This window comes from Kineosporia rhizophila, from assembly GCF_021277265.1.
Lineage (GTDB): Bacteria > Actinomycetota > Actinomycetes > Actinomycetales > Kineosporiaceae > Kineosporia > Kineosporia rhizophila.
On record NZ_JAJSOH010000013.1, the window covers coordinates 1 to 111758 of the forward strand.

Here is a 111758-nt window from a genome sequence, read left to right on the forward strand (position 1 = left end):
GAGACCCGCTCGGTACGCACCGCCGGGGTGTGGGTGGCGCCCGACGCCGCCCACCTGGCCGACCTGGTGGCCCGCGTCGACGACGGACGGCTGCAGCTGAACATCGCCGACCGCCGTTCCCTCGACGAACTGCCGACCGTGCACCAGGACGCCGCCGACGGCAAGCTGCTCGGCAAGACCGTCATCGTCGTGGCCTGAGCCGGCCGGTGCTCGCCGTCCGCCCCGCGCACCGACCGGCGAGGGGCGACGGCGTCACGGACCTGACTCGACGAGGGCGGCGAGCAGAAGAAGCGGTGTACCAGGTGAACCACCTGTACACATACAGCAAGCTGCCCGCCCGTGGCCGGCGCCGGGCCGGAGCGCGTCAGGACCCGGCACCGGCTCGCTCGTACTCGGCGATCACGGTGCCCGACTCGAAGGCGCGCCAGCCGACCCGGGTGAACGTGCGGGGCGAGTACTCGATGCCGCCGAACAGCGGGATGCCCGCGCCGAGCACGATCGGGTTGATCTTCAGCACCAGCCGGTCGATCTCGTCCAGCACCGAGCCGGCCAGCCGGCCGCCACCGGCGACCCAGATGCCCTGACCGGGCTCGGCCTTCAGCTCCCGCAGGCGCCGCACCGGATCGGCGGTCACCTCCAGCCCGTCAGGGACCTCGCGTTCCTGACGCGAGGCGATCACCTGGCGCAGGTGCTGGTAAGGGCTGTCGATGCCCTCCTTCAGAGCGGGCGTGTAGGTCTCCCAGCCCATCAGCACGGTGTCGAACCGCGAGCGGGTGGCGGTCAGGCCGAACCGCTGCAGCAGGTGGGTGGGGATGGTGTCGGTGTACTCGTGCATGAGCACCTGCATGTGGTCGCCCTCCATCGGGAAGGCGTCGAAGCCCCCCTCCGGGTCGGCGATGCGGCCGTCGAGGCTGGTGGCCACGTAGTACGTCACTTCACGCAAGACGGTACTCCGATCACTACAGATGTCGTGGACGAAGAGAAACTACAACGGCCGTAGTGGTTCGTCTAGGGTGTTTCCATGGCACGGAACGAGGCACGACGTCAGGCGCTGGGCGATGCGGGCCTGCACGTCCTGGCCACGCAGGGGGCCCGGGGGCTGACGCATCGGGCGGTGGACGCGGCGGCCGGGGTGCCTGCGGGCACCACGTCGAACTACTTCCGCTCTCGGGAAGCCCTCATCCAGGGCCTGTTCGACCGGATCGGCGAAAGGCTGGCCCCCGCGCCGGAGGTCTGGGCCCAGGTGGGTACCCGGGAACCGACCAAGGCCCTGTTCGCCGAGTACACGCGCGACATCGTCCGTAGGCTTCTGGCCGCTCCCGAGGCCACCATCGCCCTGTTCGAACTACGTCTGGAGTCGCGCCGCCGCCCGGAACTGGCCGGGCCGCTCACCGCCTGGCAGCAGGCCGGGTTCGCCGCGGACGTGGACTTCAACCGGGCGGCCGGCCTGCCCGGGACCGCTCAGGACATCGCCCTCTTCCACTACGCCGTGGAGGGCCTGGTGCTGGATCGGCTGACCACCCCGATCGATCCGGGCACCTCCGTCGACGAGGTGGTGCAGACGCTGGTCGATCGGCTGCTGCCGGGTCCCTCCTGAGGGCGGGCGCGGGGTACAGCAGACTGGCCCCATGCTCCGCCGCTCGCCGACCCGTCGTGACCTGTTCCGCCTGGCGGTCGCCGCCCCGATCGTCCTGGCCGGCTGTGGCGGGCGAGCGGTGGAGAACAGTGCGAACACGAGTGCGCAGGGCAGCGCGGGAAGGCTCCTGCCCAGTCAGGCCCCACTCCCGCAACCGTTCCTGCGCGCACTGCCGCTGCCACCCGTCCTCAAACCGGTTCGTAGCGACGCCGGCACCGACTACTACGAGATCACCCAGAAGCGCGGTACGGCCCGGATCCTCGACGACCTGGACACCGAGGTGTGGGGTTACGACGGCGTCTTCCCCGGCCCGACGATCGTGTCCCGCTCGGGCCGGCGGACCGTGGTCCAGCACACCAACGAGCTGCCGGTGCCGGTGGTGGTGCACCTGCACGGCGGACGGGTGGCGGCCGACCAGGACGGATACCCCACCGACTACCTGCACCCGGTGAGCGGGCGGGTGGCCGACAGCCACGGCCAGGGACTCAACGGCGCCCAGGGCTCGCGGGACTACGTGTACGAGATCGACCAGCCCGCGGCCACGCTCTGGTACCACGACCACCGGATGGACTTCACCGGTCCTCAGGTCTACCGCGGGCTGGCCGGTTTCCACCTGGTCACCGACGAGGAGGAAGAGGCCCTGGGGCTGCCCTCGGGTGAGCGCGACGTGCCGTTGATGATCGTGGACCGCTCGTTCGCCGCCGACGGCTCGTTCCGTTACCCCTCGGTGGATCCTTCACTACTGGGGACGCCCGGGGTCACCGCCGAGTACATGAGCGGGGTTCTGGGTGATTGCGTACTGGTCAACGGTGCCCCGTGGCCGGTGCTGGAGGTCGCGCCGGCGCGCTACCGCTTCCGGATCCTCAACGCTTCCAACGCCCGTCGCTTCCGGCTGCGCCTGGACAGCGGGCTCGACGACCTCGACGGCGGGGCGCAGTTCGTCCAGATCGGCAGCGACCAGGGACTTCTGGCGGCGCCGGTGCCGCTGGATCGCCTGGACGTGGCTCAGGGCGAGCGTTTCGACGTGGTGGTCGACTTCTCGGCCCACGCCGACGGCGATCTGGTCACGATGGTGAACGAACGCGGTGAGGGCACGACGGCGCAGGTCATGCGGTTCGTGGTCACCGGTACGACTGAGGACGTCCGCGACGGCAGCCGGCTGCCCGACCGTCTGGCCGATCCCGAGGTGCTGAGCGAGGCCGACGTGGTGGCCACGCGGGAGTTCACCTTCCGGCGGGGCGGGGCCGAGGCGCACGGGATGTCGCTGTGGACGGTGAACGGGGAGGCGTTCGATCCCGAACGGGTACTCGCCCAGGTCCGGATGGGCACGGTGGAACGCTGGACGGTGGTCTCGCAGAACAACGAGCACCCCTTCCACGTGCACCTGGGCGCCTTCCAGGTGCTGGGGACCACCGGAGCCGCCGCCGGCCGGGCCGACGGCGGCTGGAAGGACACGGTGAACCTGGACAACGGTGGCCGGGCCGAGCTGCTGGTGCGTTTCGACGGTCATCGTGGGGCTGCGGTGCTGCACTGCCACAACCTGGAGCACGAGGACATGATGATGATGGCGAACTTCGAGGTGGTCTGAGCGCCGGCCCGCCCCCGCTGACGAGGGCGGGCCGGCCGGGCTCAGGGGGCGACCGTCTCCTTCTGCGGCTGCGCCTCGTCGCCGGCGGGCTTGCGGGAGAGGTGACCCGGCCACCAGAACCAGCGGCCCAGCAGGGTGACCATGGCCGGCACCAGCACGGTGCGCACCACCAGGGTGTCGAGCAGGACGCCGATGCCGACGATCACGCCGATCTGGGTGAGCACGATCAGCGGCAGCACCCCGAGCACCGCGAACACCGCCGCCAGCAGGACGCCGGCGCTGGTGATCACGCCGCCGGTGACGGCCAGGGCCAGCGAGATCGGGCCGCGGGAGACGTCTCCGGGCGACTGCTCGGCCTCTTCCTTGGCCCGGGTGGCCAGGAAGATGTTGTAGTCGACGCCCAGGGCCACCAGGAAGAGGAAGGCCAGCAGCGGCACGGTGAGGTCGAGCGCCGGGAAGTCGAACACGTTGGTGAAGACCAGCCAGGCGGCCCCCATCGCGGCGGCGTAGGTGGCGACCACGGTGAGCACCAGCAGGACGGCCGCCACCAGGGAGCGCAGCAGGGCCAGCAGCACGGCCAGCACCACGAGCAGGACCAGCGGGATGATCAGCCAGCGGTCGCGGTCGGCACTGCGGTCGGCGTCCAGGGCCTCGGCGTCGGTGCCGCCGACCAGGGCGCCGCTGTCCACCTCGGAGGTGGCCGAGCGCAGGTCCTCGATCACGGCGAAGGCCTCGTCGGTGGCCGGGGCGGCGCTGATCACCACCTCGATCACGGTGCGGCCGTCGGCCTCGGTGCCGGGCCGGGCCGACTGGACCCCCTCCACGTCCTCGGCCGCGGCGAGCACCGCCGGGGCCTTGTCGGTGCTGGTCACCACGATGGTGGGCTGGGAGGAACCGGCGGCGAAGTGCTCGCCCAGGGTCTCCTGACCGGTGACCGACTCGGGGGTGGCGCGGAACTGCTCGGTCTGGGAGAGACCGCTCTTCAGTCCGGTCAGCGGGATCATCAGGACGGCGAGCGCGGCCAGGGCGACGGCGCCGACCAGGACGGGCCGCTTGGTGACCCCCTCGGCCACGCGCCACCAGAAGCCGGCCCGCTCGGGCACGTCCTGCCCGGCCCGGGGCACGAACGGCCAGAACAGGGCGCGGCCGGGCACGGTCATCGCGGCGGGCAGCACCAGCAGGGCGTAGACGACGGCGGTGATGATGCCCAGGGCGCCGCCCAGGCCGATGTTGCGGCTGGAGGGGCTCTCGGCGAAGCCGAGGCACAGCAGGGCCAGGACGACGGTGCCGGAGCTGGCCAGGATGGCCGGGGCCGCCCGGTCGACGGCGACCTTCATCGCGTCGTACCGGTTCTCGTGCCGGCGCAGCTCCTCGCGGTAGCGGGCGATGAGCAGCAGGGCGTAGTTGGTGCCCGCGCCGAAGACCAGTACCGAGGTGATGCCGACGGAGGCGCCGTCGGTGGTGAAGGGCAGGAACTTCGTGCCCACGGCGACGACGGTGATCGCGACCTGGTCGGCGACCCCGACCACGGCCAGCGGCACCAGCCACAGCCAGGGGCTGCGGTAGGTGAGCAGGAGCAGGAAGGCGACCACGCCGGCGGTGGCGAACAGCAGGCGGGTGTCGGCGCCGTCGAAGACCCCGGCCAGGTCGACCGTGAAGGCCGGGCCGCCGGTGACCTGGGCGCGCATGCCCTCGGGCACCTCGTCGGCGAGCTGGGCGCGCATCTTCTCGACGATCGTGACCAGTTCGTCGTTGGAGGCGCTGGAGGACAGCGGCACCCCGATCAGGGCGGCCTGGCCGTCCTCGGCGAGCTGCTGGAAGACCGGCGCACCGCCGACCGAGTACTCCTGGAGGGTCTTGGCGAGGGCCTCGACGGCCGTGCGGTCGGACTCGGTGAGGGCCTGGCCCTCCCGGTCGAGGACGACGATCGCCGGGACGACCTCGCTGCCGCCCATCTCGTCGCGCAGGTCAGCGGCCTGGCGCGACTCGGCGTCGGCGGGGACGTTGGCGACCCCGTTCTGGGACTCGTCGGCGGTGATCGGTGCGGACAGGGCCACCCCGGAGAAGATCACCGCGAGCAGGACGACGATCCAGCTGAGTTTCGGGCCGACGAGATGGGGCAGTCGGCGTTTAGTTCCACCGTCGAATAGTTCCACGAGCGAAAGAGTATGATGAGCGGGTGCACGACGCCAATCCGCAACGCCCAGTGACCGAAGAAGAGCCCTCGACGGCTGCCCGTCCCCGGCACTCGCACCGCGATCCCCGGCCCGAGGCCGTCCGGGCGGTGCGGGCGATGGCCGCCTTCGCCAACGAGTCGGAGATGTACCTGGCCGCCACCGGGCGCGACGAGGCGATCCACCGCACCGACCTGAACGGGCTGCGGGTGGTCATGGCGGGCGCCGCCCCCGGGGCCGAGCCGGTCACGCCGCGCCGGATCAGCGAGGCCCTGCAGCTCAGTGCGCCGGCCACCTCGGCCATGCTCGACCGGCTGGAGCGCCTGGGGCACATCGAACGGCACCCGCACCCGCGCGACCGCCGCTCGGTGGTGGTGGTCGCCACCGATCACGCCCACACGGTCGGAGCAGCGATGTTCGGGCGGGTGGGGGCCCGGATGTCCCCCGTCCTGGCCGGGCGCAGCGCCGAGGAGCTGGCGCTGATCGCGCAGTTCCTGGAAGAGGCCACGGCCGCCACCCACGCGGCCCGGGCCGACATCGACGAGCGCTGACCGGCTCCGCCCGCGTGGGTGCCGTGCACTGAACCCGGGCGGCATCGCCACTGCAACCCCGCTAGCACCAACCGGCGGCGAAGGCGCCCATAGGTAGCGTCGAAGCCACTCGCCTGGGGGGAGGCAGTCGCATGTTCACCCGGTCCGCGCTGGCTGTGCCGGCCGCGTTGCTGACGCTCGTGCTCGCGGTCGGCGGCTGCACCCGCGACAACCCCTACGACAGCCCGGCCCCCACCGTTCCGAGCCCGTCGGCCGTCACACCCACCGGTGACCCACTGGTGGCGGAGACCACCAGCGGGCGGCTGGAGGGCAAGGCCGACGGGCTCGTGAACCGGTTCCTGGGGGTGCGGTACGCCGAGCCGCCCACCGGCGAACGCCGCTGGACCCTGCCGGAACTGGCCGAGCAGGCCGTCGAACCGGTCAGTGCCCGGAAGTCCGGGCCCCGCTGCGCGCAGACGGCGACCGAGGAGAACCCGCTCAGCCGCTCCGAGGACTGCCTGTTCCTCGACGTGACCGCCCCGGCCACCGCCCGAGGTGGCCAGAACCTGCCGGTGATGGTCTGGTGGCACGGCGGCGACTACACCCACGGCTCGGGTTCCGACTACGACGCCGCCCGCCTGGCCGCCGAGGGCAACGTGATCGTCGTGACGGTGAACTACCGCCTGGGCGTCTTCGGCTACCTCTCCCTGCCCGGCCTCGAGGGCAGCGGCACCTTCGGCCTGGCCGACCAGGTCATGGCCACCCGCTGGGCCCGGCGCAACGCCACCGCCTTCGGCGGGGACCCGGACAACGTCACGGTCTTCGGTGAGTCGGCCGGGGCGATGAGCGCCTGTGCCTTCCTGACCTCACCCGAGTTCGAGGGCCTGGCCTCGAAGGTGGCCATGTCCTCGGGCGGCAGTTGCCGGCTGCGCTGGCCGGAGAACGGGCTGACGTTGTCCGCGCCGGCCCGCAGCCCGTACGTCAGCCTCGCCGAGGGCGCGGCGCTGGGCGTCGACCAGGCCCGCGAGGCCGGCTGCCGCGGCCTGGAGGTGCTCGACTGCCTGCGCGCCACCCCGGTGGAGGACCTGCTGGAGATCTCCCCGCAGTTCCACGACGTGCTCGCCTACGGCACCCCGCTGCTCCCGGTGGACCCGGCGCAGGCGGTCCTGGAGGGGCGGGTCTCCCCCGTCCCGGTGATCTCCAGCGTCAACCGCCACGAGGCGCGGGCCTTCGTCACCGCGGACGAGAAGTCGTTCACCCGCAAGTCCTACCCGGCCTACGTCGCCGCCGCCTACCCCGGCCACGAGACCGAGGTGCTGGCCCAGTACCCGCTGTCGGACTACGACAGCCCGGCCCTGGCCTGGTCGGCGCTGATCACCGACAGTTCCTGGGTGTGCCCCACGCTCGAGGGCGACACCGCGCTGGCCGCCAACGGCTCCCCGGTCTACGCCGCCCAGTTCGCCGAGCCGGCCGCCGCCCTGGGCAGCGACCTGCCCTACCTGTTCGACCTGCGCGGGCAGGACCCGCTGGAGGGCGAGCAGCTCGACCTGGCCGCGACGATGGTCGCCTACTGGACCTCGTTCGCGCACAACGGAATGCCCAAGGCGCAGAACCAGCCGCCGTGGCCGGAGTACAGCGGGCCGGGTGGGCAGAGCCTGCGACTGCGGGCCGACCTGATCGAGACGGCAGACCTCGGCGTCGAGCACCGCTGCGACTTCTGGGCCGACCTCTAGCCACGCCCGGTCAGCGGGTCGGCGCCTCCCCTCGCCGACCATTACACTCCGGCGTGTCATAGCTTGCGTCCTTACTGAGTAATGCCTGATTACTGTCCGGAGGGGCGTGTTGGTCCAGAGTGTCGCCGGGGTGTCGACCGAGGCCCCCGGTCTTTCGCCGCGGCTGGTCCCGGCCGGGCAACCGGGGGTCCAGGCCGCCGCGGTGCTCGCGCTGGCCCGGGCGGTGCTGCTGTCCCGTCTGGCCGCCTCGGCGCTCTACGCCGCGACGGCCCTGCTGCTCAACGGCGTGGACGGCGACTCGGCCCAGCGCTACCTGCTGCCGTGCCTGATCATCGCCGTAGTCACCCTGGCCGAGTGCCACCTGTTGCGCCGGATGGCCTCCGGCCCGCCGCGCGTCGGTCTGGTGCTCGCCGACTCGGCCGTGGCCCTGGTGCTGTTCCTGGTCTGGACCGGTGACCCGGTCTACGTCCTGTTCCAGGTCGGGGCCGCCGCCCTGGCCGGGGCCCTGCTCGGCCTGCACGGCATCCCGTTGTGGGGTGGGCAGGCGGTGCAGGCCGCGGCCACCTGCTGGCTGGTCCTTTCCGACAAGGTCGCTCCCCCGCTGACCACCGTGGTTCTGGTGGCCGCGCCGGGCCTGATCGTCGCGGCCGGGGCCTCCACCATCACCCTGACCCGGGTGCTGCAGGACCGCCTCAACCGCGACCTCGACCCGGCCCGGCCGATGCCCGAGCTCTACGCCCGGGTGCTGTCCACGCTACGCACCACCTCGCTCTCGTTCGCCCGCCGGCCCCGGGCCGGGCGCCTGGCCGACGAACTGGCGCGCACCCTGGCCCAGGACACCTACGTGGCCCTGGAGCGGGCCGCCACCCCGATCGGCGGCATCCGCTTCGACTACGCGCACGAGGACTTCGCCGACCCGCTCGAGCAGCTCTGCCAGGAATGGGCCGCCCAGGCCCGGGTCAGCCTGAACACCGACCTGCCGCCGGTCTGGCTGCGGGTACCGGTGCGCCACCAGCTGGCCCTGATCGTCGACGACGCGCTGAGCAACGTCGCCCACCACGCGCGGGCCACCCGGGCCCGGGTGGAACTGGCCGAACGGAGACACGTCGTGACGCTGACCATCAAGGACAACGGCCAGGGCTTCGACCTGCCGGACGACCCGGCGGTGCTGCGCGGCGGCGGCTACGACGGGATCTGCCGGATGATCACCCGCTCGTCCTACCTGGGCGCCGACCTGACCATCATCACGGAGCCGCACTCGGGCACCGAGATCCGGGTGCGGATGAACGGGATGCCGTCATGAGCAAGAAGACCTTCAAGGCGGGGGCCCCGCTGGGCAAGTCGCTGACCTTCCTGCCCGGCGCCTGGCTCTGGCCCGCCGGACCGCCCATCTGGCAGATCACCACGCTCGGCGCCGCGGTCGCCCTGACCTCCGTAGCCGTGCCCACCCTGCCCACCGTGCTGCCGGACAAGCCCCCGCCGGTGGAGTCCCCCGTGGCGCAGGCCCCCACCCAGGACGACGAATCCGGCGCCCCGGAAGACGGCGGCGCTCCGGACGCAGTTCCTGGCAGCGACCCGACCTCCGTACCCACCGTCACCGGTGTGACGCCCTCAACCGAACCGAGCGAGACCCCCTCCGAGGCACCCAAGGAGACCAAGAACGTCTCCAAGCCCTCGAACTCGGGCTCCCCCGAGGCGAGCGACGAGCCCAACCCCACCGCGACCGACCCGGCGGCGACCCAGCCGCCCACCGAGCCACAGCCGTCCTCCGAGCCCGAGGTTCCCGCGGCGCAGCCGATCACCGTGGCCGCGGCCGACAGCGCGAACCAGCGTTGGCTGGTCAGTGCCGTGGACTGCGCCACCTGTGTCTCCGGCAGCCGCATCATCGGCCTGGGGTTGCTCGCCACCCTGACCGTGCCGGTCGAGTCGGACACCGCCGGCACCCGGCAGCTGAGCATCGCCTACGAGTCCAAGCGCCAGCGCGACCTGTACGTAAGCGTGAACGGCGGCGCCGCGCAGAAGCTCACCGTGGAGGGCACCGGCGGCTGGGAAACGCCCGGCTGGACCAGCGTCAGTGTCGACCTGCAACAGGGCAAGAACTCGATCAAGTTCCACAACCCGATCGGGCTGGCCCCCGACCTCGACCAGATCAGCGTGAACTGATGCCGCTTCATATGCCGTTCTACACGCCCGGGTCCCAGCCGATCAGCCGCTCGTAGACCTGCCGGTCGCCCTCCACCTTCAGGTCATCCAGCGGAACGCGGCCGTAGAAGAGCAGGACCAGGTCGCTGGCCGTGCCCCGGACGCTGACGTCCGGCTCCTCGTCGGTGGCGGGCGTGAAGCGGGCGATCCGCGCGCCGTCGGCGGAGAGCCACAGACGCCAGGAGCGGCCTTCCGTGGCGTGATGATCGACGACTGCGCTCTCGTGCGGCCAGGCGGCTGTGGTTGCGCAGCAGGTGAACAGGAACTCCTCGACGCCGTCAAGGGCCACCTCCGGCGGCAACGGCTGCACGGAACCCACAGTGAGCTGGGCGTCGTAGGTGTGCACGGCGATCTCCTGCAGCTGGTGGCGGGCCACGGCTGCGCAGGTGCGCGGCGACTGCGACCGCCTCCGCCACGTCCAGCACCCGCGATCCGGGCCGGCTTCCCGCAGCGCGTTCAGGAGTTCCTGGGTCGATGCGGCCAGCCAGGCCGTCAGAGCCTCGCGCTCACCCGGCGGGGCATCTTCCACCGTGATCTTGGCCGGGGCATCAGGCCCGGCTGCGACGGTGGCGGCCCAGGAACGCCGCCCCACGCCGATGTGCCGGCCAGATCGAGAAGAGTCCACTCGGGGCAGGTGGGCACCTGAACGTCGAGGCTGGGCGCGGCGGCGACCGTGGTGCGCAGGACGGTCGACCGCTCGTCGATCCGCCGCAGTAGCTCGGGTAACTCCATCGGGGCTGTCTATCACCGGGCTTCGAGGACCGGCGAACCATTTTCGTCCTTCACCGCCGGGGCGGGTCGCTGGGTCAGCACCCCGGCCGCCAGCACCACCACGAGCCCGGCCACCGGCACCACCAGCAGGCCCACCCGCAGGCTGGTGGCGTCGGCGATCGACCCGACCACCGGCGGCGACAGCAGGAACCCCATCCGCATCAGCCAGGAGACCAGGGTGAGCCCGGTACCGGGCTTCAGGCCCGGCAGTTCGTCGGCCTCGTGCATCGCGGCGGGCACCAGCGTGGCCACGCCCAGACCGGCCGCGGCGAAACCCAGGATGGTCATCGGCACGTTGGGTACGGCCAGGGCCAGGCCCATCCCGGCGGCCACCAGCAGTCCCCCGGCCCGGGCGATCGTGCGCTGGCCGAACCGGTCGACCAGGCGATCGCCGATGGTTCGGCCGAAGAACTGGGCCCCCACCATGGCGATGTAGCCCGAGGCCGCCAGCGCCTCCGGTGTGCCCAGATCGGCCGTGAGATACACCGCGGCCCAGGAGTTCCCCGCGTCTTCCACCAGCGTGCCGGCCGTGGCGACCAGGACCAGCGCGGCCACGATCAAAAGGGTGCGGGTCCTCAGGGCGCTCCCGGCCCGGCCCGCAGGTGCTGCCTCGGCGACGGCCGGCTCCACGTCCGGGCCGGGCAGGCAGTAGCGCAGGGCCACCAGCGAGACCACGGCGAAAAGGACCCCCGACAGCGCCAGATGGAGGCCGATGGGCAACCCCACGGCCAGGGCCCCGGCCGCCATCGCGCCACCCGTGACCGCGCCGATCGACCAGGTGGCGTGGAAGGAGTTGATGATCGAGCGCCCGTAGCGGCGCTGCACCCGCAGCCCGTGGGCGTTCTGGGCCACGTCGGTGATGGCGTCGAAGCCGCCGGCCGCGAACAGGGCCAGGGCGAAGAGGACGGCCGTCGGGGACAGACCGGCGACCAGCACCCCGACAGCGGTCAGGAGTGTGGTGAGCACCGCGGCCCGGGCCGAGCCCAGCCGGCGGACCGCCACCCCGGCCGCGGTGCCGGCCACCAGGGCACCCATCGGGAAGGCGGCGACCGAGAGGCCGTAGACCGCGTTGCTCATCCCCAGATCGGCCTTGATCTGCGGGTAGCGGGGAATCAGGTTGGCGAAAAGGGCGCCGTTGGTGAAGAACAGCGCCGCCACGGCGACCCGGGCCCGACGCTCGGGCGCCCCGGGCGCCTGCGGTGTCTCCGCCCGGACGTGCGAACCGGAGGTCATGCGTACGACTGTACACAACCGTCCAGTAGTTGGGTACAGTCGTACGCATGACCGACTACTTCGCCGGTGACCCGCGGACCAACCGCGAGCGCATGCTGGCCGGGGACCTGTACATCGCCGACGACCCGGAGAGCGAGCGCATCTACCGTCGCGCCCAGCTGCTGCTGGAGGAGTACCGGCTGCAGTCGGTGCGGGGCGAGGACGAGGCCGCCCGGCAGACCCTGGCCGACGTGCTGGGCACGGTCGGCGAGGGCGCGGCGATCCGCCCACCGCTGTTCGTCGACTACGGCGAGAACCTGCACGTGGGTGCGCGCACGTTCGTCAACATGAACCTGACCGCGCTGGACGTGGCCGAGATCCGGATCGGTGAGGACTGCCAGATCGGCCCCAACGTCCAGTTGCTCACGCCCACCCACCCGGTGGAGCCCCGGCCGCGCCGGGACAAGCTGGAGGCGGCCCGGCCGATCACGATCGGCGACAACGTCTGGCTGGGCGGCGGGGTGATCGTCTGCCCCGGGGTGACGATCGGCGACAACTCGGTGATCGGCGCCGGAGCGGTGGTGACGCGCGACATCCCGGCGAACGTGGTGGCGGTCGGGAATCCGGCCCGGGTGGTGCGTTCCGTCTGATGGCCCGGCGCTTCGACCCTGAGCGGAGGGACCGGATCATCGACGCCTGCCTGGACGTGATTGCGGAGTCGGGGGTGGCGGGCACGTCGCACCGCCGGGTGGCGGCCGCCGCCGACGTGCCCCTGGGCTCGATGACGTACCACTTCGCGGGCATGGACGAACTGCTGCGCGAGGCCTTCACCCGGTTCGCCCAGGAGATCAGCAACCGATTCGAGGCCCGGATGGCGACGGTGCCGGACCTGGAGGGAGCCCGGCGGGCTGCGGTGGAGCTGATCACCCAGGACACGCTGCAGAACCAGAGGGAGCTGGTGCTGACCCAGGAGCTGTACACGCTGGCGGCCCGGGAACCGGCCTTCCGCACCATCACCAACGCCTGGATGGCGCGCAGCCGGGCTGCTCTGGAACGCCACTTCGACCCGCTGACCGCCCGCCTGCTGGACGCGCTGAACGAGGGACTCACCCTGCACCGCGCCCTGGACACCGAGCCGCACGACACGGCCGCGGTGGTCGAGGCGGTCGCCCGGATCACCCGCCCCGCCCCACCACCTCAGGACGCCTGAACCTGCCCCGGCTCCCACCAGCGCAGGACCCGGGTGCCCGAGAGCGTGAGCCACTTGGACGGCTCGCCCTCGGGAACGTCGACGTCGAACCAGACCTGCCCCTGGAAAGGTTCGGCCTGCAGCCAGGTGCCGTCGGGTTGGCGGGCCTGCCGGATCAGCTCGACCGCCTCGGCGATGCGCGGGTCGGGCGGGACGCCGTCGTGCAGGGCGGCCTCCCGAAAGTAATCCGCAGCGTTCAGTGCGCTGTAGAACCAGCGGAACGGGTAAGTGAAATGCCCGACCCAGGGACCTGGCGACTCACCGGTCGAGAGCCGGTACAGCAGGCGCCGTTTCAGCAGGTACTCTTCGCCGGCCCGGCGAGCGGCCCGCAGCTCGGCTGAGCCTGCACCGGTGGCCTGCTCGTAGGACAGGATGCCCTTGAGCACGTTGAGCGTGGAGTGGAACGAAGCGCGGGTGGAGCCTTCCACCCACATGCAGTTCCAGCCGCCCTCGGCCATCTGGTGCTCGACGAGCCAGCGCGCGATGCCGCCCACCTCCGCGCCCAGCCAGGCCCCGTTGGCCAGCGTGAACGCGTTGATGCAGCAGTCGACCTCGCCGTCCCAGTACGGTAGGTCGTCGTATTCCCAGCGGCAGCCCGCGGCCAGCTTCTCGGCGGTGCCGGCCAGTGCCGCGGCGTCGGCACCCCACTCGCGCAGGGTGTTCAGCGACCAGGTGGTGGCCGTCCAGGGCTGCCCCTCTTCCGGCGGCCCCAGCTCTTCGGTCGGCTCCAGCTCCCCGGTCGGCTCCAGCTCCGCCGGCCGGACCAGATCTCCCGCCGCCACTGCTTCTCCCGCCGCCGTCGGATCTCCCACCGACGCTGGCTCTGCTTCTCCCGCCGACGCCCGCTCTTTCACCGACGCTGACTCTGCTTCTCCCACCGACGCTGGCTCCCCCACCCCCGTCGGCTCTTTCGGGAAGTAGGCCCCGCCCGCCCACTGGCCGTCCGGATCCTGCAGCGAGATCAGCCTGGCCCCGAATCCCTCCCGGGCCACCCGCGCCCGGGTGGCCTGCCAGACCTCGGGCGGCTCGTCGGCCAGGTCCCGCTCGACCTGCCAGCGCAGCGCCGGGTCGGAGTCGATCAGCCACTTCAGCACTCCGGCCGAAAGCTCAGCCGGCAGCCCCGCACCTGGAACGTCCCCCTCGTTCACCATGCCGCCGAGAGTACTGACCACCACCGACAACCATAGGCGATCGGCGAGCAGGAACCGGCGATTCACTGCTGCTGTATCGGGCGTTTCACCGGGCGCCGCGCGGCCCGGATTCCTCTAGCCTGACCAGATGCTGATCCAGCAGGTTCAGGTGGCGGTCGTGCCCGGGCGCCAGACCGCCTTCGAGACCGCGTTGCTCGACGTGCGCCGACGGGCCTTCGCCGCCCCCGGCTTCCGCCGCTTCGACGTGGCCCAGGGCGCCGACCAGCCCTCGCAGTACCAGATCCAGGTGTTCTGGGAGACCGCCGAGGAGCTGGGCGACTTCGTCGCCTCGGACGGTTTCGACCAGGCCTGGGCGCCGGTGCGCCCCTACCTGACCCGGCCGCTGCTGATCGACGTGTTCGTCGAGCGCCCGAGCCTCGACCTGCAGGGCCCCGGCGTGCTCAGCGACATCCTCATGCGCTGAGGCCGCGCTCGGCGTCGCTGCGCAGCACGCAGAACTCGTTGCCCTCCGGGTCGCCCATCACCACCCAGCCCGCACCGTCCTCGGTGCGCTGGTCGGACACCACCGTCGCGCCCACCGTGAGCAGGTGCGCCACCTCCTCGTCGCGGGTGCGCTCCAGCGGTGTCATGCACATGTGCAGCCGGTTCTTCACGGTCTTGCCCTCGGGCACCGAGGCGAACAGCAGGCCCGGCCCGCCGCCCGGCGGGACCAGGAGGAGCTCGGTGTCGCCCGGCACGTTCGGGTCGGCCGGGTCGTCGCCGTAACCCGTGAGCTCCCGCCAGAACGTGGCCACCGCCCAGACGTCGGCACAGTCGAACGTGGTGTGCTGCACTCGAGAAGTCATGGGCCCCTGCCTACCAGGTCGTGGCCGGGTTCGTCGTCTGCTTTACCGAGGCCCTACGCTGTGAAGCGGAACAACCCTCCAGTAACGATCGTGGCAGGAGTACCGCATGCGCGCCGACGCCCAGCGCAACGTCGGGCAGTTGCTCGAGGCCGCCAAGGCGGTGTTCGCCGAGTCCGGTGTGGACGCCCCGGTGCGCGAGATCGCGGCCCGGGCCGGGGTCGGGGTCGGCACCCTGTACCGGCACTTCCCGCAGCGCTCGGACCTGATCACCGCCGTGTTCAAGAGCGAGGTCGACGCGGCCGCGGCCGAGGCCCCGCGGCTGAGCGCCGAGCACGAGCCGATCGAGGCGCTGCTGCAGTGGCTCATGCGTTTCACCGGCTTCATCGCGACCAAGGGCGGCCTGGCCGCGGCCCTGCACTCCGGCGACCCGGCCTACGAGCCCCTGCCGCGCTACTTCGAGGCCAACTTCGGCCCGGTGGTGCACTCGCTGCTGGAGGCCGCCGAGGCCACCGGCCAGATCCGGGCCGGCGCCGTGGAGCCGGTCGACCTGCTGCGGGCGGTGGCCAACCTGTCGCTGGCCGGCGACGAGGAGCACACCCGGCGGATGGTGCGGTTGCTGATCGACGGGCTGCGGTTCAGTTCCGCTCGCTGAGCAGCCGGAAGCCGGCCTGGTCGACCGAGGCAGCGGTGGCCGAGAGCACCACCACCCCGCAGCCGGCCTCGCGGTCCATCCCCAGCCAGGTCCGGAATCCGCCGGTGCCCCCGTTGTGCCAGGTGATCGCCCGGTCCTTGTGCTCGAGGGTGATCCAGGCGGCGCCGATCCGCACGCCGCCCACGAACCGGGCCACCGGGTCGAGCGCCGACAGCCCGGCCACCCGTTCCTCCAGCAGCGCCCGGGTCAGCTCGGCCAGGTCGCCGATGCTGGAACGCACCCCGCCCGCCGGGGCCAGGGCCTGCCCCGGCCAGGCCGGCCGAGGGCGGCCGCCGCGGGTGCGACCGGTGAGCGAGCCCGGGCGCAGGTCGGCCTCGGTGGCGGGCAGATACCACGACTTCAGCCCCAGCGGGCCGGCGATCCGCTCCTGCACCAGCTCGGGATAGGTGGAGTCCTGAGCCGCAGCCACCGCGTGGCCGAGCAGCTCGAAGGCGAAGTTGGAGTAGCGGGGCCGGGGGTTGCGCAGTTCGACCGCGCCCGCCTGCTCGATCATCTCGGCCACGGTGTCGCCGTAGGGGTTGGTGCCGTTCCACCAGAACCGCAGCGAGCGGCGGTAGGGCGAGCGGGCCGACGGAATGCTGGGGATGCCGGAGCGGTGTTTGGAGACGGCCTCCAGCTCGACCCCGGCCACCGGGCAGCCCGCCCGCACCGGCAGCAGTTCACCGATGCGGGTGTCGCCGCGCAGCACCCCTCGCTCCACCGCGTCGCGGTAGAGCAGCCCGGTGACGCCCTTGCTGATCGAGCCGATCTCGAAGTCGGCCTCGGCCGGCGCGCCCCACCCGGCAGTCACCACGCCGTCGTGGTTCACCGACGCCACCGCGGCCACCGGATGTTTCTTACCCAGCATGCGCTGCGCCTGCCCAGCCAGCGCAGCGTCCCCCCAAACGTCGCTCACGAGCGCAATCCTGGCTGGCCCGGCGGCCCGCTGTCCACGACGTCGGGACCAGCCCGCGACACTCAGAAGAAGGTGTGCACCAGGTCCACCACGAACTCCTCCTCGTCGAGCACCGGGATCACCCGCCACTTGTCCAGGGTGGTGCAGGGGTGGGAAATGCCCACGTGTACCAGGTCTCCGGGCGCCAGCTCGGTGTCGGGCGGCAGGTCGAGGAAGGCGTGCTGGTCATTGAGGGCGGTGACGGTAAGGCCGGAGGCCGGGGTGCGGCGCCCGTCCCGGTGGCGGATCTCACGCGGGATGGGCAGGCCCTCGTCGAATCCCGCGTCCCGGCGGCCCAGCAGCAACAGCGCGAGCCCGGGTTCGGGGCGCGAGAGCACCGGGGCCCAGATCGAGAGGGCCGGACGCAGCGGCGGGCCGTCGGCGGCGCGCTGCTGCGGCGTGACGGAGGCGTAGTAGCCGTCGTCGTGGATGGCGTAGGCACCGCTGCGCAGGACGATCACCGGGTCGCCCTCGACCGCGGCCGTCATCAGGGTCAGCGCCACCACGTCGGGGAAGGCGCTGCCCCCGGCCGAGACCACGTACGAGGGGGCGAGCAGCCCGGCGGAGAAGAGGTCGGCGCCCAGCTCGGCCAGCTCCCGGCACCAGGTGGCCACCCGCTCGTTCTCCTCGGCGGTGCCGTGGTGGCCCAGAGTGCCCTCGTAGCCGCTGACTCCGGCCAGGTGCAGTTCCGGGCGGGCCGCCACCGCCACGGCCACGGCCCGGGCCTCGTCGGGTGAGCGGGCTCCGGTGCGCCCGCCCGGGTGGCCCAGCTCGACCAGCACGTCGAGGGCGCGGCGGGCCCCGGCGTGCACCAGCTCGTCGGCGAGGAACGCGACGCCCTCGGCGGAGTCGACGTTCACGTAGACCCGCAGTTCGGGCTCGGCCATCAGACGGCGCGAGAGCCAGGTGATCCCGGCCCGGTCGGCCAGCTGGTTGGCCACCACGAACCGGTGCACCCCGTAGGCGTGGTAGGCCTGCAGCTGCGACACCCCGGCCACGGTGATCGCCCACGCGCCGTTGTCCAGCTGGTGGTGGGCGATCTCGGGGGACATGTAGGTCTTGCCGTGCGGGGCGATCTGCATGCCGTGCTCGGAGCACCAGCTCGCCATCGCCCCGATGTTGTGCAGCAGGGCCGCGCGGTCGATCACCGCCAGCGGGAAGGTGAAGTCGCCCTCGTGCAGCGGCACCGGGCTCTCCCGCAGCCGCTGGGCGGTGACCGTGCCGCGCGAGACCAGCGCGCCCCAGCCCTTCTCGGTGACGCCGACGCGCAGGCCGGCCAGTTCGTGCCGGGCCTTGGCCCGCATGCCGTTCACATCCGCCCCACCGTTCATCGCACCCTCTCCCCTCGCCGCAGGGCCCGGCCGCACCGGCCGCCCGTCAGCTGCCCCTTCTCGAGCACGATCTGTCCGTTCACCAGCACCAGCTCGACGCCCTCGGCCAGCCGCAGCGGTTCGGCGTAGGTGGCCCGGTCGGCCAGCGCCGGCACCTCCAGCACGGCGACGTCGGCCGCGTAGCCCTCTTCCAGCCGCCCGCGCCCGGCCAGACCGAAGCGTTCGCAGGCCCGGCTCGACAGGTGCACGGCCGCCTGGCCCCAGGTCCAGTCGCCCAGGTCGCGGGTGTGCCGGGCGAGCATCCGGGCGAACGCCCCCCGACCGCGCGGGTGCGGGTGGCCGCCGACCAGGATCCCGTCCGAACTACCCATGTGCTCGGGCTGTTTCAGCAGATCGCGGATGTCCTGCGGAGTGTTGGCGGCGGGCTGCTGCACCACGCAGGCGACGGCCAGGTCGCTGGCCAGGATCAGGTCGCAGACCAGGTCGCCCGGCGTCTGCCCGGCCCGGGCGGCGGCCTCGGGCACGGTCAGCCCCTCGGCCCACGGGGCGGCGGGCACCGAGGAGAGCGTGACCCGGGTGAAGAGCTCGGCCAGAGCCGGGAACCACTCCTGCCGCAGCGACTCTCGTACGCTCGCGTCGGCCAGCCGGGCCAGGGTCTGCGAAGGGGCCGCGTCCTGCAGGGATCTGGGCAGCGCGAGCATGGCCAGCAGAGTGTTGCCGCGCCGGTAGGGGTAGGTGTCGTAGGTCAGGTCGACCCCCATCCGGTGCGCCCGCGAGACCTCGGGCAGCAGCAGGTCGGCCGGACCGTGGAAGTGCGAGACGTGAGCTCGCACACCGGATTCGGCGGCCAGCACCAGGAACTCGGCCATCCCCCGCGGCGCATCCTGCTCGTAGCCGCGGATGTGCGAGACGTGCACACCCCCGGCCCGGCTGACCACCTTCAGCAGGGCCGAGAGCTCGTCCGGCCCGGCATACCCGCCGGGCACGTACTCCAGGCCGGTCGACAGGCCCACCGCACCCTCGTCGAGGGCGTGCTCGAGCAGGGCGGTCTGCGGGGCCGGATCGGCCGGGCCGGCCCCGAACCCGGCCACCGAGGCCCGCACCGTGCCGGCCGGGGCCAGGTAGGCCACGTTGAGGGCGCCGCGCCGGTCGTAGTACTCCAGCAACTGCGCCACCGTGGCGCCACCGGCCAGCGGCTCCGGGAAGGGCCCGTTGACCGCGGCGAAGTAACGCGACAGCTCCGGCGCCGCGGCGGCCGAGCTGGGGGCGACCGACACGCCGTCCTGCCCGAGCACCACCGTGGTCACTCCCTGCCTCAGGCAGGCGAGCTCCAGTTCCGGTGAGCCGATCAGCCCTTCCGCGTGGCTGTGCGCATCGACCAGTCCGGGCAGGAGCAGCCGACCGCGCACGTCCACCGTGCGAACGGCCTCGACCCCGTCACCCGTCCCGATCAGCGCGATCGTGCCGTCCTTGATGCCCACATCGGCACGGCGCGGCTCGGCACCCGACCCGTCGGCGATCTCACCACCGGCCAGCAGCACATCCAGCACCACGGCGCACCTCCCTGCCGAACAACGCCGAACGCCCGCCGGCACACCTGACGCACCGCCACGAACTGCCGGCTCACCCGCCGCGCGACACCGGGCGAACACGGGCGATTTCCAGCAATGGACGATCTACGCCCGTTTGCGAGTCAACACCACCACGTCGCTGCACGCCAGAGGGACCTTTCCGGATGCGGTGGTCGGGAGAGGCCCCCGGTGCCAGAAGGTGCTACAGGTCACCCTGGGGGCACGATCGCCGTGCCCCCAGCGCATCCAGGGCCTACGAGGTGACGGCCGCTCCCGCGGCCGCGGCGGCCGCCCCCGAGGCGATGGCGGCGGTGATGGTCCGTACGGCGTCGTTGACCGCCTTCGCGCCCCAGTCGCCCTCCTGGATCTCCTTGCCCCGCTTCTTCACCTCTGACGACCACGGCAGCGGCGGGTCCATGTCCTTCAGCGCCGGCTTGAGCGTGTCGCTGCCCGACAGCAGCGCGATCAGTGCAGCGGTGCGCACGTCGGGCTCGGCACCGTCGGCCAGCACCGCGCGCACGTCCCTTCGCACCGCCGTCTCGTGCGTGCCGTCGGCGGCCGGATGCACGGTGCGCGGGATCAGCCCGAGCATCTTCTTCTTCTCCTCCCGCACCATGCCACGCTCGACCAGGCGCGCCACCACCTTCTTCTGGGTGCCCCGGCCCAGCCGCTCCAGCACCGTCATCGAGGCCCGGGGCTTCTCGGCGACCACGTCGAACGCCTCCTGCAGCAGCGGGTCGGGCAGCGGCCCGTCGCCCCCCGCGAGGATCTTGCGCCCGCTGAACACGCTCTTCTTGTCGTCCTGACCGGCCCGGTCCAGCAGCGTCAGCTCGACCAGCAGGGCGCCGCCCAGGATGTAGTTCAGGACGTGCTCGGAGGGCACGCTGCCCTTCTCGTCGCTGAGCAGGAGCAGCATCAGGTCCTCGACCAGGAGCGTCTCCTGCGGCGTGTACTCGGTCATCCGTCCTCCAGCGATGTCGGTCAGCAGTTCGGTCAGTGCAGACGTCAGTGCAGACCATGCCCCTGCGGCACAGTCAAACACCGATGCCCGCAGGCCACCGTAGGGGGCGCACCGCCCCGTCGTACGGTGAAGGCATGGAGCACCAGGACGACGCTGACTGGCCGGCCCGCCGCCGTGAGGCCTTCGAGGCACACGAACGGGCCCGGCAGCGCGCCGAGGCGGCGGAGGAACTGCAGGCCCAGGCCCTGGTGGCGGACTTCCTGGTGCGGGCGCGGGAACTGGGCCTGCCGGCCGGGCCCCTGCGGGCCCGGGCCTACAACGGTTCGGCCACCTTCCGCACCGGCCTGAGCGGCTGGTACCTGCAGCCCAGCGGTTCGCTCGGGATCAGCGAGGACGGGCAGTTCTACGTGCTGGTCACCCCCGGCGGACTGGCCGAGCGGCTGCGCGGGGCCCGGATCGCCCCCTCGGCGCCGCCGCTGGCGGTGGGCCGGGGCGCGCGCGACGGCGAGTCGATGTCGCTGCGCGAACTGCTGGAGCGGCGCCTGGCCGCGGGGAGCCAGTTCCGGCGGCTGTGAGATCAGCTACGAGATCAGCCGCACCGCGCGGGCTTCCAGGTCACGGGCCGTCTCCTCCTCGCCCAGGCTGCGCATCACTGCGGCCAGATTGCGCAGGTAGGTGTCGATCACCCCGTGCCCGCTGCTCTCACCCAGCGTGAGGGCCTGCCGGGCCAGAGGCCGCGCCGCCACCGGCAGACCGAGGTGGGCGGCCAGCATGACCGCGAGGTTGTTGGTGTAGGCGGCCGACTCGGGCCGGCGCACGCGGTCGACCCGCTCGGCCAGTTGCGTCGCCTTCGACAACGACTGCCGGGCGCCCTCGTGGTCACCGCCGAGCAGCCGGGCCTTGGCCAGATTGCTGAACACCGCCGCCAGTTCGGGACCGGCCGAGCCTTCCTGCTCGGCCACCGAACGGGCCCGCTCCAGCATCGCCAGCCCGGCCTCGGTCTCGCCCAGGCGCAGCCGCACCAGGCCCAGGTTGTTCAGGTGCCGGGCCACCCGCAGGTCGTCGCGGCCGACCGCGGCCACCGTCACCCCGAGCGCCCGCTCGAGCAGGTCGGCGGCCTGCTGCCACTCGTTCACCCGGGCCAGGGCCACGGCCAGGTGGCCGAGCTGGGTGGCGGCGTAGGGGTGCTCGGGCCCGACCGCCTGCTCGGTGAGCGCGACCGCCCGCGCCGCCAGGGAACGCACCCGGGCGCCGTCCTGCCGCAGGAACATGGCGAAGGCCACCCCGTTGCCGCGCAGCACGACCCGCGGATGGGCGGGCAGGCCGGGCTCGTGCACCTCGACCAGCACCCGCGCGCTGAGCGCCCGTTCGTCGCCCGCGTCCCACACGTCCAGCAACAGCACGCCGACCGCGCGTGGGAGGGTCGAGGCCGCAGTGGTGTGCAGGCGAAGGATCTCCGCGGTGTCTCCCATCCACACAGTCAACCATCAGGTAGTGCCTGCTGTACCCGGTGAGTGGTGTTTGCGGGATCGAGTCAGCGGCCGCTGCCCGGGATGCTGGAGCCGGCCGCCGAACAGTGCGACAAACCACCGTGAACAGCAGGAGGCCTCCGGGATGCCTACCCGACGGGCAGGTCTCGTGGCCCTGATCGTCACCCTGACCATCGCCGGCGTGGGCCTGACCACCACGCTCACCGCACTCGTCCGGTCGTGCTGAGTCCCTACCGCCGCTCGCCGTCCTCGAGGTACTTGAGGACGGCGACCACGCGCCGGTCGGTGTGGTCGGTCGGGGCCAGGTCGAGCTTGGCGAAGATGCTGCGGATGTGCTTGTGCACGGCGCCCTCGGTGACCACCAGTTTCTCCGAGATGGCGGTGTTTCCCAGCCCTTCGGCCATCAGGGCGAGCACGTCGCGCTCACGCGGGCTCAGGCGTTCCATGCCCGGGTCGGGCCGCGAGCGGGTCATCAGCTGGGCCACCACCTCCGGGTCGATCGCGGTGCCGCCCTCGGCCACCCGGTTCAGCGCCTGGAGGAACTCCTCCACCCGGCCCACCCGCTCCTTCAGCAGGTAGCCCAGCCGGTGCGCACCACCGGCCAGGAGGTCGGTGGCGAAGGACTGCTCGACGTAGGCCGAGAGCACCAGCACCGCCAGTTCCGGGTGCCGGCGCCGGGCCTCGACCGCCGCCACGATGCCCTCGTCGGTGTGGGTGGGCGGCATCCGCACGTCGACGATCGCCACGTCCGGTCGCTGCTCGTCCACCACCTCCAGGAACGCCTCGGGCCCGGGCGCCGTGGCCACCACGTCCAGCCCCTCGGCGCGCAGCAGCGAGGCCAGTCCCTCGCGCAGCAGCGCGTCGTCCTCGGCGATCACGATCCGCACGGCAACTCCACTTTCAGCATCGTCGGTCCACCGGCCGGGCTGCTCAGCGTCACGGTGCCGTCGTGCGCCCCGACCCGGCGCCGTAGGCCCACCAGCCCGGAACCGGCGCTCTCGTCGGCGCCCCCGTGACCGTCGTCCTCGATCTCGATGATCAGCCGCTCCTGCCGGCGGCGCAGCCTAACAGCGGCCGAGGCGGCCCCCGAGTGCCGGGCCACGTTGGTCAGTGCCTCGGCGACCACGAAATACGCTGTGGCCTCGACCGATGCGGCGCAGCGGCCGGGCACCGCGACGTCCAGGGTGGTCGGCACCGCGCAGTTCGCGGCCAGACCCGACAGGGCGCCCGCCAGGCCCCGGTCCTCGATCACCGGGGGCAGGATGCTGCGCACCACCCCGCGCAGCTCCTTCAGCGCGTCCTCGGCGGCGTCCTGGGCCTGGGCGAGGACCTGGTCCACCACGGCCGGGTCGGCGTTCTCGCGGGCCAGCGCCCGCCGGGCCGCGCCCAGCAGCATCGTCACCGCGACCATCCGGTTCTGGGTGCCGTCGTGCAGCGACCGCTCGATCCGGCGCAGCTCGGTGGCGTGCGCGTCCAGCGCGGCCGCGCGGGACGAGGTGAGCTCGGCGATGCGGCCCGACAGATCAGTGCCCGGCGGCGGGGCCAGCAACCTGCGCCCGGGCCAACCCTGCAGGCGGGCGATCCCGGGGCTGAGGCCGAGCAGGATCGCCGTCCAGCCCACGCCCATCATGAACACGACGAAGACCTGCAGCCCGCCATGCACCGTCCACACCCCGATCGAGGCGGTGGCGTATTCCGGCGGGATGAACGGGTACCAGAGCGGGAAGGTGGCGTCCCGGAAGGCCAGCACCGGCAGCAGCACCCCGAAGAAGCCCAGGGCCAGCCCGAACACCCCGTGCACGGGCAGCCACAGCAGTTCCCTTCGGGTGGTCGGATCCCGCAGCACAGCCGCCAGTTTCACCACCGGCTCGGCCGGCCCCAGCACCGGCTCGCCCCAGCGGGTCAGCCGGGCCCGCTCACGGCCGGCGACACTGTGCACGATCCCCAGGACGGTCGGCACCATCAGGAAGCCGATGCCGACCACGCAGAGCATCAGCGTGATCAGCACCAGGAAGGCGGCCGAGAGGGCCAGCGCGGCCGTGCTCATCCCCCCGGCCAACTGCTCGAGCGCGGCCACGGCCCGGCCGGAGGCCTCGACCAGCCCGGTCCGGATGTCCTGCCATCGGTCTCGCCTCTGCGCCACGGCGCGACCGTATACGGACCACCGGAAAGTGCCACATCCCGGCTCACCCTGACCTGACCTGCCCCCCCGAAATGGTGACCAGTCTTTGTTCGCCGTTTCCGCACGATCTTGAAGCTTCACGGGCCACACTCAGGAACAGAACGGGGGGATCACAGATCATGAACAAGAATGCGCCGGGGCCCAGCCAGGGCCCACTTCCGGCACACCTGGCCGCCATGGCCTCCAGCCGCGAAAGCTGGCACCTGCTCCGGGCTTACATAGAGCAGGAATACCCAAAGGCAATTCCCGAACGGCGGCCGGAAGTGGCCGCCGTGAATTACTCGGCCCGGCATCTGGAAGGCCTTTTCCGCAGGCTCGCCCAGAAGCGCTCACCCCGGCCGGTGGTCCTGCCGATCATTCGCCCGGCCGAATAGTCCGGTTTATCCTACACCTGTAGGCTATCTGGTGACCCGAGCGCGCGAGCCGCTCACCGGCGTCCTAAAGTTGAATTCGTGACTACCACGTATGCCAAGGTCAACGGCGTTTCCAGCCTCACCGTCGAGCAGGAGGCAGTGCCCTCGGCCCTGCCTGCGGGCATGGTCCGGGTGAACATCACCTACTGCGGTATCTGCGCGACCGACACGCACAACTACACCAGCGGGGGCCAGATCCCGGCCGCCGTTTTCGGGCACGAATGGACGGGTGTGGTCGCGGCCACCGCCGACGACGTCGAGGGCCTGCCGGAAGGCACCCGCGTGATCGCCAGTGTCGGTGCGGCGTGCGGGGTTTGCGCACAGTGCCAGGCCGGTCACCCGGGCCACTGCGACCTGGCCTTCGCCGAGGCCAACGGCGTGGCCCCCGGAGCCCCGCAGCACGGGGCCTTCGCCCAGTCGCTGGTGGTCTCCGCCCGCCGGGTCATGCCGGTGCTGGAGGGCCTCAGCGACGTGGAGGCCGCGCTGGTCGAACCCACCGCCGTCACCTTCCACGCCGTACGCCGCACCCGCCAGCCCCTGGGCGCCGTCGTGGTGGTGCAGGGCGCCGGGCCGATCGGCCTGCTCGCGGCCCAGCACGCCCGTCACGCCGGCGCCGGTCACCTGGTGGTGATCGAGCCCAACGAACAGCGCCGCGAAGCCGCCACCCGGCTCGGCTTCACCGACGTCCTGGCCCCGGGCGAGGCGGCCAAGGCCCACATCCTCGAGATCACCAGCGGCCTGGGCGCCGACGTCCTGTACGAATGCACCGGTGTAGCCGCCCTTCTGCAGCCCTCCGCCGAACTCGTCCGGCGTGGCGGCACCCTCTCCCTGCTCGGCTTCCCGATGACCGACTCCACCGTCAGCTACGGCGACTGGCAGATCCGCGAGCTCACCGTGATCGGCTCACTCGCCTACACCCGCGACGACTTCCTCGGCGCCCAACGGGCCATCGCCGACGGCTCGGTGCGGGTGGCCGACCTGCACACCGGCACCATCGGTCTGAGCGAGCTGGCGGCCATGCTCGACGAACTGGACTCCGGCCGCACCACGCACGCCAAGGTCCTCGTCGACCCGCAGCGCTGAGCAGCTCACTCGGGCCAGGCGCTGCAGGCCGGGCACTCGGTGACCGTCACCGCCCAGCAGGTGGGCATCGGCAGCCCGGAGACGTTACGGCACCCTTCGTGGCCCGGTTCGGCGTTCCGCCCAGCGTCTACCTGCAGCGCTTCACAGGCCCAGGTCGCGGCCGATGATCTCCTTCATGATCTCGTTCGAGCCGGCCCAGATGCGGGTCACGCGAGCGTCTTTCCAGGCCCGGGCCACCCGGTACTCGTTCATGTAGCCGTAGCCGCCGTGCAGCTGCAGGCAGGCGTCCAGGATCTGGCCCTGGACGTCGGCCGTCCACCACTTGGCCTTGGCCGCGTCGACCGCGCTGAGCTCGCCGGCGGTGTGCGCCCGCACGCAGTCGTCCACGTAGGCCTGGGTCACCTCGGCCCGGGTGACCAGGTCGGCGAGCAGGAACTTGTTGTGCTGGAACGAGCCCACCGGCTGCCCGAAGGCCTGCCGGTCCTTCACGTAGACCAGGGTCTCGTCGAGGATGGCGCGGGCGTGGGCCAGGTTGGCCACCGCCCCGCTGATCCGTTCGCGCGGCAGCTTGACCATCATGTGCTTGAAACCCTGGTCGAGCTCGCCGATCAGGTTCTCGGCCGGCAGCAGCACGTCGTCGAAGACCAGTTCGGCGGTGTCGGCCTCGGGCATGCCGACCTTGTCCAGGCGGCGGCCCCGGGAGAAGCCCTCCCGCGAGCGCTCGACCACGAACAGGGAGATGCCCCGGGCCCCGGCCCCGGGGGTGGTGCGGGCGGCCACGACCACGATGTCGGCCGAATAGCCGTTGGTGATGAACGTCTTGGCTCCGTTGAGGCGCCAGTTCTCACCGTCCCTGACCGCCGACGTCTTCAGAGCCGCGAGGTCCGAGCCGGCCGAGGGCTCGGTCATCGCGATCGCCGCGATGCTCTCGCCCGAGGCGATGCCGGGCAGCCAGCGTTCCTGCTGCTCGGGGGTGGTGAGGGCGGTGAGATAGCCCGTGACCACGTCGAAGTGGATGCTCAGGCTGGAGGCCAGGGCCAGGTTGACGGCGGCCAGTTCCTCGGTGAGCACGGCGTTGAACCGGTAGTCCTCGGCCTGGGAACCGCCGTACTGCTCGGGGACCTCCAGGCCGAGGAGGCCCTGTTTGCCCGCGGCCAGCCACATCTCGCGGCCGAACTCGTGGTCGCGGGCATGGTCCTCGACGTGGGGAAGCACTTCGCGGCGCAGGAACTGGCGCACCGAGTCGCGGAAGGCCACGTGGTCGTCGTCGTAGACGCTACGCCTCATCCCGGCAGGCTAGACCAGATATCCCGATTTGGTCAGGCCTGCCGGACAGTTGAGACGGCGGTCTTAGACCGTCGCTGCCTGGGCGGCGGCCGTGGCCTCGGCCGCCAGCCGGGTGATCTCGTCCCAGCGGCCGGCGTTCACCAGTGCCTTCTCCACCATCCAGGTGCCGCTGATAGCGGGGACGCAGGGCAGGGCCAGGTACTCCCCCAGGTTGTCCAGGGTGACCCCGCCGGAGGGCATGAACGTGATGTCGCCGAACGGCGCCGACAGAGCCTTGATCATCTTGGGGCCGCCGAGCAGTCCGGCGGGGAAGAACTTGACCTCGCGCAGGCCGAGCGCGACCGCCGTCATCAGATCGGTGGAGCTGGAGATGCCGGGTAGCGCGGGCACGCCCAGTTCCTGGGCCCGGCGGACCACGTCGGGGCTGATGCCGGGGCTGACCACGAAGGTGGCGCCGGCCTCGACCACCTCGTCGACCTGGGCCGGGGTAAGCACCGAACCGGCGCCGACCGTCATTCCTTCGAGCTCGGCCAGACGGCGGATGCCCTCCAGCCCGGCCTCGGTGCGCAGCGTCACCTCCATCACCGCGATCCCTCCGGCGAGCAGGGCCTTGCCCAGGGGTACGGCCTGATCCGCGTCGTCGATGACGACGACCGGCACGACGAGGTGGTTGGGCAGCAGGGGGGCGGTCACGTTCGGGGGCTCCTCGGTTTCGTGGGTCAACTGCAGCATCAACGAAGGACGTCGGTGCTGGCGTTGAGTGCGTCGAGTTCGGCTCGGGTGGGCAGCGCCTCCCAGTCACCGGGCGCCTGACAGACCGCGCCACCCAGCCGGTTGGCCAGGGTCAGGCAGGCGAGCGGTTCGCCGTTGTCCAGCAGGGCGGCCAGGTAGCCGCCGACGAAGGCGTCGCCCGCCCCGACCGCGTCGGTGACCACGACCGGGGTGGTGGGGCCGTGGTGGGCCGCATCCTCGAACAGGGCGATGGCGCCGAGGTGCCCGAGCTTGAGCACCACGTCACCGCCGACGGCCTCGGCCAGTGAGCGGGCCAGTTTCTCCCCCGCCTCGAACGACTCCACCGGTTCCGGTGCGGCGCCCAGCAGCAGGGCGGCCTCTTCGGGCCCGGCGAAGGTCAGATCGGCCTGCCGGGCCAGCTCTACCAGGGCTTCGCGGGCCTGTTCGTCGCTCCACAGGGTGGCCCGGTGGTTGACGTCGAAGGTGACCAGTGTGTTGTTCTCGCGGGCGATCTCGACCGCCCTGAGCACGGCCTGCCGGGGGTCAGGGCCGAGGGCGGGGGTGATGCCGGTGACGTGCAGCACCGCCGAGGCCGCGATGACGTCGGAGAACTGCTGCACGTAGGCGGCGCTCAACTGGGAGGCGGCGCTGCCGGCGCGGTAGTAGCGCACCCGGGTGGTGCGGGCGCCCCGGGCCTCCTTGACCATCAGCCCGGTGGGATGGGCGGCATCGCGCTCGGCGTGCACGGTGACGCCCTCGGCCCTCAGTTCGCGCACCACCAGGGTGCCGAAGTCGTCGTCGCCGACCCGGCTGATCCAGGTGGCCGGGCAGCCCAGCCGGGCCAGGGCGATCGCCACGTTCGACTCCGCCCCGCCCAGCCCGAGGGTCATGGCGGCGCCGTCGCGCAGTCTCGGCGCCGGTACCGGTGACAGCAGCGCCATCGTCTCGCCGATCGTCACCACGCCGTTGCCCTGCAGTGCCATGTCACCATCCGTCTTCGTCGAACGTGTGGGTCAGTGCTGAAGCAGTACCAGCCGTTACCTCCGGGTATCAAGGTGCGCCGGCCGATGGGTCAGCCGATCCGCAGCATCACCTTGCTGCTGCCGCTGTCCGGGTCGAGGGCCACCGCCATCGCCGTGGCCGCCTCCTCCAGGGCGAAGGTGTGGGTGATCAGCGGCGACACGTCGAGACCGTCGCGCATGGCCTCGACCGCGTCGGTGATCTCGTCGACGAACCGGTACGAGCCGATCCAGGTGATCTCGCGGGTGACCAGGTCGCCCAGGACGGCCTGGACCTCGGCGCCGGGCAGGTTGCCGACCTGCACGAGCGTGCCGCCGCGGGCGGTGGCCCGCAGCACCGGTCCCAGGGCGCGGGGTGAGCCGGACGCCTCGAAGACGATCTCCACGTCTTCGGGCAGCCGGCCGCCGGCGGCCACGTTCACCGTCTCGTCGGCCCCCATCTGCTTGGCGATGTGCAGGGCGCTGTCGCTGACGTCGGAGGCCACGATCGCATCCGCCCCGCAGTACTTCGCGGCCGCCACCACCAGGGAGCCGATCGGCCCGGCGCCGTTGACCAGCACTCGCTTGCCCTGCAGCCGCCCGGCCCGGCCGACCGCGTGGAAGGCCACGCCCAGCGGCTCGGCCAGCGCGCCGTGCTCGGTGGTGACCTCGTCCGGCAGCAGCCGGATCTGGTCGGCCCGGGCGACGCGGAACTGGCTGAACCCGCCGTCGGTGTGCGGGTCGAACGCGGCCGAACCGAAGTAGCGGCTGGGCGTGTACAGGTTGGTGCGGCCGGCCAGTCGCTCGGGCAGGACACCGTCACCCACCAGGGTCGCCGGGTGCACGGTGACCGCCTGCCCCTCCTCCAACCCGTGGTGCAGCCCCTGCACGCCCGGGCCGAGACCGGCGATCCGCCCGGCGATCTCGTGGCCCAGCACCAGCGGGTGCCTCAGCCGGGCGGTGCCGGAGGCGCCGTGCCGGTAGTAGGAGGTGTCCGAGCCGCAGATGCCGCCCCACTCCACGGCGATCAGTACCTCGCCCTCGCCCGGGACCGGGTCGGGCAGCTCGTCGATCCTCAGGTCGTGCGGACCGTGCACCACGGCGGCTCTCACGCGGCGTCCTCCAGGGCGGACAGGTCCCGGTCGGCCACCTCGGGCATCAGGTAGGCGGTGACCAGGGCGATGAACGAGTAGGCGATGAGCATGGCGGCGATCGGCCACCAGCTGTCGAAGGCGGCGGTCAGGCCGGCCGCGATCACCGGGCCGGCCGCCACGGTGGCGATGCCGCCCAGTTCCTTGGCCAGGCCGACCTGGGTGAACCGGTTGCGACCGCCGAGCAGCTCGGACATGGTCACGTTCTCGAGCGCGAACAGGCCCAGGACGGCCACGTTGTAGCCGAGGATCATGCCGATCACCAGGCCCGGGGTGCTGCCGCCGGTGACCAGCAGGAGCATCGGGAAGGCCAGCAGCATCGAGACCAGGCTGATCGCCATGTACATCACCCGGCGGCCGAAGCGGTCGCTGAGCAGGCCGACCACCGGCACGGTGGCGAACCCGACGACCGAGCCGATCAGCAGCGAGTCGGTGGCCAGCGACTTGTCCAGGCCCAGGGTGGTGCCGATGTAACCGACCAGGAAGGTCTGGATCAGGCCGGAGTTGCCCGCCTGGCCGATCCGCAGGCCCAGGGCGAGGAAGAACGCCTTGCCCTTGCTGGCCTTCAGGCCCGCCTCGAGCTTGCTCTCCCTGATCTCGGCCCGCTCCAGCGCCTTGCCGTCGACCACGTCGTCGCGGGCCTCGAAGACCGGGCTCTCCTTGACGTTCCGGCGGATCCAGAGCGCCAGCACCAGCAGCACGAAGCTGGCCAGGAACGGGATGCGCCAGCCCCAGCTGTGCAGCTGCTCGTCGCTCAGGGTGGCCAGCAGCAGGGCCCAGATGCCGGTCGCCACCAGTGTTCCCGAGTTGGTGCCGAGCGCGATCAGCGAGGAGATCAGGCCCCGGCGGCCCTTCGGCGCGTACTCCACGAGCATGACCGTGGCGCCCGCGATCTCGGCGCCGGCCCCGAAGCCCTGCACCAGCCGCAGCACCACCAGCAGGGCCGGGGCGAACAGGCCGATCTGCGCGTAGGTCGGGAGCGCGCCGATCAGGGTGGTCGAGACGCCCATCATCGCGATGGTGATGAACAGGACCCGCTTGCGGCCCAGCCGGTCGCCCATCCGCCCGAAGTAGACGGCACCGGCCAGGCGGGCCACGTAGCCCACGCCGTAGGTCGCCATCGCGGCCAGCAGGCCGATCGCGGGACTGACGTCGGGGAAGAAGATCTCGTTGAAGACGATGGCGGCCGCCAGCGAGTACAGCTGGAAGTCCATGAACTCCATCGCGGTGCCGAGCCAGCCGGAGACGGCGGCCTTCGACAGGTCCTTCGTGGACCTGGCCGGCGTGGAGCCGGGCGGCGGCGCGTCGTTGACGGCCGAGGCCTCTGTGCTCATCGATTGCTCCCTTGCATCGACCGGATCCCTCATCGGGTCCTTGTGTGCTAGCTGAAATATACAAGCACTGTCGCGCAGATCAAGTCCACGGAAGGACCCGCCTGCCCCTTCGGCTCACAAACCCGGCCATAACGCTCACACCGTCCAAGATCCTTTTGGGCTGGCGGCTGTCCGCGCACCAAGATCACCGGACGCGATGAGCCGCGATTCCCTCCGACCACGGGAGTTCCGATGTCCGTCGACGCTGCAGTCCCCACCCGGCCCCCGGCCATTCTGAAGGACCGACTGAACGTTGTCGGTGAACGGCATACCGAGAGCGACCTGCGCCGGGAGGCCGAGCGGGCCTACACCACGAAGATCTTCGGACCAGACCGCTACTGGCAGGAGTACGAGTTCCCCGACCGACTGGCCGCCTCCCAGCAGGGCCAGCAGTGGCCCACGAAGGAACTGGCCGACTTCATGGATCTGCGCGCCCTCTTCGGCACCGCCTTCGCGCTGTCCTTCTACGAACCTCTGGCCCGCACGGCGGCCGCTGCCCCGAAAGCGGGGGTGGGCTCACCACTGAACGCGGTACTGGCCGACATCGAAACGAAGCTCGCCGACCTCGAGGGGGCCCGGAAGCGCACTCGCAGCGGCTGGCGCAATCCCGAGACCTCGGCGGTGCAGAAGGCGGTCGACCTGGCCTCGGCACGCCTGGACGCTCTGCTGAACGGCTACCGGACGGCCGCCAAAGACCAGACCCCGGGCTGGATTCCGCGCCGCATCCAGGCCGCCGAGAAGCTGGCTCTGGGGCAGGCCGTGATCGACCAGTGCCTCGACTCCCTGGCCGCCGAGGAGAAGATCACCCTGGCCGCCGGCCCGGGCAAGGGCACACAACTGTGGAACCTGCTCTCGGACCGGCGTTCCCTGATGATGGTCGCCGCCACTCAGCTCTCGCCGATTCCCGGCATCTGGAAGATCGGCGACCGGCACGTCCAGGACATCCTGACCGGCAAGGTGAAGGCCAGGGTGACCAACCGGGCCGCGGCATGCTCAGGTGAGCCGCACGCCCAGGCCAACTACATCACCCATGACCAGTTCACCGAGATCCTGAAACACTAGCTCTCACAAGAGTACGGCCCCGGCTCCGAACGCCGGCAACAGGGCCTCGACGGAACCGGTCAGCGCGCTGTCCTCGGCCAGGTCCTCGGCACCGAGCACGGTCAGCAAACGCGAAACCACACCGACTGAAGACGCTTTCCAGCAGTCGGCCAGCGCAGGTGCGGCCGGGTCGGTGGTGCCGAAGAGCTGACCACCAGAGGACGGGTCGGGTCGGGTTGCATTGGCCCACGCGGCCAGGGCGAGGGTCTGGTGTTCCCCGGCGGTGGTTCCCCGTTGTTCGCGCAGCACGGTGAACCACCGCTGGGGAAGCTTGAGTGAGCCGTCGGAACCGATCTGGCGCAGTTCGTGATGGATGGCCGGGTTCTCGAAGCGGGCCACCAGGCTTTCGGCGTACCGCACCGGGTCCGGACCACCGGCGGGCAGGGTTGCGGCTACGTCGGCCGCGTATCCCCGAACGAATTTCGCGCCCCAGGGGGTGGCGAGCACGTCGGCGATGGTGCGGCAGCCGGCGGCCAGGCCCAGGTAGGCCAGGCCGGAATGAGCACCGTTGAGCAGCCGCAGCTTGGTCAGCTGGTAGGGCGCCACGTCGTCGACGAGCTGGGCTCCGCCGTGTTCCCAGGCGGGCCGGGCCGCACGGAAGTCGTTCTGCAGCACCCACTGTGTGTAGGGCTCCCCCGACACGGCCAGTTCGTCGCGCACACCGAGCCGGGCGGCCACCTCGTCCAGATCGGCCTGGGTGGTGGCGGGCACGATGCGATCGACCACCGTGGCCGGGAAGCCGACCGAATGCTCCAGCCAGGCGAGCACCTTGTCGCTGTCGGCCCAGTCGGCCGCGGTCACGAAATCCCGCACGACAGAGGCCAGCACAGCACCGTTGCCGTCCAGATTGTCACAGGAGACGACATCGATCGGCGCGCCCGACGTCCTCAGGCGGTTCGCCAGCGACAGCGCGAGGCGACCCACAACCGTCTGAACCGCAGCGTCCGCCTGGCTGCTCAGCGCCAGGTCGGCCACGATCCGCGGATCGGCCAGATCCAGCCGCCCCGTCGCCGGATCGCGGTGATAGCCCTTCTCGGTGACAGTCAGCGTGACCGTGCTGACCTCGGCCGAGCTGATCAGCGAATCCACCTGCACCGCATCGTCCCGCAGATGCAGGGCGCCGGACAGGGCCGCAACCACCCGCGGACCGGAGCCCTCCGGCGAGCGGGTCGTGACCGAGAACAGGTGGTCCTGCCGCCGGGCTCGTTGCACCACCGAGGCATCGCGGGGCGCCACCGCCACGATCCCGATCGCCTCGCCGGTGGCCGCCGAGGCCGCCTCGGTGTAGACGGCCTGGTGCGCGCGATGGAAGGCTCCGAGCCCGAAATGCACCACCCGCGGTGCTAGTTCACGGGGATCAAGCAGAGGACGGCTCTCCGCGGCGAGCGCCTCCAGGGTGCGGTGTCCGAGGTGCGGGCTCACCAGTCGTGCACCGACCCGTCGAGACGGCGGGCCACGGGCAGGTACTTCGGGTCGTAGGGGTAGCGCTCGGCGGCCTTCTCGTCGTACTCCACGCCCAGACCAGGCTCGTCGGACAGGTCCAGCATGCCGTTCTCGAGCGTGACGTTGGTGCGGAACACCTGCATGGTCTGCTCCACGTGCGGCATGTACTCCTGGATGCCGAAGTTCGGAACGGTGAGGTCCACGTGCACTGCCGCAGCAAGGGAGATCGGCGACAGGTCGGTGGCTCCGTGCGAGCCGGTGCGCACCTGGTACAGCGCGGCCAGGTCGAAAATGCGCCGCAGGTGCGTGATCCCGCCCGCGTGGACCACCGTCGTGCGCACGTAGTCGATCAGCTGCTCGGTGATCAGGTCCTTGACGTCCCAGATCGAGTTCAGGATCTCACCGGTCGCGATCGGGGTGGTGGTGTGCTGCCGGATCAGCCGGAACGCCTCCTGGTTCTCGGCCGGGGTCGGGTCCTCCATCCAGAACAGGCGCAGGTCCTCGACGCTCTTGCCGAAGCGGGCGGCCTCGATCGGGGTGAGCCGGTGGTGCACGTCGTGCAGCAGGTGGAAGGCGGAACCGAACTTCTCCCGCACGGCCCGCAGGTAGGTGGGCGCGAAGTCGAGATAGGCCTCGGTCGACCAGGGCTGCTCGTCGGGGAGGTTGCTGTTGGCCGGCTCGTACACCTCGCCCTTGCGCACGCCGTAGCTGCCACCCAGGCCCGGGACCCCGGTCTGGGCCCGGATGGCCTGGTAGCCCAGGTCGCGGAACTTGGCCACGTCGTCGAGCAGGGAGGGCACGTCGGTGCCGGAGGCGTGCGCGTAGACCATCACCGCATCGCGCGAGCGACCGCCCAGCAGTTGGTACACCGGCAGCCCGGCGACCCTGCCCTTGATGTCCCACAGGGCCACGTCGACTGCGGCGATCGCGGTCATCGTCACCGGGCCCCGGCGCCAGTAGGCCCCTCGGTAGAGGAACTGCCAGATGTCCTCGATGCGGGCGGGGTCACGGCCGATGAGCAGAGGGACGACGTGGTCGCGCAGGTAGCTGGCCACGGCCAGTTCGCGTCCGTTGAGGGTGGCGTCGCCCAGACCCGTCACGCCGTCGGACGTGGTGATCCGCAGGGTGACGAAGTTGCGGCCGGGAGAGGCCACGAAGACCTCTGCGCGTTCGATCGTGCTCACTGAACCATCTCCTTCGGCGGCCGAGCGGGACTGCCATGCACCTGGCGTTAGTATACAAGCACTTGTTTACCAGCATCGCACCGCCGGTCCGGGCCGAAGGGGGTCCACTACGATGGCGCTCATGTCCCCCCGCAAAGCCGGCGGCAGTAGCCGGCAGGCCGTCTACGAGTCGCTGCGACGGCGCATCCTGGGGCTGGAACTGCCCCCCGGCACCGCCCTGTCGGAGAACGACCTGGCCACCGAGATGGGGATCTCCCGCACACCGGTGCGCGAGAGCATGATCCTGCTGTCCGAAGAGGGCCTGGTGCAGGTCTTCCCCAAGGTCGGCACCTTCGTCTCCCGGGTCGACGCGGCCCGCGTGGCCGACGCCCAGTTCCTGCGCGAGGCGGTGGAACTGGCCGCCCTGGAAGATGTTCCGGACGAGCCCGACGCCGAGCTGGTCGCGCTGCTGCGCGAGAACCTGGGCCGTCAGCAGGCCGCGGGCATCGAGCGGGAGGAGTTCTTCCGGCTCGACGAGGAGTTCCACCACCTGCTGCTGCGCCTGAGCGGACACGGCAACTCCTGGTCCACCGTGGCCTCGGCCAAGGGCCACCTCGACCGCGCCCGCCGCCTCGGCCTCGACGAGGTGGGCTCCCCCAAGCCGTTCATCGACCAGCACGCAGACGTGCTGGAGGCAGTGCTCTCGGGCAACACCGAGGCCGCCCGCACCACCCTGCGCCACCACCTGCGCGCGGTGTTCGAAGACGTCGAGCGCGTGCGCCGCCGCTCCCCCGAACTGTTCGCCACCGACCCCGACGCCGTTCCGGTGCGCCGCAGCGTGGCGGTCTGGAACAACTAAGAACCTGGGACTACAGACGGTCCGCCCGCCGCCACAACTCCCGGATGCCGCGCGGGAACACCACCAGCCAGGACACCACGCCGACGAACCCGAACGGGAAGAACCCCTTCAGGAAGATCAGCAGGGGCAGGGTCATCAGCACCGTGCCCACCACCCGCCCGGCCAGGCCGAAGGTCACCGTGGTGGCGTCCCACTTACCGGTGCCCGCCCGGCTGCGCTCGCGGGCCAGCCGGGCCGCCGCCGCAGCCGAGGTGAACGGCTCCTCGCTGTCCAGGTGAGACTCTCGCCCGGACACCGACTCCGACTGCGGCGCAGTTCGGTGGTGAGGCGCGTAGCACTGCGGACACCACTCAAGACCGGACGCGAACAGTGCGCCACACTCACACCGCTCGGGCAACGCTCACACCCCGCCGGGGCTGGACATGGGATTGCCGTACGCCCTGGGCCCCACCTGATAGGTGGGCCCGGGCCGCTCCGGCGCTTTGGGAGCAGCGGGAGCAGGGGGCGGCTTCGGCGCAGGAACGGTTGCGGGAGCATTCGGGCCGGTATGCAGGGAGCTCGGCTTGGCCAAGGGCGGAGGACCGGAAACGGAAGGAGGCTGAGGCATGGGCCGAACCGTCTGACCGCCGACACTGCCCACCCGGACCGCGCCCGCCGGACCGCCATTCGCACCGGAGCCACCGGAGCCCGGGTCGTTCAGCACCCCGACGCCGCCAGGGCCACCACCTGGGCCGCCCGGCCCAGCCAGCCCGCCCGGTCCACCCGGCCCGCTCGATCCACGCGGCCCACCTGGTCCACCCGGCCCGCTCAATCCACCTGGTCCCGCTGGCCCACCGGGCGTGGATGTGCCACTGACTCCACCGGGGCCAGCAAGTCCGCCGAGGCCAGCAGGTCCACCGGCGCCGCCCATTGCACCAAGCCCACCAGGTCCCCCTAAGCCACCGGGACCACCCATGCCAGCGGGTCCCCCAGCTCCACCAGGCCCGCCAGGCCCGCCAGGCCCGCCAGGCCCGCCAGATGTGATGGCCCCACCGACTCCGCCCACCCCGCCCGCCCCACCGATTCCGCCCACACCACCCGCGCCACCTGCTCCACCCATGCCACCCGGGCCACCCGGGCCGGGAGGCACACCGCCAACCAGTCCACCGGGCCCACCCGACACGCCTGGTCCACCCACGCCACCCACGCCACCCGGGCCCGGCACCCCAGGACCACCTGGCCCGTTGTGTACACCTGGTCCACCCGGTACACCTGGTCCGCCAGGGAGAGCCGGTCCGCCCGGAAGACCACCCAGGCCGCTCAACCCACCGACCGATCCGAGCCCCGAACCTGGCCCACCACCGGCAGCCATCCCAGTCAACCCACCGGGGGCAGCCGGTAGCCCTGCACCGGCCACCGGACCTGCCGCAACCGCCGAGCCAGTACCAGGCACGAACCCGCCACCAGCACCTCCAGCGACTCCCCCGGGCCACACCATCGATCCCAGATGCGCCGCATGCCCCACCACACCGATCGATTTGCCCTCGTAAGCCGAAAGCAGCACGGCGCGCAGCGGATTGACGGCCCCGGCAACCGTGCCCGCATCCATCGCGTCGGAACCTGGGCCAACACCTGCAGAGCCCCGGCCGGCGGCGAGCGCAGCGTCCCCCGAAAGCACCGCAGACACCGTCAGGTTCGTCGCAGTGCGAGCAACGTCTGTCATGAGCGGCGCCCCCGGCTGCTGAATGGCCGCGGCCACCGGACTCGGCTGCGGCGGCGGGGCGGGCTGTTCCTGCTTCTGCATTTCCAACTGCAGCAGCGCCTGCGGCGGGGGCACCCGGTCCAGGTGCGCAGCAGGAGCGTCGTCCCGGGTGGCGCCGCGTGAGACTGCCCGGCCGTCGGCCGCGCCCTCCCCGGCGCCGGGCTCCGGCTGCTGGGTCAGGTCGACGCCGCAGTACTCGCAGAAGTGCCAGTCGTCGTGGATCACCAGGTCGCAGTTCGGGCATTTCTGGGCGGCGGCGAGCTGTTCCCAGGGCGCGCGCAGCCAAGGTGCACTCTCCACGCGGCTCTCCCCTCACCCGTCCGGGCGCGCCGGATCCGACCCTTCCTCTGCTCCTATCTCGACCTGGCCCGGCAGGATCTGCGCAGGGACGTCCGCGTTCCCTCCCGTGGGTCAGCCCGACCCGCCGCGAGGCGGGAACGGGAAGGCGCCCACCGGCGTCCTAAATCTGGAGTGGCAAGAACACGCGGAGCGACTGATCGTCGAGGGGGCGACCACTCATGCAGCGCAGGCAGCACCCGTACGACGGCAAACGCACCGGCCGGCGCGAGCAGGTGCTGGTGACGGCGATGGCCGTGGTCGCGATCGTGGCCATCGTGACCGTGGTGGTGGGACCGTGGCGAGGAGAGGGCGACTTGAGCGACAGCACAACACCGGCAGAGCCCGACCTGCGGGTACCCCGGCCCCCGGGCATCGACACGTCCCAGGCGCACCTGATCGTCAGCCCGGGGGCGGTGCCGGCCGAGGGCGGTGAGGTGGCCGTGATCCTGGCCAACCCGACCACGGAACGCGTGGATTTCGGCGTGATGGGCAGGCTGCAGCGCTGGGACGGGGCAACGTGGCACGACCACCGTCAGCTCACCACCGGCCTGAGCCTCGATTCACCTCCTGGCGGCCTGCACAGCCTCCAGGAAGAGCTGATGGTTCCGGCCATCGCCCTCGGCGCCCCGGCGGGCAGTTTCGGCTCCCCGGTGTGGACGCGCATCGGTGACGTGAGCCCGGGCTGGTACCGCATCCAATTGGGTAACTCCTACGGCCTGATCGAGGTCGGCGGCACGCCCGAGCACCAGGTCCTGCGCTCCAGCACAGCCTTCGGGTTCGAGGGCGATCACGTGGTCGAGGCCGCGGAACCCGCCACGCTCAACCTGATGGTCGTGCCCCGGGGCCGCCTCGAAGGCGTCTTCGATCCGCAGGAGCAGGTGGGCGACCTCACCGGCGAGGCCCGGATCGAGCGGATGGACGAGGGCCGCTGGGTGGTGGTGCCCTCCGACACCCTGCGCACCCGCGACGACGAACCGCAGAACGGGCCCAACTTCGTGGTCGAACTGCCCGCCCTGGAGAAGGGCCTGTACCGGGTGAGCCGCGAGGCGACCGTGGCCGGCCGGGTCGAGTCGCTGTTCTGGGCGCTGCCGCTGTCCTGAGTCCTGCGCAGCTCGCGGCATATCCTGCCCTTGGCCCGGCGATCCTGGGCCTACGTCTGCGAGGAGAGGAACTTCATGCGCGAGCTCTACCCGGCGATCGAACCCCACGCCAGCGGTCTGATGGAGGTCGGGGACGGACACTCGGTCTTCTGGGAGGAGTGCGGCAACCCGCAGGGCAAGCCGGTCGTGTTCCTGCACGGTGGCCCGGGCGGCGGGGCCTCGGCCCGGCACCGGCGGCTGTTCGACCCGGCGAAGTACCGGATCCTGCTGCTGGACCAGCGTGGCTGTGGGCGCAGCCGGCCGCTGGCCAGCGATCCGGTGGTGGACATGAGCGCCAACACCACCTGGCACCTGGTCGCCGACCTGGAGCAGTTGCGGACCGAGCGCGGGATCGACAAGTGGCAGGTGTTCGGCGGGTCCTGGGGCTCGACGCTGGCGCTGGCCTACGCCCAGAAGCACCCCGAGCGGGTCAGCGAACTCGTGCTGCGGGGCATCTTCACCCTGCGCAAGAGCGAGATCACCTGGTTCTACGAGGGCCCCGCGGCGAGCATCGCCCCGGACACCTGGGCCGGTTTCCTCGGTGGGCTGCCGGAGGCGATGCGGGTGCCCGGCCAGCTGGTCGAGAACTACGCCAAGCTGTTGTTCGACGAGGACCCGGCCGTGCACCAGCCGGCCGCCGTCGCCTGGGCCACCTGGGAACTGGGCAACCTGACCGTGCAGCCGCGGCCCGACCTGATCGCGGTGGCGCAGGATGCGGTGGCCTCCACCGCGTTCGCCCGCATCGAGAACCACTACTTCCGCCACGACGGCTGGCTCACCCCCGGTCAGCTCATTGCCGACGCCCCGCGCCTGGCCGGCATCCCGACGGTGATCGTGCAGGGACGTTACGACATCTGCACGCCCGCGGTGACCGCCTGGGATCTGCACCAGGCGTTGCCGGAGGCGGAGTTCCACATCATTGAGGACGCCGGTCACGCCTTCGACGAGCCGGGGATCCTGGACGTCCTGGTCACCACCACCGACAAGTTCGCGGACCGATCATGAGCACGACCGGAACACCGGCGAGCACGCCGGCGAGTGCGCAGCTGCACCGGCTCGGCGAGCGCTGGTTCCGCACCCAGCACACGCTCGAGCCGTTCAACTCCACGATGCTGGGTCTGTCCGAGTTCGACCATCTGGCCGGTGATCCCAGCCGGGCGGCCGGTGAGCAGGCAGCCACCACGTTCGCCGGAATTCTCGGCGAGCTGGGCGATCTGGACACCGAAGAGCTTACGGACGATGAACGCGTCGATCGCGCGGCTCTCACCGAACTGGTGCGGGGCTCCCACGGAGATGCCACCCACGCGTTGTGGGCGGCGAGCACGTCGGCCGGTGGGTACGTATCCCGTCAGGGGCTGATCTTCCAGGCCGTTCCGGCGATGACGATCACCGACGAGGCCGGCGCCGAACGGTATCTGCAGCGCCTGCAGGGCATCCCGGCGGTGCTGGAGGCGCTGGCCGTGCGGGGCGCGGAAGAGGCTGCGCTGGGAAGGCCTTCTGCGCGGGTGGGTCTGGAGCAGGCGCTGGGGCAGATCACTGCGGCGTTGAAGGCGGACGAGGCGTCCGACTCGCTGCTGGCGCCGGCGCGTGGTTCGGCCGTTCTGGAGCAGGCGACGAAGGTGGTGCAGGAGCGGATCCGCCCCGCGCTGGAGCGGCTGGCCCAGGCGCATCGGGACCTGCTGGCCGGGGCGCGCGACGACGAGCACGTGGGCATCCGGTTCGTGGCGGGCGGCGAGGAGGGCTACGCCGATGCGGTGCGCCGCCACACCACCACCGAGCGCTCGGCGCAGGAGCTGCACGACCTGGGCCTACAGCTGATCGACGAGCTGCGCGGGCGCTGGGCCGAGATCGGTGGGCGGGCCTTCGGTCTGCGCGACCTGCCCTCGATCGCTGCGCGCCTGCGGGAGGATCCGGCGCTGCGGTACTCCTCGCCGGAGAACATGATCGAGCGGTGCCAGGCGGCTCTGGCCAAGGCCGAGGCGGCCGCGGGCCGGGCGTTCGACCTGGGTGAGATCCCGCCGTGCTCGATCGAGTCGATCAGCGGCGCCGACGCCGAGGGGGCCGCCACGGCCTACTACCGGCTGCCGGCGGTGGACGGTTCCCGTCCGGGCGTGTTCTTCCTGACCACCTCGGGTGCCACCGAGACCCCGGGGTACGACTGCGAGGCACTGACCTTCCACGAGGCGGTGCCAGGACATCACCTGCAGTTGTCCTCCCTGCAGCAGGCCCCCGTCCCCTACTGGCGGCGGTACATCGACATCGAACTGGGCGCGTACACCGAGGGCTGGGGTCTGTACGCCGAGCGGCTGGCCGAGGACCTGGACCTGTACTCGGACGACGTGCAGCGTCTGGGCATGCTCTCGTTGTCGGCGCTGCGCGCGGCCCGGCTGGTGGTGGACACCGGCATGCACGCCCTGGGCTGGTCACGGGCCCGGGCCGAGCAGTACATGCGGGAGAACACCACGGCCACGGAGCACGAGATCCGTTCCGAGGTGGTCCGTTACGTCGGCTGGCCCGGTCAGGCCCTGGGCTACGCCACCGGCCGGCAGGAGCTGCTGCGGCTCCGGGAGGCGTCCGGTCTGGACCTGACCGAGTTCCACCGCACGGTGCTGGGGCACGGTTCACTGCCGCTCACCGTGCTGGCCGGTCTTTTCGAGAACCGGAGCTGATCGCGGCGTCCACCGGTTGTTCCTCCCCGACAGGGGGTTCAGCCGGTGGACACGTAGCGGAACTCGGCGTTCTGGCCGAGAGCTCGCTGCAGGGCACGGTCCATCAGGAGCCTCAGGTTCTGGGCATTCTCGGCGTCCTGGTTCTCGTTGCCGGGAATCAGGCTCCGCACCATCACCACGGTGTTGCCCAGCCGGGCGAAGGCCACACCCTCGTTGTCGCCGCGCCAGTGATTGCGGACCGTGAAGAACGCCGGAACCTCCACGGCACCGGGGCCGTTCGATCCCGCGACGTCGACCGGCCGGACCGGACTGTCCCCGTCATCGCTGGGATCCGCCGCGCAGCCGGGCACTTCGTCCAGCATGGCCTGAAACACCTGCCGGGCCGGCGCCGGGCCGGCGTTCCAGGCGTACAGCTGCTCGTAGGCGCCCGGCGAGATCGCTGCCTCGGTGCGGTCGTACCACTCCTGTTCCCAGGCATGTTCCGGCTGGGGCCCGTCCGTGACCGCGGATCCCTCGTTCGTCGGGCAGACCCCGATCTCGACCCGCTGGCCGGACAGATCCACCGGCGTCGACTCGCCGGTGGCCCGCACCGCCTCGACCGGCAGGTCGATGAGGCTGAGCAGACTGCCGGGCCCCGGCGTCAGCATCACCTGGTCCGGCTCCACCGGCGGCCGGCTCGTTGCCCCGACCTTGGCGGGGGCGTCGCTGCGGGCGGTGAACAGCGGCGAAATCGTGGGGACGACAGCCAGGGCCGCCCCCACGATCAGCACGACCAGCAGGACGGCCCGGCGCTTCATCACGCCGGAACGCTGTCATGCTGCGGCGTTTGTGGCAATTCTGGCCTCTGGTCTACACGTGAGCGCCGAGCAGGCCCGCTTTCCGTAGCGCGGCCAGCCCCCGGGCGGCGTTGCTCCGGACCGTCGCGTGGGCCATGCCGAGGGTCTCGGCGATCTCGTGGTCGTTGAGACCCTCGTAGTAGCGCAGCACCAGCACGGCGCGGTGCTTGGGCCGGAGCGTGGCCAGCGCCTGCAGCAGGGCGTCGCGCTCGGCCAGGGCGCCGCTGGTGTCGTCGACCGGACGATCTCCGAGAACCGCGCTGTCGGTCGGTGACTCACGCTGGAAGCCGCGCCGCCAGAACGAGGTGGCGGCGTTGACCAGCATCCGGTTGACGTAGGCGGCCGGGTCGTCGGCCCGGCTGACCAGGTCCCACTTCAGCAGCACCTTGGCCAGCACGTCCTGCACCAGGTCCTCGGCGTCGGCGTTGGACCTGGTCAGGCCGCGGGCCACGGAGAGCATGCGCGGGCTGCGGGCCCGCACGAACTCCTCGAACCCGGGGGCCTTCTCCAGGGACGGTTCCTGCCAGGGGCGTCTCACTGCCCGTCACCCGTTCCGCTCTCGCTGCCCGGTACCGTCTCGCCCGGCTGACTCGTCGCACTCGGCTCGACCGAAGAGGTGGGCAGGTCGCCCTCCTCCTGCACCACGCCGTCGGGCACGGCCGGCTCCAGCCCGGACGGCGCCCCGTCTCCCGGCACCCGGCCGGTCAGGCGGTAGACAGCCGAGTCGAGCACCGACATCGCGCCGGTGTACGCCTCGTCCTCGTTGCCCTCGTAGTTCTGCGGGCCGCCGGTGGATGAGGGAACCGCGACCTCAACGGAGATCAGCGCGTCACCCCAGACCGCGAAGACCTTTGCCTGCGGGATGTTCTGGCCATCCTCGAAAGTTGCCGCCAGGTAGGGCACCACGATCTCCCGCGGTGAGGTGCGGTCGGTGGTGACGCTCAAGCCCTCCTGCCCGGGACCGGAGGTGCACTCCTTCAGCTGGGCGCGCAGGCCGTCGAGCACCGCAGCCGCCTGGTCCGGCTGACCGGGCCACTGGGCGATCTTTTCGGTGATCGCGTAGTTGGCCGGGGTGTTGCCCTCGTCCGAGAACCAGGTCTGCTCCCAGGCGTTGTCGGGGGCGACAGCGCCGAACGTGTCGTCCACGCACACCCCTCCGATCCACGGCTCCCCCGAGAGATCCTGCGGTTCGCCGTCGGCGCGCAGCCGTTCGGGGCCGACAATGCTCCAGTTCTTGTCGGAGATGTCACCCGTCTGCAGCAACGACGAACGGGTCACGTCCGGGATCGTGGTGTCCAGGGTCTGGGTGGTGCTGGGCGTGGGTGTCGGCCCGGCCGGAACCCCGTCACCTCCACCGCCCGTGGACCATGGGGAGACCGCCACCGCCACCGCGGTGAGGGCGGCCGCCGCGGTCACGGCACCGGAGGCTATGGCCTGACTCGTCCGGTGCTTCTTCTTCGCTCTGCGCTCGATCCCCCGCAGGTCGGGAGCGGGCCCGGTGCCCGCCTCCAGACCGTTCCGGAAGAGAGCGACCACCTGGGCGTCCCCCGCCCGCGGCTGGTCCAGGTCGAGGTCGGGCTGCTCGTCCCCGGCGCTGCCGCCGTCCTTTGCGTTCATGCCCCCAAGACGCGGCCACCGGCGTGAGTTGTGGCAACTTCTCCGATCTCGTTCAGCCGGATCTCAGAGAGCGCCCAGAACGGCCTGGATGCCGACCACCGCGGCGCCGCGCGCCCAGTCGGTGAAGCCGAGCGGCTCGGTGCTCACCTGCAGCGGGTCGTCGCCGGGGCGCAGCCGCGCGGCCAGCGTGGCGGTGGTGACCGGATCGGCGTACAGCGTGGCCACGTCCTCCCCGGCCAGCACGATCCGCTCGGTCTGCAGGCCGCCGGCCACCGTGGCGATCAGGTGCCCCAGCGCCCGGGCCGCCCCGGTGAACCAGTCCGGGTCCAACTGTGCCAACTGCTCGAAACTCACCGCCGAGCCCGACCGCCCGAGGCGCGCCGCCACGTCCGTACGGTCCAGATAGGCCGAGACGCACCCGTGGTGACCCTGCCTGCACACCGGGCCCGACGCGTCCAGGGGTGAGTGCGAGAGCAGGTGACCGTTGTCGATCAGGTGCTCCAGCACCTGCCCCTCACGCACCACTGCGTAGCCCAGCCCGGCTCCGACCGTGACCACCCCGAAGGTCGCGTGGGTGCGCCCGGCCCCGAACCACAACTGCTCGCGGGCCAGCCCGACCACGTCGTTGCTCAGCACCACCGGCAGGCCGCAGGCCTGCGTGAGCAGGGCTCCCAGGTCCACCCCGCGCCAGCCCAGGAAGACACCGTCACGCACCACCGAGCGTCCTTCGACCACCCCACCCACCGACACCCCGAGCCCGTCGACCCGGGTCACCGGGCGGCCCAGCCGGGTAACCAGCCCCCTGACCACCCGCACCGCCCCCGCGACCGGGACCACCCCGTCCTCTGGTTCTGGTAGTGCCTTACTGGCCGTGGCCAGAACGGTGCCCGCGAGATCGCAGAGCACCGCGTAGGCGGTGTCTCCGGTGAGTTTCACCCCCACCACGTGCCGGCTGCCGGGCACCGCGGTGAGGATCTGCCGGGGACGGCCGATGGCAGCACCGGTGGCACCGGTGGTACTGACGCCGCGGTCGGCGTGCTCGGTGACGATGCCCTGCTCGACCAGCAGCCGGGCCACCCGGGACAGCGACGCGTCGGACAACTGCAGCTCGCCCGCCAGGTCGGCGCGGGTGGAGGGCCCGTGCATCAGCAGGTAGCGGGTGACCGCCAGGGCCCGCGGGGTGAGGTGCCGTTCATCGCCAGACTTCACCGCGGCACCCTCGCATCCGGTTCGCACCCTTGTCGCCCGTATCGGGCCGAGTTACTTTCAATCAGCAAGAAAATATCAGTGCAGATCATGTGGAGATCACCGGGAGCAGCGTTGCTACCACGAAAAGATCATCCCCCACGCTCACGAGCCCATCCCGGCCGGGTCGCGACTCTGCTCGTCCTCGGCGGCCTGCTCGCGACGCTGCTGACCGGGTGCGCCGGCGACGACCGCACCACGATCACCTTCTTCCAGTTCAAACCCGAGGCCCAGGGCTATTTCCAGGACCTGGCGCGGCAGTTCGAGGCGCAGAACCCGGACGTGCGGGTGGTGGTGGACAACCCCGCCGACCCCGAGACCGCCCTGCGCACCCGTCTGGTCAAGGACAACGTGCCGGACGTGATGACGCTGAACGGCAACGGCACGTTCGGCGAGTTCGCCAGTGCCCGGATCTTCCGCGACTTCCGCGGCGACCCCGTCCTGGAGGAGGTGAACCCCTCGTACCTGGACGTGATCGGCAGCCTCGGCCAGGGTTCACGCGGCGAGGTCAACGGCCTTCCGTTCGCCGCCAACGCCAGCGGACTGCTCTACAACGTGGAGATGTTCGAGCAGTACGGCGTCGAGGTGCCCCAGACCTTCAGCGAACTGATCGCGGCCGCCCAGACGTTCCAGGACGAGGGCATCACCCCGTTCTACGGGATGCTGGCCGACGCCTGGACGCCGCAGTCGCCGCTGGCCCCGCTGTCGGCGCAGTTGCAGCCGGAGAACTTCTTCGAGGAACGGTTCGCCGGCCGCACCACCTTCGCGCAGGGCTGGGCCGAGACCGCCGACCGGCTCGGGCAACTGTTCCGGTTCACCCAGCCCGACCCGCTCTCCAAGGGGTACGAGGACGGCACCGCCGCCTTCGCCCGTGGCGAGTCGGCGATGCTGCTGCTGGGCAGCTACGCCGTACCCCAGATCCGGCTCGGAAAGCCCGAGTTCACGGTGGGCAGCATGGCCCTGCCGGCCACCGACGACCCGTCCCGCACCACCCTGGTCTCCGGCGTCGACGTGGTGCTGACCGCCAGCCGTGAGGGCGAGAACCCCGAGGTGGTGGATCGTTTCCTGCAGTTCCTGATGCAGGAGCCGGTGATGAGCGCCTACTGCCGGGCCCAGGTCGCGGTGCCTACCCTGGAAGGACTCACCAACGACGACCCGGCCCTGGCCGGAGTGCGTGACTACATCGAGGCGGGGCGGATCGTCGGGTTCACCGACCACCAGTTCATCCCGGCCATCCCGCTCGCCCCGCTGCTGCAGACCTTCCTGCTCGGCGGCGACGAGCAGACCTTCCTGCGGGACCTGGACTCGGACTGGGACAAGGTGGCCCAGCGGCGCACCTGGGGCCTGGGAACGGTGATCTCATGAAGACCCAGCGGGCTTTCTACCTCATGGTCGCCCCGGCCGTGGTGATCTTCTTCGTGTTCCACACCGTGCCGGTGATCCAGGGCGTCTTCTACAGTTTCACCGACTCCCCCGGCTACGGGCCGTTCGACCTGGTCGGATTCCGCAACTACGTGGCCCTGTTCACCGATTCCCGGGTGCTGCACGCCTACTGGTTCACGTTCCTCATCGCCGGGGTGGCCACCGTCGCGGTGAACATCGTCTCCCTGGCGATCGCGGTCGGCCTGAACGCGCGGATCAAGTGGCGCACCACCCTGCGCGGGGTCTACTTCGTGCCGAACATCCTGGCCATCCTGATCGTCGGCTACATCTTCAACTACCTGTTCTCCAACTCGCTGCCCGCCCTGGGCCAGAAGCTCGGTGTGGAGTGGCTCTCCACGTCGCTGCTGACCGACGCCTCCACCGCCTGGCTGGGCATCGTGGTCCTGGCCGTGTGGCAGGCCGCCGCATTCAACATCGTCATCTACATCGCCGGGCTGCAGACCGTGCCCGGCGACCTGTACGAGGCGGCCTCGATCGACGGGGCGGGCGCCTGGCGGCAGTTCCGCAGCATCACCTTCCCGATGATCGCCGGGTTCTTCACCATCAACATGGTGCTGTCGCTGAAGAGCTTCCTGCAGATCTTCGACCACATCGTGGCGCTGACCGGCGGCGGGCCCGGCACCGACACCGAGTCGGTGGCCCTGCTGATCTACAAGGGCGGCTTCCAGGGCGGCGAGTACGGTTACCAGAGCGCGAACTCGGTGATCTTCTTCGTCGTCATCGTCACCCTCTCGATCGTCCAGCTGCGATTCCTGCAGAAGAGGGAGATGAGCGTCTGATGGACACCCGAAGGGTCAACTGGTGGCTGACCGCCCTGCTGGCGGTGCTCGCCCTGACCGTCCTCGTGCCGCTGTACTTCGCCGTGGTCACCGCCCTGAAGACCCCGGACCAGCTGGGCGGCACCGGTTTCGGGCTGCCGCAGGAGGTGCGCTGGTCGAACTTCGCCGACGCCTGGCGGCTGACCGACTTCCCCACCACCGCCCTGAACAGCGCGCTGATCACCGTCGGGGCGGTGGTGGCGACCCTGCTGACCAACTCGATGGTGGCCTACGCGATCGCCCGCAACATGCACCGCCGCCTCTTCCGCGGCCTGTACTTCTACTTCGTCTCGGCGCTGTTCGTGCCCTTCCCGATCATCATGCTGCCGGTGGCCAAGCAGACCGCCCTGCTCCACCTGGACAACCGGCTCGGCCTGGTGGTGCTCTACGTGGTCTACGGGCTGGCGTTCAACATCTTCGTGTTCACCGCGTACATCAACTCCATCCCCCGCGAACTGGAGGAGGCCGCGGCGATCGACGGGGCCTCCACCTGGGGAACCTTCTGGCGGGTCATCTTCCCGCTGCTGGCCCCGATGAACGCCACCGTCGGCATCCTGACCTGTCTGTGGGCCTGGAACGACTTCCTGCTGCCGCTGGTCATCCTGTCCGACCCGGGCTCGGCCACCCTGCCGCTGGTGCAGTTCGTGTTCCAGAGCCAGTTCCAGACCAACTACCCGGTGGCCTTCGCCAGTTACCTGATGGCCATGGCCCCGCTGTTCGTGGTCTACGTCTTCGCCCAGCGCTGGGTGATCTCCGGAGTCACCCGGGGCGCGGTGAAGTGAGCCCTCGGCGAACGGTGGTCGAAGAGTGTCGGGGGCTTGGGGCAAGCTGTCCCCATGACCAGCAGCGCACCCCAGGCCCCCAAGCGCCCGACCACCCTGACCAAGCACGGAGACAACCGCACCGACGAGTGGTACTGGCTGCGGGAGAAGTCCGACCCCGAGGTGATCGCGCTGCTGGAGGCGGAGAACGAGCACCTCAAGGCCTACCTCGAGGGCACCGGGGCGCTGCAGGAGGAGCTGTTCGAGGAGTTCCGCTCGCGGATCCAGGAGACCGACCTGTCGGTGCCGGTGCGCAAGCACGGCTGGTGGTACTACAGCCGCACCGAGGAGGGCCGCCAGTACGGCATCAGCTGCCGCAAGGCCGACGTCGACGGCAAGCCGGCCGAAGAAGAGATCGTCCTGCTCGACCAGAACGAGGTGGCCGGCGACGCGGAGTTCTTCTCCCTGGGCGCCTTCTCGGTGGCCCCCACCGGCGAGCGGCTGGCCTACTCGACCGACCTCTCCGGCAGCGAGACGTTCACCCTGCGGGTGCGCGACCTGAACACGATGACCGACCTGGAAGACGTGATCGAAGACGTCTACTACGGCGCCACCTTCAACCGCGACGGCAGCGTGCTCTTCTACACCCGCCAGGACGAGGCCAAGCGCCCCTACCAGGTGTGGCGGCACGTGATCGGCACCCCGGCGGCCGAAGACGTCAAGGTCTTCCAGGAGGACGACGAGCGCTTCTTCGTCGGCGTCGGCGGTTCCAAGACCGAGGACTACCTGCTCATCGTCACCAGCAGCTCGCTGACCAGCGAGACCTGGATCCTGCCGGCCGGCGACCCGACCGGTGAGTTCCAGGTGGTCGAGCCGCGCCGGCAGGGGGTGGAGTACCACCTCTCGCACTACAAGGACGCCGAGCGCGACGAGTTCTACGTGACCACCAACGAGGACTCGCCCAACTTCAGGCTCATGGTCACGCCCGCCGCCACTCCCGGCCGCAAGCACTGGCAGGAGGTCATCGCGCACCGTCCCGACGTGAAGCTCGACGGGGTCGAGCCGATGGCCGGCTACCTGATCATGTCCGAGCGCGCCGAGGGCACCGCCCGGCTGGCCCTGTACGAACTGGCCACCGGCACGCACTCGGTGATGGAGCAGCCCGAGACGGTGTACACGGCCGGGGCCGGCGGCAACGCCGAGTTCGACACCCACGTGGTGCGCTACTCCTACACCTCGATGGTCACCCCGCGCTCGGTGTACGAGTACGACGTGCGCACCGGCGAGCGCACCCTGCTCAAGCAGCAGCCGGTGCTCGGCGGCTACGACCCCACGGCGTACACCACCGAGCGGGTGTGGGCCAAGGCCGCCGACGGTGTGGACGTGCCGGTCTCCCTGGTCTACCGCGCCGACCGGGCGAAAGACGGCGGCCCGGCGGTGCTGTACGGCTACGGCGCCTACGAGATGTCGACCGACCCGTACTTCTCCTCGTTCCGTCTGAGCCTGCTCGACCGCGGTTTCGTGTTCGCCATCGCGCACATCCGCGGCGGTGGTGACCTGGGCCGTCTCTGGTACGAGGACGGCAAGTTCGAGAAGAAGCCGAACACCTTCAGCGACTTCGTGGCCGCCGCCGAGCACCTGGTGGCCGAGGGCTACACCTCGCCGCAGACCCTGATCGCCCGCGGCGGCAGCGCCGGCGGCCTGCTGATGGGCGCGGTGACCAACCTGCGGCCCGACCTGTTCGCCGGGGTGATCGCCGAGGTGCCCTTCGTGGACACGCTGACCACGATGCTCGACCCGTCGCTGCCGCTGACCGTGCACGAGTACGAGGAGTGGGGCAACCCGGAGGAGGAGAAGTTCTACAACGTGATCAAGAGCTACTCCCCCTACGACAACGTGGTGCCCGCGGCCTACCCGGCCATGCTGGTCACGGCCGGCCTGAACGACCCCCGGGTGAGCTACTGGGAGCCGGCCAAGTGGGTGCAGCGGCTGCGTGAGGCCAACACCGGGCCCAACCAGATCGTCATGAAGATCGAGATGGGGGCCGGGCACGGCGGGCCCTCGGGGCGTTACGACGCCTGGAAGGACGAGGCCATGGTCTACGCCTGGATCCTGGAGCGGGCGCTGAAGAAGGGCTGACCTTCGTCAGGCGAACGCGGCCACGTTCCGGCGGGCCCAGTCGCCGAAGGTGCGGGGAGGGCGTCCGAGGATCTGCTCGACGGCCGGGCTGATCTGCTGTTCGGCGGCGGTCGGCCGGCCGAGGATGTCCAGGGTGCCCTCCACCACCGGTTCGGGCATGAAGGTCAGCAGCTGGGCCCGGGCCTGCTCGGGCGTCTGCTCCACGAACCGCACCGGCTCGCCCAGAGCCTCCGCCAGCGCCTGAGCGCGCTCGCGCGGAGTGCTCAGGGCGGGGCCGGTGAGTTCGTGAACAACGCCGGCGTGCCCGTCCTGGGTCAGGGCGGCGGCGGCCACCGCCGCGATGTCGTCCGGGTCGATCACCGGCAGCCCCACGTCCGCGAACGGCGCAGCCACCTCCCGACGGTCACGCACCGTCTGCGCCCAGGCGTAGGCGTTGGTGGCGAAGCCGCCCGGCCTCAAGATCGTCCAGTCCGTCGAAGCCGCGCGTACCGCGTCCTCCAATTTCCGCAGTGGTGCATGAGAAACCGATTGAGGACGGGTGCCCGCGGCTTGCGAGGAGAGCAGCACCACCCGTTCCACCCCACTTCTGCGAACGACAGCAGTGAGCTCGCCCGCGTCGACATGGGCGCCTGCGCCGGACACGAGCAGGAACAAGGCCTTGGCCCCACGTAACGGTGCCTCCAGCGCGCCGGGCCGGCCCAGATCGGCCCGGTGAGGGCGTACCCCGTCCGGCACCGGCGACTGTCCCCGGGAGACCGCGGTCACCTCCTCACCCAGCCCGGTCAGCGTCTGCACCAGCACCCGGCCCACATTGCCGGTAGCACCTGTCACCACGATCATTTCCAGCTCCGTCCCGTTCGGCGATGCACTGAACCTAACCGCCCCGGTACAGTACTCACCTAGGGGAAAGTGTTGCGGCGGAGGGGATCACGTGCAGACTTCACAACCCGGAACCTGGCCGGAGGCATCCGGCACCTGCCCGGTGGGGCCGGTGGTCGACGTCGTGCTGAGCCGCTGGACCACGCCGATCCTGTGGACGCTGAACTTCCGGGGCCGGCAGCGGTTCCTCGAACTCCAGCAGGGCATCCCCGGTATCTCACCGAAGGTCCTGACCGACAGCCTGCGCCGCCTCGAGCGCGACGGCCTGGTCTCCCGGGCCTACCACCGCGAGGTCCCGCCCCGCGTGGAGTACGAGATCACCGAGCTGGGTGCCACTCTCGCGCCGTTGTTCGCCCACCTCGCCACCTGGGGCACCGAGCACCTGGGGGCGGTGGAACAGGCCCGGCTGGCCTACGACGCGTCCTGAGAGGTGCCCCCTCAGGCGGTGGCTGAAGTGACTGGAGCAGTGAAGTGGTGCCGCACCCGCCAGCCCACGATCACCGCCGCTCCCACCGGGATCTCCAGCAGGAACGTGAAGAACCGGTAGAGCAGGGCTCCGGCCAGGGCCTTGGCCGGGTCCACGCCGGCCGCGGTCAGGCAGGTGAAGATGGTGAGCTCGGCCGCGCCCGCCCCACCGGGTGTGAGGGGCACGGTGGTGACCATGCGCTCGATCCCGACCACGGCCAGGATCAGCACGAACGGCTGGTTCACGCCCAGTCCGAGCAGGCACAGGTGCAGCAGCACGCCGAGCAGCACCATGTAGACCAGGCCGCTGAGCACCAGCTGCACCCAGGCCCGGCGCAACGCCGTGCCCATGTCCTCGCGCAGGGCGGTCAGCAGGGCCCCGAGCCGCCGCCCGGCCCAGGCCGCCGCCTGCCCCCGGGCCAGCAGCACGCAGATCACCACGAGCAGCGCGGCCGTGCCCACGCTCACCCACACCGGGGCCGAGCCGATCTGCGCGCCCGGGCCGTAGGTCATGAACCAGGCCAGCGACAGCGCCCCGAAGAGCACCCGCAGCAGCACGGTGTAGATCTGGTTGAGGGTGAAGTAGCTGGTCATCGCGCGGGCGCTGAAGCCCCACGACTTGATCATGGCCGCGCTCACCCCGAAGCTCAGCGCCCCGCCCAGCGGCAGGCTGTTGGCCACCGCGCTGCCGGCGAAGCACAGGCTCAGCGCCTTGCCCAGACTCAGGCCGGGCAGGCACGCGGTGACCTGGCCGGCCCGGGCGCAGTGCCCGGCCCACCAGAAGAACGTGAGGGCCGGCAGCCAGAGCATCTCCACACTCAGCAGGGTGTGCCCGGCCTCGCTCCAGCCCGCGCCCATCGCCGAGACGGTGCGCACCACGAACCAGATCATCACCGGGACCGACAGCACGAGCAGCGCGTTGCCGGCCAGGCGCCGGTACGCGACGGCGAACTCCCGCGGGTTCATGACCGAATCATGGGTAGCCGGCCCTGAACAGGGTGCTACGCAACGAGTTGAGGCAAGCCGAACTTCAGGCGAACGAGGCCCCTCAGCGTCGGTCCGACCCCGGCGCGTCCAGAGCGGCGGCGATCATGCGCAGCCCCTGCTGCTCGAACCGCTGGTTGCCGATCCGGTGCGCGAACACCGCCGTGCCGATGGCCTCGCGCACGCAGGCCCGCTGCCACGCCGCCTCATCACCGGGACGCTCGCCGTACCCCGCCAGGAAGGCCGCCTCGAACCGGGAGTCGGTACGGAACTGCTGGGCCGCCAGCCGGGTGAAGTCGCACCAAGCCGGCCGCAGCGCCGCGTGACCGAAATCGATCACCCGCACCACCCCGTCCTCAATCAGCCAGTCGCGCGGTTGCCAGTCGCCGTGCGTGGGAACCGATCTGACCGGCGGTGTCGGCCACGCGGCCACCAGCTCCCGCAGCCGGGACACGGTCGCGGCGGGGATACGGTGCGGCTGCTCCAGCCGCCACAACGTCTTCGCACGCGCCCGGGCCTCGTAGTCGTCGTCCTGAACGCCGGCCTGGGCGTGAAAGGCGGCGAGCAGCTCGCCGGCCTGGTGGTAGGTGTTCGCCCGGAACTCGGCGCCTGCTCCCTCCACCAGCACTCCCGGCAGGTAGCGCGTGACCAGGATCCTGGCGGCGGAATCGGCCCAGGCCAGAGCCGGGGCACGCCCCTGCGGGACCCATACGGACAGCCACTGCTCGTGCGCCCGGATCTCCTGGGCAACGCGCTCGTCGTCCCCGGCCTTCACGATGAACTTCCCGCGGTCGCCCTCCAGCTCCAGCACTCGTGTGCCGGCCGGCCCGCGGCTGTGGTCGTGGATCAGCTCGGCCCCCGGCAGCCACTCGGCCACCAGTTCGCGCTGCTGCGGCGTGAGCAGACCGAAGCCCGAAGTCATGCCCGGAGGATATGCCGGGTTCCCCCTTGGCCGGAGGACCGCGCCTTGCACGGTCTGATCGGCAAACTCAGGCATCTCGGATCGCTGCCCGCCGGGGCGAGCGCAATCATCGAGCCGTGTCTTCCCCACATTCCTCACCCGCCGCCTACTGGCCGGGCGGCCGGATCGTGGCGGCGGTGGCGATCACGGTTCTCGCCATCCTCCTGATCGTGCACTTCACCCGTGACGGGTCCGGCGGGCACCGGGCCGTCGACCACACGCCGGCCCTGGCCGGTCAGGGGCAGAGCACGGCGCGCCTGGTGGTGCACGGTGGCACCGATCGGCTGACGGTGATCGCAGCCGACCTCGGTGGTGACCTCGTGCAGGCGCAGACCCCCGACACACAGAGCGCGGTGCCGGTCCTGCGGGAGCAGGACCCCGAGACGGTGAGCGTCTCGACCGAAGCAGCCGACCAGGACGGCGGTGGCGGAGTCGATCTGGCGGTGAAACTGGCCCGGGACGTGCGGTGGCAGATCCAGATCGATGGCGGCTCGTCGGCCTTGACGCTCGACCTGCGAGAGGGGCGGGTGCAGAGCCTGGACGTGACGCAGGGCGTGGCGACCATCCAGGCCTACCTACCTCACCCGGACGGCGTGCTGCCCACCCGCATCAGCGGTGGAGCGAACAGCATCAGTCTGACCCTGCCCGCAAATGTTTCTGCGCAGGCGACCTTTTCGGGCGGCGGTGGGAGCGCCGACCTGGACGGGGTGCATCACGGCGGACTGGCCGCCGGCACTGTCCTCACCACACCCGAGCGTTCAGAGGATCGCCTCGAGGTGGATCTGGCGTCCGGAGTGGGCAGCTTCGGCCTGCGCCGCGAGGGCTGAGCACGCGGCTCTCACCACGGGCCAGGTCTTATTCACTTGGGTTGCCGTACATCGGTTTCCAGGCGGAGGCGCTGCAGGTACTGCAGCAGTTCGGGTTCCGGCCGGGGCGGGCTGTAGAGATATCCCTGCACGGTGTCGCAGCCGTAGCGCTGCAGAAGGTCGGCCTGCTGCGGGGTCTCTACCCCTTCGGCCACCACGGTCACGCCCAGGGCCTGCCCGAGGCCGATCACCGCCCGCACGACGGCCTCGCAGGTGCGGTCGCGGCCCAGGCCGGCCACGAAGGCAAGATCGATCTTGAGGACGTCCACGGGCAGCTCGGTCAGTCGGGTGAGGCTTGAGTAGCCGGTCCCCAGGTCGTCGATCGCGATCCGCACCCCCTGGTCGCGCAGGTCCTGCAGGTCCTGCAGCAGCGAGTGGGTCAGCCGGGGCATGTGGGTCTCGGTGAGTTCCAGTACCAGCCGCCCGGCCGGAAGGCCGTGCCGCTGCAGGGCCGCGACCACGTCGTGGTGCAGGTTGCCGGCCTCGAGCTGGCGGCCCGAGACGTTCACGTGCACCGCCGGGGCACCCGGGCCGAGCGCCTCGCTCCAGGCGGCGGCCATCCGGCACGACTCGGTGAGCACCCGGCGGCCCAGGCCGATCATCAGAGGGCTGTCCTCGACCACGTCGAGGAACTCGGCCGGGGACAGGGTGCCGCGGGTGGGGTGCTGCCAGCGCACCAGCGTCTCCACCGCCACCGGGTGCCCGCTGATCAGGTCGAGCACGGGCTGGCCGTGCAGGACGAACTCGTCCCGGTTCAGGGCGTCGCGCAGCTGCGGCAACAGGCGGGCGCGGACCTCGGCGTCGTCGTGGTGGGCGTACGCGCGGTTCTTGCCGGCCCGTTTGGCCTCGTACATCGCCGTGTCGGCATAGGCCAGGGCCTGTTCGGCCGCCTCCACCAGGTCTGTGCCGGGTCCGGCCGGGACCGCGTCGGCCAGATGGGTGCCGATGCTGACGGCCACGTCGAAGGTGCCCGCGGTGAGGACGACCGGCCGGCGCAGGCAGTGCAGCAGCCGCTCGGCCACAGCCTGCAGCCCGTCGCTGCCGTCGATGTCGGGGCAGACCACGGCGAACTCGTCGCCGCCGAGCCGGGCCAGGGTGTCGCCCGGGCGCAGGCAGGCGGTGAACCGCTCGGCGACCTGCCGCAGCAGCTCGTCGCCGGCGCTGTGCCCGGCTCTGTCGTTGACCGCCTTGAATCCGTCCAGGTCGCAGAACAGCACCCCGACCCGGGCCCCGCTGCGCCCGGCGCCGGCTAGTGCGTGTTCCAGACGGTCGTGCAGCAGGGTGCGGTTGGGCAGCCCGGTCAGCGCGTCGTGCAGGGCCTGGTAGCGCAGGGCCTCCTCGGCCACCTTGCGGGCGGTCACGTCCTCGATCAGGCACAGCAGCTGCCGCTCGCCCAGGTCGGCGGTCATGACGGTGGCCGAGAGCATCCCCCAGCGGGTGGAGCCGTCGGCGTGCTGGTAGCGCTTCTCCAGCTGCACCTCGGTCACCTCGCCGGTCACCAGCGGGTTCAGGGACAGACGGCACTGCGGCCGGTCGTCGGGGTGGGTCAGGTCGTGGAAGTCGCGGGTGAGCAGTTCCTGCTTGCTGAGTCCGGTGAAGGTGCACAGGGTGGAGTTGACCTGCAGGATCCTGCGGGCCTCGGCCCCGTCGAGACCCACGATGAGCATGCCGACCGGGGCGGTGTCGAAGGCGGCCCGGAAGCGTTTCTCCGAGGACTCCAGGCGCGCTCGCGCCGCTAGCTGCTCGCTGATGTCGGTGCCGACACCGATCGTGCCGATGCACTCGCCGTTGCTGTCGTGCAGCGGGCTCACCGTGAGCAGCACCTGCAGGCGCCGGCCGTCCTTGGTGATGTACGTCCAGCGCCGGGTCTCGGCCCGGCCCCTGCGGGCGGCCAGCACGAACACCTCGTAGCCGGGTTCGATCCCCAGCTCCCCGGCTCGGGCCACCACCTCGTCCTGGTCGTGGAAACGCTCGGGGGTCTCGCCGAGCATCTCTTCGGCGCTGTAGCCCAGCATGCGCTCGGCGCCCCGGTTGAACACCATGATCCCACCGTCGTGGTCGCAGCCGACAATGCACTGCTCGGTGGCCGCGTCCAGCACCCCGGCGAACAGGTCACGGGTGCTTGCGACCTCGGCGGCCGCGGCCCTCTCGGCGGTGACGTCCCGCATCGCCAGCACCGCGCCGCCGGCTCCGGGCATCGGATTGGCGGTGATGTTGAGCAGACGGCCCTGCAACTGGTCAGCGGTGCGGACGAGGACGTCCTCGTTCTGGACGTGCTCGCCCCGCAGGGCCCGCGCCAGAGGCCGTTCGTGCGCCGGCCACGGGCTGCCGTCCGGGGCCGAGAGAAGGAACCCCGCCCCGGCGGGGTCGCCCTCGCGGTTCGGGCCGGGCTGGTGGAAGAGCAGTTCCTGGGCGGCCCGGTTGCGGGTGATCACCGCACCGTGATCGTCGTAGACCGCCAGGCCCTCGCTGGTCGTGTCGAACACCGTGCGCAGCAGACGGGAGCCGGCCTGGGCCTCCTGGAACGACTGATGGACGGCGGAGTTCAGGCGGTGGTTCTCCTCGCGGTGCAGCAACAGCATCACCGTCAGCGAGGTCAGGACCAGCACCAGCAGTTGCACGTCGAGGATGCGCCAGGCCGGTGCCAGGCCGGTGAACGGGCCGGCGCCCTGACGGGTGAGCAGGATCAGGGCGAGGTCGTTGAGGGCCACCGTCGGCATGACCAGCGGGCCGGGGGCACGCAGTCCCAGCCAGACCGCCCAGGGCACCATGAGGAAGGTGAGGGGCACGTGCTGGAGGTGGTCGAGCCAGGCGAAGAAGCCCAGCGAGGCCGCCATGACGAGCACGAACTCGACCCGCCCGGACACCGGCGCGGGCACGACGCGCCGGTCCCCGATGCGCAACCAAAGCGCGGCCAGCACCACGGTGCCGGTGAAGTGACGCACGAACCAGCCCAGCAGCGCCGACCCGAACGCCCCCTCGACCAGCAGCATGGAGGTGGTACCGCCGATGAGCGCGCCGGTCCCCGCCCCCACCCCCGCAGCGATCAGTAGTGCCCACAGGTCGCGGGGCTGACGGAGCCGGAACCCGGCCGGCTGCAGACGCCGGTGGATCGCCCCGGCCACCACGGCCTGCACGAGACCCGCGACCGAGAACAGCAACCCGACCAGGGGCCGCTGCCCACTGATCAGCTGTGCGGTCACGGAGGTGGTCAGCAGCAGTGCGGCGCTGGTCCAGCGCAGCCGCGGCTGGTCCCACCACCGGGCCAGCCAGACGAAGCCCACCCCTGCGGCCGGCCAGACCACCGCGAGCGTCGAGCCGGGCAGGTGAGAGGCCCGGCCCAACACCACCGCGAGGGCGTACAGGAGCATGAAGCCCACGCTGACGGCCACCACTGACGAACGCCGCGGGGCGCTCTCCCGGTCGCGGTTCGGCAGCACACCAGGCGGCGGCAACGCAGCCGCGTCAGCGCGGCCCCGTTCGCGGTTGCCCATGTGTTCCCCTGCGGATCCGGCGGCTGGGACGTCTTCCAGCACGTCGTGACATCGGCAGGGCACCAACTCCACCCGAGCCCGACCGGGCGAGCGTCCCCCGATGGACCAGTGCCAGCCCGGCCGGGCACCTACTCTGGTTGCAGGAATTCCAGCCGGTTGCCGAACGGATCCGGTGCGTAGAAGCGGCGGTGACCGGGAAAATGCTCGTCCCAGCTGACCGGCACCCCGGCCCTCTGTAGGACCTCGGCCAGCTTGTCGATGTTCTGCACCAGGATGCCCGGATGGGCCTTCCGGGCGGCCACGAAGTCCGGCTCGACCCCCAGATGGATCTCCAGTGCATCAGCCCGCACCCACAACCCACCCCGTGCCGCCAGCACCGGTGGTTTCTGGACCTCCAGCATGCCCAGAACCTTCACGTAGAACTCACGGGCGGCGTCCTCGGACCCGGGAGGGATGGCCAATTGGACATGATGCAGGCGATAGCCGTAATCGGTTGCGTCGTCGCCCCCATCAACCCGCACCGAAACATCGTCAGCCATCGTCGCTCCCCTGAGACACTCGTCCATCATGAAGTTCTCGGCCGAGGTCACCGCACGAGATCACTGACCGCGGCCACCAGCGTGGCCGCGGCGGCCTCGGCGCTGCCCAGGTAGGCCCCCACCATCGCGCCGTCGCGCTGGGCCAGCCACCGTCGGGCCCCTTCGCGGGTGTTCTCCTGCCCGGAACGCTCGAGGGCAAGGGCCACCTCGTCCTCGAGCCAGGTGCGGTGGGCCGCCACCGCGACCCGCACCGGATGGTCCGCCGAGGGGAACTCCGCCGCCGCGTTGATGAACGGGCAGCCCCGGAAGCCGGGCGCCGACACCTCGGCCGCGATCCGTTCGGTCAACCGCAGCAGCCAGGCCGCCGCGTCGTCGGCGCCCTCTGGGACCGGGCCGGCGTACTCCCGCACCGCCGTGTCCAGGGCCTGCACGTAGGCGACCAGCAGAAGCTCTTTCGAGGGGAACTGACGGTAGAACGTGGCCCGGGTGACCCCCGCGTGCTCGACCACGCGGTCCACGCCGGTGGCACGCAGGCCCTCCTGGTAGAAGACCTCACCGGCGGCCCATAGCAGTCGTTCCCGGGCAGGAAGCCTGCGGCCCGTGACACTCATGACGTTCACCTTAAGTCCTGTCCTGACCGGCGTTGACGGTTCCGTCCGTTCTCTGATCTGATGAATGAGACAGACCGTTCTATTACCTAACGACGCCACGGGAGGCATCCTCATGCCGAGCATCTACACCGCCGTCGCGACGGCCAGCGGCGACGGCCGCAACGGCCACGCCCGTTCCTCCGACGGCGTTCTCGACGTCGAGCTGGCCACCCCGAAGGAGATGGGCGGCGCCGGCGGCGCGACCAACCCCGAGCAGCTGTTCGCGGCCGGTTACGCGGCCTGCTTCCACAGCGCCCTCAAGGGCGTGGCCCGCCAGGGCAAGGTGGAGATCCGCGACACCGCGGTGACCGCCGAGGTCGGCATCGGCGACAACGGCAAGGGCGGCTTCGGTCTCGAGGTCACCCTGGCGGTCGAGATCGGCGGGCTGGACCAGGCCGCCGCCGAGCAGCTGGTCGAGGCCGCCCACCAGGTGTGCCCCTACTCCAACGCCACCCGCGGCAACATCCCGGTCACCCTCGAGACCACCGTCGCCTGAGCGAGGAGCGCTCACCACCGGGACACAGCCGCTAACGTGTCGACGGACTTCAGCCCGACGACCGTGCGATCCCGGGAGTGCCGATGCCGGACACCACCTGCCACATGTCGATCTCGCTCGACGGCTTCGTCGCCGGGCCGCGCCAGAGCCGCGAGACCCCGCTCGGCGAACGGGGCGTGGAGCTGCACGGCTGGCACATCGGCGATCCCAGAGCCACCGAGGCAGACAAGATCGCGAACAGCTGGCTGATGCGTCCGCGCGGTGCCTACGTGATGGGCCGCAACATGTTCGGCCCCGTGCGCGGTGAGTGGGACGAGGACTGGCGCGGCTGGTGGGGCACCGAACCGCCCTACCACGCGCCGGTCTTCGTGCTCACCCACCACGCGCACGAGCCGATCGAGATGGCGGGCGGCACCACCTTCCACTTCGTCACCGAGGGTTTCGAGGCCGCCTACGCCCGGGCCGTCGAGGCCGCCCAGGGCCAGGGCGTGGACATCGCCGGCGGCGCCTCCACCGTGCGGCAGGCCCTGAACGCCGGCGTGATCGACGAACTCACCCTCGACATCGCCCCCACCCTGCTCGGCTCGGGCGAGCGAATGTTCGACGGGGTGGAGTCTTTCGGCTTCGAGCCGGTGGAAGTGCTGCACTCACCGCTGACCACGCACATCCGCTACCGCCGCGCGGACGGCTCGCGTCAGCAGGCGATCCAGTAGCGGCGCTTGAGACCGATGCTGGTCTGGCGCACGTCTTCCAGCACGCCGCCGTTGCGCTCGATCACTTTCCTGGATGCGAGGTTCCCCTCGTCGCAAGTCAGCAGCACCTTTTCCAGCCCGCGTTCCCGGGCCCGTCCGAGCACCTGACCCAGGGCCCAGGTGGCCAGGCCCTGGCCTCGGGCGGAAGGCCGGATGCTGTAACCGATCTGGCCGCCGGCGTGCAGGAGGAACCCGTTCAGGTAGTGACGTAGGTCGATGGCTCCCAGGTAGCGCTCGCCGTCGGTGATCCACCAGTGGGTGGCGTGCACCATTCCCTCCGCAGGCCGGCGCAGCTCGTCGGCCTGGGCGCAGAGGGCATGCACCCAGGCTGCGAACCCCTCGTCGGTGGACAGGTCGGTGACCGGGCGCAGGGGCGTTCCCTCCCGGACCACCTCGGCCGGCCACTCGTCCCGCGCCTCCCGCCAGCTCTCGGCCAGCCGGACCGTGGGCACGACCAGCTCGACCCGCCCCGGTTGCTGAGAGTTCATGGCGTTCATCCTACGTGGCGGGGGTGCGAGAACACCCAGGTCGGAGCGAAGATCACGACACGTCGAGCACCCATCTTCCCCGGCCTCCGGTCAGGGCGTCGGCGAAGTCGCGCCAGTCGGCCCGGTGGTCGATGGGTGCGCTCAACGTCCCGTCGGCCACCAGCGCGGCCAGCCAGGTCATGTCGGGGACGAGGTCCGGCTCGTCGGTGAGGTAGAACGACTGGATGGAGCGCTGGTTGCGCCCACCGTCACCGCCGAAGGCTCCGAACGGGAAGACGGTGTCCGCGACGACGGAGCGCCCGATCGACACCAGAGTCCCGCCGGGTGCCAGCTTGGCGTAGGCCTCGACCAGGTTCGCCCCGCCCACCATGTCGAGCACACCGTGCACGTACCCGGAGAGCTCGGCGGGACTGCGCACCACCTCGTCGGCCCCCGGAATCGATCCGCTGCGGGCCGTGGCCACCACGTGCGCGCCCGCCATCCGGGCGAGCTGCACGGCGTACCGCCCCACGGCCCCCGAGGCGCCGGAGATCATCACTTTGCGGCCGAGAACCGGCCCCAGCCGGTGCAGTCCGCGCAGTGCGCTGGTGGCGGCGACCGGCACCGTGCTCATCGCCCCGGGATCGCTGTCCGTAGGGACGACGACCAGGTCATCTGCTCGCGCGGCCCGCAACTGGGCCCATGCCCCCGACACACCCAACACCGCCACCGACGTCCCTGCTTGGGGGCCGCTGCCGTCTTCGGCAGCCCGCTCCACCACACCGGCGCACTCCCAGCCCGGAACCACCCCTTCGGCGAGGTCCGGCAGCCCGTGGCGCACCTCGCCGTGGTTCAGCGAGATCGCCCGCACCCTGATCAGGGCCTGGTCCGGGCCCGGCTGGGGGTCGGCCACCTCGCCCAGACGCAGTCCCTGCGCCGCGGTGCTGTCCTTCACCAGAGCAAGCATGCGAGCAATAGTGCCCCTGAGTGGCACTTGCCGACAAGGGGCACTTGAGCGGGTAGGGTCGGCGGCATGTCACTGCGCGAGCGGAAGAAGGCGCACACCCGCGAGGTGCTGGTCGGCACCGGGCTCGACCTGTTCACCCGGCGCGGGTTCGGCGCCGTCACCCTCGACGAACTGTGCGCTGCCACTGACACCTCCAAGCGCACCTTCTTCCGCTACTTCGCCAGCAAGGAAGACCTCGCCCTGGAACCGCTGCACTTCCTGTGGCGCCGGTTCCTGATCGACCTCGAGGCCGCGGAACCCCGCGACGTGCCCCTGCTGGAACTGTTGCGCGACACCCTCGAGCAGGCTCTGCGCACGATGCCGCAGCCTGAGTGGCAGGCCCAGGCGCTGGCCAGCCAGCAACTGATCGAAGCAGCCCCCTCGATCCGGGCCCACGGTCTGGAGTTCTGCGACAACACCACCCGGCAGAGCCTGGCCCTGCTGGCCGCCCGCTACGGGTTCGACCAGCCCACCGACCCGCGCCCCCGGCTGTGCCTGAACCTGCTGGTGGCAGCCTTCGACTGGGCCCGCGAGCAGTGGGCCGCCGAACCGGCCGCGGCCGACCTTGATCGCCTGATCGCCCTCGTCCACGTCGCAGTGGTCAGCCCGGACCTGCGCTGAGCATCCCCTTCGCTGAAAGATTTTCAGGGATTGCCGCCCTCTTCGGCAGCCTGGCGTGCGGCTATTCACAGCGCCGCACCATTTCCTTGTCCGAGCGCTTGACCCGTCCTACAGTGCAATCGCAGTCGCATGTCCGAGAGGCCTCTCCCGACCTGAGATTTGAGCCCTTCGCCACCAAAGGAGATGTCGGAGTTGCTGACACAGATCGCAAGGACGAGCAAGACCACCCGCTCCTGGATCGTTCTCACCGCTGTCGCCCTGGCCGCCGTTCTGGCCTTCCTCGTCGAATCGATGCCGACGGCCCAGGCGGCCACCCCACCCGGCCTGCACGTTTCCGGCAGCAAGATCGTGGAGAAGAACGGCACCCCGTTCGTGGCCCGCGGAGTCAGTCACCCTCACGCCTGGTACCCCTCCCAGACCGCGGCGACGATCCCCGCGGTCAGGGCGGCCGGGGCGAACGCCCTGCGGGTGGTGCTCAGTTCCGGAGCCCGGTGGACCAGGACCAGCGCCGGCGAGATCACCTCGATCATCAGCCAGTGCAAGGAGAACCAGCTGATCTGCATGCTCGAGGTGCACGACACCACCGGTTACGGTGAGGAGGCCGCGGCCTCCTCCCTGGACGCGGCCGCCGACTACTGGGTCAGCGTGAAGTCGGCCCTGGTCGGCCAGGAGGACTACGTCCAACTGAACATCGGCAACGAGCCGTTCGGCAACGGCAGCAACGTGAGCAACTGGACCTCGGAAACCTCTGCGGCGATCCAGAAACTGCGTTCGAACGGGCTGCGTAACCAGATCATCGTCGACGCGCCCAACTGGGGGCAGGACTGGTCGTTCACGATGCGGAACAACGCCGCCACCGTGTTCGCCGCCGACCCGGACGCCAACACCGTCTTCTCGGTGCACATGTACGGCGTTTTCGACACCGCGAGCGAGGTCAAGGACTACCTGGCCGCCTTCACCAGCAAGAACCTGCCCATCATCGTGGGAGAGTTCGGGAACCTGCACTCGGACGGCGACCCGGACGAGGACACGATCATGGCGGAGGCCACCCGCCTGGGGCTCGGCTACTACGGCTGGTCGTGGTCCGGCAACGGCGGCGGCGTCGAGTACCTCGACATGGTGACCGATTTCGGTCCGACCGCATTCACCCCGTGGGGCACCCGGATCTTCAACGGCGCCGACGGCATCAAGTCCACGGCCAAGACGGCCACCATCTACGGTGGCCCGGCCCCCACTCCCACCGTGACCCCGACCAGCACCACCGAGCCGACGGCGACTCCCCCCACCGACGCCTGCACGGCGGTCTACTCCACCGGCAGCTCCTGGGGTGGCGGTTTCACCGGTTCGGTCAAGGTGACGGCCGGCTCGTCCGCACTCAGGACCTGGTCGGTCACCCTGTCCCTGCCCTCAGGCACCTCCATCGCCACCGCATGGAACGGAACTCTCAGCGGCGGCAACAAGATCGCCAATGCTTCCTGGAACGGGAGCCTGGCGGCGGGAGCCAGCACCGAGTTCGGGTTCCAGGGAGCCGGCCCGGCCAGTGGTGTCTCGGTGGCTTCGTGCTCGGCTTCGTGAGTGTGAAGGCACTGCGAGGATGAACGCCCGTGCGATCCGACCCGGATCGGTCCCGGGTCGGATCGCACCGGGATCCGGGCAACAGCGGCCAGCTACCTTCGGCCCTACCTCCACGCGGCATCGATCGATGGCTGAATTCTGGAAGAGAAGGGTCAGGACGATGGTGGGCCGTTGTTCACGAGTGTCCAGTACAGCCCGACCTGCATGACTTTCGCGGCGAAGTCGGTGAAGTTGACCGGTTTGGCCACGTAGCTGTTCGCACCCTCGACGTAAGCCTCTTTCAGGTCGATGTCCTCATGTGAGGAGGTGAGCACCACGACGGGCAGGAGGCGCGTGTGCTGGTGAGAACGCAGGTCTCGCAGCACGTCAAGGCCGCTGATCTTCGGCAGATTGATGTCGAGCAACACCACCAGAGGCAGGCCAGGCTCTCGATCGGCGAAGGCCCCCCGCGCGTAGACCTGGTCCAGCGCCTCCGCACCGTCGCGGACGACGACCACCGGGTTGGTCAGACCCCCCTTCCTCAGCGCCCGCAGGGTGAGGGCCTCATCACTCCGGTTGTCCTCGACGAGAAGGATGTACGGCTCAGACATGATGGCTCTCCTTCATCGGTAGGCTGAAGTAGAAGCTCGCGCCCTTGCCGACTTCACCCTGAGCCCAGATCCGGCCGCCGTGCCGGCTGATGATCCGCTGGGTGGTGGCCAGGCCGATGCCCAGTCCTTCGAACGCGCTGATCGGGTGCAGCCGTTGAAATACTCCGAAGAGTTTTCCGGCGTAAGCCATGTCGAAACCCACACCGTTGTCGCGCACGACGTAGCAGGGAACGCCCCGCTCTTCGGTCGCCTTGAACTCGATACGGGCGTCCTGGCCTCCGGCGGCGTACTTCCAGGCATTTCCGAGCAGGTTGTCCAGAACCACGCTCATCAGTCCACTGTCGGCCAGAGCGAGCAGACCGTGCTGAATCTCGACCTGGACCTGACGTTGCGGATCCGCGGCCCGCAACCGCTGGATGCTCTGGGCCGCCAACGCGCTGAGGTCCACGGCCACCGGGCAGAGTTCCTGCCGACTGAGCTTGGACAACAGGAGCAGACTGTCAATGAGGCTCGCCATGTACTGCGATGATGTACGGACCTGCCCCAGGTATTCCTGGCCTACATCGTCCAGGACATCGCCGTAGTCCTCGACCAGGGCCTGGGCGAAACCGTCGATCCCTCGCAAGGGGGCCCGCAGATCGTGCGCGACGGCGTAGCTGAAGGCCTCCAGTTCCTGATTGGTCGCCTCAGCTGCGGCCTTCGCGGCAATCAGTTCCCGCTCGTCCCGCTTGCGCTCGGCGATGTCCTCGATCACCACCGAGACACCTGCCGGCCGGCCGTGTCGATCCTGGATCAGCGCCAGGGAGATGGACACCTCCACGTCCTGGCCGTGTCGGTCCCGGCGGGCGGTGTCCAACGGGTGCAGTTGCTCGCCCGCCAGGATCCGGGCCACCGTCCCAGAGGAGTCCTCGCTCTGCTCCGGCGAGTCCAGCACCGTCCAGGACCGGCCGACCATGTCGGCGGCGCTGAACCCGAAGATCTCCTGCGCGCCGGCGTTCCAACTGGTGATCTCTCCGGTCAGGTCCAGGGTGAGCAGTCCCTGCCGGGCGGAAGAGACCAGGGCGACGAGATGCGCCCGGTCAGCGTCCGCGAGGCGACGTTCGCTGATGTCCCGGACGGTGCAGATCACGAGGAGATCACCCTCGTCCTCGACGCTGGCAAGGCTGATCTCGACCGGAACCCGGGAGCCGTCCTTGCGGATACCCTCCAGCTCCAGGCCCGACCCCATCGGCCGGGTCGTCGGGGAATCCGTGAACGAGGCCCGTCGGCGCGGATGATCGGCCCGGGACTCCGGCGGCACCAGGATCTCGACCGGTTGCCCGCGCAGTTCATCTGCGGAGTATCCGAAAAGGGCCAGTGTCTGTGCATTGGCCAACTGGATCAGGCCGTTCCGGTCCGTCACGATCATCGCGTCCGGGGCAGCGTCCAAGAACCGGCTGATCCGCCGTCCCGTCCGTACACGCTCGGAAGCGTCCCGGACGGCGGCGATCACGTTGCCGCCCGGAGTCGGTGTCCCCGCCAGACCAGGCAAAGGCGCCAGGCTGATCTCGACCGGGAACTCGGACCCGTCGCACCGGCGAGCCGGCAGTTCCTGCTCCCGGCCCATCGGCCGAGCTACTGGCGCCGCCATGTACTGCTGGCGCAACAGCACGTGCCCAGCATGCAGCCGCTCTGGTATCAGGGCCTCGATTGCCTGACCACGTAATGCGTTGCTGTCGTACCCGAACAGCTTCGTGAGTTTGGCGTTGAAAGCAACGATCCGCCCGTCACCATCGATCACGACCATGGCGTCGGGAGCCACTTCGAGCAGACCGGCCAACCCGATCTCGATCCCGTCGTCGCCCCTAGGTTCAGGAACTGCAAAAGCACCGACGACGGGTTCTTCACCCTGACTGCTGCGTTGCGATTCTTCCATGCCCTGAGTTCCGATCGATGGAGGCAGTAGAACGACGCGGACCCGGCGTTGTCATCGGCCCGCCGGCCAGATTCTTGAGCTCGTCCTAGATCGGCACGTACGCCGGCCAAGGTGGGCGTGTCCTGGCGGACCTGGCCAGGACGCGAACAATGCTCCGGTTCCGCTCGGGGCATCTGGGTTCTGACGCCCCCCAGGTAGCGGCGTGATCATTGTCTGCACGGCCTGGACCATCGAGGCCTGTACGCCCATCCTTGGAGATCCCGGGATCCAGACCTGCTCCGGCTGTTCGGGTTCGGCCTGCGGATCCAGCCCGCGCCAAGGTCGATCCGTACCTGATCACCTTGAGGCCGACTCAGCCGGAGGACGCGGCGGGCCTGGTGCTCGTGGCGGTGGGTTCCTCAGCGACGGCGCCTCGTTCAGTGACATCCGTCAGGCGGATGCGATGCATCCGGATGAGTAATTTCCGAAAAATTAACCGGTTGAGCATGATTCCGGATACAGACCGCCAGTCATCGGAGATCGGCGGATCAATCCGGGAGTTGCCCGTGTCCCAGTCCACTTCGGGGAGCCCGTCTTCCCACCCACGACGCCTGTTCCTGAAATCCACTGCGGTGGGCGCCCTGGCCGTCGGCATCGCTGCACCTCGAGCCCAAGCTGCCGCAGCCGAGCCCGACTTCGGGCCCAACGTGAAGATCTTCGACCCGTCCACACCGGTCGCCACGATCAACGCCTATCTGCAGGGCATCTCGGGCGAGGCCGAGTTCAGCAGCAACCGGCACGCCGTGCTGTTCAAGCCCGGTGTCTACGGAAGCGCCGCCGGGCAGGACAACCCGTCCACGGCAACCGGGATCGTCAACTCGGAAGTGGGTTACTACACCTCGATCGCAGGCCTGGGTGCCTCCCCCGATGACGTCCTGGTCAACGGGGCCCTGCACGTGGAGCCGGTGCAGAACGCCGACGGCACCTCCACCTCTCTCACCCAGTTCTGGCGCTCGCTGAGCAATCTGGCAATCAACCCGATCCAGCGCCCGGTCGGTGCCGACGCGCAACGCCCGCGGCCGGAGGGCATCGCAGAACCGCACACCATGCGCTGGGCGGTCTCGCAGGCGGCTCCGCTGCGCCGGGTGCACATCAAGGGCAACCTGGATCTGACCGGGCGCTACGGCGCCACCGCCTTCGGCACGTACACCGCCGACAGTGTGGTGGACGGATCGGTGATCAGCGGCGACGCGACCCGCGAATACGCCCAGGCCCAGTGGCTCACCCGCAACAGCCGGATCGGGCGCTGGGACGGCAAGGGCGTCAGCTACGTGTTCTCGGGGGTGCAGGGCGCTCCGGCCACCAACTTCGCCCCCGGGGACAAGACCACGTTGGCCCAGACCCCGCTCTCGCGGGAGGCCCCGTTCCTGGTCTTCGACCGTGGCGCCTACAAGGTGTTCGTACCGGCGGCCAAGCGCAACACCTCCGGGCCCGCCTGGTCGACGAACGCCTCGGCCGGACGGTACATCCCGATCGAGCAGTTCCACATCGCCCGGCCCAGCCAGTCCGCCGCCACGATCAACGCGGCCCTGGCCTCGGGAAAGCACCTGCTGCTCACCCCCGGCGTCTACGCCCTGAATGCGCCGCTGCGGGTGACCAGGGCCGACACCGTCGTGATGGGCCTCGGCTACGCCACCCTCGCCCCGGCCGCCCGGACCCGAGCCCTGGAGATCGGTGACGTGCCCGGCGTGGTGGTCTCCAGCCTCACCGTCGACTCGGGTCCCGACGCCGACGTGCTGGTGCAGGTCGGACCCTCCAACGCGGCAGCGGGGCTGGCGGCCAACCCCACTGCCCTGCTGGACCTGTTCGTCCGGGTCGGCGGCCCCCGCGCCGGTCAGGCCAACACCAGCGTGCAGGTCAACAGCAACCACGTGATCCTCGACCACACCTGGCTCTGGCGAGGCGACCACGGCACCGGGATCGGCTGGGACGTCAACCGCGCCGACACCGGCCTGGTGGTGAACGGTGACGACGTGACCGCTCTGGGCCTGTTCGTCGAGCACTACCAGAAGCACCAGGTGATCTGGAACGGTGAGCGCGGGCAGACCGTTTTCTACCAGAGCGAGATGCCCTACGACCCGCCGAACCAGGCGGCCTGGATGAACGGAGCCAAGGAGGGCTACGCCTCCTACGTGGTCGGCAGCAGGGTGCGCACCCACAAGGTGACCGGCCTGGTGGTGTACTCGCTCTTCACCGCCGGCTTCCAGGGCATCCAGGTACACGCCTCCAGCGCAGCCGAGGCACCCACTCTGCCCGGCGTGAGCTTGCGTTCCCTGGCCACCGGAGTGATCGCCGGCGGCGGCGGGATCCGGCACATGCTCAACGACGACGGCCCGGCGGTGGATGCCGCCGCACCGAACCAGACGGTGTTCGGGATGACTGCGGTGCAGCGTTTCTCGACCCTCTAAGACGAAGGCGGGGTGGTCCAGGTGGACCACCCCGCCCGTTCAGAGAAGAACCGGTTCGGACTTCTTCCGCACCTCATCGGCCGTGACTCCCGGGGCCAGTTCCACCAGGCGTAAACCCGCAGGAGTGACATCCAGGACGGCCAGATCGGTGATCACCCGGTGCACCACGGCGCGGCCGGTGTAGGGCAGCGAGCACTCCTGCACCACCTTGTACGAGCCGTCCCGGGCCACGTGCTCCATCAGCACGATCACCCGTCGGGCCCCGTTCACCAGGTCCATCGCGCCGCCCATGCCCTTGATGGTCCGGCCCGGCACGGCCCAGTTGGCCAGGTCGCCGACGGCCGAGACCTGCATGGCGCCGAGTACGGCGACGTCGATACGGCCGCTGCGGATCATGCCGAACGAGGTGGCCGAGTCGAAGATCGCTCCCCCACGCCGGATCGTGACCGTCTCCTTGCCCGCGTTGATCAGGTCCGGGTCGACGTCACCTTCGGAAGGGTAGGCCCCTACCCCGAGAATCCCGTTCTCGCTGTGCAGAACCACTTCCACGCTGTCAGGAACGAAATTGGGGACGAGTGTGGGCAAGCCGATCCCGAGGTTCACGTAGGAGCCGTCAGTCAGCTCCTGGGCGGCCCGGGCCGCCATCTGCTCACGGGTCCAGCCCATCACGATCCTCCCGGCCGCACAGTGCGCTTCTCGATCCGCTTGTCCTGGGCCTGTTCGGCGTTCAGCACCACCACCCGATCGACAAAGACGCCCGGGGTGTGCACGGCGTCCGGGTCGAGTTCGCCCGGTTCCACCAGTTCCTCGACCTCCGCCAGAGTGATGCGGCCGCACTGGGCCACCAGCGGATTGAAGTTCCGGGCGCTGCGGCGATAGACCAGATTCCCGTACCGGTCGCCCTTCCAGGCCCGCACCAGCGCGAAGTCGGCCACGACGGCCGCTTCCAGTACGTGGTCGCGGCCCCCGAACCGGCGAGTCTCCTTCGGCGGCGAGGCCACGGCCACGCTTCCGTCGGGCGCGTAGCGCCAGGGCAGGCCGCCCTCGGCCACCTGAGTGCCGGCGCCGGTCGCGGTGAAGAAGGCCGGGATACCGGAGCCACCGGCCCGCAGACGCTCGGCCAGCGTGCCCTGCGGAGTCAGCTCGACCTCCAGTTCACCGCTGAGGTACTGGCGAGCGAACTCCTTGTTCTCACCCACGTACGAGGCCACGATGCGCCGGATCCGGTGCTCGGGCAGCAAGAGTCCCAGACCCCAGTCGTCGACCCCGGCGTTGTTCGACACCACCTCCAGGTCGCCCGCCCCCGCCTGCAGGAGCGCCTGGATCAGGACGGCCGGGATCCCGCACAGGCCGAAGCCCCCGACGGCCAGCGTGGCGCCGTCGGGGATGTCGGACACTGCGGCCGAGGCCGAGCTCACCACTTTGTCCATCCGGCTCACTTCCCGAGCACGTCGCTGACCCAGTCGGCGACGAAAGTGCTCACGTGGGAGAGGTGGTCGAGACCGATGTGCTCGGCGCCGCCCTCTCCCCGGGTGAACACGCGCAGTTCCCGCCGAGGGCTGTTGACCGCCTGCTCGTAGGAGCGGTGCGCGTATTCCAGCGGGATCTGCCGGTCGTTCTCCCCGTGCGCGATCAGGAACGGCACGGTGATCTGCTCGACCACCCCGTCCAGGTGGATCTGGTCGGCGAACTCGATGAACTCGTCCAGGTCCTCGTGCCCCCAGACCCACAGCACGTGCTCCCAGTAATGAGGGACGGGTCGCTCGCCTTCGCGCTCGAGCCGTCGCCGCTGCACGGCCCCCCAGTTGTGGTTGGCCCCCCAGGCCACCACCAGCGCCAGCCGCTTCTCGAACGCCGCCGCGCGGGGGGCGTAGTAGCCGCCCAGCGACCAGCCGACCAGGCCGATCCGGGCCGGGTCGACGTCGTCGCGGCCGACCAGGTAGTCGACGCACGCCGTGGCCCAGACCTCGGAGTCGATCCGGGCCGTGAGCCCCTGCAGTCGCAGCGCCTCACCGGAGCCGGGGCAGTCGACCATCAGGCAGGAGATACCGCGGGCGGCCAGTTCCTGGGCGTGGCCGGCCGCGTACATGTGTTCCTTGGTCGAGTCCAGGCCGTTGAACATGATCATGACCGGACGCGGCCCCTCCCCCGGCGCGGCCGAGAAGTAGGCCGGCAGAGTGGTTCCCTCGTAGGGCACCTCGACCCGGGAGATGTTCGGGTCCCTGAGGTCGAAGGCCTTCTGCTGCAGCTCGAGCACGCGGCGGTAGCAGTCCAGCCGATCGGGGTTGGCGGTGCTCTGCAGCCGTTCGGCCTGCGCCAGGTAGTTGGTGGCCCGGGCGTACAGCTGCCCGGCGGTGCGGATGTGCCCGGCCTTCTCGGCCTCCTCGGCCTGGGCCACGAGCTGGTCGGTGAGCCGGGTCCAGGCACCGAGGAAGTCCGCAGTGGCACCGTCCTCCCCCTGCAGCGCAGCCTCTTTGATCGGCCGGCAGGCCCGGTCGACCTCGTCGATCAGGCCGCCGGAGTTGAGGGTGGCGACCACGCCGAGGTTCCAGGGGTAGTTGCGGGGGAAGTACTCGAACACGTTGCACAGCCTTTCGGTTTGAGGACGTCGGTCAGCGCCGGTTGCGCGGTCGGGGGCGGGCCGGGGCGATGGGTGGGAGGGAGATTCCGGGTACGACCCGGTTGGCGATGGTGCCGATGCCCTCGACCGACATCCGCACCAGATCACCGGGTTTCAGCGGGGCCGGCTCCTGGGCGCCCCGCCGCCCCCACAACTCGGCCAGGCAGCCACCGTTACCGCTGGTGCCGGAGCCGAGCACATCACCGGCGCACACCTGCGAGCCACGCGAGGCGTAGGCCACGAGCTCGGCGAACGGCCAGCCCATGTTCGCCAGCAGGTCCTCGCCCACCAGTTCGTCGTTGACCCACACCTGCATCTTCAGGTTCAGGAATCCTTCGGAGTCGGTGCGGTCCTCGAACTCGTCGGCGGTGACCAGCCAGGGCCCGAGGGTGGTGGCGAAGTCCTTGCCCTTGGCCGGGCCCAGGTTCACCCGCATCTCGCGGCGCTGCAGGTCACGGGCCGACCAGTCGTTCATCACGGTGTAGCCGAAGATCGCCTCCCGGGCCTGCGGCACGCTCAGCGACGAGCCCGAGACCCCGAGCACCGCGGCCACTTCCAGCTCGAAGTCGAGCAGTGAGCAGCCGGGCGGCACGGCGACGTCGTCCTCGGCGCCGATCAGGGCGTAGGGGTTGGTGAAGTAGAACGTCGGGGCCTGGTACCACTCCTCGGGCACGACAGCCGTGCCGTCAGAGCCGCCGACGCTGCGCACCACACCCTCGACGTGTTCCTCGAAGGCGACGAAGTCGCGTACCGAGGGCGGCTGCAGAGGTGGCAGCAGCCGGGCCCGTTCCAGGGGCTCGGCCGGACGGTGCAGGGTCTGCTCCCCCAGGCGCAGTGCGGTCGGCAGCCCGGAGCGCACCACGTCCAGCACACTGACGCCAGGGTCGAAGGCGTGCAGCCCGTGGTCGCCGACCACTCCGGCCTTGGTCACGCCTGCGGAGATCCAGGAGGCGAAACGCATGAAAGCCGCCCCTCACACCGGCGGGGCGACGAAGAGGCCGCGGTCGGGGTCGTTGAACGAGCGGGAGGCGACGAACTCGTTCATCGCGTTGGCGGTGCCCCACTGGTCGGAGACCTCCGGGTTGGAGAAGTCGTAGACGTGCGGGTGCCAGGTGTCCTCGTCCACCTCTTCCAGCTCGGTGGTGTATTCCATGGTGTTGCCGTGCGGGTCGAGGAAGTAGCTGAAGGTGTTGTTGCCGGCCAGGTGCCGCCCCGGCCCCCAGATCTTCTCCACCCCGGCCCGCAGCAGCCGCCCGGTGCCCCGCATGTACTCGTCCAGGCCGCGCAGCTCGAACGAGGCGTGGTGCAGGGAGGGGTGCGGGCCCCGGGCGATCGCCAGGCTGTGGTGCCAGGCGTTGATCCGCATGAACCACATCATCTCGCCCATCCGCGGGTGCATCAGGGTGTCGGAGAGGGCGAAACCCAGGTGCTTCTCGTAGAAACGGCGGGTGCCGTCCGGGTCGGCCGAGTTGATCACCACGTGCGACAGGCGCACCGGGACGTCCTCGCCGCTCTCGATCTTGCGGTGCTCGCGAACCGCCACGTCCGCGCTGACTTCCACCGTGCGTCCTTCGTTGTCGAAGAACCGCACGCCGTAACCGCCTCCGGGCGTGTCCAGTTCACGCGGCTCGTGCACCAGCTTCACCCCGTCGACGGCCAGCCGGCCGGCCAGGGTGTCCACGTCGGCGCGGGTGGCCACACCGAAGGCGATCAGGTCGATGCGCTTGTCGGTGGCCTCACGCAGGCGCACCACGTACTGCTCCGGCGAGCCCTCGGCGGCCAGGAAGGTCAGCTTCCCGTCGCTGTGCTCGGGCCGCAGCCCCCAGTTGTCCCGGTAGAACGCCAGCTGCCGGGCGTGGTCGGGCACCGCCAGGTCGACGTGCCGCAGGTGGGTGATCAGGCGATCGGTCGTCATCGGTCGATTCCTTCTCTAGCCGAATTCTTCAGGCAGGGCTGCTGACGGTCTGCGCGACCCGGTGCATCAGGCCCGGCACGTCGCCCCGTTCGTTGTTCAGCAGCCAGGTGCACAGCTGGTTGGAGGCCTCCACCACCGTGCTGGCGCGCTCGAAGCGGCGGGCGGTGAAGGCGTCCCAGAGTTCGTCGTCGACCCGCTCACCGCCCAGCAGCAGATCAGCCAGCACCGCGCCGTCCTCCAGGGCCATCGCCGCGCCCTGCGCGACCGTGGGCGGGCAGGAGTGGGCCGCGTCGCCGATCAGCACGACCCGGCCGCGGTTCCAGGGCGCGGGCAGCACGTGCGTCTCGAACCAGGTGTAGTTCACCCGGGACGGGTCGGTGAGGTTCTCGCGGATCTCGTCCCAGGGGCCGTGGTAGGCCTCGGCGAGCTGCTTCATGGTGGACAGCCGCTGCTCGTCACTCAGCGTGGAACGGTCCTGGGCGGGCTCGACGATGTAGGCGTAGAGCGAGTTCTCGCCGGTCGGGCAGTAGCCGGCGATGTACGAGGGGCCACCGTAGAACAGGTCGGTGCGGGTGACGCCGGCCGGACGCGGCCCGAACGTGCGCCAGATCCCCATCCCCACCGCCTTGGTGTCCAGCTCCACCCCGAGCAGCCGGCGCACGCTGGAACGGATGCCGTCGGCGCCGACCACCAGGTCGTAGCGGCCGCGCGAGCCGTCGGCGAAGGTCACGTCCACCCCGTCGCCGTCCTGCTCCAGCCCGGTGACCGTCCGGCCGAAGCGCACCTTCACGCCGGCGTCGGCGGCCCGTTCCAGCAGGATGCGGGCCAGTTCGGGGCGGGGCATACCGACCGTGGCGGGCAGGTCCGGGCCACCGGTGCGGTCGTCGGGCATCTCCACCAGCAGCGTGCCGGCCGGGTCGGGGGCTCGAAGGCCCAGGCTGTCGAACGCGTAACCAGCCGCCTGCACCTGCTCCCAGACGCCCAGCTGCCGCAGGACCCGCAAGGCATTGCCCTGCAGCGTGATCCCGGAACCAACGCCCATCGGTTCGGGTTTGAGCTCGGCCAGGTCGACCGCCACACCGGCGTCGGCCAGCCGGATGGCCACCGCCGTACCGGCGGCGCCGCCCCCGACGACGAGCACGTTCTGCACTGCGGGCATGCCCCAGACTCCTTCGTCCTTGAATCCCTGCCTCCGGGCAGGTGGCTGTCTACTTGATCGCGACGGGGTTGACCGGCGCCCCGACCGCCCCGGTGACCGGGATCGGGGCCGCGGTCAGGAAGAACTCCCAGACCCCGTCGCCCGCACAGTCGGCGGCGAGCGCGTCCAGGTCCCACATCTCGCCGATGAACAGGCCGATGTTGGGGATGGCGACCTGGTGCAGGGGCTGGAAGGCGACCTCGAACTCGTTCGGGCGCACCTCGAAGCCCCAGGTGTCGGTGGCGATCCCGGCGATCTCGGAGTCGTGCAGCCAGTCGGCGGTGGTGAACGACAGGCCCGGGGCCGGGCCCTGGGCGTAGCCGTTCCAGCCGCGGCCGGCGGCCAGGTCCCGGCGGGCCCGGGTGAGCCGCCCGGTGCGCACCAGGACCAGGTCACCGCGGCCGACGGCGACTCCCTGCTCGCTCGCGGTCCGGGTGAGGTGCTCGGTGGTGACGGCGAACCCGTCGGGCAGTTCGCCGTGCTCGCCCAGGGCCCGCCCGACGTCCAGCAGCACGCCCCGGCCGGCGATCAGCGCGGCCACCGTCTCGATCCCGGTGACCAGGTCGCCCTCGCTGGTGACCACGTCCCCGGCGGGCCGGCCGTTCCAGGCCTTGCCGTGGTCGAAGATGTGGCCCAGCCCGTCCCACTGGGTGGAGCACTGCAGGGGCATGAACACCACGTCGTCGGCGCCGCCGAGGCCGTGCGGGAAGCCCTGCAGGCCGCGCTCGGCGTCGGTGCCGGTGTCCAGCATGGTGTGCACCGGGTTGGTGCGTCGCCGCCAGCCGTTCTGAGGGCCGTTCGTGTCGAACGGCAGGGCCAGCGAGAAGCTCGCTCCCCGGCGGACCAGCCCGGCTCCCTCGCGCCGTTTGGCCTCGTCGAGGAAGTTGAGGGTGCCGATCCGGTCGTCCTGACCCCAGCGGCCCCAGTTGGAGCAGCGCTTGGCGGCCGCCTGCACGGCGCCTTGGGGGTCGAGGCGGTCGGGGCGGTCGAGCGGTTCGGGCATGTCGGATCCTCCTTGAGACGACACCGTCACTCTGCTGCGGGCCCCCACCGGCCGGGAAGACGAGAATGGTGATGCGCTCTATCCATCGCTCTTATGGCCCGGGTCACCCGTGATAGATCAGGGCCATGACGTTGGCCCGACTGGACCTGAACCTGCTCGTCGCCCTGGACGCGCTGCTGCGCCGGCGCAGCGTGACCCGGGCGGCCACCGAGATGGGCCTGAGCCAGCCCGCCCTGTCCGCCTCGCTGGGGCGCCTGCGCCGGCACTTCGACGACGACCTGCTCACCCGGGTCGGCAACGAGTACCGGCTGACCCCGCTGGCCCTGCAGCTGGAACCGCTGGTGCGGGTCGCCCTGGCCGGTGCCGAGCAGGTCTTCGAGGCCCGCAGCGGTTTCGACCCGGCCACCTCCAGCCGCGAGTTCTCGCTGCTGATCAGCGATTACGCGGTCACCGTGCTGGGCGACACGATCGCCGGGATCCTGGCCGCGGAGGCGCCCGAGGCCCGGCTGCGGCTGGCCGGCAACGTGCCCAGCGCGGTCGACCACGCCGACCGGTCGCTGCTGATGACCGATCTGCTGATCATGCCGCACGGCTTCCTCACCGGGATGCCGCACACCGACCTGTACCGGGACGAGTGGGTCTGCCTGATCGCCTCCGGCGCGGCCGCCGCGCAGAACGGGCTGAGCGCCGACGACCTGCGGGAACTGCCCTGGGTGATGTCGTACCACGGGCCCACCGCCTCCACCCCGGCGGCCCGGCAGATGCGGATGCTGGGGATCGAGCCGCGGGTGCAGGTGATCACCGAGTCGTTCCTGACCGTCCCGGCGCTGGTGGCCGGCACCGACCGGGTGGCGCTGCTGCAGCGCCGCCTGGTCGATCTGCTGCCGCTGAACGCCGGAGTGCGGGCCGTGCCGTGTCCTTTCGAGGTGTCGCCGTTGATCGAGGCGATGTGGTGGCACCCGGTCCACGACGAGGACCCGGAACACCAGTACCTGCGCGACGTGGTGCGCCGGGCCGTGGATCTGGCCGTCACGCCTGACTGAAGTCAGGCCACCAGGCGGGCAGGGATCGAGGCGAACGCGCGCAGGGTGTTGTTGTGATGGCGCACCGGCGCAGCGGTCAACTCGATCCGCCGTACCCGGTGGGCCAGAGCCGTCAGCACCGCCTCCACCTCGAGGCGGGCCACGTGCTGGCCCACGCACTGGTGGATGCCCATACCGAAACCGACGTGACCAGAAGGGTCGCGGGCCAGGTCGAAGACGTCCGGGGCGGCCCAGCGGCGCGGGTCGCGGTTGGCCGAGCCCAGGAACATGAGCACCTTCTGCCCGGCCGGGACCACCGTCTCGCCGATGCGCACGTCGGCGGTGGTGGTGCGGAAGAACGTCTGCACCGGCGATTCCAGGCGCACCGCCTCGTCAAAGGCGATGCGGGCCAGGCCCGGCTCGGCCCGAAGCCGCTGCCACTGCTGCGGGTGGGTGGCGAAGGCGTACAGGACGGCCGCCAGCCCGTGCACCGTGGTGTCCACCCCGGCGGTCAGCAGCGAGCGCACGATCAGAGGGGCCTGCTCGTGGGTGATGTCTCCGCGGTCGGCGGCGGCCCAGATCTGGGCGCCGAATCCGCCGGGAGACAGACGGTCCCGGGCACACTGGTCGTTCACCCAGCCCGCCACTGCCCCGATGCCGGGCAGCCCCTTGGCCACCAGTTCGTTGGCGGGGCCGAAGGCGTTGAAGGCATGATCGCCGTACGGCAGAAGGTTCTCGCGTCCTTCCCGGCCGAGGCCGACCGCGTCAGGGAACACCCGCAGCGGGTAGGCCTGGGCGATCGATGCGACCAGATCGACCTCCGCACCGGATGCGAGCACCTCCTCCAGCAGGTGCTCGGCGTTCTCGGCCCAGGCCGGGCGCAACTGCCGCAGGGCGCGCGGGCTCAGGATGGGTTCCAGGACGTGACGGGGCGCGTCGTGGTGCGGCGGATCGGCCTCGAGCAACAGACTGGGCGGGCGCCAGGGCTTTTCGACACGGAAGTTGGAGAGCCCCACGCCCGCGCCGGACTGGAAGTGCTGCCAGTCGGTCAACACGGCGTGGACCTCGGCGTGGCGGCCCAGGGCGTAGACGCCGTAGCGGCTCAGCCAGGTCACCGGCCCGGCCTCACGCAGGGCCTGCTGGAACGGCAGCGGGTTCTCCAGCACCTCCGAGGAGAACGGGTCCGTGTCCAGAGTCGGGCAGGAACGGTCTGCGGGAGCGAGCGTCATCGGTGGCTCCGATCGTCTTGAAGTTGAAAAGGTCTACCGGTCAGGCGTCCAGGACCAGGCGATCCCCGCAGGAGCGGGAGACGCAGACGAACATGCTGCGGTTGGCGGCGCGCTCGGCCTCGCCGAGCAGGGAGTCGCGGTGATCGGGCACGCCCTCCAACACCGGGGTCTCGCAGGTCCCGCAGGTGCCCTGCCGGCACGAGGAGAGCACCGGCACCCCGGCCCGGGACATGGCCTCCAGCACACTGGTGGCCGGATCGACGGTGACGGTGACCGCGCTGCGGGCCAGTTCGACCTGGAAGGGGGTGTGGCGCACCGGTGCGTCGTAGGCCTTGGGGGTGAACCTTTCGGTGCGCAGGCAGCCCCGCGGCAAGTGTGCGGCGGCCTGCTCGACGGCCTGCAGCAGGGGCGCCGGCCCGCAGCAGTACACCTTGCCACCGGAAGGCTGGGCGGCCAGCGCGTCGGTGAGGTTCAGCAGGCCGTACTCGTCCTGCGGCCTGATCAGCACCCGCTCGCCGTAGACCTGCAGTTCATCCAGGAAGGCCATGCTGGTGCGGGTGCGGCCGCCGTAGAGCAGCGTCCACGGGGTGCCAAGCAGTTCGGCGTGCCGGATCATCGCCAGGATCGGCGTGATGCCGATGCCACCGGCCACGAACAGGTAGTGCCTGGCCGGGACCAGCGGGAAGTGGTTACGGGGCCCGCCCACGCCCACCAGATCGCCGACCTGCAGGCGCTGGTGCACGACGGCCGAACCGCCTCGCCCGCCCGGTTCGTTCAGGACGGCGACCCGGTAGGTGGCCGGGTCCCAGCGGTCTCCGCACAGCGAGTACTGGCGGGTGAAGCCGCCGGGCAACTGCAGGTCCAGGTGGGCTCCGGGCGTCCACTCCGGCAGGCGGCCACCGTCCGGGGCAGCCAGAGCCAGTTCGCAGACGTCCTGCGCGACAGTGCGTTTGCCGACCACCCGTAGGGCCGTGGTGGACGCGGAGACGCCGATGAGTTCATGCGCGACGGTGAGCATGCCGGGATCATGCGGACGGCGGGCCCGGGTCCACAACGCCGCTCCCATTCAATGGGCCGGTGCTCAGGGCCTGCCGGATGCCCCTGGCCATGGCCCGCAGCACCGGGACGCGGCTCAGCGCCCGCTCATCGTCCGGCACCACCACCGACAGGGCGGCCACCACCTGTCCACTCGCAGACCGGACCGGCACCGCGAGTGCGGCTGCGTCGGGGTGGATGTGCCCGCGGCAGTGCACGAAGTCTTCCTGCCGGATCTGCGCCAGCACGCGGCGCAGGCGCTGCGGCTCGGTGATGGTCCGGGCCGTGAAGGCGCGCAGCGGCCGGTGGAGAATCTCTTCTTGGACGTCGGGGCCGGCGTGGGCGAGCAGGACGAGCCCGGCCGACGAGGCGTGCAGAGGCAGCCGGCCGGCGATCTTGGTCACGTTGATCACCGCGCCGGGGGCGGACAGCCGCTCCACGAAGAGCACGTCCGGCCCGTCGAGGACCCCGAGCTGGGCGTGCTGGCGCACCACGGCGTGCAGGTCCTCGAGAAACGGCATGGCCGCCTCGCGCAGGTCCAGGGCCGGTGAGGCGCGGGCCGCCAGCTCCCACATCCGCAGGCCCACGCGCACCCGGCGGTCCGGGTCGCGCGAGAGCAGGCCGTGCTCGGTGAGCTGCTCGACCAGGCGGGAGGCGGTGGACAGGGGCAGGCCGGCCCGAGCGGCCAGCTCGGAGACGGTGAGCACCGGACGCTCCGGGCCGAAGGCCTCGAGCAGGCGCACCACCCGGTCGACGATCGAGTCCCCGGACGCCGACCGAGCCATGGTCCTGCTCCTTCGTTCGAGTCGCTGCCGTTCAATGACACCAGACCGGGTGGCCTACGCTCCGACGAATGACGCGGGCACGCAGCACGGACGACCGGCCGCCGACGATGAACGACGTGGCCCGCCGGGCCGGGGTGAGCGTGGCCACCGTGTCCAACACCCTGAACCGGCCCCAGCTGGTCACCGAGTCCACCCGCCTCCGGGTGCAGGAGGCGATCGGGGAGCTGGGGTTCGTGCGCAACTCCACCGCCCGGTCGCTGAAGCTGGGCGTGGTCAACACCGTCGGCCTGGTGCTGGTCGACCTGGGCAACTCGTTCTTCGTGGACATCGCCCGGGGCGCCGAGGGAACCACCCAGGAGCACGGCCTGTCGCTGATGATCGCCAACGCCGACGTGGACCTGCAGCGTCAGGACCACTACCTGAACCTGTTCAACGAGGCCCGGGTCTCGGGGATCCTGCTCGCCCCGCTGGACGCCTCGCTCGAGCACGTCTCCTCGGCCCGGACCGCGGGCCGGCCGGTGGTGCTGGTCAACTACGCGGCGCGGGGCTACTGCGGGGTGGTGGCCGACGACGAGCTCGGCGGTCACCTGGCCGCCCGGCACCTGATCGAGCAGGGACGCACGCGCCTGGCGTTCGTGGGCGGACCGCTCACTCTGGGAGCGGTCGAGGCCCGGATGCGCGGCGCGCAGCGGGCCGCCGACGAGGCCGGGCTGGCACTGGTGCACCTGCCCACCCAGAGCTTGAACGCTTCCGAGGGCCGGCGGATCGCCGCCCAGATCGCCCGGATGCCGGCCCGCCGCCGTTTCGACGGGGTGGTCACCGCGGCCGACACCCTGGCCATGGCCTGCGTGCAGGACCTCACCGCGGTGCACGGCCTGACGGTGCCCGGGGAGGTGGCCGTGACCGGCTACGACGACAACCACTTCGCCAGCGACGGCCCGATCCCGCTGAGCACGGTACGCCAGCCCGGCCCGGCCATGGGCGCCGCGGCCGCCGGTCTGCTGCTCGCCGAGCTGACCGGCCGGCCCCAGCATCGGCACCGCACCCTCACCCTGAAGCCGTCCCTGGTGGTGCGCAACAGTTCCGTTGATACCCCGCATCAGCCGAGTTGATGGTAACAACAACGGTTTTGGTCTCGACAAAGCGCTGAGCTCCTTGGCATCCTCCTTGCTCGTCCCGCTTTTTAAACGTTTCAAGGCACGGCTCAAGGAGGACTCGTGTTCACATCCAGGGTTCGTCGGCACGATCGGTCGGCGTGGCCGACCCTGGTCGGCGCCGGTGCGATGGCGCTCGTCATGACGGCCTGCTCCAGCGGCAGCAGCACGGGCAGCGGCGGCGACGCCGAGGCCCCGAAGGAGTTCAGCTACCTGACCAACGTCGAGAACACCACCATCAAGGGGGAACTCGAGAAGCTGGCCACCGGCGCGTGCGCCGACGCGCAGGCCGCACTGCCGCTGAAGGTGGAGACCGTCCCGCAGACCCAGCTCGACCAGAAACTGCAGCTGCTGGCCGGTCAGGACGCCCTGCCGGTGCAGTACGCGGCCGGCAACGCCCCGTCCCTGACCGTCTCGCTCGAGCGGTCGAAGAACGTGCTGGACCTCGACCGGGCGCTGGCCGACCTGGGCGTCAACGACGAGATCGAGCCGGCCGCCCTCTCCACGATCAAGTCCCTCTACGGCGGCAAGTTCAGCGTGCTCCCGTACGAGTACAACATCGAGGGCATCTGGTACAACAAGGAACTGTTCCAGGCCAACGGCATCCAGGTGCCGGCCACCTGGGACGAGCTCCTGGCCGCGGCCGAGAAGCTGAAGGCCGCCGGCATCACCCCGTTCGCCGCCTCCGGCGAGCAGGGCTGGCCGCTCACCCGCCTGATCAGCAACTACCTGCAGCGCGATCTCGGTCCCGACGCCCTGCAGAAGGTCAGCGACGGCGCGGCCAAGCTCACCGACCCCGCCTACGTCCGCGCCGCCCAGGCGATCGCCGACCTGGGCGCCAAGGACTACTTCGGCAAGGGCGTCGGCTCGATCGACTACGACACCGCCTTCAACCAGTTCCTCACCGGCAAGGCCGGCATGTTCTACATGGGCTCCTGGGCCCTGGCCGACTTCAACAACCCCGAGCGCAACCAGATCGGCGAGGAAAACGTCGGTTTCATGCCGTTCCCGGAGGTGAGCGGCGGCCAGGGCTCCAGCGCGCAGCTCACCGCCAACGTCGGCCTGCCGATGGCGATCAGCGCCAAGCAGTACGACGGTCCCGACGGCAAGGTCGGCTCCTGGCTGACCTGCATCGCCGAGAACTACGGCACCGAACTGCTGAAGAACCAGCAGACGATCTCCGGTTTCAAGACCTCCGGCGACGTACCCGGCGTCAAGCCGCTGACCAAGGAGATCAAGCAGCGGATCGCCGACACCGACACCACCGTCCTGTGGTTCGAGGCGCTCTTCGACAGCAAGGCCACCACCACGTCGCAGACCAACGCTGCTCCGCTGGTGACCGGCGACCTGAGCCCGGCCGACTTCATGGCCAAGGTCCAGGAGGACCTGGACTCCTGAGCCGGATCCCGCCCGGCGGCGGGCGCCCCCTCCCGCGTCTGCCGCCGGCACCCCCTGCCCCGGAAGCACTTTCGGGCCACCTTCAACCACCGACGCTCGAAGGCCATCGATGAACCGCGTACTGGGCGACCGCAAGGCGATCGCCATCCTGCTCGGCCCGGCCCTGCTGGTCTACACCGCCGTGATGCTGGTGCCGATCTTCTGGTCGCTGGGCTACACCTTCTTCACCGGCAACGTGCTGGAGGGCTACCGGCCCAACGGCCTGGGCAACTTCCAGCACCTGCTCGAGGACCGGGACATCCGCAGCGCCCTGTGGTTCACCCTCAAGTACGCGGTCACCGTGACCGTCGGACAGGTGTTCTTCGGGTATCTGCTGGCCCTGGTCTACGTCTTCGGCCTGCGCCGCTACTCCGGCCTGGTGCGCACCCTGGTCTTCTTCCCGGTGGTGCTGCCCACCGTGGCGGTGGCCCAGCTGTTCCAGAAGATGTTCGAGATCGCCCCGCAGAACGGCCTGGTCAACGCCGGCCTGAACGGCCTCGGCATCGAGTCGGTCGACTGGTTCGGCAGTGGCAGCACCGCCTTCTGGGTGATCATCGCGATGGACATCTGGCGTTCGATGGGCTTCTACGCGGTGCTGCTGTACGCCGGGCTGGTCGACATTCCGGACGACATCGTCGAGTCGGCCCGGCTGGACGGCGCAGGTACCTGGCGGCTGGTGCGCCACATCGTGCTGCCGCTCTCGCTGCCGGTGCTGATCTCCTCGATCATCTTCAGCATCAACGGCACGCTCAAGGTCTTCGACTCGATCCTGGCCCTGACGAACGGCGGGCCCGGCAGCGAGACCACGCCGCTGACCATCTACATGTTCCAGACGGCCTTCACCTACGGCGACTACGGCTACGGCGCCGCCATCGCCTCGCTGCTGACCGTGATGTGCCTGATCGTGACGCTGTTCATCTTCCGCTCCTCCCGGCGCGACCAGACGGAGGCCTGACATGTCCATCCACACGCCGCCTTCGTCCGCCGTCCGCCACGCGTCCACCGGCCCCCGCCGCCCGGTCCGCCGAGAACCCCTGCGACTGAACACCTTCCTGCGCCGGCTGCCGCTGCGACTGGGTGTCCTCATCCTGCTGGTCTTCGAGATCTACCCCCTGCTGTGGCTGTTCCTGGGATCGTTCAAGACCCAGGACGAGTTCCAGAACAATCCCGCCTGGGCCCTGCCCGAGGGGCTGGAGTGGAACAACTACGCGGAGGCCTGGACCACCGGGCACATGGGCACCTACGTGCGCAACAGCCTGCTGTCGGTCGTCCCCTCGCTGTTCCTGATCATCCTGCTCGGTGTCGCCGCCGGTTTCGCCCTCGAGGTGATGGTCTTCAAGGGCCGCAACACCCTCCTGCTCACCTTCCTGGCCGGGATCATGGTGCCCAGCCAGATGATCCTGCTGCCGCTGTTCACCATCTACTTCCAGGCCGGGCTGACCGGCACCCTGTGGCCGCTGATCATCACCTACACCGCCACCGGCCTGCCCCTGACCGTGTTCATGATGGCCACCTACTTCCGGGCCGTGCCCCGGGAGGTCTTCGAGGCCTCCACCCTGGACGGCGCCGGGATCATCCGCTCGTTCTTCTCGATCGGCTTCCCGATGGTCCGCAACGCCGTGTTCACGGTGGCCCTGGTGCAGTTCTTCTTCCTCTGGAACGACCTGCTGATCTCGCTGACCTTCACCAACAGCGACGGCCTGCGCACGATCCAGGCGGGCCTGCTCAGCTTCCAGGGACAGTACGGAACCGTGCAGTGGGGGCCGCTCTTCGCCGCCATCTCGATCAACGTCCTGGGCACCCTGGTGCTCTACCTGTTCCTGAACCAGCGGGTCATGAAGGGCCTGGCCGCGGGCGCGGTCAAGGGCTGAGCAGCCGGCGCGTACCACCTGAGGCATCACCAGCGAGGAGAACCATGTCAGCGTCCGACGTGAGCGCCCCGGCCGAGACCGGTCTCACCCTGGGCCGCAACGCCCCACCCGTCCTCGTGCAGCCCCCGCGCATCGAGCACCACCGCACCCCGGTGGGTATCGGCCAGGCCCGGCCCCGGCTGTCCTGGCAGGTGCGCACCGAGCAGACCGGCTGGTGGCAGGCCGCCTACGAGATCGAGGCCCTGGACCCGGCCGGGCAACCGCTCTGGAACAGTGGACGGGTCGAGTCGGACCAGAGCGTCCTGGTCGCCTGGCCGGGCCCGGCCCTGACCTCGCGCGAGCGGGTACAGGTGCGGGTGCGGGTCTGGTCGAACACGGACGACGAGCCCAGCGACTGGAGCCCGGCCACGGTGCTGGAGACCGGCCTGCTGGAACCCGCCGACTGGAGCGCAACCTTCGTGGCTCCCCCGGTGACCGACGAACTGCGGGGCGACGACCGTCCTCCGGTTCTGCTCCGTCGCCCATTCACCGTCCGGGACGACCTGGTGTCGGCCCGGGTGTACGTGACCGCCTGCGGTGTGTACGAACTGGAGCTGAACGGCGCCCGGGTGGGCGAGGACGTCCTGGCCCCGGGATGGACCAGCTACCAACACCGGCTGCTCTACCAGACCCACGACGTCACCGATCTGCTCCGGGCCGGGGACAACGTCGTGGGTGCCCACCTGGCCAGCGGCTGGTACCGGGGCGAACTGGCCTGGAACCGGCTGCCGGACCGCTACGGCGACCGCAGTGCCCTGCTGCTGCAACTGGAACTCTCCTATGCGGACGGCCGCCGCGAGGTGGTCGTCACCGACGAGTCGTGGCAGTGGGCCAGCAGCCCGATCACCCGCACCTCCCTGTACGACGGTGAGCACCACGACGCCCGCACCGAACAACGCGACTGGACCACCCCGTCCGTTGTTGGCGCCCTTGACTCCGAAGCATGGAAACCCACCGAAGCGCTGACTTTCGAGCAGACGGGGACCGGTGAACTCACGGCCCCGATCCGGCCTGCTGTGCGCAGGATCGAGCACATCGCACCGGTCTCGGTCGAACGTCGGCCGGACGGGACGTATCTGCTCGACTTCGGGCAGAATCTGGCCGGACGGTTACGGATCGACGTGGACGGGCCGGCCGGCACGGTGGTCGACCTGCGCCACGCGGAGGTGCTGCAGAACGGGCAGTTCTACCCACGCACTCTGCGCACGGCCGTCTCGCACGACCGGTATGTGCTGCGTGAGGGCGGACGCCAGTCGTGGGAGCCGCGTTTCACGCTGCACGGTTTCCGCTACGCCGAGATCAGCGGCTGGCCCGGGGAACTCACCGCGGGTGATGTGGCCGCGGTGGTGTGCCACGACGACATGGAGCGCACGGGGTGGTTCTCCTCGTCGCACGAGATGCTCGACCGGCTGCACGAGAACGTGGTGTGGAGCATGCGGGGCAATTTCGTGTCGGTGCCCACCGACTGCCCGCAGCGCGACGAAAGGCTGGGCTGGACTGGGGATCTGCAGGTCTTCGCCCCCACCGCGAGCTTCCTGTTCGACTCCACCCCCAGCATCGCCGAGTGGCTGCAGGACGTTTCGGCCGAGACCGGCTCGGACGGCCTGGTGCCGTTGTACGTGCCGCACATCCCCACGTCCTTCCCACAGTTCCACAATGCCGTCTGGGGCGATGTGACCACCGTCGTGCCGATGGTGCTGCATGAGCGCAGCGGCGACCTGGCTCCGGTGCGGGCCGGCTACCGGGCGGCGCGGGACTGGGTAGAGGGGTGCCTGCGGCTGCTCGACGAGAACGACGTGATCTCAGCCGGCCCGCAGCTCGGTGACTGGCTGGACCCGGCCGCTCCCCCGGACCGCCCCCACGAGGCGCGCACCGACCCGTACCTGGTGGCCACCGCCTACCTCGCCCACTCGGCCCGACTGCTGTCGAGGCAGGCCGAACTGCTCGGCGAAGCGGAAGAGGCGAAGCGGTACGCCGGCGAGGCCGACCGGGTCGCCGCCGGATTCCGGCGCGAGTTCCTGACCCCCTCCGGCCGGTGCGCCTCGGACTCCCAGACCGCGCACACCCTGGCCCTGCGGTTCAACCTATTGGAGACCGTGCATCAGCGGGAGCGGGCCGGGCGTCAGTTGCGGCATCTGGCCCGTGAGGCGGAGCACCGTATCGGTACCGGATTCGCCGGTACCCCGGAGGTTCTCGACGCCCTCAGCGACGTCGGCGACCTGGAGACGGCCTACCGGCTGCTGCTGGAACAGGGCTGCCCCTCCTGGCTGTACCCGATCACCATGGGCGCCACGACCATCTGGGAACGCTGGGACAGCATGCTCCCCGACGGCACGGTCAACCCCGGCGAGATGACGTCGTTCAACCACTACGCGCTCGGGGCGGTCGCCGACTGGATGCACCGCGTCCTGGCCGGTCTGGCCCCCGCCGCCCCCGGCTACCGGATCCTGGACGTACGCCCCCGTCCCGGCGGCGGGCTGACACATGCTTCCGCCCGGCACGAGACGCCTTACGGTACGGCCGAAGTTGCCTGGCAGCGTTCGGGCCACTTGCTCGACGTCACCGTGGTGGTCCCGCCGAACTGCTCGGCCAACGTGCAGTTGCCGGGACAGGAATCCGTGAGTGTGGGATCGGGCCGCCACACGTTCAGCGCGCCGCACCCGGCGGCGGAACTCGACCCCGTCGGGCCGCTGCCACCCCGTCCGCGTTTCTAGGGCGTTCATTGCCAAAGCGAGGGAATGGGATGAGTCAGGACCAACAAAGGACGATCGTGGTCACCGGGGGCGCCCGCGGCATCGGCGCCGGAGTCGCCCGGAAGCTCGCTGCCGAAGGAGCCCGGGTGCTCGCGCTGGACCTGACCGCCCGCCCCGCGGAAGATCTGGGCGGCGCCCAGTACAAGCGGCTGGACGTCACCGACGAGACGGCCTGGAAGAACCTCGCCGCCCGGCTGCAGGCCTCGCCCGGCACCGTGCACGGTCTGGTCGCGAACGCCGGGATCACCCGGCGTTCGCGGCTGGGCACGGTCCATCCGGGCGACCTGACCGCCGTGCATGCGGTCAACGTCGGGGGAACCCTGCTGGCCGTACAGTCCCTGGCCCCGTTGATGCCGGCCGGGGCGTCGATCGTGGTGGTGGGCTCGGTCGCCGCCCTCACGGCTCACGTGCCGCTGGCCTACACCACCAGCAAGTGGGCGCTGCGGGGCCTGGTCAAGACCGCGGCGCTGGAACTGGGGCCACGACGGATCCGGGTCAACATCGTCCACCCCGGCTACATCGAGACCCCGATGACCGAGTCCGCCTCCCCCGGATTCCGCGCGGCCAACCTCAACGAGACCCCGCTGGGACGGGTGGGGACCGCCGACGACGTGGCCGACGTCATCAATTTTCTGTTGGGCCCACATTCTGGATTCGTGACGGGGGCCGAGATCCCGGTCGACGGCGGGATGAGCGCGCACGGGGGCGTCAAGTCGATCGCCCACGCCCTCTCCCAGGGGTAGGGGCTTCGGCGGGTTGTTCCGGGGAAGTCGTTCTTTGCCGTGCGGGGGTGGTAAACCAGGCCACTGTGATCGAGAAAGTGACCTTCCCCAGTTCGGTGGGCCCCCTCCTGGCGGGCGTCCTCGAGATCCCCGAGACACCGGCGCGGGGGTGGGGCGTGTTCGCCCACGGGTTCACCCTGGGCAAGGACTCCCCCGCCGCAGCCCGCATCTGCCGCCGCCTCGCCCGCGAGGGAATCGGCATGCTGCGCTACGACAACCTCGGGCTGGGCGACTCCGAGGGCGACTGGGGCGACGGGTCCTTCACGGTCAAGATCGCCGACACCGTCCAGGCTGCGAAGTTCATGGCCGAGCGGGGTACGCCGGTCGAACTCCTGGTCGGTCATTCCTGGGGTGGCGCGACAGTCATCGCGGCGGCGCGCGAGGTGCCGGGGGTACAGGCGGTGGCCACGGTCGGTGCGCCGGTGGATCCGAGCCGGGTGGAGCGCCACTACGACGCGGTGGTCGAGCGGGTACTGGCCGAGGGCTCGGCCGAGTGGTTCATCGGAGGCAAGGCGCTGACCCTCAAGCGCTCCTTCGTGGAGGACGTACGCGGCGCCGACCTGCGCGACCGGATCAGCGAGCTGCGGATGCCGCTGCTGGTCATGCACTCCCCCACCGACAACACCGTGGGGATCGAGAACGCCAGCGAGATCTTCCGGATCGCCCGTCATCCGCGCAGTTTCGTCTCCCTGGAAGGCTCCAACCACTTCCTGACCGGTCAGGGTCAGGCCGACCGCGCCGCCCGCATCATCAGCGCCTGGGCCGACCCGTACCTGGGCAAGGCACCGGCCTGACCTCCTCGGGGGACTATTCCGGTTCGGTCGGGCGCTGGTCCGGGTCATGAGCGAACCCGTCGAATTCAGCCCCGATCCCTGGGTGCGTGAGCAGACCGAACAGGTCCTGGCCACCGGCACCACCGCCGGGCTGAGCGGGCCGGCCCCTTCCGTGCTGCTCACCGTGCGCGGCGCCCGGACCGGCAAGCTGCGCTACCAGATCGTGATCCGGGTCGAGCACGAGGGCCGGTACGCGGTGGTGGCCTCGAACGACGGACTGGACCGCAACCCGGCCTGGTACTTCAACATCAGGGCCAACCCGGTGGTGCACCTGCAGGACGGCACCCGGACCGGCACCTACCTGGCCCGGGAGCTGGCGGGCGAAGAGAAGGCCCAGTGGTGGCAGCGGGCCGTGGCCGTGCTGCCCCGCTACGCCGAGTACCAGGCCCACACCGCCCGGCCGATCCCGGTGTTCGTGCTGGAACCCGAGGTTCACCCCGGTAGGTGACAGGATGTGGCACCTACCGGGGGCAGACTGGTGGCGTGCCGAAGACCTCCGCCCGCCTGCTGGCCCTTCTGTCGCTGCTCCAGGCCCGCCGCGACTGGCCCGGCATGCTGCTGGCCGACCGTCTCGACATCAGCCTGCGCACGGTGCGGCGGGACGTCGACCGACTGCGTGAGCTCGGCTACCCGATCGAAGCGGTCAAGGGCCCCGACGGCGGCTACCGGCTCAGCGCCGGCACCGAACTACCGCCCCTGCTGTTCGACGACGAGCAGGCCGTCGCCCTGACCCTGGCCCTGCAGGTCGCCGCCACCACCGCGAGCAACAACCTGGCCGAGGCTGCGGGGCGGGCGCTGAGCACCATCCGGCAGGTCATGCCCGCGCGGCTGCGTAACCGCATCGCCGCCGTGGAGGTTTCCGCGGTCGAGCCGCCGGCCTCTCAGCCCGACTCGCACCTCGACAGCCGAACCCTGTTGGCCATCAGCGCCGCCGTGCGGGCCCACGAGGTGCTGCGCTTCGACTACGGCACCGCTGGAACGGTTCGGCAGGCCGAGCCGCACCACGTGATCACCTGGAAGGGACGCTGGTACCTGGTCGCCTGGGACCTGGAGCGTAAGGACTGGCGCACCTTCCGCGTCGACCGGATCTCGCTGCGCACCCCCAACGGCCCCCGCTTCGCCCCCCGCGAGGTGCCCGGCGGTGACGTCGCCCGACACGTGCTCAGCACCTTCCGCGGCTCCGGCGACTCCTCGGGCAACTGGCCCTGCCAGGGCACCGTGATCCTCGACCGGCCCACCGCCGACATCGCCCCCTACATCGCCGACGGCATCGTGCAGGAAGCCGGCCCCGACCGCTGCCGGCTCACCCTCGGCGCCTGGTCCTGGCCCGCCCTCGCCGCCGCGATCGCCCGCTACGACGCAGAGATCGAGGTCGTCGGGCCGGCCGAACTGGCCGAGGCGTTCACTGAGCTCGCCGACCGCTGTGCCCGGGCGGGAAGTAGCCTTCGTCAATGATCCCGGAAACCGGGCGCTCCGCCGCCGTTTCGCCCGAACAGACCTCCGCCGTCCGATCGATGGCCGACCTGGCGCGCGTGGTGCGGCAGATGCACGACGACCTGGTCGGCAGCGGAGAACAGGAGTGGGAGAACCCCACCCTGGAGGGGTTCCTCGAGGCCCTGGCCGCGGTGGCCGAGGACCGGGTGTCACCGGACGCCCCGACCTGGGCCCACCTCGCCGAACTCCTGGTCGCCGCGACCGGGTACGAATAGCGTGGGGGCCGGCCAGTGTTGCCGAATCCGGCGCCTGCGGTGAGATGGACGCCATGAGCGAACAACCCGAAGGCACCGACCCGGCCGGTATCGAAGGTTCCGTGGACTCGGGGCTGGCCGACCGCGACCATCAGCCCGACCTCGACCCGGCCGAGGGCCGCGGCACCGCAACCGTCCGTACCGACCCCGACGACCCGGCCGGCGGCATCCAGAAGGCGCAGGAAGCCTCCGAAGAGCCCGGCCGCTGAATCAGTCCGCCTGCACCGACGCCACGATCTGCTCCAGCCCTTCCGCATGGGCGCCGTGCCAGTACGGGCGGCCGCAGTCGTTGCACTGGAAGAACTCGCTGTAGGAACGCCGGGTGCCCGGCTCGATGAGGTGCTCGACCTTCTCGACCGGGACGCCCTGCAGCAGCCCGTTGCACGAGGGGCACCGGGTCCAGGGGGCCAGCGGCGGCCGGAACCGGTCGAGGATGTCCGCCAGCTGCGCGTCGGGATCCTGGCCCCGCACGAATGCTCCGTCCGGCAAAGCCTTACGCCGCAACAGTCCCCGGTCCCGGGTCAGCAGCACCCGGTTCTCCGCGATGGCCTGCTCGACCAGTTCCGGGTCGTCCGCGTCGTTGCTGTACGAGGTGTCCAGCCCGAGCGTGCGCATGCGCCGGGCCAGGGTGCCCAGGTGCACGTCGAGCAGATAGCGATGGGCGGGCACCGGCTGCGGCCGTGTGCGGGCGTGCACCACCACCTGCTCCCCCGGCGTCGGACGATGGTCGCTGCTCACCTCACGCCCGTTCACCTCGAGCCGGCCGAACTCCGTGCGTGACACCCCGAGCGATTCGATGACGTGCAGCAGCGAGTTCACCCCGTCGACCGGAACTCTCACTACCCCCGTCCGCTGCCGCACCGGCAGCATGAAGCGCAGCTCGTCGGGGATGCTGATCTCTACCGTGCCGGACTCCGCCGCCATGACTCACTCCTCGTTGGTCCCGGGCGTCAGCCTAGGGATCCGGCGGGATCCGTTCGACCGCTTTTCGACAGCCCGTTCACGAGGTCAGCGCCCCGCCCGCAGCCCGCCACTCCACCAGCCCGCGGCTCATGTTCACCGCCTCGAACCCGTTCTCCACCAGCAGGTTCGCCGCCCCCGCAGATCTCAGGCCACCCGTGCAGAACGCGATGATGAGCCGGTCCTCGGGCAGTTCGGAGATCCGCCGGGGCAGCTGTTCCAGCGGCAGGTGCACCGAACCGGGGATGTGCACCCGCCGCCACTCGAAGTCCCAGCGGACATCGACCACGAGCGCCCCCTGCCCGACCAGCTCGATGGCCTCGGCCGCGGTCACCGAGGGTGGGCGATGAAGATAGTGCCGGAAGCTCATGAGTTTAAGTCTAGCTGCAACCGCTATCGCCGACGGGCCGAGGGCAAGAGCTCGGCGGCGCCGTAGCTGTTGTCTTCGGGGTTGAGCGTCACACCCGGGGCCACGATCTGGTCGATCCGGTCGAGAACGTCCGCCGAGAGCGTGACCTCAGCCCCGCCCAGCTGCGACTCCAGCTGCTCCAGGGTGCGCGGGCCGATGATCGCCGACGTCACTCCCGGGTGGTTGATCACGAAGGCGATGGCCAGGTCGATCAGCGACAGGCCGGCCGACTCGGCCAGCTGGGCCAGTTCCTCGACGACGTCGAGCTTGCGCTGGTTGGCCGGGCTGGACATGTCGAACCGGGCCTGCGGGCGGGCCGAGGAGGTGGGGCGGCCGGCGGCGTCCTTGCGCCAGCGGCCGGACAGCCAGCCCCCGGCCAGCGGCGAGTAGGTCAGCGTGCCCATGCCGTAGCGCTGGACAGTGGGCAGCACGTCCTCCTCGATGCCGCGCACCAGCAGGGAGTACGGCGGCTGCTCGGTGACGAAACGCTCCAGGCGGCGCTCGCGGGCAGCCCACTGCGCCTCGACGATCTGCGAGCCGGAGTAGGACGAGGAGCCGATGTAGCGGACCTTGCCCGCCCGCACCAGGTCGGTCAGCGCGCCCAGGGTCTCCTCCACGTCGGTGTCGGGGCTGGGCCGGTGCACCTGGTAGAGGTCGATGTAGTCGGTGTTGAGCCGCCGCAGCGAGTTCTCGACCTCCCGGATGATCCAGCGGCGGGAGGCACCGCGGGCGTTGGGGTCGTTCTCGTCCATGGGCATGAAGAACTTGGTGGCCAGCACCACGTCGTCACGCCGCCCGATCAGGGCCTTACCTACGATCTCCTCGCTGACCCCGCCGGAGTACACGTCTGCGGTGTCGACGAAGTTGATGCCCGCGTCCAGGGCCCGGTGGATGATCCGCACCGACTCCCCGACGTCGGGGTTGCCCCAGGGGCCGAACATCATTGCTCCGAGAGCCAGCGGGCTTACGGAGACTCCGGTGCGTCCCAGTACTCGGTTCTGCATGGTGTTACCTCTCGTACGTGTCTTCAGATCGTCTGTGGGCCAGTCAATTTAAGGACGTCGGTGAGCCTCTGGGCGCGACGCGCAGGGTTGTGTGGGTGAGGGCTCCACACGCACACCCCAGATGGTCACCGCCGGGCGCTGCGGTCCTCGGCGAAAACGCGCTTGGCCACGGCGATCGCGGACATCGCCCGGGGCCAGCCGGCGTAGAAGGCCAGGTGTGTGATGGCCTCGACGAGTTCGGCCTCGGTCAGGCCGTTCTGCTGGGCGATCCGCAGGTGCCCCACGAGCTGCTCGGTCATGCTTCTCCTCCAACTCGGGCCTGCCCTCAGGAAAGCGCGGGTCCGGGCCGGGTGGGAGTATCCGTCGTTCCAGGTACCAGCAGTGCTCCCCTCAGCGAGCCGCCCGGCCGGTGTCGCCGGCGGCCTGACTCTCCGGGGCCTCCTGCTCCTGGCTGGCGGCCCAGCTGGCCAGCAGCTTCAGCCCGTCCGCGGTCGGGGTGCCGGCGGCGGCGGTGTAGATGTTCAGCCGCAGCCCCGGTTCCGAGGGCATCTCCATCGCCTCGAAGTCCAGGTCGAGCTGCCCCACCACCGGGTGCTTCAGGCGTTTGCGGCCACTGCGGTGGTATTTCACGTTGTGGGCGGCCCACTGCTGACGGAACAGCTCGCTGCGGGTGGACAACTCCCCCACCAGCGCGATGAGGTCCTCGTCGTGCGGGTTGTGCCCGGCCTCCAGGCGCAGCATGGCAGCGGCGTCCTGGGCGATGCGGTCGTAGTCGACGAAGAAGTCGCGCGCGCCCGGGTCGAGGTACACGAAGCGAGTGGTGTTCGCGGCCCGCCTGCCCCGTACGCCCGCCTCGGGTGACGTGAGCACGGGCGAGTACAGAGCGCGGGCCAGCAGGTTCATGGCCACGATGTCGTGACGCCCGTTGCGCACCCAGGCCGGAGCCTGGGTGACCGCGTCGAGCACCTGCTGGATCGGTGCGCGCACCGCTGTGGGAGTGGGGCGCCGCCGCCGGGTACCGGCCGGGCCCGCCGCCCGGGCCAGGGCCAGCAGGTGCTCGCGTTCGGCCTCGTCCAACTGCAGGGCGTTGGCCAGAGAATCCAGGACGCTCTCGGAGGCGCCGGCCAGGTCGCCGCGCTCCATCCGCACGTAGTAGTCGACCGAGACCCCGGCGAGCATGGCGACCTCTTCGCGCCGCAGGCCCTTCACCCGGCGGTTGCCACCGTAGGCGGGCAGCCCGGCCTGATCGGGGGTGAGGCGGGCCCGGCGGGTGCTGAGGAAGTCGCGTACCTGCTGACGGTGGTCGGTCCGGTCCATGAGGCTCACGGTAGGCCGACAGCCCGCGGCCTGGGAGGGTCTGCCAGTACTCCGAAGCCCCCTTTGGACCGGACGGCGGGCGGCCACTCGGAGCAGGCGTAGAGGGGCCTCGGCGGCGGTCGGCACACAGGGTGATCCGCCCACGGCCGATCGGGCCCCGAGGGGGCCGGGAGGTTCAAGCCCCACCCAGGCGACCGACCGTGGCTGGTGTCCCCGCCGACCTGAGGAGAGTCATCATCGGCGGCACCGTCTTCGCCCTGCGCGACGGGGACACCGGGACGACTGCAGCAGCGACACCATCATTGCCACCAGTTCGCTGCAGACCGGCACCGGCGGCGACGCCTACTCGGGCACCGACTACGGCTCGACCGTGCAGTGCGTGCTGCCCTTCACCGTCGCCGACGTGCCGGCCTCGGACTTCTACCAGGTGGAGGTCAGCCACCGTGGCGCGGTGACCTTCTCCCAGGCGGACCTGGTGAAGCAGGCCTGGAGCGTCGAGCTCTCCCTGGGGTGATGCTCCTGACACCGGCCGGGCGGTCAGCGGCGCAGCCCCGGCTGTTCCTGCTGCTGCTCGTACTGCTGGTGCCGCAGCGACTGCTGGTCCTGGGCGGCGCCCGCGCGCCGGATCTCGGCCAGCCGCTGCTCGGCCCGGCGCCACTGCACGTAGCCCTCCCAGAATCCGCTGGCCGAGGCGATCAGGCTGACCACGCCGATCACCAGACCCGCCCGCGAACCCTGCAGCAGCCCTCGCAGCACCAGCTCGGAGACGCCGATGCAGAGGAAGCCCAGACTGATGATCTGCCAAACCCGGTAGTGCGCCACGCCCAACCCCTCACCTGGTGTCTCCTGCCCCACACGTGGCATCCAGGAAAACAGGTCCGGGCCGCGGTTCGGAGAGGGAAAACCCCTGCAAAATCCAGCTTTTGGCGTGTCTCCAGGCATAGGACCGGCAAGCAGAGGCAGCCATCACTTCTGCATGCATTGCACCTGAAACGGTTGCAGCGGGTCCGGAATCCCCTCGTTCCGGGCGATGCGACCAAAGGCTGATCCCGGCTCGTCATCCGTTGGACGACAGCGCTGCCGCACCGGGCGCTCCTAGGCTCACGACCATGATCCAGACGTCGGCCGCCCCCTCCGCACCCCCGTCCGCCGGCCCGTCCTGGCTCGCCCTCGTGGACGAGGTGGCCGTGGCCGGAGTGGTGCTCGCGGCCCTGGTCGCGGGGAGCCTGCCCACCCTTGTCGTGGCCGCCTTCATCGGTGCGCGCGTCGGCTGAGGCGCCCGGACCCGGCGTCGTCTCAGAGCCCCCGGACGGCCGCTCCCGCAACTCAGGCACCCCGCCCGGTGCCCGGGCGTCTCACACAGCCCGCTCAGGTGTGTAGCGTTAGCCGTGTCGGTTGTCCTTGCGTTGCGGAAGTCTGCGAGCGGGGGCAGTCGGCACCACCCTCCGCGCCGCGCGGCGGATGGTCAACAGCTTCGCCGGAGGAATTATGGCAACCGGAACAGTCAAGTGGTTCAACTCTGAGAAGGGCTTCGGCTTCATCGAGCAGGACGGTGGGGGACCCGACGTCTTCGCCCACTACTCGAACATCGTGGCCCAGGGCTACCGTGAGCTCCAGGAAGGCCAGAAGGTGAGCTTCGAGGTCACGCAGGGCCAGAAGGGCCCGCAGGCGGAGAACATCCAGCCCGTCTGATCCCGAGCACCGAGGCAGTCCGGCGCTGATACGACATCGACACGGGTGATGAGCCCTCGTGTCGGCCGAGCCTGCTTTCGCCGGGCCGGCGCAACCGATCCACTCACGCACGCGTGAGTGAAGGCTGCGCCGGTCCGGCACTTCTGCATCCAGTGGCCGGAGGGCCCGAAGTACCCGATGTAACGTCGTCGCCTGCCTGCGGGAAGCAGGAACATGACGACCAGGACTCAGGGGCGCGAAGTACGGGCCGCCACCACGCACCCTGAGCAGCTCGAGGCCTTCTACCGCGAGCATCTGCCCTTCGTGCGCAACTACGTCGCCCGCCGCCTGGACGACGCCGGTGACATCGCGGACGTGACCGCGGACATCTTCCTGCGGGTGGTCAGGTCGGCCGCCACCTACCAGGCGCAGCTCGGTCCACCCCGAGCCTGGCTGACCGGGATAGCCCGCAACGCCGTCGCCGAGCACCGCCAGGCCGGCGCCCGCTACGCGGCCGCGGCCCGTCAGGCCGGTGGACGACGCTGGCTGGACGAGGACTCCACCGAGCGCATCGTGCAGCGCGTCGCCGCCGAGTCGGAGGCCCGGGCGTTGCTCGCCCACATCGCTGACCTGCCGGTTCCGCTGCGGTCGGTGGTCGAGCTGGTGGCCGTCGACGGCCTCACCGTGACCGACGCCGCCGCCGTGCTGCAGATCAGCGCCGGTACGGCCCGCGTGCGCTACCACCGCGCCCGCCGTCAGCTGCGCGAGAGCGCGCCCTTCCCGCGACCCGAGGTGACCCCGTGAACGAGCGACCGAGCACAGAACTTGACGCCTTCGAGGAACGACTCCTGGCCGAACTGAAGACAGTGGCGAGCGGACCGACGTCCATTGATTCGGCTCTTCCGGCTCGCCGCCGCGAGCCGCGGCGCTGGCTGCTACCAGCGGCCGCGGCGGCCGCGGCAGTGGCCGTTGCCTCTGCCGTCGTCGTGGCCCGCCCGACTCCGGCCTACGCCGTTTCCGGCGGGAACGGTGCCGAGGTGAAGGTGAAGGTGACTCGGCTGGAGGGGGCCGATGCCCTGGAGGCGGCGCTACGCGAGCGGGGGATCCCGGCCGACATCACCTATCTGCCCACCGACCGCGTGTGCCGTCCCGGGAGGTTCACCGAGGTCCGTACCCCCGGTCTGACGCTCGGGGTGGGTGCGGATCTGTTCGAGGTGACCATTCCGGCCGGGGCTGTGGGCGAGGGGAACACCTTCGTGCTTTCGGCCGCCGTCACGCCGATGGAGCAGGGGGTGCGAGCCATCGTCGACTTCGCCGTTGCCCAAGGACCCGTTGCTGAGTGCACCGTGGTCGAGGCCAGGTGACCTATGACTAGGTTCAGCCGACAGCTGAGCGCAGGGCGTCGACGCGGTCGGTCTGCTCCCAGGTCATGCCCTCCAGGTCACGGCCGAAGTGACCGTAGGCCGCGGTCTGGTGGTACTTCGGCTTCAACAGGTCCAGATCACGGATGATCGCGGCCGGGCGCAGGTCGAAAACCTCCCTGATCGCCGCCGTGATCTTGTCGGTGGCCACGGTCTCCGTGCCGAACGTCTCGACATACAGGCCGACCGGCTGAGCCTTACCGATCGCGTACGCGACCTGGACCTCGCAGCGCTTGGCCAGGCCGGCAGCGACCACGTTCTTGGCGACCCACCGCATCGCATAGGCAGCGCTGCGGTCGACCTTGCTCGGGTCCTTACCGGAGAAGGCGCCGCCACCGTGGCGGGCGAAACCACCGTAGGTGTCCACGATGATCTTCCGCCCGGTCAGGCCGGCATCACCCATCGGGCCACCGACCTCGAACCGCCCCGTCGGGTTGACCAGCAACCGGAAACCGGAGGTGTCGATCGAGACACGCTCCAGCACCGGCTTGATCACGTAGTTCGCCACGTCCGGCAGCAAGAAGTTCTCCAGACTGATGTCGGCCGCGTGCTGGCTGCTGACCACCACGGTGTCCAGCCGCACGGCCTTGTCACCGTCATAGGCGATCGTCACCTGGGTCTTACCGTCCGGGCGCAGGTACGGCACCTCGCCGGACTTGCGGACCTCGGTCAGCCGCTCGGCCAGACGGTGCGCCAGCCAGATCGGCAACGGCAGCAACTCCGGGGTGTCGTCGTTCGCGTAACCGAACATCAGGCCCTGATCCCCCGCGCCCTGCAGGTCCAGCGGGTCCTCCCCCGCCTCGACCCGCGCTTCGTACGCGGTGTCCACACCCTGGGCGATGTCCGGCGACTGCGCACCAATGCTGACCTCGACGCCGCAGGAGTTGCCGTCGAAACCCTTCGTGCTGGAGTCGTACCCGATGTCCAAGATCGTCTTACGCACGATCGACGGGATGTCCACGTACGACTTGGTGGTCACCTCACCCGCGACATGCACCAGGCCGGTGGTGACCATGGTCTCCACCGCCACCCGGCTCGTGGGGTCCTGCTCCAGCAGAGCATCCAGGACCGCGTCACTGATCTGGTCACAGATCTTGTCGGGGTGCCCCTCGGTGACGGACTCAGAGGTGAACAAACGGTCAGACATTGCGGCTCCTGACAAGGGTCGTGGACGGATCGGCCGGTCTACGCGGGTGGAGCAGACCGCCCCACCACTGCGGGTTCTCGCGGTACCAGTCGACGGTCCCGGCGAGGCCCGCACCGAACGGCACCTGCGGTGCATATCCCAGTTCCCGCGTGGACTTGGCAATGTCGACCGAGTAGCGGCGGTCGTGCCCCTTACGGTCCGGCACCCACTGCACCCGCGACCAGTCGGCGTCGCAGGCCTGCAGAAGAAGGCCGGTCAGCTCCCGGTTCGACAGTTCGGTACCACCCCCGATGTTGTAGGTCTCGCCGGAACGCCCCTTCTGGGCGACGAGAGCTATGGCGCGGCAGTGGTCGTCGACGTGGAGCCAGTCACGGACGTTGAGCCCGTCGCCGTACAGCGGGACCTTGCGCCCCTGGAGCAGGTTGGTGATGAACAGGGGGATGACCTTCTCCGGGAACTGGTACGGGCCGTAGTTGTTGGAACAGCGGGTGACGAGCACGTCGAGACCGTGGGTCCGGGCGTATGCGCGCGCCATCAGATCACTTCCGGCCTTGCTCGCCGAGTAGGGCGAGTTCGGCTCCAGCACGGCGGTCTCGGGCCAGGAACCGGTCTCGATCGAACCGTATACCTCGTCGGTGGACACATGGACGAAGCGCAGATCCTTCGGGCCGGCCCGCAGGGCCGAGTCCAGCAACGACTGGGTGCCCACGACATTGGTGACGGCGAAGTCGGCGGCGCCGGCGATCGAGCGGTCCACGTGCGACTCGGCCGCGAAGTGCACGACCAGATCGGTTGCCGCCATGAGGGTGTCGACCAGGCCGCGGTCCAGGATGTCTCCCACGACCAGCTCCACGCGGCCGGAACTGAGCAGGGGCTCCAGACTGGCCCGGTTGCCTGCGTAGGTCAGCTTGTCGAGCACGGTCACCCGGGCCCGCGGGAACCCCGGATACCGCCCACCCACCAGCGAGCGGACGAAGTGCGAACCGATGAAGCCTGCTCCACCGGTGACCAGAACGCGCATGTGCCAGACCTTTCCGCCAGAGGTACCGGTCTCCATGCTGACGGTCGTCCGGCTCGGGCAACAGACCGATGGCCTCAGGCTGACGAGATCATCCCCTGACCCTCCCCTGTATCCCGCTCACTCGTGCCGGATGCGCTCCCAGGTCGCCTCGATGCCCTCCCGCATCGGCGTCAGCCGGGGCGGGCCGTAGTGAGCGTGGTAGCGGGTGACGTCGAGCACGGAGGTGTGAACGAAACTCATCGGTACCGCGACCTCTTCGAGCTCCAGCTCGCGGCCGGTGACCTCCTGGACGAGCTGCAGGACCTCACCCAGTCTCGTTCCGGCGCCGGCCCCCAGGTTGTAGGTGTGGGCCTTCGGCCGGTCCCAGATCCGCAGCACCATGTCGATCAGGTCCGGCGCATAGATGTAGTCGCGGGTCATGCTGCCGTCACCGAAACGCCTCAGCGGCAGTCCGTCACGGGCCGCTCGGAGTGCGATCGGGATGATCCCCTGCTGGGTTCCGGGCTTCTGCCCCGGACCGTAGGGGTTGGAGATGCGCAGGGAGACGGACTCCAGGCCGTGCTGAGCCTCGAAGAAGCGCAGGTAGTTCTCCAGCGACGTCTTGCCGATCCCATAGGGAGAGATCGGGTTTCGTGCCCTTTCTTCCGTATGAGGCATCGGCGCGGTGCCGTAGACGGTGCCGCCGGAAGAGGCGAAGAAGACGCGTTGGACGTCCGCCTCGGCGCACAGGGAGAAGAGGCCGACGCCTGCGGTCACGTTGGTGGCGATGTCGCGCATCGGGTCGCGCGCGGAATCCTGGGGACCGGTGAGGGTGGTGAAGTGGAAGACGTCGTGGGCACCCTTCACCACCTCCGTCAGGCTGCCGGGCTCGAGAAGGTCACCCTGGTAGAGGGTCACGTCCGGAGTCACCCGATGACGAGGTGGCGTGGAGTACCGGTCGAACGCGTTCACCCGTGCCCCCTGCGCCAGCAGGGCATCGACCAGGGAGGCGCCCAGGAAGCCGTTGGCGCCGATCACCGCAACGCGTCGCGGCCCACTGAGCACCGGCCTCACCCCTCGGGGGCGGTCTCGGACGGGAATTCGCCGGCCCGGCCCAGCCGCACAGCGATGCGCCGCGCGGCAGCGGCCAGTTCGGGCGGGTCCTCCACCACGAAGTCGCAGCCGAAGGTGGCGAGCAGGCCCAGCAGGCCGGACCAGGACCAGGCCCCCATGCTGATCCGGGTGGTCCGCTCGTCGATGAACTCGATGTTCGCCCCGCCGGGAGCCCATTTGGCCACCAGGTGCACCGGGCAGTTCATCCGTACGGTGCCGCGGCAGGGCCAGGAGTCGGTGGCATCGCCCCGGTCGGGCTGCAACTGGATGAAGCGGGTGATGTCGTCCTCGGGGAACTCGTGCGGCCGGAACCGCCAGCCGGGCTGGGTCAGGTCGCTGATCCGGTCCAGCCGGTAGGCGTGCCACGAGTGCTGGCGCTGGTTGTAGGCGATCAGGTACCAGCGTCCCGACCAGACCACGAGCTTGTGCGGCTCGGCCACCACCGGGACGTCGTCCGAGGACTCGACGGTGCGGGACCGGTACTGGAACTTGACCAGCTGCCGGTCCTGCGCGGCCGAGCTCAGCGAGGCCAGCAGGGCCGGGGTGATCGTGGGAGGCGCCAGGTCCCAGGCGTTCTCGATGGTCTGGACGTCGAACGTCTTCAGCCGGCGGGCCAGTTCCTCGGGCATCAGCTCGGTGACCGTGCGCAGGGCGCGCTTGACCGAGTCCCCCATGTCCTGCACCGACGAGGGGGCCGTCTGCAGGGCCAGGGCGATCGCGATGGCCTGGTCGTCGTCGAAGATCAGGGGCGGGAGGGTGGAGCCGGGGGCCAGGCGGTAGGTGGCTCCCGGCCCCTTCTCGGCGTCGACCGGGTAGCCGAGTTCCCGCAGCCGTTCGAAGTCGCGGCGCACGGTGCGGGTGCTGACCTTGAGGCGGGCGGCCAGCTCGTCGCCGGTCCACTCCTTCTGGGCCTGCAGCAGACTCAGCAGCTCCAAGGTGCGCGTGGCTATTTCGGACATAAGACCAACGGTAGGCGAGGTGCGGCCCCGCGGGCGCCCTTCACCGTCACAGGGCACTCTCCAGGTGCGCGGCGGGCCACAGCCGGCGATCGGACTCCGACGACCTGAGCACGGTGACCGGGCTCTCGGCCGGTCGCGACCCGGGCCCGTCCGGCAGGAACTGTCGCAGGTAGCTGCCGTAGCCGGACTTCTCCAGGGGCGCGATCAGCCGCTCGAGCTCGGCCGGGCCGATCCAGCCGTTGCGGAAGGCCACCTCCTCGATGCACCCGATCTTCTGGCCCTGGCGGGCCTCCACGACCTGGACGAACTGGGTGGCGTCCATCATCGAGTCGACGGTGCCCGTGTCCAGCCAGGCGGTGCCCCGGCCCAGGACGGTCACGGTCAGGGCGCCCTCCTGCAGGTACTGCTCGTTGACCGAAGTGATCTCGAGTTCTCCGCGCACACCGGGTCTGACTCCGGCCGCGATCGACACCACCCGGTTGTCGTAGAAGTACAGGCCGGGCACGGCGAAGTTGCTCCGGGGCCGGGCGGGTTTCTCCTCGATCGAGAGCACCCGTCCGCCGTCGTCGAACTCCACCACCCCGTAGGCCTGGGGATTGGCGACCCGGCTGGCGAAGATGTGCCCGCCGCTGACCTCGAGGTTCTGGCGCAGGACGCTGCCCAGCCCGGCCCCGTGGAAGATGTTGTCGCCCAGGACCAGGGCCACCGCCTGGTCGCCGATGAACTCGGCCCCGATCACGAACGCCTGGGCCAGGCCCTCGGGGCGGGGCTGGACCGCGTACTCCAGCCGCATGCCGAGCCGGCTGCCGTCGCCCAGCAGGCGCCGGAACTGCTCGTTGTCCTCGGGGGTGGTGATGATCAGGACCTCCCGGATGCCGGCCGCCATCAGGGTGGAGAGGGGGTAGTAGATCATCGGCTTGTCGTAGACCGGCATCAGCTGCTTGCTGACGGCGTGGGTGATCGGGTACAGGCGTGTCCCGGTCCCACCGGCCAGAATGATGCCCCGCATGACGTCCTCCTAGGACCACTGCCCGGCCCGGCGCCGGTGGCGCCGGATTGGCTGAACCGGCCGGATCACACCGTGGCCGCCACCGGGCCGGCCTGGCGCAGCGGGGCCAGGGCCCGGCTCCAGCTGACCACCTGGCCCAGCAGGGCCTGCAGGTCGCCCTCGTGGCGGGCGGCGGGCCGGAACTCGCTGAAGTTCTCGAAGTCGCTGACCATCGACAGGGCGACCTGGGCCCGCACGTCGGCCATCTGCAGCTCACCGGCCACCAGGCGCAACTGCTCGGTGGCCCGCACCCCGCCGAGCATCCCGTAGGAGACGAAACCCACTGCCTTGTTGTTCCATTCGGCGTACAGGTAGTCCAGGGCGTTCTTGAGCACCGCGGACGGGGCGTGGTTGTACTCGGGCGTGACCACCACGAAGCCGTCGAAGGAGCTGATCAGCTCGGCCCAGGCCCGGGTGTGGGGGTTCTGGTACTGCCCGGCCATCGGCGGCAGCGGCTCGTCGAAGAAGGGCAGCGCGTGCTCGCGCAGGTCGATGATCTCGAACGAGGCGTCGTGCCCGGCCGTGTGCTCCAGCACCCACCGGCCCACGCTCTCGCTGTTCCGGTTGGGGCGGGTACTACCCAGGATGATGCCGATGCGGGTCACGTGCGGGCCTCCGAGGCTCGGCCGGATGTAGTCAATGGCAGTGATAGTACGCGGAGCAGACTATCGCCGTCATGTACCTTAGGAGGCGTGGACGAGGCGGGGCAAGGGACGGCGGGCACCTCCGCGACGTATCCGCAGGGGAACGGCGAGGGAGCCGGCGTCATGGCCCTGGTGCGCCTGTCCACCCTCGTGCAGTCGGTGTTCACCCAGGTGGCCGACCGGCACGGGCTGCCTCCCAGCCAGGCCCGGATGCTCTGCGTACTGGCCGGCCGGCCGAGCCGGATGGCCGAGCTGGCCCGCGCCTGCGGGGTCGAGAAGGCCGCCGTGACCGGGCTGGTCGACCGGGCCGAACGCCGCGGTCTGCTGCTGCGCTCCCCCGTCCCGGGTGACCGTCGCGCCAGCCTGGTCTCGCTCACCCCGCCCGGCCTGAGTGCCGCCACGGCCTTCCACCAGGAGGTCACCGAGCATCTCGACCAGCTGCTGGCCGGTCTGGGCGAGACCGACCGGGCCTTCTTCGCCGCCGCGATGGACGCGTTGCTGCGCTCGGCCGGACCGGACCGCGCGCGCGAGCTTCAGGCCGACGGCACCCGCTGAGCGATCATCTGGGCGAAGAGGTCCGGCAGCGCGATCCCGGCCGCCTCGGCCATCATCACCACCACGCTCTGGCGGGCGAAGGAACAGTACAGGCCCGCCTCCAGGAACCAGGGCCGGCCCGACGGGTCGATCCGGAAGTCGAAGAGGCTGTAGTCGCGGCACCCCAGGGCGGTGTGGGCACGGAAGGCCGCCTCGTGCACCCGGGCGGTCACCGGGTCCGAGAGGTCCACCGTCCAGGCTTCTTCGGAACTCTTGGCCAGCAGTTGCAGTCCCCCCGCGTCGCCGCGGCCGATCTTGTCGGCATGCCGACGCACCGGCCGGTGCACCGGATCCACGGCATACTCTTCCAAGGGGAGCCCGGCCAGTTCTCCCTCCCGTTCCAGAACCGCGCAGCGCACCTCCCGGCCCAGCTCGACATAGGCTTCCACGAGCACCTTTTCGCTGTGCTCGAAGGCGGCCTCCAGCGCTGCTCCGTAGGCCTCGGGGGCCCGCACGAGACTGACTCCCAGTGAGTTGTCACCGTCGACGGGCTTGACCACGACCGGTGGTGGCAGCGTGGGCCGCTGGCCGCGACGCAAGACCTCGGCCTCCGGCACATCGACCCCCGCCGCCGCGACCACGGCCCGGGCGTGCGCCTTGTCGGCCCCCAGGGACATCACCGGCGGACGATTGCCCAGGTAGGGCAGACCCGCCAGCTCGAGCGCGGCCCGGTAGGTGGTCATGCCCGGAAGGCAGAACATCTGCGGCACCACGACGTCGGCGTTCAGATCGTGCAGGTGTTGCAGGGCCTGCGGCCAGTCTGTGCGCGGGGCCGCGTGTAACGTCTCGGGCTCGAAATCTGCGCCGAACCGCCAGGAACCGGCCGGATCGACGTAGGCCGCACGGAACTCGTAGCGGGCCGGGTCGGCCGTGGCCTCAAGGCAGTCCCGGGCGTACAGCAGGGACAGTTCGGCGGTGAACTCGTCCGTGGCCGACCCGGCCAGATGCAGCACGCGTAGCACCACTCAGTCCCCCGCCGGCTCGACCAGCTTGCCGATGTTGAAGTCGATCCGGTTCCAGGGCTTTCCGCGAAGGAGGTTGCCCAGCAGGAGCTTCGGGATGTGGAGGTGGTGCAGCAGAAGGAAGGGCAGGGGGTCGTCCCAGTCGAAGACCGCGTCCCGGCCCGCGCGGATCACCTGCAGGCGCTGCCGGCGCTGCGGACCTCTCAGCAGCCGCCACACCTCGTGGTAGAGCCAGTAGCTGGGTCGGGCCCCCGGGGCGGGACGCTGCACCGGCGTCGCGCCGTCCTGCAGGTAGGCATCGGCCAGGCCGGGGTGGTCACGGAAGACGCTGATCGCCGAGTGGGTGCGCGGGTTGCACTCGATCGGGAACACCCGGCCGTCCGCGGTCTCGATCACGTCGAGGCTGTACTGCCCGCTCCCGCCCACCTTCTCCAGGAAGTCCCGGACCCAGGCCTCGATCCGGGGCCGGTCGACCCAGGCGTAGTTCACCTGGAAGGCCGAGGACTCGCAGCAGGCGTACACCTGCACCCGGCCGTTGCGGACGGTGGCGTGCGTGCAGTACTCGGTCCCCTCGACCAGGGCCTGCAGGATCCAGGGGTTGTCCGGCGAGATCGGCTTGGAGCGGGCGAACTCGGCGGTGGCCGCGCGGGTGGGGCGCGGCAGCACGGTGAGGTCCAGCCGGTTGACCGGGTCGTAGGCGATGCTCTTGAGGATGTAGGTGTCCTTGCGCGCGGCGAAGTCGAAGTCGGCGACCTGCTGCGCGGACGTCATCCGGTGGGCGTCCGGCACAGGCAGGCCGAAACCGGCTGCCAGCACCGAGAACGCGTGCTTGTCGTCCACGGCCGCGATGGTGTCCGCATCGCCGTGCAGCACCTCGCAGTGTTGCGCCAGCAGGGGCGCCGCCCGCGCGTCGTACAGGCTGGAGGCCGGGCTGCAGACCGGCACGTAGACGTCCACCTTCTCGTCCAGCACGATCTGCAGCAGGGCTTCGGCGTAACCGGGCGCCTGGGGCGGCGGCACCACGTGAAAAGCGTCCACCGCCCGCGAGAACCGGTGGCCGGTGAACCGGTACTTGTGCTGCTCGACGAGCACCACCCGATGCCCCGCGGCGTGGAAGGAGCGGGCCAGCACCAGCGCCTTGGTCATCTTCCCGCCGCTGATCAGGACGGTGCGAGGGCTGGAGGAGACGGAAGTTGCACCGCCGGAGCGCATTCGGCGCACCAGGGCGGCGCCGGTGACGGCGAGGTTGGCCGGCAGCGCCAGGGTGAGCAGGCCCAGGGCTCCCAGGGTGCGTGCGGCCGGACCGAGCTCAGGCGGTGACCATGCCACGGTGCATCACCCGCTCCCCCTCCACCCCGGAGTGGTCGGCCCGGTGCAGGACCACCCGGTTGTCCCAGATCACCACATCACCCGCCGCCCAGGAGTGGGCCAGGACGTTGGCGGGCGCGGTGGAGTGCCGGTACAGGAACTCGATCAGCTGCGTGGCCTCGTCCGGCTCCAGCCCACCGATCTCGCGGCAGCGCTGCGGCGTGGACAGGTACAGCGAGGTGCGCCCGGACACCGGGTGCCGGCGCAGCAGAGGATGTTCCGCCTGGGTCTCGGCCAGGTCGGCGGTGTCCAGACCGGATACCACGTGCCGGGCCTTCAGTCCGCGCAGCCGGTCGCGGACCTCGGGCGGCAGGGTCTCGTAGGCACGGTACTGGTTGGTGAACTGGGTCTGCCCTCCGCGCCGGGGAACCTGGACCGCACGCAGGGCCGTGTACGCGGGCGGGTTGCGGACATAGCTGGTGTCGACGTGGAACACGCTGCGCGGTGGGGTGGTCCGCCCCACGTTGCTGATCACGTTCAGGTCGCCGAACCCGGGCACCGGGGTCTCGCCCTGGGTGAAGGTGAGCCGGCCGAAGCGGCCGAGGAACTCCAGGAACTGCTGGTCGTCGACGTCCTGGCCGGGCAGGACCGCCACCCCGTGCTCGGCCAGGAGCTGTTTCAGCCGGAAGGCCTCCGGCTCCGGCAGGGCCGCGACCGAAACTCCCTCGACACGAACACCTACGGGACTCAGTACGGTGATGTCCACGGCTTCTCCTCCAGTGGATCGGTCGGCGCCTACGGCTGCGGCACCCGGCGCACCAGGGTGACCCCGTCACGCAGCGGCAGCAGGACCTGCTCCACCCGCGGGTCGGCGGCCAGCGCCCGGTTGAACTCCTCGATCGCGGCCCCGTTGGCCGACACCGGCCCGCGCCCCCAGGGCTCGCCCTGCATCAGGGTGTTGTCGACGCAGATCAGGGCCCGGGAGCTGAGCAGGTCGAGGGTGAGCAGGTGGTCGAGATAGGTGAGGTAGCCGCCCTTGTCGGCATCGACGAACACCAGGTCGAAGAGCGCCCCCTCGGCCGCGAGCGCGCTCAGCGTCGCCGCCGCCGGGCCGGTGCGGATCTCGACCCGCCGGCCCGTCGGTGTCCGGTCCAGGCTCTCCCGGGCCAGCTCGACCGCCCGGAGGTCGATCTCGCAGGCCACCACCCGGCCCCCGGCCGGCAGGGCCTCGGCCATGGCGAGCGCCGAGTAGCCGGTGAACATGCCGATCTCCAGCACCTGCCGGGCTCCGGTGGCGTGCACGAGCATCTTGAGGAACTGGCCCTCCACGTGGCCGGAGAGCATCTCCTGCTCCAGCAGCCGCTCCCCACCGGACCAGTCGTGGGAACGGGTGCTCTCGGCCAGGGCCTGCAGGGCCGGTGACTCGGGGGTGCTCATCCGGGCCAGATAGGGGTCCAGCCCGGCGACGAGTTCCGCGACGTCCCGCAGTTCCTGCAGCCAGCCGGGGTCCGGCCCGGCCGCCGGCAGACGCGTCAGGAGCGTCTGCAGGCGGCCGGCGGCCAGGGCGACGGGGGTGACCGGACGGGGGTTCACGAGGTGAACAGGTCTTCCCCCAGGCCGCCGCCGGGATAGATGGGCATGGCCTGCCGGTGGCGGGCCAGTCCCCGTTCCAGTTCCGGGCCCCCGAGGTCGTCGACGAAGTGGCAGGCCCCGATCGGCCGGGGCATCGCGGCCCGCAGCCGGCCGTTGCGGGTCTGCGTGATCGACTCCGTCGCCCGGTGCAGCAGTTCCGGGGTCAGGTGCGGGGTGTCCATCGACAGCCCGAGCCGGCTCATCAGCCAGAACAGGCGGTCACGCTCGCTCTCGGTGATGTAACCGCGGTCCTTGGCCAGGGTGGCCGACAGGGCCATGTCGATGCTGATCGCGTGCCCGTGGAAGAACGGGCGGGCGGGGGCCAGCTCGAGGGTCGGGCTCCAGGTGTGGCCGAAGGCGATGACCCGGTCCAGGTCGAGCTCGTGCAGGTTGGGCGTCTCCAGCCGGAGCATCCGCTCGATCGCGGTGTAGGTGACCTGGTGGGCCACCTGCAGCAGCTCCGGGGTGCCCCCGTCGTGGCCGAAGCGGGTGCGCAGCAGGTCCTCACCGTGCTTCTCGAGGGCCTCGAAGATGCCGCTGTCGGCCACCGTCGCGATCTTGATCAGCTCGGCCATCCCGTTGCGGACCTCGGCCCGGGGCAGCGTGCGCAGGAACGAGAAGTCGAGCAGGACCTGCTGGGAGGCGTGGTAGGCGCCGAGCCGGTTCTTGTACCGGCCGTGGTTCACCCCGACCTTGATCGAGACGCTGGCGTCGATCAGGCCGATCAGGGTGGTCGGGATCCGCAGGTAGTTCGACGAGCGCCGGAACGAGGCGCAGGCGAAGCCGGCCACGTCGGTGGTCAGTCCCCCGCCCACCACCAGCACCGGTTCCTGGCGCAGGAGGCCGAAGCGGGCGAACGCGTCGACCATCTTCTCCACCGTGCGCAGGGACTTCTCGGTCTCCCGGACCTGGACGGGGAACACCGTCAGGGCGATCGCGTGGTGCTCGAAGTAGGCCCGGACCTGCTCGCCGTACAGTTCGTGCACCGCCTGGTCCACCACCATCAGGCAGCGCCCGAAAGGTTCGTAGAACCGGGCCAGTTCGTCGTTCCCGGGCGAGAACACCCCGTCCACGTAGCGCAGCGTGTAGTCGATCTTCTCGTAGGTCTCGACCCGGAACTGGTTGTCGGTGACGGTGAGGCCCACGGGCGCCGGCGCCGCGCTCACGCGGTCTGCAGCTCGGCCAGGGCCAGACGCTCCACGGTGCGCTCGGCCCCCAGGTCCAGGCCCGCGGTGTTCTCGTTGGGGAAGGCCACCACCCGGACCCCCGCAGCCCTGGCCGCCTGTACCCCACCGGGGTTGTCCTCCACCGCCACGGCGTCGCCGGGCGCCAGGCCGAGCCTCTCCAGCGCCAGCCGGTAGACCGCCGGATCGGGTTTGCCCGGCTCGACGTCGCCGGCGCTGAGCACCAGGTCGAAGTCGCCGGCCGCGACCGCCGGCTCGAGGGCGGTGAACAGGGCCTTGAGGTTCTCGGCGGAGGTCGTGGTGACGAAGGCCAGGACCGTTCCGGCGGCCCGGGCGTCCTTGATCGTCTGCACCACCCCGGGACGGGGCGCGACCTCGGAGGTGAGCAGATTGCGCTGGAACAGCGCGGATTTCGTGGCGTGCACGGCCGCGGCGTCCACCGACTCGCCCCGGTCGCGGGCGTAGGCGGCGATCCGGTCGGCCCCGCCGTTGCTGCCGAGCAGGCCGCGGTAGGTCTCGCGGTCCCACTCCCAGTCGAGCCGGTGCTCGCGGAAGGCCTGGTTGAATGCTTCGCGCTGCAGTTCCGACGTGTCCGCAAGTGCGCTGATAGAGCCGAAGAAGAGAGCAGACATAGAGTGTCCCAGTTCCGTGCGCGGGCTCGCAGAAGAGCCCTCGGTGGACAGATGGGGAGTTCGACCAGTCATGAACTTCTCGGTCAGTTATGAACGATTTGTACGTTACCCGATCAGCAGTTCAATGCAAGAGGTTCAGCACAGAAGGAAAGGAGCTCCTGATGCCAACTGCCCATGGCGATCCGGGGTCTCAGCCCGCCGAGGACCCGAGGGTCGCCCGGACCAGGCACGACATCGTCTCCACGGCGATGCGGGTGATGATGGAGGAGGGCTGGGACGCCGTCACCCACGCCCGGATCGCCCAGGTGGCCGGCTACTCCAAGGCCACGATCTACAAGCACTGGCCGACCCGCGTCGACCTGCTGCGCGAGGTCTTCGCCCACCTGAGCTCGATGCCGCACCACACCCCGGCCGGCGACCTGCGCAGTGACCTGGTGTGCGAGCTGCAGATCTTCCGGGACGGCATGAGCAACCACGGGCTCGACCGGGCCCTGGCCGTGCTGTCCGGCCTGGCCCTGGCCAATCCCGAGATCGCCGAACTGCGGGACCAGCTGGTGGCGGACGGTGAGCGGGTGATGCGCCAGCTGCTGGCCACCGTACTCGACGGCGAGGACCTGGAGAGCGCCCTGCTGATGCTTTCCGGATCGGTCTTCTACGCCGCCCTGATGGGTGGCCGGCCGCCCGACGACGAGACCATCCGCCGCACCGTCGACCGGTTCATGGCGAGCCTACCCGGCTGAGAGCGTACTGGAAACAGTTCTCCCCGGTCCCGATTCACCGGGGAGAGCGGCGGGAGCCTCGCGGGACGATCAGGGCACCGCCTTGCCCGGGCGCTCCCCCGTTCACCAGGCTGCCTCATGTTCTCACTGGACCTTCCGCCGGGCACCGGCACCGCCGGCCCGGCCCGGAATCTGCTTGGGGGAGATCATGCGGGCAATTCTGTGCCCCGGCCAGGGTTCCCAGCGACCTGGCCTGCTCACGGCCTGGACCGGGACCGACGAGTCCCGGGAACACGTTCGCAGACTGGGCGACTGGGCCGGTCTGGACCTTCTGGAGCACGGCACCCGGTCCGACGCCGAGACGCTGCGCGACACGGCCGTGGCCCAGCCGCTGATCGTCGCGGCCGGGCTGCTGGCCTGGGCGCGGCTGGCCGGGCGGGCCGGCCGCCCGGCCCCGGCGGACCTGCTGGTGGCCGGTCACTCGGTCGGTGAGATCACCGCGGCCGTGATCGCCGGTGTCCTGACCGAGCAGGAAGGCATGCGGCTGGCCGCCGGACGGGGGCGGGCGATGGCCGCCGCCGCGAGCCGGGAGCCCTCCGGGATGGTGGCGGTCGTCGGCACCACCCTCGAGCGTCTGACCGAGCGCCTCGACGGCGAGGACCTGCACCTGGCCAACCACAACGGCGCCGGCCAGTTCGTCGTGGGCGGTTCCCGGCCGGCCCTGGAGCGACTGCGCGCCGATCCGCCTGCTCAGGCACACGTCATCGCCCTCCGCGTCGCCGGTGCCTTCCACACCCCGTACATGGCCCAGGCCGTGCCCGAGGTGCAGGAACTCATCGCCGGCTTCTCCCCCGCCGACCCGGTGGCCACGTTGGTCAGCAACCGCGGCGGACAGGTCCTGACCAACGGATCCGAGGTCACGGCCGCCCTGCTGACGCAGATGCTGGCCCCGGTCCGGTGGGACCTGACCATGCAGTCCCTATTCGCCGCGGGCCTGCAGGAGGCCGTGGAACTGCCGCCGGCCAAGACGCTCCAGGGACTGCTCGAGCGCGCCCACCCCCAGGTGCAGTGCCTGCGCCTTGACAATCCTGGTGATGTCGAGAGCAGCCAATGGGTTCGCGTAACTGCTTGATACCAGGCCCAAACGAATGTAGGACAGGGTCTGTCCAGTGGTCCGGCTACGTTCGGAACCCGGGGTCAGCCGACCCCGTCGAAGCAAGCCGACGTAAGGAGATCTCGTGGAGGACACCCTCGCCCCGGAGCAGTTCCAGGGCTCGGCCA

113 protein-coding genes and 2 pseudogenes (1 of these 115 running past the window's edge) are annotated in these 111758 nt (G+C 70.5%); 51 read left to right on the plus strand and 64 right to left on the minus strand.

Annotated elements, in window-relative coordinates:
• Window positions 1-198 (plus strand): annotated as a pseudogene (locus tag LWF15_RS18635) (NADP-dependent oxidoreductase); the annotation flags it as partial.
• A gap of 166 nt (window positions 199-364) precedes the next feature.
• Here LWF15_RS18635 and LWF15_RS18640 read toward each other — a convergent pair.
• Window positions 365-934: a dihydrofolate reductase family protein gene (locus tag LWF15_RS18640; protein WP_232812307.1), complete on the minus strand. Its 570-nt coding sequence runs from the start codon at window positions 932-934 to the stop codon at window positions 365-367.
• Between the two features lie 87 nt (window positions 935-1021).
• Here LWF15_RS18640 and LWF15_RS18645 point away from each other — a divergent pair, with 87 nt between their 5' ends.
• Together LWF15_RS18645 and LWF15_RS18650 are read left to right on the plus strand one after the other, a co-directional pair.
• The gene (locus tag LWF15_RS18645) at window positions 1022-1597 is read left to right on the plus strand and encodes a TetR/AcrR family transcriptional regulator (protein ID WP_232812119.1); all 576 of its coding nucleotides are present in this window, start codon (window positions 1022-1024) and stop codon (window positions 1595-1597) included.
• Between the two features lie 31 nt (window positions 1598-1628).
• Complete coding sequence (locus LWF15_RS18650; RefSeq protein ID WP_232812120.1) at window positions 1629-3224, plus strand: multicopper oxidase family protein; 1596 nt, start codon at window positions 1629-1631, stop codon at window positions 3222-3224.
• Between the two features lie 41 nt (window positions 3225-3265).
• On the opposite strand, the gene LWF15_RS18655 is transcribed toward LWF15_RS18650, so the two are convergent.
• Complete coding sequence (locus tag LWF15_RS18655) at window positions 3266-5380, minus strand: MMPL family transporter (RefSeq protein ID WP_232812121.1); 2115 nt, start codon at window positions 5378-5380, stop codon at window positions 3266-3268.
• Between the two features lie 23 nt (window positions 5381-5403).
• Here LWF15_RS18655 and LWF15_RS37635 point away from each other — a divergent pair, with 23 nt between their 5' ends.
• The 4 genes from LWF15_RS37635 (at window position 5404) to LWF15_RS18675 (ending at window position 9824) form a co-directional block, all read left to right on the plus strand.
• The gene (locus LWF15_RS37635; RefSeq protein ID WP_232812122.1) at window positions 5404-5949 is read left to right on the plus strand and encodes a MarR family winged helix-turn-helix transcriptional regulator; all 546 of its coding nucleotides are present in this window, start codon (window positions 5404-5406) and stop codon (window positions 5947-5949) included.
• 131 nt (window positions 5950-6080) lie between these two features.
• Entirely contained in the window at window positions 6081-7661 is a 1581-nt protein-coding gene (locus tag LWF15_RS18665; protein WP_232812123.1) for a carboxylesterase/lipase family protein, read from the plus strand.
• A gap of 106 nt (window positions 7662-7767) precedes the next feature.
• The gene (locus LWF15_RS18670) at window positions 7768-8964 is read left to right on the plus strand and encodes a sensor histidine kinase (RefSeq protein ID WP_232812124.1); all 1197 of its coding nucleotides are present in this window, start codon (window positions 7768-7770) and stop codon (window positions 8962-8964) included.
• Window positions 8961-9824, plus strand: coding sequence for a carbohydrate-binding protein (locus LWF15_RS18675; RefSeq protein ID WP_232812125.1), 864 nt, complete (start codon window positions 8961-8963; stop codon window positions 9822-9824). Before LWF15_RS18670 ends, LWF15_RS18675 begins: the two co-directional genes overlap by 4 nt.
• A gap of 19 nt (window positions 9825-9843) precedes the next feature.
• On the opposite strand, the pseudogene LWF15_RS37640 reads toward LWF15_RS18675, so the two are convergent.
• Both LWF15_RS37640 and LWF15_RS18685 read right to left on the minus strand, forming a co-directional pair.
• Window positions 9844-10595 (minus strand): annotated as a pseudogene (locus tag LWF15_RS37640) (maleylpyruvate isomerase family mycothiol-dependent enzyme).
• A gap of 12 nt (window positions 10596-10607) precedes the next feature.
• On the minus strand, window positions 10608-11867 hold the full coding sequence (locus LWF15_RS18685) for an MFS transporter (RefSeq protein WP_232812127.1): 1260 nt from the start codon (window positions 11865-11867) through the stop codon (window positions 10608-10610).
• A gap of 47 nt (window positions 11868-11914) precedes the next feature.
• On the opposite strand from LWF15_RS18685, the gene LWF15_RS18690 reads away from it, so the two are divergent.
• Together LWF15_RS18690 and LWF15_RS18700 are read left to right on the plus strand one after the other, a co-directional pair.
• Window positions 11915-12496 (plus strand): sugar O-acetyltransferase, encoded by a 582-nt coding sequence (locus tag LWF15_RS18690; protein ID WP_269810440.1) that lies wholly within the window; start codon window positions 11915-11917, stop codon window positions 12494-12496.
• On the plus strand, window positions 12496-13056 hold the full coding sequence (locus LWF15_RS18700; protein ID WP_232812128.1) for a TetR/AcrR family transcriptional regulator: 561 nt from the start codon (window positions 12496-12498) through the stop codon (window positions 13054-13056). The genes LWF15_RS18690 and LWF15_RS18700 overlap by 1 nt, the downstream gene beginning before the upstream one ends.
• Here LWF15_RS18700 and LWF15_RS18705 read toward each other — a convergent pair.
• Entirely contained in the window at window positions 13044-14246 is a 1203-nt protein-coding gene (locus LWF15_RS18705) for a hypothetical protein (RefSeq protein WP_232812129.1), read from the minus strand. The genes LWF15_RS18700 and LWF15_RS18705 overlap by 13 nt on opposite strands.
• A 127-nt stretch (window positions 14247-14373) precedes the next feature.
• Here LWF15_RS18705 and LWF15_RS18710 point away from each other — a divergent pair, with 127 nt between their 5' ends.
• Window positions 14374-14709, plus strand: a complete 336-nt coding sequence (locus LWF15_RS18710) for an antibiotic biosynthesis monooxygenase family protein (RefSeq protein WP_232812130.1) — start codon at window positions 14374-14376, stop codon at window positions 14707-14709.
• Here the strand turns inward: LWF15_RS18710 and LWF15_RS18715 are convergent.
• Window positions 14699-15091 carry a VOC family protein gene (locus tag LWF15_RS18715; RefSeq protein ID WP_232812131.1) on the minus strand — a complete coding sequence of 131 codons (393 nt, stop codon included), beginning with the start codon at window positions 15089-15091 and terminating at the stop codon, window positions 14699-14701. The genes LWF15_RS18710 and LWF15_RS18715 overlap by 11 nt on opposite strands.
• A gap of 106 nt (window positions 15092-15197) precedes the next feature.
• Between LWF15_RS18715 and LWF15_RS18720 the strand changes: the two genes are divergently transcribed.
• Window positions 15198-15743 (plus strand): TetR/AcrR family transcriptional regulator, encoded by a 546-nt coding sequence (locus tag LWF15_RS18720; RefSeq protein ID WP_232812132.1) that lies wholly within the window; start codon window positions 15198-15200, stop codon window positions 15741-15743.
• Here LWF15_RS18720 and LWF15_RS18725 read toward each other — a convergent pair.
• The 4 genes from LWF15_RS18725 to LWF15_RS18740 form a co-directional block, all read right to left on the minus strand.
• Entirely contained in the window at window positions 15727-16698 is a 972-nt protein-coding gene (locus tag LWF15_RS18725; RefSeq protein WP_232812133.1) for a serine hydrolase domain-containing protein, read from the minus strand. The genes LWF15_RS18720 and LWF15_RS18725 overlap by 17 nt on opposite strands.
• Window positions 16699-16760: 62 nt before the next feature.
• A complete protein-coding gene (locus tag LWF15_RS18730; RefSeq protein WP_232812134.1) occupies window positions 16761-18068 on the minus strand; it encodes an alanine racemase in 1308 nt (435 codons plus the stop codon).
• Window positions 18065-19621 carry an N-acyl-D-amino-acid deacylase family protein gene (locus LWF15_RS18735; RefSeq protein ID WP_232812135.1) on the minus strand — a complete coding sequence of 519 codons (1557 nt, stop codon included), beginning with the start codon at window positions 19619-19621 and terminating at the stop codon, window positions 18065-18067. The genes LWF15_RS18730 and LWF15_RS18735 overlap by 4 nt, the downstream gene beginning before the upstream one ends.
• 271 nt (window positions 19622-19892) lie before the next feature.
• On the minus strand, window positions 19893-20600 hold the full coding sequence (locus LWF15_RS18740) for a GOLPH3/VPS74 family protein (protein ID WP_232812136.1): 708 nt from the start codon (window positions 20598-20600) through the stop codon (window positions 19893-19895).
• 134 nt (window positions 20601-20734) lie between these two features.
• Between LWF15_RS18740 and LWF15_RS18745 the strand changes: the two genes are divergently transcribed.
• Window positions 20735-21175 (plus strand): hypothetical protein, encoded by a 441-nt coding sequence (locus LWF15_RS18745; protein ID WP_232812137.1) that lies wholly within the window; start codon window positions 20735-20737, stop codon window positions 21173-21175.
• Between the two features lie 6 nt (window positions 21176-21181).
• On the opposite strand, the gene LWF15_RS18750 is transcribed toward LWF15_RS18745, so the two are convergent.
• From LWF15_RS18750 to LWF15_RS18760, 3 genes are all read right to left on the minus strand, one after another.
• Window positions 21182-22072 carry a tetratricopeptide repeat protein gene (locus LWF15_RS18750; protein WP_232812138.1) on the minus strand — a complete coding sequence of 297 codons (891 nt, stop codon included), beginning with the start codon at window positions 22070-22072 and terminating at the stop codon, window positions 21182-21184.
• A 248-nt stretch (window positions 22073-22320) separates the two neighbouring features.
• On the minus strand, window positions 22321-22977 hold the full coding sequence (locus LWF15_RS18755; protein WP_232812139.1) for a response regulator transcription factor: 657 nt from the start codon (window positions 22975-22977) through the stop codon (window positions 22321-22323).
• Complete coding sequence (locus LWF15_RS18760; protein ID WP_232812140.1) at window positions 22965-24233, minus strand: sensor histidine kinase; 1269 nt, start codon at window positions 24231-24233, stop codon at window positions 22965-22967. The genes LWF15_RS18755 and LWF15_RS18760 overlap by 13 nt, the downstream gene beginning before the upstream one ends.
• Before the next feature lie 158 nt (window positions 24234-24391).
• Between LWF15_RS18760 and LWF15_RS18765 the strand changes: the two genes are divergently transcribed.
• Together LWF15_RS18765 and LWF15_RS18770 are read left to right on the plus strand one after the other, a co-directional pair.
• Entirely contained in the window at window positions 24392-24646 is a 255-nt protein-coding gene (locus LWF15_RS18765; protein WP_232812141.1) for a hypothetical protein, read from the plus strand.
• 78 nt (window positions 24647-24724) lie between these two features.
• Window positions 24725-25768 (plus strand): zinc-dependent alcohol dehydrogenase, encoded by a 1044-nt coding sequence (locus LWF15_RS18770; protein ID WP_232812142.1) that lies wholly within the window; start codon window positions 24725-24727, stop codon window positions 25766-25768.
• Between the two features lie 141 nt (window positions 25769-25909).
• On the opposite strand, the gene LWF15_RS18775 is transcribed toward LWF15_RS18770, so the two are convergent.
• The 5 genes from LWF15_RS18775 to LWF15_RS18795 form a co-directional block, all read right to left on the minus strand.
• A complete protein-coding gene (locus LWF15_RS18775) occupies window positions 25910-27055 on the minus strand; it encodes an acyl-CoA dehydrogenase family protein (protein WP_232812143.1) in 1146 nt (381 codons plus the stop codon).
• Window positions 27056-27118: 63 nt separating this feature from the next.
• The gene (gene eda, locus LWF15_RS18780) at window positions 27119-27748 is read right to left on the minus strand and encodes a bifunctional 4-hydroxy-2-oxoglutarate aldolase/2-dehydro-3-deoxy-phosphogluconate aldolase (RefSeq protein WP_232812144.1); all 630 of its coding nucleotides are present in this window, start codon (window positions 27746-27748) and stop codon (window positions 27119-27121) included.
• A gap of 38 nt (window positions 27749-27786) precedes the next feature.
• The gene (locus tag LWF15_RS18785) at window positions 27787-28770 is read right to left on the minus strand and encodes a sugar kinase (protein ID WP_232812145.1); all 984 of its coding nucleotides are present in this window, start codon (window positions 28768-28770) and stop codon (window positions 27787-27789) included.
• A gap of 89 nt (window positions 28771-28859) precedes the next feature.
• Window positions 28860-29897, minus strand: coding sequence for an L-idonate 5-dehydrogenase (locus LWF15_RS18790; protein WP_232812146.1), 1038 nt, complete (start codon window positions 29895-29897; stop codon window positions 28860-28862).
• Entirely contained in the window at window positions 29894-31270 is a 1377-nt protein-coding gene (locus tag LWF15_RS18795) for an MFS transporter (RefSeq protein WP_232812147.1), read from the minus strand. Before LWF15_RS18795 ends, LWF15_RS18790 begins: the two co-directional genes overlap by 4 nt.
• A 231-nt stretch (window positions 31271-31501) precedes the next feature.
• Here LWF15_RS18795 and LWF15_RS18800 point away from each other — a divergent pair, with 231 nt between their 5' ends.
• Complete coding sequence (locus LWF15_RS18800) at window positions 31502-32371, plus strand: hypothetical protein (RefSeq protein ID WP_232812148.1); 870 nt, start codon at window positions 31502-31504, stop codon at window positions 32369-32371.
• 3 nt (window positions 32372-32374) lie between these two features.
• Here LWF15_RS18800 and LWF15_RS18805 read toward each other — a convergent pair whose 3' ends face one another.
• Window positions 32375-33832, minus strand: coding sequence for a mannitol dehydrogenase family protein (locus LWF15_RS18805; RefSeq protein WP_232812149.1), 1458 nt, complete (start codon window positions 33830-33832; stop codon window positions 32375-32377).
• Window positions 33829-35037 (minus strand): D-mannonate dehydratase ManD, encoded by a 1209-nt coding sequence (gene manD / locus LWF15_RS18810; protein WP_285625836.1) that lies wholly within the window; start codon window positions 35035-35037, stop codon window positions 33829-33831. The genes LWF15_RS18805 and manD overlap by 4 nt, the downstream gene beginning before the upstream one ends.
• Before the next feature lie 121 nt (window positions 35038-35158).
• On the opposite strand from manD, the gene LWF15_RS18815 reads away from it, so the two are divergent.
• Complete coding sequence (locus LWF15_RS18815; RefSeq protein WP_232812150.1) at window positions 35159-35875, plus strand: GntR family transcriptional regulator; 717 nt, start codon at window positions 35159-35161, stop codon at window positions 35873-35875.
• Window positions 35876-35885: 10 nt separating this feature from the next.
• Here LWF15_RS18815 and LWF15_RS18820 read toward each other — a convergent pair whose 3' ends face one another.
• Both LWF15_RS18820 and LWF15_RS18825 read right to left on the minus strand, forming a co-directional pair.
• Window positions 35886-36170 (minus strand): hypothetical protein, encoded by a 285-nt coding sequence (locus LWF15_RS18820; RefSeq protein ID WP_232812151.1) that lies wholly within the window; start codon window positions 36168-36170, stop codon window positions 35886-35888.
• Between the two features lie 638 nt (window positions 36171-36808).
• On the minus strand, window positions 36809-37165 hold the full coding sequence (locus tag LWF15_RS18825) for a hypothetical protein (RefSeq protein ID WP_232812311.1): 357 nt from the start codon (window positions 37163-37165) through the stop codon (window positions 36809-36811).
• A 969-nt stretch (window positions 37166-38134) separates the two neighbouring features.
• On the opposite strand from LWF15_RS18825, the gene LWF15_RS18830 reads away from it, so the two are divergent.
• The 3 genes from LWF15_RS18830 to LWF15_RS18840 all read left to right on the plus strand — a co-directional run bounded on the left by LWF15_RS18830 (window position 38135) and on the right by LWF15_RS18840 (window position 41763).
• On the plus strand, window positions 38135-39055 hold the full coding sequence (locus LWF15_RS18830; RefSeq protein ID WP_232812152.1) for a hypothetical protein: 921 nt from the start codon (window positions 38135-38137) through the stop codon (window positions 39053-39055).
• Window positions 39056-39130: 75 nt separating this feature from the next.
• Window positions 39131-40099, plus strand: a complete 969-nt coding sequence (pip, locus tag LWF15_RS18835; RefSeq protein ID WP_232812153.1) for a prolyl aminopeptidase — start codon at window positions 39131-39133, stop codon at window positions 40097-40099.
• Window positions 40096-41763, plus strand: coding sequence for a DUF885 domain-containing protein (locus LWF15_RS18840; protein WP_232812154.1), 1668 nt, complete (start codon window positions 40096-40098; stop codon window positions 41761-41763). Before pip ends, LWF15_RS18840 begins: the two co-directional genes overlap by 4 nt.
• Before the next feature lie 38 nt (window positions 41764-41801).
• Here the strand turns inward: LWF15_RS18840 and LWF15_RS18845 are convergent, their stop codons facing one another.
• The 4 genes from LWF15_RS18845 to LWF15_RS18860 form a co-directional block, all read right to left on the minus strand.
• Entirely contained in the window at window positions 41802-42563 is a 762-nt protein-coding gene (locus LWF15_RS18845; RefSeq protein WP_232812155.1) for a hypothetical protein, read from the minus strand.
• A 49-nt stretch (window positions 42564-42612) separates the two neighbouring features.
• Window positions 42613-43137: a SigE family RNA polymerase sigma factor gene (locus tag LWF15_RS18850; RefSeq protein ID WP_232812156.1), complete on the minus strand. Its 525-nt coding sequence runs from the start codon at window positions 43135-43137 to the stop codon at window positions 42613-42615.
• On the minus strand, window positions 43134-44216 hold the full coding sequence (locus tag LWF15_RS18855) for a hypothetical protein (RefSeq protein WP_232812157.1): 1083 nt from the start codon (window positions 44214-44216) through the stop codon (window positions 43134-43136). Before LWF15_RS18855 ends, LWF15_RS18850 begins: the two co-directional genes overlap by 4 nt.
• 63 nt (window positions 44217-44279) lie before the next feature.
• Complete coding sequence (locus LWF15_RS18860) at window positions 44280-45425, minus strand: ROK family transcriptional regulator (protein WP_232812158.1); 1146 nt, start codon at window positions 45423-45425, stop codon at window positions 44280-44282.
• 111 nt (window positions 45426-45536) lie between these two features.
• Here LWF15_RS18860 and LWF15_RS18865 point away from each other — a divergent pair, with 111 nt between their 5' ends.
• From LWF15_RS18865 to LWF15_RS18880, 4 genes are read left to right on the plus strand one after another with little or no spacing between them, the layout of a single operon-like run.
• Entirely contained in the window at window positions 45537-46826 is a 1290-nt protein-coding gene (locus LWF15_RS18865) for an ABC transporter substrate-binding protein (RefSeq protein WP_232812159.1), read from the plus strand.
• On the plus strand, window positions 46823-47683 hold the full coding sequence (locus tag LWF15_RS18870; RefSeq protein WP_232812160.1) for a carbohydrate ABC transporter permease: 861 nt from the start codon (window positions 46823-46825) through the stop codon (window positions 47681-47683). The genes LWF15_RS18865 and LWF15_RS18870 overlap by 4 nt, the downstream gene beginning before the upstream one ends.
• Window positions 47683-48504, plus strand: a complete 822-nt coding sequence (locus LWF15_RS18875) for a carbohydrate ABC transporter permease (protein ID WP_232812161.1) — start codon at window positions 47683-47685, stop codon at window positions 48502-48504. Before LWF15_RS18870 ends, LWF15_RS18875 begins: the two co-directional genes overlap by 1 nt.
• Before the next feature lie 54 nt (window positions 48505-48558).
• Window positions 48559-50622, plus strand: coding sequence for a S9 family peptidase (locus tag LWF15_RS18880; RefSeq protein WP_232812162.1), 2064 nt, complete (start codon window positions 48559-48561; stop codon window positions 50620-50622).
• A gap of 6 nt (window positions 50623-50628) precedes the next feature.
• On the opposite strand, the gene LWF15_RS18885 is transcribed toward LWF15_RS18880, so the two are convergent.
• Window positions 50629-51462 carry an NAD(P)H-binding protein gene (locus LWF15_RS18885; RefSeq protein WP_232812163.1) on the minus strand — a complete coding sequence of 278 codons (834 nt, stop codon included), beginning with the start codon at window positions 51460-51462 and terminating at the stop codon, window positions 50629-50631.
• Between the two features lie 91 nt (window positions 51463-51553).
• Here LWF15_RS18885 and LWF15_RS18890 point away from each other — a divergent pair, with 91 nt between their 5' ends.
• Window positions 51554-51928 carry a winged helix-turn-helix transcriptional regulator gene (locus LWF15_RS18890; protein WP_232812164.1) on the plus strand — a complete coding sequence of 125 codons (375 nt, stop codon included), beginning with the start codon at window positions 51554-51556 and terminating at the stop codon, window positions 51926-51928.
• An 11-nt stretch (window positions 51929-51939) separates the two neighbouring features.
• Here the strand turns inward: LWF15_RS18890 and LWF15_RS18895 are convergent, their stop codons facing one another.
• Window positions 51940-52932, minus strand: a complete 993-nt coding sequence (locus LWF15_RS18895; protein ID WP_232812165.1) for a lysylphosphatidylglycerol synthase transmembrane domain-containing protein — start codon at window positions 52930-52932, stop codon at window positions 51940-51942.
• A gap of 82 nt (window positions 52933-53014) precedes the next feature.
• Complete coding sequence (locus tag LWF15_RS18900; RefSeq protein WP_232812166.1) at window positions 53015-53872, minus strand: aminoglycoside phosphotransferase family protein; 858 nt, start codon at window positions 53870-53872, stop codon at window positions 53015-53017.
• Between the two features lie 116 nt (window positions 53873-53988).
• On the opposite strand from LWF15_RS18900, the gene LWF15_RS18905 reads away from it, so the two are divergent.
• Window positions 53989-54738 carry a hypothetical protein gene (locus LWF15_RS18905; protein WP_232812167.1) on the plus strand — a complete coding sequence of 250 codons (750 nt, stop codon included), beginning with the start codon at window positions 53989-53991 and terminating at the stop codon, window positions 54736-54738.
• 32 nt (window positions 54739-54770) lie between these two features.
• On the opposite strand, the gene LWF15_RS18910 is transcribed toward LWF15_RS18905, so the two are convergent.
• From LWF15_RS18910 to LWF15_RS18920, 3 genes are all read right to left on the minus strand, one after another.
• Window positions 54771-58271 carry a bifunctional diguanylate cyclase/phosphodiesterase gene (locus LWF15_RS18910; protein ID WP_232812168.1) on the minus strand — a complete coding sequence of 1167 codons (3501 nt, stop codon included), beginning with the start codon at window positions 58269-58271 and terminating at the stop codon, window positions 54771-54773.
• 128 nt (window positions 58272-58399) lie between these two features.
• Window positions 58400-58810, minus strand: a complete 411-nt coding sequence (locus tag LWF15_RS18915) for a VOC family protein (RefSeq protein ID WP_269810462.1) — start codon at window positions 58808-58810, stop codon at window positions 58400-58402.
• A gap of 47 nt (window positions 58811-58857) precedes the next feature.
• Window positions 58858-59421 (minus strand): TetR/AcrR family transcriptional regulator, encoded by a 564-nt coding sequence (locus LWF15_RS18920; RefSeq protein ID WP_232812170.1) that lies wholly within the window; start codon window positions 59419-59421, stop codon window positions 58858-58860.
• Window positions 59422-59533: 112 nt separating this feature from the next.
• Between LWF15_RS18920 and LWF15_RS18925 the strand changes: the two genes are divergently transcribed.
• Both LWF15_RS18925 and LWF15_RS18930 read left to right on the plus strand, forming a co-directional pair.
• Window positions 59534-59956, plus strand: coding sequence for an organic hydroperoxide resistance protein (locus tag LWF15_RS18925; RefSeq protein WP_232812171.1), 423 nt, complete (start codon window positions 59534-59536; stop codon window positions 59954-59956).
• An 83-nt stretch (window positions 59957-60039) separates the two neighbouring features.
• Window positions 60040-60669 carry a dihydrofolate reductase family protein gene (locus LWF15_RS18930; protein ID WP_232812172.1) on the plus strand — a complete coding sequence of 210 codons (630 nt, stop codon included), beginning with the start codon at window positions 60040-60042 and terminating at the stop codon, window positions 60667-60669.
• Here LWF15_RS18930 and LWF15_RS18935 read toward each other — a convergent pair.
• Together LWF15_RS18935 and LWF15_RS18940 are read right to left on the minus strand one after the other, a co-directional pair.
• On the minus strand, window positions 60651-61196 hold the full coding sequence (locus tag LWF15_RS18935; RefSeq protein WP_232812173.1) for a GNAT family N-acetyltransferase: 546 nt from the start codon (window positions 61194-61196) through the stop codon (window positions 60651-60653). The genes LWF15_RS18930 and LWF15_RS18935 overlap by 19 nt on opposite strands.
• 52 nt (window positions 61197-61248) lie before the next feature.
• Window positions 61249-62142, minus strand: a complete 894-nt coding sequence (locus LWF15_RS18940) for a zinc-binding dehydrogenase (RefSeq protein WP_232812174.1) — start codon at window positions 62140-62142, stop codon at window positions 61249-61251.
• Window positions 62143-62208: 66 nt separating this feature from the next.
• On the opposite strand from LWF15_RS18940, the gene LWF15_RS18945 reads away from it, so the two are divergent.
• Window positions 62209-62802: a TetR/AcrR family transcriptional regulator gene (locus tag LWF15_RS18945; RefSeq protein WP_232812175.1), complete on the plus strand. Its 594-nt coding sequence runs from the start codon at window positions 62209-62211 to the stop codon at window positions 62800-62802.
• Between the two features lie 183 nt (window positions 62803-62985).
• Window positions 62986-64377 (plus strand): cellulase family glycosylhydrolase, encoded by a 1392-nt coding sequence (locus LWF15_RS18950; protein ID WP_456298975.1) that lies wholly within the window; start codon window positions 62986-62988, stop codon window positions 64375-64377.
• Between the two features lie 152 nt (window positions 64378-64529).
• Here LWF15_RS18950 and LWF15_RS18955 read toward each other — a convergent pair whose 3' ends face one another.
• Complete coding sequence (locus tag LWF15_RS18955) at window positions 64530-64967, minus strand: response regulator (RefSeq protein WP_232812177.1); 438 nt, start codon at window positions 64965-64967, stop codon at window positions 64530-64532.
• Window positions 64960-66882 (minus strand): PAS domain-containing sensor histidine kinase, encoded by a 1923-nt coding sequence (locus LWF15_RS18960; protein ID WP_232812178.1) that lies wholly within the window; start codon window positions 66880-66882, stop codon window positions 64960-64962. The genes LWF15_RS18955 and LWF15_RS18960 overlap by 8 nt, the downstream gene beginning before the upstream one ends.
• Window positions 66883-67427: 545 nt before the next feature.
• Here LWF15_RS18960 and LWF15_RS18965 point away from each other — a divergent pair.
• Complete coding sequence (locus LWF15_RS18965) at window positions 67428-69329, plus strand: adenylyl cyclase (RefSeq protein ID WP_232812179.1); 1902 nt, start codon at window positions 67428-67430, stop codon at window positions 69327-69329.
• 39 nt (window positions 69330-69368) lie between these two features.
• On the opposite strand, the gene LWF15_RS18970 is transcribed toward LWF15_RS18965, so the two are convergent.
• From LWF15_RS18970 to LWF15_RS19000, 7 genes are read right to left on the minus strand one after another with little or no spacing between them, the layout of a single operon-like run.
• Window positions 69369-69995, minus strand: coding sequence for a 3-oxoacid CoA-transferase subunit B (locus LWF15_RS18970; protein WP_232812180.1), 627 nt, complete (start codon window positions 69993-69995; stop codon window positions 69369-69371).
• A complete protein-coding gene (locus LWF15_RS18975; RefSeq protein WP_232812181.1) occupies window positions 69995-70759 on the minus strand; it encodes a CoA transferase subunit A in 765 nt (254 codons plus the stop codon). Before LWF15_RS18975 ends, LWF15_RS18970 begins: the two co-directional genes overlap by 1 nt.
• A 5-nt stretch (window positions 70760-70764) precedes the next feature.
• Window positions 70765-71910: an alpha/beta fold hydrolase gene (locus LWF15_RS18980; RefSeq protein ID WP_232812182.1), complete on the minus strand. Its 1146-nt coding sequence runs from the start codon at window positions 71908-71910 to the stop codon at window positions 70765-70767.
• A 31-nt stretch (window positions 71911-71941) separates the two neighbouring features.
• Window positions 71942-72910 carry a fumarylacetoacetate hydrolase family protein gene (locus tag LWF15_RS18985; RefSeq protein WP_232812183.1) on the minus strand — a complete coding sequence of 323 codons (969 nt, stop codon included), beginning with the start codon at window positions 72908-72910 and terminating at the stop codon, window positions 71942-71944.
• 12 nt (window positions 72911-72922) lie between these two features.
• Window positions 72923-73864, minus strand: coding sequence for a VOC family protein (locus LWF15_RS18990; protein ID WP_232812184.1), 942 nt, complete (start codon window positions 73862-73864; stop codon window positions 72923-72925).
• Window positions 73865-73892: 28 nt separating this feature from the next.
• Window positions 73893-75023 carry an FAD-dependent oxidoreductase gene (locus LWF15_RS18995; RefSeq protein WP_232812185.1) on the minus strand — a complete coding sequence of 377 codons (1131 nt, stop codon included), beginning with the start codon at window positions 75021-75023 and terminating at the stop codon, window positions 73893-73895.
• A 49-nt stretch (window positions 75024-75072) separates the two neighbouring features.
• Window positions 75073-76065: a cyclase family protein gene (locus LWF15_RS19000; protein WP_232812186.1), complete on the minus strand. Its 993-nt coding sequence runs from the start codon at window positions 76063-76065 to the stop codon at window positions 75073-75075.
• A 125-nt stretch (window positions 76066-76190) separates the two neighbouring features.
• Here LWF15_RS19000 and LWF15_RS19005 point away from each other — a divergent pair, with 125 nt between their 5' ends.
• A complete protein-coding gene (locus tag LWF15_RS19005; RefSeq protein ID WP_232812187.1) occupies window positions 76191-77108 on the plus strand; it encodes a LysR family transcriptional regulator in 918 nt (305 codons plus the stop codon).
• Window positions 77109-77110: 2 nt separating this feature from the next.
• Here LWF15_RS19005 and LWF15_RS19010 read toward each other — a convergent pair whose 3' ends face one another.
• Genes LWF15_RS19010 through LWF15_RS19020 form a run of 3 tightly spaced genes read right to left on the minus strand, consistent with a single transcriptional unit; the run spans window position 77111 to window position 80136 of the window.
• The gene (locus tag LWF15_RS19010; RefSeq protein WP_232812188.1) at window positions 77111-78316 is read right to left on the minus strand and encodes a cytochrome P450; all 1206 of its coding nucleotides are present in this window, start codon (window positions 78314-78316) and stop codon (window positions 77111-77113) included.
• 40 nt (window positions 78317-78356) lie between these two features.
• A complete protein-coding gene (locus LWF15_RS19015) occupies window positions 78357-79334 on the minus strand; it encodes a PDR/VanB family oxidoreductase (protein WP_232812189.1) in 978 nt (325 codons plus the stop codon).
• Window positions 79335-79341: 7 nt separating this feature from the next.
• Window positions 79342-80136 carry an IclR family transcriptional regulator gene (locus LWF15_RS19020; protein ID WP_232812190.1) on the minus strand — a complete coding sequence of 265 codons (795 nt, stop codon included), beginning with the start codon at window positions 80134-80136 and terminating at the stop codon, window positions 79342-79344.
• A gap of 68 nt (window positions 80137-80204) precedes the next feature.
• On the opposite strand from LWF15_RS19020, the gene LWF15_RS19025 reads away from it, so the two are divergent.
• From LWF15_RS19025 to LWF15_RS19075, 11 genes are all read left to right on the plus strand, one after another.
• Window positions 80205-81248, plus strand: a complete 1044-nt coding sequence (locus tag LWF15_RS19025) for a LacI family DNA-binding transcriptional regulator (RefSeq protein ID WP_232812191.1) — start codon at window positions 80205-80207, stop codon at window positions 81246-81248.
• A 105-nt stretch (window positions 81249-81353) separates the two neighbouring features.
• Complete coding sequence (locus tag LWF15_RS19030) at window positions 81354-82688, plus strand: ABC transporter substrate-binding protein (RefSeq protein WP_232812192.1); 1335 nt, start codon at window positions 81354-81356, stop codon at window positions 82686-82688.
• Between the two features lie 109 nt (window positions 82689-82797).
• The gene (locus tag LWF15_RS19035) at window positions 82798-83682 is read left to right on the plus strand and encodes a carbohydrate ABC transporter permease (protein WP_232812193.1); all 885 of its coding nucleotides are present in this window, start codon (window positions 82798-82800) and stop codon (window positions 83680-83682) included.
• Between the two features lies 1 nt (window position 83683).
• A complete protein-coding gene (locus LWF15_RS19040; protein ID WP_232812194.1) occupies window positions 83684-84598 on the plus strand; it encodes a carbohydrate ABC transporter permease in 915 nt (304 codons plus the stop codon).
• A gap of 44 nt (window positions 84599-84642) precedes the next feature.
• A complete protein-coding gene (locus LWF15_RS19045; protein ID WP_232812195.1) occupies window positions 84643-87351 on the plus strand; it encodes an alpha-L-rhamnosidase in 2709 nt (902 codons plus the stop codon).
• Between the two features lie 29 nt (window positions 87352-87380).
• Window positions 87381-88133 (plus strand): SDR family NAD(P)-dependent oxidoreductase, encoded by a 753-nt coding sequence (locus LWF15_RS19050; RefSeq protein WP_232812196.1) that lies wholly within the window; start codon window positions 87381-87383, stop codon window positions 88131-88133.
• A gap of 65 nt (window positions 88134-88198) precedes the next feature.
• On the plus strand, window positions 88199-88966 hold the full coding sequence (locus LWF15_RS19055) for an alpha/beta hydrolase family protein (protein ID WP_232812197.1): 768 nt from the start codon (window positions 88199-88201) through the stop codon (window positions 88964-88966).
• Between the two features lie 46 nt (window positions 88967-89012).
• The gene (locus LWF15_RS19060) at window positions 89013-89453 is read left to right on the plus strand and encodes a nitroreductase family deazaflavin-dependent oxidoreductase (RefSeq protein WP_232812198.1); all 441 of its coding nucleotides are present in this window, start codon (window positions 89013-89015) and stop codon (window positions 89451-89453) included.
• A 35-nt stretch (window positions 89454-89488) separates the two neighbouring features.
• Complete coding sequence (locus tag LWF15_RS19065) at window positions 89489-90460, plus strand: helix-turn-helix transcriptional regulator (protein ID WP_232812199.1); 972 nt, start codon at window positions 89489-89491, stop codon at window positions 90458-90460.
• On the plus strand, window positions 90457-90714 hold the full coding sequence (locus LWF15_RS19070) for a DUF7660 family protein (RefSeq protein ID WP_232812200.1): 258 nt from the start codon (window positions 90457-90459) through the stop codon (window positions 90712-90714). Before LWF15_RS19065 ends, LWF15_RS19070 begins: the two co-directional genes overlap by 4 nt.
• A 53-nt stretch (window positions 90715-90767) precedes the next feature.
• On the plus strand, window positions 90768-90962 hold the full coding sequence (locus LWF15_RS19075; RefSeq protein ID WP_232812201.1) for a hypothetical protein: 195 nt from the start codon (window positions 90768-90770) through the stop codon (window positions 90960-90962).
• A gap of 1 nt (window position 90963) precedes the next feature.
• Here LWF15_RS19075 and LWF15_RS19080 read toward each other — a convergent pair whose 3' ends face one another.
• The 5 genes from LWF15_RS19080 to LWF15_RS19100 form a co-directional block, all read right to left on the minus strand.
• The gene (locus LWF15_RS19080) at window positions 90964-91677 is read right to left on the minus strand and encodes a Mut7-C ubiquitin/RNAse domain-containing protein (protein WP_232812202.1); all 714 of its coding nucleotides are present in this window, start codon (window positions 91675-91677) and stop codon (window positions 90964-90966) included.
• A gap of 76 nt (window positions 91678-91753) precedes the next feature.
• Window positions 91754-92083 carry a rhodanese-like domain-containing protein gene (locus LWF15_RS19085; protein WP_232812203.1) on the minus strand — a complete coding sequence of 110 codons (330 nt, stop codon included), beginning with the start codon at window positions 92081-92083 and terminating at the stop codon, window positions 91754-91756.
• Window positions 92084-92106: 23 nt separating this feature from the next.
• Window positions 92107-93126, minus strand: a complete 1020-nt coding sequence (locus tag LWF15_RS19090; protein ID WP_232812204.1) for an aldo/keto reductase — start codon at window positions 93124-93126, stop codon at window positions 92107-92109.
• 125 nt (window positions 93127-93251) lie between these two features.
• Entirely contained in the window at window positions 93252-93425 is a 174-nt protein-coding gene (locus LWF15_RS19095; protein WP_232812205.1) for a carboxymuconolactone decarboxylase family protein, read from the minus strand.
• Between the two features lie 91 nt (window positions 93426-93516).
• On the minus strand, window positions 93517-94443 hold the full coding sequence (locus tag LWF15_RS19100; RefSeq protein ID WP_232812206.1) for a helix-turn-helix transcriptional regulator: 927 nt from the start codon (window positions 94441-94443) through the stop codon (window positions 93517-93519).
• Between the two features lie 379 nt (window positions 94444-94822).
• Here LWF15_RS19100 and LWF15_RS36565 point away from each other — a divergent pair, with 379 nt between their 5' ends.
• Window positions 94823-94957, plus strand: coding sequence for a hypothetical protein (locus tag LWF15_RS36565; RefSeq protein WP_269810442.1), 135 nt, complete (start codon window positions 94823-94825; stop codon window positions 94955-94957).
• A 23-nt stretch (window positions 94958-94980) separates the two neighbouring features.
• On the opposite strand, the gene LWF15_RS19105 is transcribed toward LWF15_RS36565, so the two are convergent.
• Window positions 94981-95265 (minus strand): hypothetical protein, encoded by a 285-nt coding sequence (locus tag LWF15_RS19105; RefSeq protein WP_232812207.1) that lies wholly within the window; start codon window positions 95263-95265, stop codon window positions 94981-94983.
• Window positions 95266-95552: 287 nt separating this feature from the next.
• On the opposite strand from LWF15_RS19105, the gene LWF15_RS19110 reads away from it, so the two are divergent.
• The 4 genes from LWF15_RS19110 to LWF15_RS19125 all read left to right on the plus strand — a co-directional run bounded on the left by LWF15_RS19110 (window position 95553) and on the right by LWF15_RS19125 (window position 97478).
• Window positions 95553-95717, plus strand: coding sequence for a hypothetical protein (locus LWF15_RS19110; protein ID WP_232812208.1), 165 nt, complete (start codon window positions 95553-95555; stop codon window positions 95715-95717).
• 214 nt (window positions 95718-95931) lie between these two features.
• Window positions 95932-96135 (plus strand): cold-shock protein, encoded by a 204-nt coding sequence (locus LWF15_RS19115; RefSeq protein WP_232812209.1) that lies wholly within the window; start codon window positions 95932-95934, stop codon window positions 96133-96135.
• Between the two features lie 213 nt (window positions 96136-96348).
• Window positions 96349-96918 carry an RNA polymerase sigma factor gene (locus tag LWF15_RS19120; protein WP_232812210.1) on the plus strand — a complete coding sequence of 190 codons (570 nt, stop codon included), beginning with the start codon at window positions 96349-96351 and terminating at the stop codon, window positions 96916-96918.
• Complete coding sequence (locus LWF15_RS19125; RefSeq protein WP_232812211.1) at window positions 96915-97478, plus strand: hypothetical protein; 564 nt, start codon at window positions 96915-96917, stop codon at window positions 97476-97478. Before LWF15_RS19120 ends, LWF15_RS19125 begins: the two co-directional genes overlap by 4 nt.
• Window positions 97479-97491: 13 nt before the next feature.
• Here LWF15_RS19125 and metK read toward each other — a convergent pair whose 3' ends face one another.
• From metK to LWF15_RS19155, 6 genes are all read right to left on the minus strand, one after another.
• Window positions 97492-98682, minus strand: a complete 1191-nt coding sequence (metK, locus tag LWF15_RS19130) for a methionine adenosyltransferase (RefSeq protein WP_232812212.1) — start codon at window positions 98680-98682, stop codon at window positions 97492-97494.
• A complete protein-coding gene (gene rfbB / locus LWF15_RS19135) occupies window positions 98675-99703 on the minus strand; it encodes a dTDP-glucose 4,6-dehydratase (RefSeq protein ID WP_232812213.1) in 1029 nt (342 codons plus the stop codon). The genes metK and rfbB overlap by 8 nt, the downstream gene beginning before the upstream one ends.
• A gap of 117 nt (window positions 99704-99820) precedes the next feature.
• A complete protein-coding gene (locus LWF15_RS19140) occupies window positions 99821-100747 on the minus strand; it encodes an NAD-dependent epimerase/dehydratase family protein (protein ID WP_232812214.1) in 927 nt (308 codons plus the stop codon).
• A 5-nt stretch (window positions 100748-100752) separates the two neighbouring features.
• Window positions 100753-101754 carry a helix-turn-helix transcriptional regulator gene (locus tag LWF15_RS19145; protein ID WP_232812215.1) on the minus strand — a complete coding sequence of 334 codons (1002 nt, stop codon included), beginning with the start codon at window positions 101752-101754 and terminating at the stop codon, window positions 100753-100755.
• Window positions 101755-101800: 46 nt separating this feature from the next.
• Window positions 101801-102763: a glucose-1-phosphate thymidylyltransferase RfbA gene (rfbA, locus tag LWF15_RS19150; RefSeq protein ID WP_332879916.1), complete on the minus strand. Its 963-nt coding sequence runs from the start codon at window positions 102761-102763 to the stop codon at window positions 101801-101803.
• 65 nt (window positions 102764-102828) lie between these two features.
• Window positions 102829-103407, minus strand: coding sequence for an NADPH-dependent FMN reductase (locus LWF15_RS19155; RefSeq protein WP_232812216.1), 579 nt, complete (start codon window positions 103405-103407; stop codon window positions 102829-102831).
• Between the two features lie 87 nt (window positions 103408-103494).
• Between LWF15_RS19155 and LWF15_RS19160 the strand changes: the two genes are divergently transcribed.
• Window positions 103495-104001 (plus strand): MarR family winged helix-turn-helix transcriptional regulator, encoded by a 507-nt coding sequence (locus tag LWF15_RS19160; protein ID WP_232812217.1) that lies wholly within the window; start codon window positions 103495-103497, stop codon window positions 103999-104001.
• Here the strand turns inward: LWF15_RS19160 and LWF15_RS19165 are convergent.
• From LWF15_RS19165 to LWF15_RS19190, 6 genes are read right to left on the minus strand one after another with little or no spacing between them, the layout of a single operon-like run.
• A complete protein-coding gene (locus LWF15_RS19165) occupies window positions 103980-104993 on the minus strand; it encodes a D-alanine--D-alanine ligase family protein (RefSeq protein ID WP_232812218.1) in 1014 nt (337 codons plus the stop codon). The two genes, LWF15_RS19160 and LWF15_RS19165, sit on opposite strands and share 22 nt — an antisense overlap.
• A 12-nt stretch (window positions 104994-105005) precedes the next feature.
• Complete coding sequence (locus tag LWF15_RS19170) at window positions 105006-106331, minus strand: ATP-grasp domain-containing protein (protein ID WP_232812219.1); 1326 nt, start codon at window positions 106329-106331, stop codon at window positions 105006-105008.
• Complete coding sequence (locus tag LWF15_RS19175; protein WP_232812220.1) at window positions 106312-107076, minus strand: TauD/TfdA dioxygenase family protein; 765 nt, start codon at window positions 107074-107076, stop codon at window positions 106312-106314. The genes LWF15_RS19170 and LWF15_RS19175 overlap by 20 nt, the downstream gene beginning before the upstream one ends.
• A 29-nt stretch (window positions 107077-107105) precedes the next feature.
• Window positions 107106-107903 (minus strand): class I SAM-dependent methyltransferase, encoded by a 798-nt coding sequence (locus LWF15_RS19180; RefSeq protein WP_232812221.1) that lies wholly within the window; start codon window positions 107901-107903, stop codon window positions 107106-107108.
• Entirely contained in the window at window positions 107900-109108 is a 1209-nt protein-coding gene (locus LWF15_RS19185) for a sedoheptulose 7-phosphate cyclase (protein WP_232812222.1), read from the minus strand. Before LWF15_RS19185 ends, LWF15_RS19180 begins: the two co-directional genes overlap by 4 nt.
• Window positions 109105-109758: an HAD family hydrolase gene (locus LWF15_RS19190; RefSeq protein WP_232812223.1), complete on the minus strand. Its 654-nt coding sequence runs from the start codon at window positions 109756-109758 to the stop codon at window positions 109105-109107. The genes LWF15_RS19185 and LWF15_RS19190 overlap by 4 nt, the downstream gene beginning before the upstream one ends.
• A gap of 161 nt (window positions 109759-109919) precedes the next feature.
• On the opposite strand from LWF15_RS19190, the gene LWF15_RS19195 reads away from it, so the two are divergent.
• From LWF15_RS19195 to LWF15_RS19205, 3 genes are all read left to right on the plus strand, one after another.
• Complete coding sequence (locus LWF15_RS19195) at window positions 109920-110498, plus strand: TetR/AcrR family transcriptional regulator (protein WP_232812224.1); 579 nt, start codon at window positions 109920-109922, stop codon at window positions 110496-110498.
• A gap of 187 nt (window positions 110499-110685) precedes the next feature.
• Window positions 110686-111609 carry an ACP S-malonyltransferase gene (locus LWF15_RS19200; RefSeq protein WP_232812225.1) on the plus strand — a complete coding sequence of 308 codons (924 nt, stop codon included), beginning with the start codon at window positions 110686-110688 and terminating at the stop codon, window positions 111607-111609.
• A gap of 106 nt (window positions 111610-111715) precedes the next feature.
• Window positions 111716-111758 carry the start of a VOC family protein gene (locus tag LWF15_RS19205; protein WP_232812226.1) on the plus strand. It continues 440 nt past the right edge of the window, so 43 of the gene's 483 nt are visible here — the first part of the coding sequence; it begins with the start codon at window positions 111716-111718; its stop codon lies off the right edge, out of view.

Bases quoted from the DNA above. Each gene is read 5' to 3' on its own strand.
- LWF15_RS18645 (WP_232812119.1), top strand. From the start codon at position 1,022: ATGGCACGGAACGAGGCACGACGTCAGGCGCTGGGCGATGCGGGCCTG.
- LWF15_RS18650 (WP_232812120.1), top strand. From the start codon at position 1,629: ATGCTCCGCCGCTCGCCGACCCGTCGTGACCTGTTCCGCCTGGCGGTC.
- LWF15_RS18665 (WP_232812123.1), top strand. From the start codon at position 6,081: ATGTTCACCCGGTCCGCGCTGGCTGTGCCGGCCGCGTTGCTGACGCTC.
- LWF15_RS18675 (WP_232812125.1), top strand. From the start codon at position 8,961: ATGAGCAAGAAGACCTTCAAGGCGGGGGCCCCGCTGGGCAAGTCGCTG.
- LWF15_RS18685 (WP_232812127.1), bottom strand. From the start codon at position 11,867: ATGACCTCCGGTTCGCACGTCCGGGCGGAGACACCGCAGGCGCCCGGG.
- LWF15_RS18690 (WP_269810440.1), top strand. From the start codon at position 11,915: ATGACCGACTACTTCGCCGGTGACCCGCGGACCAACCGCGAGCGCATG.
- LWF15_RS18700 (WP_232812128.1), top strand. From the start codon at position 12,496: ATGGCCCGGCGCTTCGACCCTGAGCGGAGGGACCGGATCATCGACGCC.
- LWF15_RS18705 (WP_232812129.1), bottom strand. From the start codon at position 14,246: ATGGTGAACGAGGGGGACGTTCCAGGTGCGGGGCTGCCGGCTGAGCTT.
- LWF15_RS18710 (WP_232812130.1), top strand. From the start codon at position 14,374: ATGCTGATCCAGCAGGTTCAGGTGGCGGTCGTGCCCGGGCGCCAGACC.
- LWF15_RS18715 (WP_232812131.1), bottom strand. From the start codon at position 15,091: ATGACTTCTCGAGTGCAGCACACCACGTTCGACTGTGCCGACGTCTGG.
- LWF15_RS18720 (WP_232812132.1), top strand. From the start codon at position 15,198: ATGCGCGCCGACGCCCAGCGCAACGTCGGGCAGTTGCTCGAGGCCGCC.
- LWF15_RS18730 (WP_232812134.1), bottom strand. From the start codon at position 18,068: ATGAACGGTGGGGCGGATGTGAACGGCATGCGGGCCAAGGCCCGGCAC.
- LWF15_RS18740 (WP_232812136.1), bottom strand. From the start codon at position 20,600: ATGACCGAGTACACGCCGCAGGAGACGCTCCTGGTCGAGGACCTGATG.
- LWF15_RS18745 (WP_232812137.1), top strand. From the start codon at position 20,735: ATGGAGCACCAGGACGACGCTGACTGGCCGGCCCGCCGCCGTGAGGCC.
- LWF15_RS18750 (WP_232812138.1), bottom strand. From the start codon at position 22,072: ATGGGAGACACCGCGGAGATCCTTCGCCTGCACACCACTGCGGCCTCG.
- LWF15_RS18765 (WP_232812141.1), top strand. From the start codon at position 24,392: ATGAACAAGAATGCGCCGGGGCCCAGCCAGGGCCCACTTCCGGCACAC.
- LWF15_RS18775 (WP_232812143.1), bottom strand. From the start codon at position 27,055: ATGAGGCGTAGCGTCTACGACGACGACCACGTGGCCTTCCGCGACTCG.
- LWF15_RS18785 (WP_232812145.1), bottom strand. From the start codon at position 28,770: ATGGCACTGCAGGGCAACGGCGTGGTGACGATCGGCGAGACGATGGCG.
- LWF15_RS18795 (WP_232812147.1), bottom strand. From the start codon at position 31,270: ATGAGCACAGAGGCCTCGGCCGTCAACGACGCGCCGCCGCCCGGCTCC.
- LWF15_RS18800 (WP_232812148.1), top strand. From the start codon at position 31,502: ATGTCCGTCGACGCTGCAGTCCCCACCCGGCCCCCGGCCATTCTGAAG.
- LWF15_RS18815 (WP_232812150.1), top strand. From the start codon at position 35,159: ATGTCCCCCCGCAAAGCCGGCGGCAGTAGCCGGCAGGCCGTCTACGAG.
- LWF15_RS18830 (WP_232812152.1), top strand. From the start codon at position 38,135: ATGCAGCGCAGGCAGCACCCGTACGACGGCAAACGCACCGGCCGGCGC.
- pip (WP_232812153.1), top strand. From the start codon at position 39,131: ATGCGCGAGCTCTACCCGGCGATCGAACCCCACGCCAGCGGTCTGATG.
- LWF15_RS18840 (WP_232812154.1), top strand. From the start codon at position 40,096: ATGAGCACGACCGGAACACCGGCGAGCACGCCGGCGAGTGCGCAGCTG.
- LWF15_RS18855 (WP_232812157.1), bottom strand. From the start codon at position 44,216: ATGAACGCAAAGGACGGCGGCAGCGCCGGGGACGAGCAGCCCGACCTC.
- LWF15_RS18870 (WP_232812160.1), top strand. From the start codon at position 46,823: ATGAAGACCCAGCGGGCTTTCTACCTCATGGTCGCCCCGGCCGTGGTG.
- LWF15_RS18875 (WP_232812161.1), top strand. From the start codon at position 47,683: ATGGACACCCGAAGGGTCAACTGGTGGCTGACCGCCCTGCTGGCGGTG.
- LWF15_RS18880 (WP_232812162.1), top strand. From the start codon at position 48,559: ATGACCAGCAGCGCACCCCAGGCCCCCAAGCGCCCGACCACCCTGACC.
- LWF15_RS18885 (WP_232812163.1), bottom strand. From the start codon at position 51,462: ATGATCGTGGTGACAGGTGCTACCGGCAATGTGGGCCGGGTGCTGGTG.
- LWF15_RS18895 (WP_232812165.1), bottom strand. From the start codon at position 52,932: ATGAACCCGCGGGAGTTCGCCGTCGCGTACCGGCGCCTGGCCGGCAAC.
- LWF15_RS18900 (WP_232812166.1), bottom strand. From the start codon at position 53,872: ATGACTTCGGGCTTCGGTCTGCTCACGCCGCAGCAGCGCGAACTGGTG.
- LWF15_RS18910 (WP_232812168.1), bottom strand. From the start codon at position 58,271: ATGGGCAACCGCGAACGGGGCCGCGCTGACGCGGCTGCGTTGCCGCCG.
- LWF15_RS18915 (WP_269810462.1), bottom strand. From the start codon at position 58,810: ATGGCTGACGATGTTTCGGTGCGGGTTGATGGGGGCGACGACGCAACC.
- LWF15_RS18920 (WP_232812170.1), bottom strand. From the start codon at position 59,421: ATGAGTGTCACGGGCCGCAGGCTTCCTGCCCGGGAACGACTGCTATGG.
- LWF15_RS18925 (WP_232812171.1), top strand. From the start codon at position 59,534: ATGCCGAGCATCTACACCGCCGTCGCGACGGCCAGCGGCGACGGCCGC.
- LWF15_RS18930 (WP_232812172.1), top strand. From the start codon at position 60,040: ATGCCGGACACCACCTGCCACATGTCGATCTCGCTCGACGGCTTCGTC.
- LWF15_RS18935 (WP_232812173.1), bottom strand. From the start codon at position 61,196: ATGAACTCTCAGCAACCGGGGCGGGTCGAGCTGGTCGTGCCCACGGTC.
- LWF15_RS18940 (WP_232812174.1), bottom strand. From the start codon at position 62,142: ATGCTTGCTCTGGTGAAGGACAGCACCGCGGCGCAGGGACTGCGTCTG.
- LWF15_RS18945 (WP_232812175.1), top strand. From the start codon at position 62,209: ATGTCACTGCGCGAGCGGAAGAAGGCGCACACCCGCGAGGTGCTGGTC.
- LWF15_RS18950 (WP_456298975.1), top strand. From the start codon at position 62,986: ATGTCGGAGTTGCTGACACAGATCGCAAGGACGAGCAAGACCACCCGC.
- LWF15_RS18955 (WP_232812177.1), bottom strand. From the start codon at position 64,967: ATGTCTGAGCCGTACATCCTTCTCGTCGAGGACAACCGGAGTGATGAG.
- LWF15_RS18960 (WP_232812178.1), bottom strand. From the start codon at position 66,882: ATGGAAGAATCGCAACGCAGCAGTCAGGGTGAAGAACCCGTCGTCGGT.
- LWF15_RS18970 (WP_232812180.1), bottom strand. From the start codon at position 69,995: ATGGGCTGGACCCGTGAGCAGATGGCGGCCCGGGCCGCCCAGGAGCTG.
- LWF15_RS18975 (WP_232812181.1), bottom strand. From the start codon at position 70,759: ATGGACAAAGTGGTGAGCTCGGCCTCGGCCGCAGTGTCCGACATCCCC.
- LWF15_RS18985 (WP_232812183.1), bottom strand. From the start codon at position 72,910: ATGCGTTTCGCCTCCTGGATCTCCGCAGGCGTGACCAAGGCCGGAGTG.
- LWF15_RS18990 (WP_232812184.1), bottom strand. From the start codon at position 73,864: ATGACGACCGATCGCCTGATCACCCACCTGCGGCACGTCGACCTGGCG.
- LWF15_RS18995 (WP_232812185.1), bottom strand. From the start codon at position 75,023: ATGCCCGCAGTGCAGAACGTGCTCGTCGTCGGGGGCGGCGCCGCCGGT.
- LWF15_RS19000 (WP_232812186.1), bottom strand. From the start codon at position 76,065: ATGCCCGAACCGCTCGACCGCCCCGACCGCCTCGACCCCCAAGGCGCC.
- LWF15_RS19005 (WP_232812187.1), top strand. From the start codon at position 76,191: ATGACGTTGGCCCGACTGGACCTGAACCTGCTCGTCGCCCTGGACGCG.
- LWF15_RS19010 (WP_232812188.1), bottom strand. From the start codon at position 78,316: ATGACGCTCGCTCCCGCAGACCGTTCCTGCCCGACTCTGGACACGGAC.
- LWF15_RS19015 (WP_232812189.1), bottom strand. From the start codon at position 79,334: ATGCTCACCGTCGCGCATGAACTCATCGGCGTCTCCGCGTCCACCACG.
- LWF15_RS19020 (WP_232812190.1), bottom strand. From the start codon at position 80,136: ATGGCTCGGTCGGCGTCCGGGGACTCGATCGTCGACCGGGTGGTGCGC.
- LWF15_RS19025 (WP_232812191.1), top strand. From the start codon at position 80,205: ATGACGCGGGCACGCAGCACGGACGACCGGCCGCCGACGATGAACGAC.
- LWF15_RS19035 (WP_232812193.1), top strand. From the start codon at position 82,798: ATGAACCGCGTACTGGGCGACCGCAAGGCGATCGCCATCCTGCTCGGC.
- LWF15_RS19040 (WP_232812194.1), top strand. From the start codon at position 83,684: ATGTCCATCCACACGCCGCCTTCGTCCGCCGTCCGCCACGCGTCCACC.
- LWF15_RS19045 (WP_232812195.1), top strand. From the start codon at position 84,643: ATGTCAGCGTCCGACGTGAGCGCCCCGGCCGAGACCGGTCTCACCCTG.
- LWF15_RS19050 (WP_232812196.1), top strand. From the start codon at position 87,381: ATGAGTCAGGACCAACAAAGGACGATCGTGGTCACCGGGGGCGCCCGC.
- LWF15_RS19060 (WP_232812198.1), top strand. From the start codon at position 89,013: ATGAGCGAACCCGTCGAATTCAGCCCCGATCCCTGGGTGCGTGAGCAG.
- LWF15_RS19070 (WP_232812200.1), top strand. From the start codon at position 90,457: ATGATCCCGGAAACCGGGCGCTCCGCCGCCGTTTCGCCCGAACAGACC.
- LWF15_RS19075 (WP_232812201.1), top strand. From the start codon at position 90,768: ATGAGCGAACAACCCGAAGGCACCGACCCGGCCGGTATCGAAGGTTCC.
- LWF15_RS19080 (WP_232812202.1), bottom strand. From the start codon at position 91,677: ATGGCGGCGGAGTCCGGCACGGTAGAGATCAGCATCCCCGACGAGCTG.
- LWF15_RS19085 (WP_232812203.1), bottom strand. From the start codon at position 92,083: ATGAGCTTCCGGCACTATCTTCATCGCCCACCCTCGGTGACCGCGGCC.
- LWF15_RS19090 (WP_232812204.1), bottom strand. From the start codon at position 93,126: ATGCAGAACCGAGTACTGGGACGCACCGGAGTCTCCGTAAGCCCGCTG.
- LWF15_RS19095 (WP_232812205.1), bottom strand. From the start codon at position 93,425: ATGACCGAGCAGCTCGTGGGGCACCTGCGGATCGCCCAGCAGAACGGC.
- LWF15_RS19100 (WP_232812206.1), bottom strand. From the start codon at position 94,443: ATGGACCGGACCGACCACCGTCAGCAGGTACGCGACTTCCTCAGCACC.
- LWF15_RS19110 (WP_232812208.1), top strand. From the start codon at position 95,553: ATGATCCAGACGTCGGCCGCCCCCTCCGCACCCCCGTCCGCCGGCCCG.
- LWF15_RS19115 (WP_232812209.1), top strand. From the start codon at position 95,932: ATGGCAACCGGAACAGTCAAGTGGTTCAACTCTGAGAAGGGCTTCGGC.
- LWF15_RS19120 (WP_232812210.1), top strand. From the start codon at position 96,349: ATGACGACCAGGACTCAGGGGCGCGAAGTACGGGCCGCCACCACGCAC.
- metK (WP_232812212.1), bottom strand. From the start codon at position 98,682: ATGTCTGACCGTTTGTTCACCTCTGAGTCCGTCACCGAGGGGCACCCC.
- rfbB (WP_232812213.1), bottom strand. From the start codon at position 99,703: ATGCGCGTTCTGGTCACCGGTGGAGCAGGCTTCATCGGTTCGCACTTC.
- LWF15_RS19145 (WP_232812215.1), bottom strand. From the start codon at position 101,754: ATGTCCGAAATAGCCACGCGCACCTTGGAGCTGCTGAGTCTGCTGCAG.
- rfbA (WP_332879916.1), bottom strand. From the start codon at position 102,763: ATGCGGGGCATCATTCTGGCCGGTGGGACCGGGACACGCCTGTACCCG.
- LWF15_RS19190 (WP_232812223.1), bottom strand. From the start codon at position 109,758: ATGTCTGCTCTCTTCTTCGGCTCTATCAGCGCACTTGCGGACACGTCG.
- LWF15_RS19195 (WP_232812224.1), top strand. From the start codon at position 109,920: ATGCCAACTGCCCATGGCGATCCGGGGTCTCAGCCCGCCGAGGACCCG.
- LWF15_RS19200 (WP_232812225.1), top strand. From the start codon at position 110,686: ATGCGGGCAATTCTGTGCCCCGGCCAGGGTTCCCAGCGACCTGGCCTG.